This window comes from Bifidobacterium mellis (genome assembly GCF_000967265.1).
Classification (GTDB): Bacteria; Actinomycetota; Actinomycetes; order Actinomycetales; family Bifidobacteriaceae; genus Bombiscardovia; species Bombiscardovia mellis.
Map to the genome: position 1 here is coordinate 30,157 of NZ_KQ033884.1, position 115,343 is coordinate 145,499.

At 60.5% G+C, this 115,343-nt stretch carries 79 protein-coding genes and 4 tRNA genes (1 of these 83 running past the window's edge); 42 read left to right on the plus strand and 41 right to left on the minus strand.

Annotated features, from left to right (window positions below; all coding sequences use genetic code 11):
- From JF70_RS09130 to JF70_RS09265, 3 genes are all read left to right on the plus strand, one after another.
- A partial coding sequence (locus JF70_RS09130; RefSeq protein ID WP_231578745.1) for a hypothetical protein occupies positions 1-194 on the plus strand: 194 nt, incomplete at its 5' end.
- A gap of 114 nt (positions 195-308) precedes the next feature.
- Positions 309-524 (plus strand): type II toxin-antitoxin system RelB family antitoxin, encoded by a 216-nt coding sequence (relB, locus tag JF70_RS00090; RefSeq protein ID WP_045934876.1) that lies wholly within the window; start codon positions 309-311, stop codon positions 522-524.
- A complete protein-coding gene (locus JF70_RS09265) occupies positions 521-793 on the plus strand; it encodes a type II toxin-antitoxin system RelE family toxin (protein WP_045934817.1) in 273 nt (90 codons plus the stop codon). Before relB ends, JF70_RS09265 begins: the two co-directional genes overlap by 4 nt.
- Before the next feature lie 451 nt (positions 794-1,244).
- Here the strand turns inward: JF70_RS09265 and JF70_RS00100 are convergent, their stop codons facing one another.
- From JF70_RS00100 to JF70_RS00135, 8 genes are all read right to left on the minus strand, one after another.
- A complete protein-coding gene (locus JF70_RS00100; protein ID WP_045934877.1) occupies positions 1,245-1,628 on the minus strand; it encodes a nuclear transport factor 2 family protein in 384 nt (127 codons plus the stop codon).
- A 127-nt stretch (positions 1,629-1,755) separates the two neighbouring features.
- A complete protein-coding gene (locus tag JF70_RS00105; RefSeq protein ID WP_045934878.1) occupies positions 1,756-2,598 on the minus strand; it encodes a formate/nitrite transporter family protein in 843 nt (280 codons plus the stop codon).
- A gap of 121 nt (positions 2,599-2,719) precedes the next feature.
- Positions 2,720-5,545, minus strand: a complete 2,826-nt coding sequence (locus tag JF70_RS00110) for an ABC transporter ATP-binding protein/permease (RefSeq protein ID WP_045934818.1) — start codon at positions 5,543-5,545, stop codon at positions 2,720-2,722.
- 104 nt (positions 5,546-5,649) lie between these two features.
- Positions 5,650-9,108, minus strand: coding sequence for an FtsX-like permease family protein (locus JF70_RS00115; protein WP_045934819.1), 3,459 nt, complete (start codon positions 9,106-9,108; stop codon positions 5,650-5,652).
- 2 nt (positions 9,109-9,110) lie between these two features.
- The gene (locus JF70_RS00120; RefSeq protein ID WP_029679079.1) at positions 9,111-9,812 is read right to left on the minus strand and encodes an ABC transporter ATP-binding protein; all 702 of its coding nucleotides are present in this window, start codon (positions 9,810-9,812) and stop codon (positions 9,111-9,113) included.
- Between the two features lie 163 nt (positions 9,813-9,975).
- Positions 9,976-11,427 (minus strand): ABC transporter ATP-binding protein, encoded by a 1,452-nt coding sequence (locus JF70_RS00125; protein ID WP_045934820.1) that lies wholly within the window; start codon positions 11,425-11,427, stop codon positions 9,976-9,978.
- Positions 11,405-12,103: an energy-coupling factor transporter transmembrane component T gene (locus JF70_RS00130; protein WP_045923762.1), complete on the minus strand. Its 699-nt coding sequence runs from the start codon at positions 12,101-12,103 to the stop codon at positions 11,405-11,407. Before JF70_RS00130 ends, JF70_RS00125 begins: the two co-directional genes overlap by 23 nt.
- Positions 12,100-12,708 carry an MptD family putative ECF transporter S component gene (locus JF70_RS00135; protein ID WP_045934821.1) on the minus strand — a complete coding sequence of 203 codons (609 nt, stop codon included), beginning with the start codon at positions 12,706-12,708 and terminating at the stop codon, positions 12,100-12,102. Before JF70_RS00135 ends, JF70_RS00130 begins: the two co-directional genes overlap by 4 nt.
- Before the next feature lie 194 nt (positions 12,709-12,902).
- Here JF70_RS00135 and JF70_RS08350 point away from each other — a divergent pair, with 194 nt between their 5' ends.
- The 5 genes from JF70_RS08350 to JF70_RS09270 all read left to right on the plus strand — a co-directional run bounded on the left by JF70_RS08350 (position 12,903) and on the right by JF70_RS09270 (position 17,779).
- Positions 12,903-14,783 (plus strand): ATP-binding cassette domain-containing protein, encoded by a 1,881-nt coding sequence (locus JF70_RS08350; protein ID WP_082069288.1) that lies wholly within the window; start codon positions 12,903-12,905, stop codon positions 14,781-14,783.
- Positions 14,767-16,530, plus strand: coding sequence for an amino acid ABC transporter ATP-binding/permease protein (locus JF70_RS08355; RefSeq protein WP_052690627.1), 1,764 nt, complete (start codon positions 14,767-14,769; stop codon positions 16,528-16,530). Before JF70_RS08350 ends, JF70_RS08355 begins: the two co-directional genes overlap by 17 nt.
- Before the next feature lie 373 nt (positions 16,531-16,903).
- Positions 16,904-17,194 carry a hypothetical protein gene (locus tag JF70_RS08360; protein WP_156149534.1) on the plus strand — a complete coding sequence of 97 codons (291 nt, stop codon included), beginning with the start codon at positions 16,904-16,906 and terminating at the stop codon, positions 17,192-17,194.
- On the plus strand, positions 17,158-17,589 hold the full coding sequence (locus JF70_RS08900; protein ID WP_156149535.1) for a Na+/H+ antiporter NhaC family protein: 432 nt from the start codon (positions 17,158-17,160) through the stop codon (positions 17,587-17,589). The genes JF70_RS08360 and JF70_RS08900 overlap by 37 nt, the downstream gene beginning before the upstream one ends.
- On the plus strand, positions 17,540-17,779 hold the full coding sequence (locus JF70_RS09270) for a Na+/H+ antiporter NhaC family protein (RefSeq protein WP_156149536.1): 240 nt from the start codon (positions 17,540-17,542) through the stop codon (positions 17,777-17,779). The genes JF70_RS08900 and JF70_RS09270 overlap by 50 nt, the downstream gene beginning before the upstream one ends.
- A gap of 1,001 nt (positions 17,780-18,780) precedes the next feature.
- On the opposite strand, the gene JF70_RS08910 is transcribed toward JF70_RS09270, so the two are convergent.
- Both JF70_RS08910 and JF70_RS08915 read right to left on the minus strand, forming a co-directional pair.
- Entirely contained in the window at positions 18,781-20,493 is a 1,713-nt protein-coding gene (locus JF70_RS08910; protein ID WP_156149537.1) for a hypothetical protein, read from the minus strand.
- A 917-nt stretch (positions 20,494-21,410) separates the two neighbouring features.
- Positions 21,411-22,040 carry a hypothetical protein gene (locus JF70_RS08915; RefSeq protein ID WP_156149538.1) on the minus strand — a complete coding sequence of 210 codons (630 nt, stop codon included), beginning with the start codon at positions 22,038-22,040 and terminating at the stop codon, positions 21,411-21,413.
- A 104-nt stretch (positions 22,041-22,144) separates the two neighbouring features.
- Here JF70_RS08915 and JF70_RS00155 point away from each other — a divergent pair, with 104 nt between their 5' ends.
- Entirely contained in the window at positions 22,145-27,550 is a 5,406-nt protein-coding gene (locus JF70_RS00155; protein WP_197069067.1) for a type ISP restriction/modification enzyme, read from the plus strand.
- Positions 27,551-27,823: 273 nt separating this feature from the next.
- On the opposite strand, the gene JF70_RS00160 is transcribed toward JF70_RS00155, so the two are convergent.
- The 3 genes from JF70_RS00160 to JF70_RS00170 all read right to left on the minus strand — a co-directional run bounded on the left by JF70_RS00160 (position 27,824) and on the right by JF70_RS00170 (position 30,936).
- Positions 27,824-28,816: a bacteriophage abortive infection AbiH family protein gene (locus tag JF70_RS00160; protein ID WP_082069291.1), complete on the minus strand. Its 993-nt coding sequence runs from the start codon at positions 28,814-28,816 to the stop codon at positions 27,824-27,826.
- A 1,936-nt stretch (positions 28,817-30,752) separates the two neighbouring features.
- Positions 30,753-30,825 (minus strand) — tRNA-Ala (locus tag JF70_RS00165).
- A 37-nt stretch (positions 30,826-30,862) separates the two neighbouring features.
- Positions 30,863-30,936 (minus strand) — tRNA-Ile (locus tag JF70_RS00170).
- 104 nt (positions 30,937-31,040) lie between these two features.
- Between JF70_RS00170 and JF70_RS00175 the strand changes: the two genes are divergently transcribed.
- On the plus strand, positions 31,041-31,649 hold the full coding sequence (locus tag JF70_RS00175; RefSeq protein ID WP_045934824.1) for a M48 family metallopeptidase: 609 nt from the start codon (positions 31,041-31,043) through the stop codon (positions 31,647-31,649).
- A 497-nt stretch (positions 31,650-32,146) separates the two neighbouring features.
- Complete coding sequence (locus JF70_RS00180) at positions 32,147-32,914, plus strand: SDR family oxidoreductase (RefSeq protein ID WP_045934825.1); 768 nt, start codon at positions 32,147-32,149, stop codon at positions 32,912-32,914.
- Positions 32,915-33,024: 110 nt separating this feature from the next.
- On the opposite strand, the gene JF70_RS00185 is transcribed toward JF70_RS00180, so the two are convergent.
- From JF70_RS00185 to JF70_RS00195, 3 genes are all read right to left on the minus strand, one after another.
- Positions 33,025-34,254 (minus strand): Na+/H+ antiporter NhaA, encoded by a 1,230-nt coding sequence (locus tag JF70_RS00185; RefSeq protein WP_197069068.1) that lies wholly within the window; start codon positions 34,252-34,254, stop codon positions 33,025-33,027.
- A gap of 490 nt (positions 34,255-34,744) precedes the next feature.
- Complete coding sequence (locus JF70_RS00190; RefSeq protein WP_015021094.1) at positions 34,745-35,224, minus strand: Dps family protein; 480 nt, start codon at positions 35,222-35,224, stop codon at positions 34,745-34,747.
- A gap of 174 nt (positions 35,225-35,398) precedes the next feature.
- On the minus strand, positions 35,399-36,790 hold the full coding sequence (locus JF70_RS00195; RefSeq protein WP_045934826.1) for a hemolysin family protein: 1,392 nt from the start codon (positions 36,788-36,790) through the stop codon (positions 35,399-35,401).
- A 156-nt stretch (positions 36,791-36,946) separates the two neighbouring features.
- On the opposite strand from JF70_RS00195, the gene JF70_RS00200 reads away from it, so the two are divergent.
- The 4 genes from JF70_RS00200 to JF70_RS08370 all read left to right on the plus strand — a co-directional run bounded on the left by JF70_RS00200 (position 36,947) and on the right by JF70_RS08370 (position 42,869).
- Positions 36,947-37,510, plus strand: coding sequence for a peroxiredoxin (locus JF70_RS00200; protein WP_015021096.1), 564 nt, complete (start codon positions 36,947-36,949; stop codon positions 37,508-37,510).
- A 120-nt stretch (positions 37,511-37,630) separates the two neighbouring features.
- Positions 37,631-39,382 (plus strand): FAD-dependent oxidoreductase, encoded by a 1,752-nt coding sequence (locus JF70_RS00205; protein ID WP_045934827.1) that lies wholly within the window; start codon positions 37,631-37,633, stop codon positions 39,380-39,382.
- A gap of 425 nt (positions 39,383-39,807) precedes the next feature.
- The gene (locus tag JF70_RS00210) at positions 39,808-41,928 is read left to right on the plus strand and encodes an alpha-galactosidase (RefSeq protein WP_045934828.1); all 2,121 of its coding nucleotides are present in this window, start codon (positions 39,808-39,810) and stop codon (positions 41,926-41,928) included.
- 110 nt (positions 41,929-42,038) lie between these two features.
- On the plus strand, positions 42,039-42,869 hold the full coding sequence (locus JF70_RS08370; protein WP_052690633.1) for a hypothetical protein: 831 nt from the start codon (positions 42,039-42,041) through the stop codon (positions 42,867-42,869).
- Positions 42,870-43,048: 179 nt separating this feature from the next.
- Here the strand turns inward: JF70_RS08370 and JF70_RS08375 are convergent, their stop codons facing one another.
- Positions 43,049-46,531: an RCC1 domain-containing protein gene (locus JF70_RS08375; protein ID WP_052690634.1), complete on the minus strand. Its 3,483-nt coding sequence runs from the start codon at positions 46,529-46,531 to the stop codon at positions 43,049-43,051.
- 305 nt (positions 46,532-46,836) lie between these two features.
- Entirely contained in the window at positions 46,837-49,596 is a 2,760-nt protein-coding gene (locus JF70_RS00225; protein WP_045934829.1) for a phosphoenolpyruvate carboxylase, read from the minus strand.
- A gap of 306 nt (positions 49,597-49,902) precedes the next feature.
- On the opposite strand from JF70_RS00225, the gene JF70_RS00230 reads away from it, so the two are divergent.
- On the plus strand, positions 49,903-51,669 hold the full coding sequence (locus JF70_RS00230; protein ID WP_231578761.1) for a threonine/serine exporter family protein: 1,767 nt from the start codon (positions 49,903-49,905) through the stop codon (positions 51,667-51,669).
- On the opposite strand, the gene trpS is transcribed toward JF70_RS00230, so the two are convergent.
- Entirely contained in the window at positions 51,666-52,751 is a 1,086-nt protein-coding gene (gene trpS, locus JF70_RS00235) for a tryptophan--tRNA ligase (protein WP_045934831.1), read from the minus strand. The genes JF70_RS00230 and trpS overlap by 4 nt on opposite strands.
- A 153-nt stretch (positions 52,752-52,904) precedes the next feature.
- On the opposite strand from trpS, the gene JF70_RS00240 reads away from it, so the two are divergent.
- Positions 52,905-53,288 (plus strand): DUF3073 domain-containing protein, encoded by a 384-nt coding sequence (locus tag JF70_RS00240; protein WP_045934832.1) that lies wholly within the window; start codon positions 52,905-52,907, stop codon positions 53,286-53,288.
- Positions 53,289-53,294: 6 nt separating this feature from the next.
- On the opposite strand, the gene JF70_RS00245 is transcribed toward JF70_RS00240, so the two are convergent.
- Both JF70_RS00245 and JF70_RS00250 read right to left on the minus strand, forming a co-directional pair.
- Positions 53,295-53,714, minus strand: a complete 420-nt coding sequence (locus JF70_RS00245) for a sterol carrier family protein (RefSeq protein WP_045934833.1) — start codon at positions 53,712-53,714, stop codon at positions 53,295-53,297.
- Positions 53,715-53,847: 133 nt separating this feature from the next.
- Positions 53,848-54,078, minus strand: a complete 231-nt coding sequence (locus JF70_RS00250) for a hypothetical protein (protein WP_045934834.1) — start codon at positions 54,076-54,078, stop codon at positions 53,848-53,850.
- Between the two features lie 153 nt (positions 54,079-54,231).
- Between JF70_RS00250 and JF70_RS00255 the strand changes: the two genes are divergently transcribed.
- On the plus strand, positions 54,232-54,993 hold the full coding sequence (locus JF70_RS00255; protein WP_082069294.1) for a rhomboid family intramembrane serine protease: 762 nt from the start codon (positions 54,232-54,234) through the stop codon (positions 54,991-54,993).
- A gap of 374 nt (positions 54,994-55,367) precedes the next feature.
- Here JF70_RS00255 and crgA read toward each other — a convergent pair whose 3' ends face one another.
- The gene (gene crgA / locus JF70_RS00260; protein WP_045934835.1) at positions 55,368-55,787 is read right to left on the minus strand and encodes a cell division protein CrgA; all 420 of its coding nucleotides are present in this window, start codon (positions 55,785-55,787) and stop codon (positions 55,368-55,370) included.
- A 90-nt stretch (positions 55,788-55,877) separates the two neighbouring features.
- Here crgA and JF70_RS00265 point away from each other — a divergent pair, with 90 nt between their 5' ends.
- Both JF70_RS00265 and JF70_RS00270 read left to right on the plus strand, forming a co-directional pair.
- Positions 55,878-56,633: a DUF881 domain-containing protein gene (locus JF70_RS00265; protein WP_045934836.1), complete on the plus strand. Its 756-nt coding sequence runs from the start codon at positions 55,878-55,880 to the stop codon at positions 56,631-56,633.
- Positions 56,634-57,749, plus strand: a complete 1,116-nt coding sequence (locus tag JF70_RS00270; protein WP_045934837.1) for a class E sortase — start codon at positions 56,634-56,636, stop codon at positions 57,747-57,749.
- 469 nt (positions 57,750-58,218) lie between these two features.
- Here JF70_RS00270 and pknB read toward each other — a convergent pair whose 3' ends face one another.
- From pknB to JF70_RS00310, 8 genes are all read right to left on the minus strand, one after another.
- On the minus strand, positions 58,219-60,381 hold the full coding sequence (pknB, locus tag JF70_RS00275) for a Stk1 family PASTA domain-containing Ser/Thr kinase (RefSeq protein WP_082069295.1): 2,163 nt from the start codon (positions 60,379-60,381) through the stop codon (positions 58,219-58,221).
- Entirely contained in the window at positions 60,378-61,370 is a 993-nt protein-coding gene (locus JF70_RS00280; protein ID WP_045934838.1) for a serine/threonine-protein kinase, read from the minus strand. The genes pknB and JF70_RS00280 overlap by 4 nt, the downstream gene beginning before the upstream one ends.
- Positions 61,367-62,830 carry a peptidoglycan D,D-transpeptidase FtsI family protein gene (locus JF70_RS00285; RefSeq protein ID WP_045934839.1) on the minus strand — a complete coding sequence of 488 codons (1,464 nt, stop codon included), beginning with the start codon at positions 62,828-62,830 and terminating at the stop codon, positions 61,367-61,369. Before JF70_RS00285 ends, JF70_RS00280 begins: the two co-directional genes overlap by 4 nt.
- On the minus strand, positions 62,827-64,368 hold the full coding sequence (locus tag JF70_RS00290) for an FtsW/RodA/SpoVE family cell cycle protein (RefSeq protein ID WP_045934840.1): 1,542 nt from the start codon (positions 64,366-64,368) through the stop codon (positions 62,827-62,829). Before JF70_RS00290 ends, JF70_RS00285 begins: the two co-directional genes overlap by 4 nt.
- A gap of 2 nt (positions 64,369-64,370) precedes the next feature.
- Positions 64,371-65,939, minus strand: coding sequence for a PP2C family protein-serine/threonine phosphatase (locus JF70_RS00295; protein ID WP_045934841.1), 1,569 nt, complete (start codon positions 65,937-65,939; stop codon positions 64,371-64,373).
- Positions 65,940-65,945: 6 nt separating this feature from the next.
- Positions 65,946-66,461, minus strand: a complete 516-nt coding sequence (locus JF70_RS00300) for an FHA domain-containing protein FhaB/FipA (protein WP_373564724.1) — start codon at positions 66,459-66,461, stop codon at positions 65,946-65,948.
- Positions 66,462-66,497: 36 nt separating this feature from the next.
- Entirely contained in the window at positions 66,498-67,202 is a 705-nt protein-coding gene (locus tag JF70_RS00305; protein WP_015021121.1) for an FHA domain-containing protein, read from the minus strand.
- A gap of 198 nt (positions 67,203-67,400) precedes the next feature.
- Complete coding sequence (locus tag JF70_RS00310; protein ID WP_045934842.1) at positions 67,401-68,303, minus strand: LPXTG cell wall anchor domain-containing protein; 903 nt, start codon at positions 68,301-68,303, stop codon at positions 67,401-67,403.
- Positions 68,304-68,651: 348 nt separating this feature from the next.
- On the opposite strand from JF70_RS00310, the gene JF70_RS00315 reads away from it, so the two are divergent.
- The 5 genes from JF70_RS00315 to JF70_RS00335 all read left to right on the plus strand — a co-directional run bounded on the left by JF70_RS00315 (position 68,652) and on the right by JF70_RS00335 (position 78,793).
- On the plus strand, positions 68,652-71,060 hold the full coding sequence (locus tag JF70_RS00315; RefSeq protein WP_045934843.1) for a S9 family peptidase: 2,409 nt from the start codon (positions 68,652-68,654) through the stop codon (positions 71,058-71,060).
- A 57-nt stretch (positions 71,061-71,117) separates the two neighbouring features.
- Entirely contained in the window at positions 71,118-72,425 is a 1,308-nt protein-coding gene (locus tag JF70_RS00320) for a chloride channel protein (RefSeq protein ID WP_052690635.1), read from the plus strand.
- A 276-nt stretch (positions 72,426-72,701) separates the two neighbouring features.
- Entirely contained in the window at positions 72,702-75,335 is a 2,634-nt protein-coding gene (locus tag JF70_RS00325; protein WP_045934844.1) for a YhgE/Pip domain-containing protein, read from the plus strand.
- Positions 75,335-77,665: a YhgE/Pip domain-containing protein gene (locus JF70_RS00330; RefSeq protein ID WP_045934845.1), complete on the plus strand. Its 2,331-nt coding sequence runs from the start codon at positions 75,335-75,337 to the stop codon at positions 77,663-77,665. Before JF70_RS00325 ends, JF70_RS00330 begins: the two co-directional genes overlap by 1 nt.
- A 36-nt stretch (positions 77,666-77,701) precedes the next feature.
- Positions 77,702-78,793 carry an alpha/beta fold hydrolase gene (locus tag JF70_RS00335; protein WP_045934846.1) on the plus strand — a complete coding sequence of 364 codons (1,092 nt, stop codon included), beginning with the start codon at positions 77,702-77,704 and terminating at the stop codon, positions 78,791-78,793.
- A gap of 21 nt (positions 78,794-78,814) precedes the next feature.
- Here the strand turns inward: JF70_RS00335 and JF70_RS00340 are convergent, their stop codons facing one another.
- Positions 78,815-81,673: a heavy metal translocating P-type ATPase gene (locus tag JF70_RS00340; protein WP_045934847.1), complete on the minus strand. Its 2,859-nt coding sequence runs from the start codon at positions 81,671-81,673 to the stop codon at positions 78,815-78,817.
- Positions 81,674-81,792: 119 nt separating this feature from the next.
- Between JF70_RS00340 and JF70_RS00345 the strand changes: the two genes are divergently transcribed.
- Positions 81,793-82,074 carry a metal-sensitive transcriptional regulator gene (locus JF70_RS00345; protein ID WP_045934848.1) on the plus strand — a complete coding sequence of 94 codons (282 nt, stop codon included), beginning with the start codon at positions 81,793-81,795 and terminating at the stop codon, positions 82,072-82,074.
- Positions 82,075-82,237: 163 nt separating this feature from the next.
- A complete protein-coding gene (locus JF70_RS00350; RefSeq protein ID WP_045934849.1) occupies positions 82,238-83,572 on the plus strand; it encodes a dicarboxylate/amino acid:cation symporter in 1,335 nt (444 codons plus the stop codon).
- 172 nt (positions 83,573-83,744) lie between these two features.
- Here the strand turns inward: JF70_RS00350 and JF70_RS00355 are convergent.
- Positions 83,745-83,827, minus strand: a tRNA-Leu gene (locus JF70_RS00355).
- Between the two features lie 56 nt (positions 83,828-83,883).
- On the minus strand, positions 83,884-85,182 hold the full coding sequence (tgt, locus tag JF70_RS00360) for a tRNA guanosine(34) transglycosylase Tgt (RefSeq protein ID WP_045934850.1): 1,299 nt from the start codon (positions 85,180-85,182) through the stop codon (positions 83,884-83,886).
- A 232-nt stretch (positions 85,183-85,414) separates the two neighbouring features.
- Between tgt and JF70_RS00365 the strand changes: the two genes are divergently transcribed.
- The 6 genes from JF70_RS00365 (at position 85,415) to htpX (ending at position 93,976) form a co-directional block, all read left to right on the plus strand.
- Positions 85,415-87,298, plus strand: coding sequence for a S1C family serine protease (locus JF70_RS00365; RefSeq protein WP_045934851.1), 1,884 nt, complete (start codon positions 85,415-85,417; stop codon positions 87,296-87,298).
- A gap of 154 nt (positions 87,299-87,452) precedes the next feature.
- Positions 87,453-89,420 (plus strand): heavy metal translocating P-type ATPase, encoded by a 1,968-nt coding sequence (locus tag JF70_RS00370; RefSeq protein WP_045934852.1) that lies wholly within the window; start codon positions 87,453-87,455, stop codon positions 89,418-89,420.
- Positions 89,421-89,538: 118 nt separating this feature from the next.
- Positions 89,539-91,005 (plus strand): FAD-dependent oxidoreductase, encoded by a 1,467-nt coding sequence (locus JF70_RS00375; RefSeq protein WP_045934886.1) that lies wholly within the window; start codon positions 89,539-89,541, stop codon positions 91,003-91,005.
- Positions 91,006-91,169: 164 nt separating this feature from the next.
- A complete protein-coding gene (locus JF70_RS00380) occupies positions 91,170-92,351 on the plus strand; it encodes an ImmA/IrrE family metallo-endopeptidase (RefSeq protein WP_045934853.1) in 1,182 nt (393 codons plus the stop codon).
- Positions 92,348-92,947, plus strand: coding sequence for a DUF4411 family protein (locus JF70_RS08380; RefSeq protein WP_052690636.1), 600 nt, complete (start codon positions 92,348-92,350; stop codon positions 92,945-92,947). Before JF70_RS00380 ends, JF70_RS08380 begins: the two co-directional genes overlap by 4 nt.
- 90 nt (positions 92,948-93,037) lie before the next feature.
- Positions 93,038-93,976 (plus strand): zinc metalloprotease HtpX, encoded by a 939-nt coding sequence (htpX, locus tag JF70_RS00390; protein ID WP_045934854.1) that lies wholly within the window; start codon positions 93,038-93,040, stop codon positions 93,974-93,976.
- Positions 93,977-94,181: 205 nt separating this feature from the next.
- Here the strand turns inward: htpX and nagA are convergent, their stop codons facing one another.
- From nagA to JF70_RS00410, 4 genes are read right to left on the minus strand one after another with little or no spacing between them, the layout of a single operon-like run.
- A complete protein-coding gene (gene nagA / locus JF70_RS00395) occupies positions 94,182-95,489 on the minus strand; it encodes an N-acetylglucosamine-6-phosphate deacetylase (RefSeq protein WP_045934855.1) in 1,308 nt (435 codons plus the stop codon).
- A 14-nt stretch (positions 95,490-95,503) separates the two neighbouring features.
- A complete protein-coding gene (gene nagB, locus JF70_RS00400; RefSeq protein ID WP_029679028.1) occupies positions 95,504-96,292 on the minus strand; it encodes a glucosamine-6-phosphate deaminase in 789 nt (262 codons plus the stop codon).
- Positions 96,289-97,395, minus strand: coding sequence for an ROK family protein (locus JF70_RS00405; protein ID WP_052690637.1), 1,107 nt, complete (start codon positions 97,393-97,395; stop codon positions 96,289-96,291). Before JF70_RS00405 ends, nagB begins: the two co-directional genes overlap by 4 nt.
- Before the next feature lie 5 nt (positions 97,396-97,400).
- Complete coding sequence (locus tag JF70_RS00410; protein ID WP_045934856.1) at positions 97,401-98,705, minus strand: AGE family epimerase/isomerase; 1,305 nt, start codon at positions 98,703-98,705, stop codon at positions 97,401-97,403.
- A 298-nt stretch (positions 98,706-99,003) separates the two neighbouring features.
- Between JF70_RS00410 and JF70_RS00415 the strand changes: the two genes are divergently transcribed.
- Positions 99,004-100,122, plus strand: coding sequence for an ROK family transcriptional regulator (locus JF70_RS00415; RefSeq protein WP_052690638.1), 1,119 nt, complete (start codon positions 99,004-99,006; stop codon positions 100,120-100,122).
- A 123-nt stretch (positions 100,123-100,245) separates the two neighbouring features.
- A tRNA-Gly gene (locus JF70_RS00420) sits at positions 100,246-100,316 on the plus strand.
- 229 nt (positions 100,317-100,545) lie between these two features.
- Here the strand turns inward: JF70_RS00420 and JF70_RS00425 are convergent.
- Positions 100,546-100,983 (minus strand): hypothetical protein, encoded by a 438-nt coding sequence (locus JF70_RS00425; protein WP_156149539.1) that lies wholly within the window; start codon positions 100,981-100,983, stop codon positions 100,546-100,548.
- Between the two features lie 801 nt (positions 100,984-101,784).
- On the opposite strand from JF70_RS00425, the gene JF70_RS00430 reads away from it, so the two are divergent.
- The 3 genes from JF70_RS00430 (at position 101,785) to JF70_RS00440 (ending at position 103,818) form a co-directional block, all read left to right on the plus strand.
- Positions 101,785-102,018, plus strand: a complete 234-nt coding sequence (locus tag JF70_RS00430) for a DUF2188 domain-containing protein (protein ID WP_045934889.1) — start codon at positions 101,785-101,787, stop codon at positions 102,016-102,018.
- Between the two features lie 203 nt (positions 102,019-102,221).
- Positions 102,222-103,031, plus strand: coding sequence for a hypothetical protein (locus JF70_RS00435; protein WP_045934859.1), 810 nt, complete (start codon positions 102,222-102,224; stop codon positions 103,029-103,031).
- A 31-nt stretch (positions 103,032-103,062) separates the two neighbouring features.
- On the plus strand, positions 103,063-103,818 hold the full coding sequence (locus JF70_RS00440) for an alpha/beta hydrolase (protein ID WP_045934860.1): 756 nt from the start codon (positions 103,063-103,065) through the stop codon (positions 103,816-103,818).
- A 6-nt stretch (positions 103,819-103,824) separates the two neighbouring features.
- Here the strand turns inward: JF70_RS00440 and JF70_RS00445 are convergent, their stop codons facing one another.
- Entirely contained in the window at positions 103,825-106,056 is a 2,232-nt protein-coding gene (locus JF70_RS00445; protein ID WP_045934861.1) for a cation:proton antiporter, read from the minus strand.
- Positions 106,057-106,578: 522 nt separating this feature from the next.
- Between JF70_RS00445 and JF70_RS00450 the strand changes: the two genes are divergently transcribed.
- Positions 106,579-109,365 carry a cation-translocating P-type ATPase gene (locus tag JF70_RS00450; protein ID WP_231578748.1) on the plus strand — a complete coding sequence of 929 codons (2,787 nt, stop codon included), beginning with the start codon at positions 106,579-106,581 and terminating at the stop codon, positions 109,363-109,365.
- Between the two features lie 59 nt (positions 109,366-109,424).
- A complete protein-coding gene (locus JF70_RS00455) occupies positions 109,425-109,853 on the plus strand; it encodes a nucleoside deaminase (RefSeq protein ID WP_045934863.1) in 429 nt (142 codons plus the stop codon).
- A gap of 10 nt (positions 109,854-109,863) precedes the next feature.
- Here JF70_RS00455 and JF70_RS00460 read toward each other — a convergent pair whose 3' ends face one another.
- Positions 109,864-110,802 carry a sulfite exporter TauE/SafE family protein gene (locus JF70_RS00460; protein ID WP_269420523.1) on the minus strand — a complete coding sequence of 313 codons (939 nt, stop codon included), beginning with the start codon at positions 110,800-110,802 and terminating at the stop codon, positions 109,864-109,866.
- A 111-nt stretch (positions 110,803-110,913) separates the two neighbouring features.
- On the opposite strand from JF70_RS00460, the gene JF70_RS00465 reads away from it, so the two are divergent.
- Positions 110,914-111,888: a ketopantoate reductase family protein gene (locus JF70_RS00465; RefSeq protein WP_045934865.1), complete on the plus strand. Its 975-nt coding sequence runs from the start codon at positions 110,914-110,916 to the stop codon at positions 111,886-111,888.
- A 176-nt stretch (positions 111,889-112,064) separates the two neighbouring features.
- Positions 112,065-114,290, plus strand: a complete 2,226-nt coding sequence (locus tag JF70_RS00470; RefSeq protein WP_045934866.1) for an alpha-galactosidase — start codon at positions 112,065-112,067, stop codon at positions 114,288-114,290.
- 22 nt (positions 114,291-114,312) lie between these two features.
- On the opposite strand, the gene JF70_RS00475 is transcribed toward JF70_RS00470, so the two are convergent.
- On the minus strand, positions 114,313-115,343 hold the 3' portion of the coding sequence (locus JF70_RS00475; RefSeq protein WP_052690639.1) for an ROK family transcriptional regulator. Its footprint extends 250 nt past the window's final position; only the last 1,031 of its 1,281 coding nucleotides appear in the window; the start codon falls outside the window, past its right edge; the stop codon is at positions 114,313-114,315.

Consider the following 115,343-nt stretch of genomic DNA (forward strand, 5'->3'; position numbering starts at 1 on the left):
GGTTGCGTGCAGAGCTTTCCGCACGCAAACACCAGACAGCAAATACTTTTTTACATTTCAAAACTATTCTGCGCCGTTATGCGCTTTCCATTATTTTTTGTGATGCGAGTTTGGCACTTGGTAGAAACACAATATTAGACATTACATTCTTTTTATACCTGCCGGGTTTATCGTTTCGCATGCATCAGTGGTGAGCTAGAATACACATTAAACAAACACAAACGGCGTGCAAGATAATCTCACAGCAAATGAATGCGATGTATTCGCTTATGCTAAAGTTGTCATACTGCAAATGCTGGAGGTGGAAAATGACTACAACTACTATTGGCATCCCGGATAAGGACTACAAGGTCGTCAAGGAGATGGCTGATTTCGAAGGAGTGAGCGTTCCAGCGTATATGAGTCAAGTGATTTTGGATCAGATTGAAGACGTTAGAGACTACAAAGAAGCGATGAGCGTGCTCAACGAGCATAACGGTACAGTTTCGCGAGCCGAGGTGATGAACGAGGTCTTTGACAAGTGACGTATACATGGGAATTCGACTGTAAGGCGTTCAAACAGTTCAAGAAACTTGATCAGACTGTACAGAAACGTATTGTGAAATGGCTTAACGAGCGCATAGAAGGTTCCCAGAATCCCAGGCAATGGGGAAAAGCGTTAGAAGGCGACATGAAAACGCTCTGGCGCTACCGTATAGGAGGTTATCGTGTCATTGCAGATATAGATGACGGTAACTTCAAGGTTTTGGTGCTTAAAGCTGCTAAAAGAAACGATGTCTACAAAAATCACTAACGTAGCTTTTGATTCACGTCCACATATGGTTCAGTGCGTCAGCTAGCAGGCTTTGTTCGGGGTCAGCTAATCGTTGAAAAGTAATCGGGGACTAAATAAGATTTATGAAACCATACAGAAACTCGTTGAAAACATGTTCAATTTGGCATAATGCTTTTTATTATTAATTATTTGCGGTGAAACTGCTTTTAAGCGGGAATTGGTGGATGGCAGCACCTTGGATTTCGTATCTATCTTGTTTGGCCATGCTAATTACCGCCGCTGATCTTGGTCTTGCTGCTGTAATGTGATACGGTACTTTTCCTGGCTGGCCTTGCTATAGTCCTAATGTCTTCGACGGTGATGCGAAGGCCATTGGAGAGATGAGTTGCAATCTCCTCTAGACACATAGGAAGGGGCCAGCTCCGACATCAGTGATGCTGCAGCGTAGGGCACTTATCGAATTGGAAGGTTAGAAGAGGCCGTTGCTGTTGCGAGACTGTACGCCTTCTATGTTGTGCTCGATGATGTCCCAGTGCTCAGCCAGCTGGCCTTCCTGCAGCCGATAGATGTCGCAAACCTTATTGACATGGCCGTTCTTCAACGTGCACTTGAAGAAGACGTAGACCATATCATCCTCCCCGTTCAGCCTGATGATGTCGATCTGCGGCCCCAGGGCCAGGAATCCCTTGATGAGCTCTAGGAAGCCAGCCTTCCCGTCGGCGCAGGTTGGGTTGTGTTGAATGTAGTCGTCCCGCATGAACCTGTCGATGTTGCTGGTATCTCCCCGGCTAAAGACTTGGTCGTAGAACTCCTGTACCAAGGACTTGTTGGCTGTGGTTTCAGCCTCGCTCATCATGAACCTCCGTTTTCTGCCTGCTCATAGGCTCTTGGGTTTCTTCATGATAGGTAGTTCCGATCAGTCTCGTAAGCGCGTACGAAATCGCAGTGAGCAGATGGACAGTGGCTGAAGGGAAATGGTCTCAGGCCTTGAAGTGGCGCTCGTCGTTCATGGTGGCGAAGTTCAGACCGATCAGGATGCCGCCGCCTATGTAGTTGCCAAGCATGGCCACCAGGACCACCAGTATTGCCTTCCAGGCGTTGACCCGCCCGAAGATACCCAGGATGAGGAAGAGGGCCGAATCCGCTATCGAGTGCTCGAACCCGCAGAAGGCGAAGACGAAGACGGCCACGACCATGATGATGCACTTGGTGAAGTCGTTGGAAAGCTTGCCGTTGTAGACCATGAGCATGGCGATGTTGATGCAGAAGTTGCACAGGATGCCGCGCACGAACAGGTCGGCGAAGCCCATGGGGCCGCCGGAGACGTAGCCGGTCTTGGTGGCCGAGGCCGCCAGCATCTGGTCCAGGGTCGGACCGCTGACGATGGATGAGAAGCGCAGGATGACGGCCACGATCAGGGCTCCGGCCAGGTTGCCCAGAAGGCAGAGGACCAGGATCCGCAGGGAGGCCAGCCAGCCCAGGCGCTTGTGATAGGCGCCTATGGTGACCACCATCATGTTGGAGGTCAGCAGTTCGGAGTTGGTGTAGTAGATCAGGACCAGGGCCCAGCCGAAGGTGGTCGCCGCCAGGACCCGGCCTGCCAGGATCAGACCGTGGTCGGCGGGGTTCTGGCCGGCCTGGCCCATGATGACGAAGAAGGCCGTGAAGAAGATACCCACAAAGAGGCCGGCCATGGTGGCCCGTTGCATGTACTTGCCGGTCAGGGCGCCACTCATGGTCTTCTTGCTTTCGACCACGTCCAGGACGGTGCTGATGAAGGCCCGTCCGGGGAAGAGGGGTTGTCTGTTCTGTCGATCTGTCATCTGATTGGGTTGCTCATTCACGGGGTTCATTATGGCATTCCCGAGTAAAGAGGGACCGCCCTTAGGGCCCGACTGTGCGGGAATTCACTTCTTTGCCAGTGCCACCCGGTGTCGCTCAGCCTCACTCCGTGCGCAGGGCGGTGGCGGGATCCTGCTTGGCCGCCTTCCGCGAAGGGATCAGACCGCCGATCAGGGTCAGGATCACGCTCAGGATGACCAGAGCCACGCCGCCCGAGGCAGGCAGGGCCGCGTTCACCTCGGTGGTGCCCATGAAGTGATGCATGATGCTGTTGGCCGGGATGATCAGCAGCAGGGTGATGCCCACCCCCAGCAGGCCCGCCAGAAGTCCGATCAGGCCGGTCTCGGCGTTGAAGACGTTGGAGACGTTCCGCTTGGAGGCGCCCATGGCGCGCAGGATGCCGATCTCCTTGGTCCGCTCCAGAACCGATATGTAGGTGATGATGCCGATCATGATGGAGGAGACCACCAGCGAGACCCCGACGAAGGCTATCAGCACGTAGGTGATGACGTTGATGATGGTGGTGACCGAATTCATCATCAGGCCCACGTAGTCGGTATAGACGATCCTGTTCTTCTCCGCAGCCTTGTCGTTGTAGTGCTTGATGGAGTCACCCACGGAATTCTTGTTCTCGAAGCTGTCCGTGTAGATGCTGATGCGGGAGGGGGCATCCCGGGAGATCAGGCCGAAGTCGCTCAGGTTGTCGGCGTAGGTGCCGGTGGAGACGTACTGGTTGTAGATGGCGACCAGGGCGTTCTGCGGGGCGGTGGCGATGTACTGGTCGAAGGCCTGGGCCGTCTGCTGCTCGGCGGAAGCCCCCGTGGGGATGCCCGCAGAACCTTGGGCTCTTGCAGCGGCCCCTGCCCGGCCCTGGGCCTCCTGGCCGGCCATGGCTGCCGAGCCTTTCATGATCTCCTGGGCCATGCTGGCCTTCTGGCTGACGCCCAAGGATGCGATGTAGGCCTTGGCATCGTTGGCCTTGGCGGCATCGTCGGCAGGGGCGAAGGCCATCCCGTTGAGGACGCTGTGGCCCTGGTCGGCCTCCTGGTCGGTGACGATGGGGCTGGTCTTGGCCTGGTCGATCAGGTAGTCGGTCAGCTGGCGGGTATACCCGACGCCTACCTTGAGGGGTGTGGCCTTGGCTCCCTGGTGGGGGCGCACTATGCCTACGATGTGCAGCTGCAGGCCCTGATCGGCGGCCTTGGTCATCTGGTCGGTGCTGTCGCCGATGTAGTGGTAGTGGCCGTCGGTCCCCTTGGCATACTGGTCCGCAGCGGGCACCAGGGAGAGTTTCTGGTCCATGGCCTTGGCGTATTCGATGGGCTTGGTGTCGACCTTGACCTCCTGCCCGCTGTTGAGTTTGTTCATCATGTCGGTGTATTGGCTGGAGGGGAGGATGCCCAGCTTGTAGAGGCTGGTGACGGGCATCTGGTTGTTCTTGTCCAGCACCAGGACCACCTGATCCTTGGCCTTGGGCCAGGTGCCGTTCACCACCTGGTAGTTGTCGGTCACCACCTTGCTGATGGTGGTCTTGGCATCGGCCCCCGGCATGATTTCGCCGAAGATCTCCGGAGCCTTGTTCTTCTCGGTCTTGCCGGTCAGGTAGGACATCTGCATGGACTGGATGTCGCCCATGTCGCTGTCGGTGTTGGCCGTGGCCATCTGGCTGGCGGTGGAGCTGGCGTCGTCCTGCCCGCTCATGGTCACCTTGTCCGCAGAGACCAGCTTACCGTCCGGGTCGTGCCCGAAGACCGCGAACTTGGTGGCATAGGAGTACTGGATGCCTACGGACCCCACGTATTGATGGATCTCGCTCTTGGGATTATCCAAGTATTTTTTGAAGTCTGTCAGATTGTTCTGGGTGATGCTGCTGGTCAGGCTGGAGGCCCCCTTGATGCTGGAGTCGTCCGGCTGGATGGCCTTGAGATCCTTGTGGGCCTTGGCCTCCTTCTGCGATTCCTGGGCGGAGTCCACTATCTTGTTCAGGTCGAAGGACTGCTCCTGAATGGTGATGGGGTAGGAGGTCATGGTCTCCCGCTGCACCCTGTCGATGTAGCGGTTGACCCCGGTGGATACCGACAGGATCAGGGCGATTCCGATGATGCCGATGGACCCGGCGAAGGAGGTCAGGGCTGTCCGGGCCTTCTTGGTCCGAAGATTGTTGAAGCTCAGCGACAGTGAAGTCAGCAGTCCCATGGAGGCCTTGCCGAAGGTGCGGTGGCGGGCCCGGCGGATGGGCACCTGGTCGTCGGGCAGGGGGTCGGAGTCGCTGATGACCGATCCGTCGTGCAGCTCCACGATCCTGGTGGCGTACTGGTGGGCCAGCTCGGGGTTGTGGGTGACCATGACCACCAGCCGGTCCTGGGCCACCTCCTTGAGCAGGTCCATGATCTGGATGGAGGTCTCGGAATCCAGTGCTCCGGTGGGCTCGTCGGCCAGGAGGATGCGGGGGTTGTTGACCAGTGCCCTGGCGATGGCCACCCGCTGCATCTGCCCGCCCGAGAGCTGGTTGGGCCGCTTGTTCACGTGCTGACCCAGTCCCACCTGCTCCAGGGCCTGCCTGGCCCGCTCCCGCCGCTCCTGCCGGTGCACGCCCGAGATGGTCAGAGCCAGCTCCACGTTGGACAGGATGCTCTGGTGGGGAATCAGGTTGTAGCTCTGGAAGACGAAGCCCACGGTGTGGTTGCGGTAGGAGTCCCAGTCCCTGTCCTTGTACTTTTTGGTGGAGGTGCCGTTGATGATCAGGTCGCCCTGGTCATAGCGGTCCAACCCGCCGATGATGTTGAGCAGGGTGGTCTTGCCGGAGCCGGAGGGGCCCAGGATGGCCACGAACTCGTTGTCGCGCAGGTTGACGCTGACATCATTCAAGGCCTGCTGGACGAAGTCCCCTGTTTTGTATTGTTTGGAGATGTGTTCGATCTGCAGCACCGTCGTCCTCAGCTTTCTGGATTCTCAATGGCTTTAATGGCATGGACTTATGGACTCTTGGAGTGCCAGCTTACGCCATCGGCATGGGTAAATGCCGATATGGCCTAGTCCACCGACTTGAGGGCCTCCAGCATATCCACATGCTTGAGCTTGTTGTTGACCATCCAGCCCAGGCCGGCCGTGATGACCGTGATCATGACCAGGGGCACGACGAAGGCCACCCAGCTGATGGAGGGGTCAAAGAGGACGTTGTCCGGTGGAACGGTGGTGATGATGTAGTGGTGCAGCCAGGCCCCGAACCCATACCCGGCCAGGACGCCGATGGCCGATAGGAGGATGGTCTCCCGGTAGATGTACATGGTCACCTCGCGGTCGTAGAAGCCCAGCACCTTGATGGTGCTCAGTTCACGGATGCGCTCCTCAACGTTCAGGTTGGTCAGGTTGTAGAGGATGACCAGGGCCAGCAGGGTGGCCACGATGATCAGCACCTGCATGATCATGTTCAAGGATTTGACCACGGTGTCGATCTGGCTCATCAGGGTTGTGTTCTGCACCACTCCCTGGATCCCGTCGATACGTATGAAGGAGGCGGCCTGCTTTCTGGTGTTCTCCGCGCTGGAGTCCTTGAAGGTGACCAGGTGGGCGTTGGGCGAGAAGTCCTGATGGAAGACGGTCCTGTAGGCCGATGGGCTCATGAAGACGAAGTGCCCCAGATACATCTCGCAGATGCCGTCCACCCGCATGGTTCTGTCCCTGCCGCCTGAATCCTGCAGGGTGATTCTGTCGCCCGTCTTGGTCCCCGTCAGCTGGGCGATCCGTTCGGAGAGGATCACGCCATCGCCCTTGAGACTCAGGGGTTTGTGCCCGGCCCGGGTGTCCATGCGGATGAAGTCGTCCAGGTGCTCGGCGCTGGCCGGCGCGATCATGGTGATGGACTGCTTGTCGGCGTTGTGGCCGGCCGTCTTGCTCATCTCCTCGTAACGCACGTTCAGGGAACGGCTCACATCGGGCTTTTCCAGCCGTTTTTTGATGGATTGGCGTTGGTCGGATGTGGCCTGGCTGTTCTCGGCGGCGATCAGGTCGTAGCGGATCACCTGGCCGAACTGGTGCTCGTTGATGGCGGAGATGGACCCCTGCACGCCGAATCCGGCCATCAGGAGGGCCACCGATCCGCAGACTCCGAAGATGGTCATCAGCATCCGCTGCTTGTAGCGGAAGATGTTCCGGGCGGTGACCTTGTGCGTGAAGCTGAGCCGGTTCCAGATCAGGGGTATGCGCTCCAGGAAGATCTTCGATCCGGCGCTGGGCGGCTTGGGCAGGAGGAGGGCCGACGGCTTTTCGCGCAGCTCCCGCCAGGCGCTCAGGAAGGCCGGGACAACGGCGCTCAGGAAGGCCAGCAGGCAGGCCAGGAGGGTGATGGGCAGGTGGAAGCCGTAGTGGATGGGCGGCATGTCGAAGGCGTGGACATAGGCCTGGTAGACGATCCAGGGCAGGAGGGTGTGGCCGGCGATGATGCCCAGGAGCGCGCCCAGGGCGGAAGCTGCTCCGCCGTAGACCAGGAACTTGGCCATGACATCCTGATCCCTGTAGCCCAGGGCCTTGAGTGTTCCTGCGTTGATCCGCTCCTCGTCCACAAAGCGCGTCATGGTGGTGAAGGTGACCAGGGCGGCCACCAGATACATGAAGTAGGGGAAGACCTTGGCCAGCGAGTCCACGATGAAGGAGACGGAGGCATAGACCTTGTAGCCCTCCGAGCCGGGTGCTTCACGGCGCGAGTCCAGGGCGTAGACAGGCTTTTCCAGTCGGCTCAGCTGGTCAGCCGCCTTGTTCAGCTTCTTCTGGGAGTCGTCGATCCTCTTCTGGGCGTCCGGGCTCTCCCTCTTGAACTTGTCCTGTTTGGTCCGGTATTCCGCGGTTTTCTGATCCAGGGTGGCCTGGGCCTGGTCGATCTGCCCCTGGGCCGAGGCACGGCTGCCGGCCAGCTGCCGCCGGGCCTGGGCCAGTTTGGTCCTGCCCTGGGCCAGCTGTGCGGAGGCCTGGTCAAGCTGGGCCTTGCCCTGGGCCAGTTGGCGCTCGCCTTCGTTCACCTTGGCCCTGGCCTGGGTCAGCTCCCGGCGCTTTGCGTCCAGGGTCTGCTGGTTGGCTGCGACTTGGGCCATGCCGGGGGTGTACTGGTTGGTCATGAAGGCATCGCGGCCCGCCTTGGCCTTGGCCGCCAGGGCATCAATCTGCGGTGATTGCCGGTTGAGCTCGGCCAGTTGGGCCTGGAGCCCGGTCTTTCGGCGGTTGAGCTCCTCCTGCTGCTGGGGGGTCAGCCCGTGGGCGGCCAGCTGGGCGTCGATGGTCTGAATGAGGCCGGTGACCTGTGCGATGCCCTGTCTGCATTGCTTCTGCGCTGCCTGGGCCTGGGCTACAGCCTGGTCGGCCTGGGCCTTGCCGCCCTCCAGCTGCTGGCGGGAACCATCGAGCTTGGCCTGTCCCTGGTCGATGGCCTGCTGCCCCTGATCGGCCTGCTGCCTGCCCTGGGCCACCTGGTTGGCGGAAGACTGGTACTGCTTCTGCTTTCGGGCCAGTTCGGCCGAGCTCAGATCCACCTCCTGCTGTCCCTGGTCGATGGCCGCCTGGGCCTGCACCGTCTTGGCGGCCAGTTGGTTCTTGGCGGACTGGATGCTCTGGGCGCCCTGGTCCAGATCCTTCCTGGCCTGGTCCAGCTGCTGCCGGTTCCCTTCGAGTTCATCTCTGGACTGGTCCACCTGGTCCTGTCCCTGGTCCAGCTGCTTCTGCAGTGGAGCCTTGATGGCGCTCAGCCTCGCTGTGGGGCGGCCTGACAGGATCCTGTTCAGATCGTCCTTGTGGGTCTGCAGGGCCTGGATGTACTGGTCGGAATAGTGGTCCCTGATCCGGTCCAGGTCCTTGAAGGTCAGGCGGGCGATCATGTACTCGTCCGAGTCGAAGGCCTTGGGCGTGGTTACGGCGTAGGAGTCCAGGGACCCGGATCCGGCTGTGGAGGGGCCCATGTTGACCTTGCTCAGGATCTCGGTCGACCTGACCGTGCCCACTACGCGCAGCTTGTGGTGCCTTAAGACCTTCCTGCCCAGCTGGTCGGCCTTCTCGTCCACCTGGATGTTGCTGCCGATGGGGTGGCTCCCGGCCAGGGCCGTGTCGACCGCTATCTGGTCGGGCCTGGTCGGCATGGATCCCTCGACCAGCTCATAGGTGGAAATCCGGTCGGGGGTGGAGTAGATGCGCAGGCTCTTGTCGGTGCCCTTGAGCACCACGTCCTTCAGATATCCGTATTCGATTCCGGAGTTGCCGGGGGCGGTGTCGATGGCATCCCGATCCTCCTGGTCGAGTCCGTAGCTGCTGATGACCATCAGGTCGGCCAGATGGTGGTCGGACAGGTAGGCGTTGCCGGCCTGCCGCATGTCCGGCCCGGTCACGCTCAACCCGACCAGGGCGAAGGAACCCAGCGCCACCAGGCAGACGATGGAGATGAACCGTCCCAGGGATTTGCGCAGGGAGACCCGGATGTCGTGCCAGAGCACCTTCCTGACGGGCTGCATCCTCACCACTCCACGTTTTCGATGTCTTCGGGGTTGTCATTGGTCTGCACGGCCTGGACCCGGGCGTCGTGCATGCGGATGACCCTGTCGGCGATGGGGGCGATGGCCGCGTTGTGGGTGACGATGACCACGGTGGCGCCCTTCTTGCGGCACTGGTCCTGGAGGATGCGCAGCACCTGTTTGCCGGTCCGGTAGTCCAAGGCCCCGGTGGGTTCGTCACAGAGCAGGATCTTGGGGTTCTTGGCCACGGCCCGGGCGATGGCCACACGCTGCTGCTCGCCGCCGGAAAGCTGGGCGGGGAAGTTGTCGATCCGGTCGCCCAGACCTACGTCGACCAGGGTCTGGACCGGGTCAGCAGCGTCGTCCACAATCTCCGAGGCCAGCTCCACGTTCTCCCTGGCGGTCAGGTTGGCCACCAGATTGTAGAACTGGAAGACGAAGCCCACGTCGTAGCGGCGGTAGGTGGTCAGCTGTCGGGCGTCGTAGCCGGCGATGTCCTTTCCGTCCACGATCACCTGGCCCTCGTTGCAGGTGTCCATGCCGCCCAAAATGTTCAGCACGGTCGATTTGCCAGCCCCCGAGGCGCCGAGGATGACCACCAGCTCGCCCTTCTCGATGGAGAAGGTGACCTCATTGTTGGCCACGATGGTCGTCTCGCCGGTCACATACCGTTTCGTCTCTCCGATGACGTCGATATAGCCCATCATGCCCTCTCGTAACCCTGGCTGTGCGGCGGGGCCGTCCGACGCGAGGGACGCCCCCTGATGCTCTTTTCCCCACTACTGTATACGTTCGCGGGGTCCGGAGCACAGGGGAACCGCCTGCCGGGAGGCGTCATGTTCACTGACCCTGCCAGGGCTCGGAGGTTCAGAGGGCTTGCAGGAGGTTGCCGAGTTTGCGGCTGTCCCTGACCGGTCTGCCCTGGCGGAAGGTGATGAACCGCTGGCAGGTCTGGGCCAGGAACTCCTGGTCGTGTGAGATGACGATCACCATGACCCCCAGGGAGCGCATGTAGCGGATCATCCCGGTCACCTGGTTCATATGGAGCAGATCCAGGCCGCTGGTGGGTTCGTCCAGAACCACCAGGCGCTTGCCAGACAGTATGGCGGCCGCGATGGCCACCCGCTGCTTCTCTCCGCCGGAGAGGGTGTTGGGGTGCCGGCCCAGGAGCCGCTCCAGGTCCAGCTTTCGTGCCACCTCCTCAAAGAGGTCGGTCCGCCTGGCCCCAAGGAGCATCTCGCCCTCCACGGTCTCGCTGAAGAGCTGGTAGTTGACATCCTGAAAGACCATGTAGGAGTCCTCGACACGCTCCCTGCTGGTCTGCCTGGTCCCATTCAGGCTGATTTCCGACCTGTCGCCAGGCTTGAGCAGTCCGGTCAGGACCGAGGCGAAGGTGCTCTTGCCGGCACCGTTGCGGCCGATGATGCCGGTGATGTCGTCGCTGGACAGGGTCAGGTCGTCCACATCCAGGGCAGGATCCTGGTCGTGGTGGTAGGCATAGGTTAGGTTCCTGACCCGCAAGAGGTCGGGGGTCTTCTCGGTAGTGACCCTGGCTGGGGCGCTCGCATTCTCGGTCGCGTCCAGATTCAGGGCCCGCAGCCCCATGGCCTGGCGGCTTGGGCCATCCAGCCCCCTCATGGCGGCCGGGGTCAGGTGCTCCGCCAGCCTGCCGTCCTCCATGACCAGGAAGTCGTCGGCCAGGCCGTCCAGGTAGTAGAGGCGGTGCTCGATCAGGACCATGGTCAGGCCCCGGTCCTTCAAGCGGCCCAGAATCTGCGCCAGGCTGGCCACCGCTTCCACGTCCAGATTGCCGGAGGGCTCGTCCAGGACCAGGATCTGCGGGTCCATCATGCAGGAGGAGGCGATGGCGATCATCTGCTTCTCGCCCCCGGACAGGGAGAAGATGTCCCGGTCCATGAGCGGGCCGATGCCGAAGAGGTCGGCCACCTGGTCTATACGCTCCCGGATGGCCTCCGGCTGGACCCCGGTGTTCTCCAGGGGGAAGGCCAGCTCGCTGCGGACGTCGGTGGTGAAGAACTGGGTCTTGGGATTCTGGAAGACCGACCCCACCTGCTCCGAAAGCCGGTAGATGGGCCGGGCCGTGGTGGGTTCGCCCCCGATCAGGCACTCCCCCTCCAACTTGCCCTCGTAGAGTTCGGGAATCAGGCCGTTGATGACCCTGGACAGGGTGGTCTTGCCGCAACCGCTCGGCCCGGTGATCACGGTCAGCTGTCCCTGGCCCATCCGGCAGGAGACCTCCTGGAGGGAAGGCTGGCTGGCGCCCTCGTAGGTGAAGCTAAGCCTGGAACATTGCAACATAGGCTCCACATCCCATAAGGACCAGACCCAGGGCGCACATGAGCGCATCCAGTCCGGTGAAGGCAATCCGTTGGATGGAGGTCTTGGGTCCGGGGTCGCCGATCCCCCTGGTCAGGGCGGCTGAGGTCAGGTCGGAGGCCACATTGGTGGCGTTATTGAGCAGGGGGACGTAGATGTACTCCATGGTTCGCATCGGATGCCGGACCATGTCCCCGGTGGTGACCGCGATCCCCCTGAACTTCATGGCCCGTCTGATCTGGGCATAGTCGTGCCTGACGGTCGGGAAGAAGCGGAAGAGGACGCTGACGGGGATGACCAGCCACTGGGGGGCGTGGATCTTGCGCAGCAGGTAGACCAGCTCCGAAACCTTGGTGGTGCCCATCATGAAGGCCGCGACCAGCACTAGGGGGAGGATCCTGCCCACGCCGACGAAGAGGAAGAGCAGGTAATGCCCCGGCAGGTTCTCGGGGAAGACCATGGCCAGGGAGGCGCCCAGGGCGAAGACCAGACAGACCAGAAGCCAGGCCTGGCCCTTCCTCACTCTGCCCACGATGACCTGGAAGCTGCAGAAGTAGATGTTGATGGCCAGGACCAGCGGAGTGGGGAGGGTGACGAAGATCAGGGCGTTGGCGAAGATGACCAGCAGGAATCTGGTGTAGATGGAGATGGGCCTCATTGCTTGGCGGGTATCCGGTTGAAATGCCGGTCGACGATCCGGGCGCCTATCCATGCCCCGAGCAGGGCGCCGACCAGGGTGGCCAGGATGCAGACCAGGAAGGTGGCTCCGGTGATGGGTGCGAAGACTCCGTCGATGTACTCCTGGCTCTTGCCGCGGCGGACCAGGCTGGCCACATAGGCGTCCTTCATGAACCAGAGGGGCAGAACTGGGCCGGTGCAGCCGAAGGTGAGGATGACATAGCTCAGGTAGCGGGCCAGGTTGGGACGGCTCTCCCCGAGCGAGGACTGAACCAGATCAGCCAGCAGGCCACAGAAGGCGTAGGGGATGAAGGAGAGGGCGAAGTGACCGAAGACCAGCAGGAAGAGGCCCATGATGACGCCGACGATGGTGATGGCCCCGAACCTGGGCACCCGGCGGATCATCAGCATGTAGACCGGGCCGGAGACCAGCCCCACCACAGCGGGGATAAAGAGGGAGGACAGACCGGGCATGACCAGGCCAGCCAGGAAGACGGTGATGAAGTTGCCCACCGCCATGCTGACGAAGTAGAGGGCCGTAAAAATGCCGACGTTGACCAGGTCTTTTGTCTTCAGTGCTTTCATAAAGGATCGCTCCCATCTGGGTGGCGGTCGCTCGGCCCTAGGCCATATCCGCCGATTTCATGTTGTGCCGTCAAGTTTAGGAGGGCCGGGAGGGAAAGTAAATAATATTTTTTTATGTCTCTTGCTTGGCGCGCGAGGATTTTGTTAGTGTCCACTGAGAGGGGCGTATCAGAAAGGCGGCACGGAGAACAGGCATGATCAGCAAGCGACTACTTCATCTACCGGGAGCCAGGATGGGCGCCAGCCTCCTGCTGGCCCTCCTGCAGACGATCGGCGCGTTGGCGGAGGTCCTCCTCCTGCCGGTGGCCATCGCGGCCGTGGGCCGTTCCCTTGGCCTGCCTGTCCCTCATGCCCTTGCCTGGGTGCCTGGTCGGCCCGGACCCTTGGCGGCGCTGATAGGCGGGCTGATCCTGGTTCGGCTCCTGGCCCAGGCGGTCGCCAGGTCCGTCAGCGCCCGGCTGGCTGATGGGATGGGCAAGGCGCTCTCCCAGGCCCTCTACCTGTCCGTGTTCGACCCCAATGCGCAGAAGGAGGACCTGGGCGTTCCGGCGCAGACCCTGGCCAGGCTTTCGACCGAGGGGGTCAAGTCGGTCGTCTCCTACTTCACGGCCTACATTCCGGCCCTGGTCCAGACCGCCCTGATGCTGGTCGTGACCCTGGTCGTCCTTCTGCCTGTCAGTCCCCTGGCTGCGGTGATCGTCGTGATCGGCATGGTGGCCCTACCCCTGGCCTCCAAGCCCACCATGGGCGAGAACATCAAGGTGCAGTTAGGCCAGCTGCGCAAATACGACAAGGTCGGCGTCCACTTTGAGCATGCCCTGAGAGGGCTCAACACCTTGAAGATCTTCGGGGCAGACCAGCGGCAGGCCGACGATCTGGCCGAGGAGTCCGAGGGGTTCCGCCGGATAACCATGGGGGTCCTGGCCGGGCAGCTGCGCTCGCTGATCAAGGCCGACGTGGTCATCTACACCAGCCTCATTCTGGCGGTCGCGGCCACAGTCCTGATTGGGCAGGACGGGCCCTCTCGAATGCTGTCCTGTTTGGTTGTTGCTTTGGCCGGGGTCCGGCTCTTTGCACCTGAGCGCCAGCTGGTCTACATGATGCATTCCGGCATGGTCGCCATCAAACAGGGCAAGGCCATCGACGATATTCTTCAGGCGCGGCAGGGGGGCGACGAGAAGTCGGCGGCTCCAGGGACGGCTCCTGAGTCATGCAAGAGTACGGGTTCGGATGTGGCTCCGGAAGCGAGTCTCGAAACTTCTGAGGTAGCAGTTCGGGAGTCTGACTCGGAATCCGCTTCGAAGCAAGCAGATCAGGCGGATATGTCTGGCGATGATTCGCTAGGCATCAGCGCTCGCGATTTGACCTATACCTATCCTGACGGCTTCCAGGCTCTGACCGATCTGAACTTCGATCTGCCTGCCAGGGGACATGTGGGCTTGGTCGGCGCTTCGGGCTCCGGCAAGAGCACCTTGGCGGGCCTGCTGTCCGGGCGCCTTCAGGGGTATGCCGGAGAGCTGACCATTGGCGGGCGCCAAATCAGCGACCTGTCGCGCGAGGATCTGGTCGGCCTGCAGACTGTGGTTCGGGGAACCGATCACCTCTTCACCGGGACCATCAGGTCGAATCTGGACCCGGCCGGACTGGGCTACTCGGATTGGGAGCTGCAGGATGCGCTGGACCAGGTCGGTCTGACCGGTCTTGTCCAAAGCAAGGGCGGGCTGGACGCTCCTATCGACCCCGAGGGAGGCAACCTATCCGGAGGGCAGCGGCAGCGCCTGTCCATTGCCCGCGGGCTCCTGCGGCGTTCCCCCGTCTATATCTTCGATGAGGCCACCAGCGCCGTGGACCGCGAGCATGACGCTACACTGGCAGCCCTGATGGACGCTCTGGGCAAGGAGTCCCTGGTCCTGACCATCACCCACCGCCTGGCTGGGGTCCGCAATGCCGATTCCATCCTCTTTCTGCAGAAGGGCCGTCTGGCGGAGAGCGGCGGCTTCCGTGAACTGATGGATGCCGGGGGCGGATTTGCCGCTCAGTGGAAGGAGCAGGCCCAGTATGAGGACGGGGAGTGATGACATGCAGCAGACAACGAGCAATCTGATGATGATGCGCCGTATGGCCCAGCTGATGAAGCCTCTGGCTGGTACGGAGGGCAAGGCCATCCTCTGTGGCAGCCTGGGCCACCTCTTTGCGGTCTGGAGCATGATGGCAGCCGCAGCGGCCCTGATCGGTCTGGTCACGGACTGGCCGCCGCTGAGTGGCCAGTGGGTCGTCTGGGCTCTCGTGGCGGTTCTGACTGCTCTCAGCCGGGGGGTCATGGCCTATGGGGAGCAGTACTACAACCATGAGATGGCCTTCAGCATGCTTCGTGACATTCGCACGACGGTCTTCGACAAGATGCGCTCCCTGGCCCCGGCCGGTCTGCGAGACCAGGCGCGCGGGGACATGGTGACCGTGATCACCAACGACATCGAGCTGCTAGAAATCTTCTATGCTCATACCCTATCGCCCATCGCCATCGCCCTGGTGACCTCCTTGGCCAACCTGGCTCTGCTCACTTGGCTCTCGCCCTGGATGGGTCTGGCTGCCCTGGTCTCCTATCTGATCGTCGGTCTGCTCATCCCCATCCTGAGCGCAAGGCCTACCTTCAAGGGAGCTATGAGGGAGCGGACGGCCCAAGCCAACCTCCACTCCCTGCTTCTGGAGACCCTTCAGGGCCGTGCCGAACTGGCGGGGCTGGGCGCTCTGGGGAATACCCGTCGCCGGGTGGGAGTCGCTACGGACCAGATGCTGGATGCCAGGGGACGCACCTCTGGGCGGACCATCACCAACGATATGGTCACCAATGTGGTCACTCTGATCTGCGCCGGAGCCTTCACGCTGATGGCCTGCTGGCTTGGCTCTGAGGGGTTGATGGATCCTGCCCGGGGGATGATTGGACTGGTCGGTTTCCTCTCCTCCTTCGCCCCCCTGATACCTGTGGCCCGGCTAGGCGCCGGCCTGCAGCCTACCCTGGCTGCTGCTCGGCGGGTCTTCTCTCTTTTGGACAAGGAGCCGCCTGTACGTGAGGTGGAATCCAATCACGGGAATCCTTTGTCGGAGTTCACTGGAGAGAATGCCAGGGCAGTTTCCTTTTCCTACGCCGGCAAGACTGACACGGGTAAGGACGATCCAGGCAAGACTGACTCGGGTGAACATAGCGACCGGACTTCGGTTTTGGAGGGTCTGGATCTTTCCATCAAGCCTGGCGAACTGATTGGCATCCAGGGGGCCAACGGGGTTGGCAAGTCCACTTTGATTGATCTGCTGATGCGGTTCCAGGAGCGTAGCGGCGGGGACCTGACCGTCTCTGGCCTGCCTATCGAGACCATCCGCACCGCCGATCTGCGTGCTCAGCAGACTCTGGTGAGCCAGGACACCTACATATTCAGTCTCACCTTGGCTGACAACATCGCCTTGGCCCGGCCCGATGCCAGCAGAGAGGATATTGAGAAGGCAGCTCATGATGCCTGCCTAGATGATCTGATCGACCAGCTGCCTGACGGCTTGGATCATCTGCTTGCTGACAACGGCTCGGATCTGTCCGAGGGGCAGCGGCAACGAGTGGCCCTGGCTCGCGCCTTTTTGAGCTCGGCGCCATTCATGCTTTTGGATGAGCCCACCAGCAATATGGATGCCCTCTTGGAGGGCCGGGTTCTGACTAGGTTGATTGAGCGGAAGGGCGACCGCACCTGTCTGATTGTCTCTCACCGTCCCTCGGTCCTTGCCCGAGCTGACCGTCTGCTGACGCTGCAAAACGGCAAGCTTATCCCCGCCTGAACATTTCATAGAGAAGAGGCGCAATTCGAGGCGCAATTCATAGTGTCACTTCGAATTGCTGCTGGCAGTGTTACCGACGTAATTTGATCCGGCGCTGGTCCATTTCAACGGGTGATTCCGGCAGCGATTCCGTCTACTGACTATGCAAATGGGAAGCCCGATTGGAGTCAGTTCTGAGAAAAGTGGTTCAGCCGAATAGGAGTCTGCTCTCATTCAGGGTGGTGGTATTCCGACAAGGTTCCGCATAAGTGAGGTTCACGGAGCTTAGCTATCTTAGAACAGCTGAAAGGCGGACGATTCCGTTTGATAAAGTCGAGGTCTTTTAGTGCATAAGTAAAGTTATCGCTTTACTGATTCACTTCACTATAAATAGGTGAATGTCAGCTTTGAACAACGGCGCCTATTTCGAGGACAAGTTGTTCCTTTGTCCGGAGACGCCAACTTGGCCGCGGTCATTACCCATGTGAATGTGTTTACGCATATGAAGCACCTGTTGTGGACCACCTTCCTCTCCTTGTTGGTGGCAGCGATAGCAATGTTCGTGGCGGGCCGTGGTGTCCAGTCCACAGTTGGCAGCGGCTTTGATAAGGTCGCTGAGACGAATAACACGCTTTCACAGGCCTTCACTTGGAACGTGCCCATGCTGCTTTTATACCTCTCCTGATCATCCTGATCAGGTCAGCGTGGAAGAAGCCGACTATTCCGGTCATGCTGCTTTCGTCGGTGGTGGCCATGTTCAATACCGTCGTCATCCAGCATTTCTCCTTCGCCAACGCATTCAATGCCATCGTCAACAAATTCGACACCCCTGTGCTCCCCAAGGGTTTCAACTTGGGTCCCGCAGCCAAGGGTGTCACCAGTCTGCTGAACAGGGGAGGCATGGAGAGCATGATGACCCTCCTGATTGCGTTCTGTACCCTGTCCTTCGCAGGGGTGCTTTCGGCCCCCGGGGCTTTGAACAAGATCGTGGAGTCTCTGCTAAAGATCAGAAAGAGCACTGGCTCATTGATTGTCGTCACCCTGCTGGCCAGCATCCTCACTAATATTCACCACCTGTAACGTCCAGGTCTCCCTTCTGCTGCCTGGTGAACCGCTGAGTGCATACATTCGCCGAGGTCTGCATCCTTGCAATCTCGGGCGAAGCATAGAGGTTTCCGGCACTATATTCGAGTTGATCCTACCCTGGACTGCCGCTGGTATCTATATGGCGGCCACCTTGGGCGTACAAACGCTCATTTATATGCCTTAGGCAACCCTGTGTTGGACTGGCGTCATCTTCACCACCAGCTGAGGATACACAGGAATTGGCATCCGCAAGCTAACGCCGGAAAAGCAGAAGACCATGCGCGCCGAGTTGGATAAGGGGAGGAAGCGTAGAGCCGTTTCTCTGTTGTAGCTAATCGACACCACAACCAGGCAATGCCTGTTGTGACGCTTTTCTTGTCAGTGGATAAAAGAGACTGCTACAAAAATTGACACTTTTTATAAGGAATTAGCAATGTAAGTGTGAAGTCAAAATAGGGTTAATTGTGTTGGCCAGCTCTTCACAAATGGGTCGGCACTTTTCGAAGCAGATGCCCCTTTAGTTTTTAGCTGCGGGGGCTAATGTGGACAGTTCAAAGCGTATGTGTATGTCTAGCTAAAAGCCTCGATTCTCAAATTGCTAATTTGCAAAACGATGGCATTGTATTCGACATCTGTAATGAGGAATCCGCTAAAGCATATCTATTTGCCAACACTTATCTATTCCGGATTAAACGATATGCTTCTGATTTCAACAAGCACAAAGGCGGGAAGTATAAGAATTCCGATTTTCGTGTACTCAGAGATCGCTGAAATTTATTATCGTCGGAATAATCAGGCCTGTCACCGATAACTAGCGATCTACACGCCGTTTCCTGGACATGTCAAGATTCGATGACTCCCGTACAAGAAGCAAGCTGAACACCGTGCCGTAAGAAAGCAACACCTTAAATATGTAAGGAACTAGGCACTATTTTCTTGTTCACTTGCATTTGAATGAATTTGATGTAGTAGCAGGTTGTCAAATTGCAGTCTCAGCGCTGCATGACCACCCTCAACTCCGCGCTTTATATCTTCCTGACTTTAATCATATGCCATGTAGATCAAATCATGGAGCAACACCAGAAGCAAACAGCGTACAGTTTCAGAATTAGCCTTCACGAAAATTGCATGGCAATTATTCCTACAGACAAGCTAGGAAAGTCGCTAACCCGCTGGCTCGAATTTTTAAGCTTGAGTTTGATTGAGTGGAACAGCTTGAATTACCGCTTCCGCTGTTGAACCGGGAATGAGTCTGACTCGATTGCCTTGCTTTAGCGAATGAGGTTTGATAGGTTGTTCAAACTTCGCTGCCTTATAGAATATTCGCCGATTACAATTCGTCTGTATAACTATGTTCCCCAAGGAAACAGTTAGGGGGAATTCTGTGCATACGGCGAATTCTTCTTGTGACGAGTCCGAAAGAGATTTGAAATTGCTAACTGTAAAGTCTAAGTGTGTCCATGTGGTGTTGATTCTTTCACCATGGAGCAGTTTTGCAGCTGTCATGATTGCGCTTTGCTGTCCGGGTTTGAGTTGCTTAGGGTCAGGCACCGAGATGCGTGTTAACGTATGTCCCTGCACAGTTTTTAGGGCCTCGAAGAAAGGAAGTATCAAAGCCGAATGAGTGGCCAGCTCAGCGAGTTCTGCGCTTTCAAGAGTGAACAACGTTATGCCATCTTGAATGCCAAACTCAAATTTTGTGCCTTGACTGAGCGAAGAGAAAACTGTTAAGGTTCGAATCAGTTTATCTGGATCTTTCCCCACCACATTATGAAGACTGAAGTCCATGCGGGTTTTCTTATTGTTCACTAATAATTTGAATCGAAAATCGAAGCAGCCACTACTGTCTATAAAATGAACGTATGCTCCTTTGCTGTCTGGTGCTGTAGTACGTTCAACTTCTTTGACCGGAGTTGCATGAAGAGTGCGTCGAGTCTTCTGCTCTACCGCTCTGATTTCGAATGGCGGGAGACTTTCTTGTTGTAAGGGGACAACTAAAGCCGTCAGTTGACCTTCTGACTCGCCTAATGCACCTTCGGGCCCTTCGGTATTATCGAAAGTTGCCGGTAGCTCCTTGAAAGGGGCTCCATAGTTTACAAAATCGCTAAGAGCTGCTTTTTCTCGTTCTGTTGTCGCCTTTAGGTGCACCGAGAATCGTATCGGACGCAGACTTGTTGATTCAGCACAACGAGCGAAAATGCGCGTGATCAAATATTGTGTCTTAGAAAATTCTCGCATTGTTGACATGACCAGGCCCGGTCTATTGTCATCAGTGACTTTGTTTGGATTATCGGTAACTTTGCCGTTTCGAACTTCGATTTCGTATCTGTAGAACGGATCTACTTCATCCAGTGAATCTTGGAGTAAGATAGCCCGTTGCCGTATATTATCCAAGAGGTTTCCATTATTTTCTGGCGGACTTCCAGCAAGAAAGACTTTATTCATTAAATCTGTGATCCTATTGGCACCATTACCTAGGTAGTATTCGATGACTTTTGGATTGTTTGCAGCGAGGTTATTCAATTGGGTGCGGCCAATCCAACTCACGTTGATTTTGGTGTTGCCTGTGATAGTTTGTAGTTTATCAAAAGCCTCGTTGGTCGGATCCCAAGGCATGACAAGCTTCCAGTCACTCACAGGAAGATAAGGTATGGTTTTCTCAACGAACACATCCCATGAATTTTTGATATTAGACCATTCTCTACTGCTCAGAGGACGCGTGTAACGCTTTACCTGATAAACGATAAATGAGTTACCTGCGGGAACGCGGATATCGACGCCGCGATCGCCTCGTGATGGAGTAATGAAGTTTCCATTGGGGTGTTCCAGCAGGATTAGAGCAGCAACAACCTTTTGGATTGTCTCTCCCGGATAAATTTCCCAGTTTACCTCTGTCATATAGCAAGTATCGCACATATCGTGGCAAATTGTTTGGGTAAGGGGGATGCATAACTTATGGAAAACATCGAAATAGCAGGATATCGATGCCTGGACGGTTTCACAAGTAATAGTCATAAAGAGTCCAGACAACTCGGACTTTTCATCCAGTAAGTGACCGGACGGATTAGAATTTCAGGGATTCTCAGTGCTCTTGGCTCGGCAATGATCTTGGTCGGAATCTCAATAATATTGGATACGCTATCAATCGCTTTTTAAGAAAATGAAAAAATAGACCCCCCCCCCACTCCTGCGTAAACAGTTTTGTGAATTCTCCTTCAAAGTTTGGTATGAATCTCGAATTTCTGGCTTGTGTCGCACAAACTGCGAATCTGGAACATTGACACTCGAGGCGGAGAGCTGCTCTCATTATTGTATAGTATGTGGCTGATGATGTATTGATAGCAGCTGATGATTCCGTCGATGCACGATTGCGATTGATCGTTTTCGTTGCTTTTCCGTTGTTTAATCATTCCACCGTAATCAAGAGCGCTGAGCTCTTCAAAAGAAGACTCATATTGTCAACTAGGGCCAAAGAAAATAGCGCTTTACCTATATACAATACAATAAATGTGAAATTAAAAACTTTCCGAGGTTGTCGTGATAAGGTCGAAGTCTATATTCACGGTGTTGGCCGATTCTGACCTCATAAATATGTAAGTCATAAGAATTGCAATCCAGTTTTACACCTCATTAACTATGTTGATGTTACTTTTTTATCCAAAGCGGCGATTGGCAACTAGGTAAAAATGTAGAAAAAATGAAACCATCCGACAAAGGAGATTCAATGATTCCGATAGCAAAGCTTCGACAATCCATACTTGATAAAGTGACATGAACATTTTGAGTAAGAAGTGTTGCAAACCATATATTAGGGCCTAGCCTAATGCAGCAGCGAAAGCGCTGAGAATAGTCACGCCACCCAAACCCCATAATACGGTGTTTACGTATGACTGTTTCAATAAGTATGCTTCCCTCCGCTCGATATTATTTTCTGAGTTCAACTTAGCTTTTATAGGGTGGGATTTTTCCCAAATGTCTAGAGCATCCAGTTTCAATTGAATCTTTGCCAAGTCTCGCTTACGCTCCCACCCAATGAACGCCGCAACCACAGTTGCCACTGCGCTTACTAAAATTCCCCCATATTTCAGCCAGTAAGTCCAGCAAGACCAACCTAACGGAATCCCAGCTACGGTCCGCATTCCATAACCCACAACGACAAGAGCGGTTATCACTTCAACAACGCTTCTGAGAGACCATGATTTTGTTATCTCAGGATCCTCATTCGCTACACCCTTATGAAGGTCAAGTATTTTATCTTGAACTGTAATTTGATTTTCTGACAACCCAAAGTTTTTCAGGAACTCATCAAGTTTAGAATTCTTGCTATTATGAGCGGTACATTGGCTTGGTGAGTGTTCACCAGGTCCATTTGCTTTGACCCTTTTGGGTGCTGGAGAGTTTTTGTGTCCGTAGGTCACTATGTAGCTCGTTCTTTTCTTTTCCACTATGCAACGTAATCTATGATATCTATAGAATGTTGCGGTGCAACCTTTTATCTCGCTTAATTACGAATAGTCATATTGGGGAGCAATCTATATCAGAGCAAAGTGTGACCAAGGGTTTAATTGTCGAAGTAATGGTAGATAATAACTATATGGCAGTCTTTCAAGATGTTCTCAATGTTATCGAGAAGTCAATGGCGGCTCAGGTGGAAGGCGGGGAGAGAGCCCGTGGGACGGCCTTTGAGCAGGCGACAAAATATTTCCTGACGCATGACTCCGCATGGGCTCCTCAGTTCAGCAATGTTTGGATGTGGTCGGAGAAGGGCAATCCGCTTCTTACGAATGACGCGCATGGGCAACCGCATAATCTGCCCAGGAATGACACTGGCATCGATCTGGTGGCCCGTGGTGTCGATGGATCGCTGTGGGCGATTCAATGTAAATATGTTGAAACCGAGCACGTTATAGACAAGGCTGATATATCCACATTCTTTACTGCTGCCTTTGCCAGGAAAGTCGAACCCGATCATTTGATTATTGTGCATACAGGGGCAGGTCTCACAAAAACTCTTTATCGGGAGGCCGAACAATTCGGCGCCACCATCATCGATTCAACCGCCTTGGATGGCGATTTTGTCGATTGGACCCCATTCCTTCCCTCAGCGACAGTCAGGAAATTTTCCCCGCGTCCTTATCAGCGCAAGGCGATTGATGATTGCCTTCGGGGATTCGAAACACATGACCGGGGTAAACTAATTATGGCCTGTGGTACAGGCAAGACTTTGACAGCTTTGCGTCTCGCTGAAGAGATGAAGAGCAGACGCGACGAGCGGTACCCAGATCTGAAGAATGCACCTTTCAGAGTTTTGTTCCTGGCTCCCTCCATCGCTTTAGTTTCTCAGACTTTCCAATACTGGACCCATCAAGCGATGGATCGCATGGCAGGTTTTGTCGTGTGCTCAGATGAGACGGCAAACAAACCAAGGGGTGAAGATAACGATGCGTGGTCTTCCTCGGTGCTTGATGTGCCATTCCCGACAACGACCAATGCTGCGACTTTAAAGCGTAATGTGGAAATTGGGAGTATAAAGGCTGGTCTTTCCGTAGTGTTCTCCACCTATCAATCAATACAGACCACGATTGATGCACAGCGCATGGGTATGCCTGAATTTGATCTGGTGGTTTGTGACGAGGCCCATCGCACCGCTGGCACCAGTGATAACAGAGGTAAGACATCTCCGTTTGTTTTGGTTCATAGTGCTGAATTACTCAAATCGAGAAGACGCTTGTATATGACTGCCACCCCGAGAGTTTATGCCGATGCCGCAAAAGACCAGGCCAAGCGTGCTGACTATACAGCCTATTCGATGGATAACGAAGCAGTATTCGGACCAGAATTCCACAGGCTTAAGTTCGGCTCCGCTGTGGAGCAGGGAATACTAAGCGATTATCGCGTATTGGTGCTCGGCGTCGCCCAGGGTCAGGCCTCTGACCTCCAGGAACAAATGACCAGCACGCAAACCATGCGTGATGAGTATGACAAGATCGAGGCTCAGCGTCGTAGATCACGTAAAGCTGATCGCGATACTCTTGCAGAAACGCGCAAGGCCAAGATCGCAGAGCAGGCACAGTCGTTCGCAGGTAAAATTGTTGGTGCATGGAACGGGTTGCTGACCCGAGGAGTGCACACCAACAGTGCACTGGAATCCGTTGATATCGATACGGGATTGGGTGAACAGGTCCAATTTGCTGTGATGGGTAACCAATCTCAGCGGCAATCTGGGGGGGAAACCCGTACTGAAACGGTGCAACCATTACGTAGGGCAGTGGCATTTACGAGGCGTATTGCCGATTCAAAGGCGCTTGCCGATGGATTCAATGATGTAATTTTTCGATATCTTGAGCAGCAGATAAAGAGCGGACATAAAGTTGAAGGGCTTCTGAAAACCAGCGTTAAGCATGTTGACGGCAGTATGCCAGCCCGTAAGCGTAACGACTTGCTTTCATGGTTGGGTGAACCTCCTGATGAAGGCGAATGCCGCATGCTGAGTAATGCGAAATGCCTTACCGAGGGTGTTGATTTGCCGCAGTTGGATGCAGTGATTTTCTTCCAGCCAAGAGCTTCGCAGGTTGATATTGTTCAGGCTGTTGGACGGGTGATGCGCAAGGCTGAGAATAAAAAGTATGGATATATTATCCTTCCGGTCGTTGTTCCTGAAGGTTCTGACGCTAATGACGTGCTTGCGAGCTCCGATTTTGAGACAGTCTGGAAGATTTTGCAATCCTTGCGTTCCCATGATGAGCGTTTGGATGCGCGTATCAATGCATTGAGTTTGCATCGTCAGTCTGAGCAACATAAGCGTCAGCGTAAGCCGGGCAAATCGAACCGTGTAGGCCGGGGTGATTACGTAGACCAGGATGGTATCGATGAGGGGGCACTTAATGAAAAGCATGGCTCTCTGACCACTATGGTGCAGGGTGAGCTAAGCTTTGACAAGCAGATTTCAGAGAATTTCCAAGCAAGACTGGTTCAGAAATGTGGAGATACAGCTTACTGGGATGATTGGGCAGACTCCGTCGCTAAAATCGCGAAGACGACGGTGGAGATTATTAACAATGCCGTCGTTGATGATGCGCAGGTTAGAAGGGCATTCAATATATTCCTAAAAGGACTGCGTGACACTCTAAATCCAGGCATCGACCGAGATGACGCAATAGGCATGCTGGCTCAGCATATCCTTACTGCGCCTATTTTTGATGCGCTGTTCGCACAGCAGAAGGATCAGCAGGGCCGGAGCTTCGTACAAGCCAATCCCGTATCGCAGGCTCTCGAGCCCATTACTAAGCTGCTTGAACCGTTAATTAGCAAGGCCGATCCACAACACGATTTGTCGGAACTCTACGCCCAGGTAAGGCTCTCCGCTTCGGCTGTGCACAGCGACGAGTCCGCCCGTCAGACGCTGGTGAAGAACCTCTACGAGTCGTTCTTCCGCAATGCGTTCAAGGACGACTCCAAGAAGCTCGGTATCGTTTATACGCCCACTGAAATCGTAGACTACATTATTCATGCCGTGGACCGCCAGCTTAGTGAGCATTTCGGAAAGCATATAGGCGATCGGGGCGTTACGATCCTTGACCCGTTTACAGGAACCGGCACTTTCATCGTTGAGCTTCTGCGTTCCGGACTCATTCCTGCTGAGAACTTGCGCTACAAGTATGAGCATGAGATCTATGCGAACGAGATTATGCTGCTCGCCTACTACATAGCGATGGTCAACATCGAATCCGCGTTCTACTCCGTACAGATGGAGCTAGCCAAGTCTGGAAAAGTTGGTGACAAAGGCAACTCGTTCTACGTCCCGTTCCCGGGCGGGGTACTTACTGACACTTTCCAGACTTCGGAAGATAACGACACCATAGACCAGTCAGTGTTCATGGCGAACAGTGAACGTGTGCAGCGTGAGAATGAACAGCTCATCACTGTCATATTCGGTAATCCTCCATATTCTGCAGGCCAAAAGTCAGCGAATGAGAACAACGCCAACGATCACTATGAGACGCTTGATTCGCGCATAGAGGAGAGCTATGTAGCTACTTCATCATCTTCAAACAAGCGTCAGATATATGATTCTTATATTCGTGCGTTCCGCTGGGCTTCTGACAGAATTGCAGGTCCTAATTGCGACGGTAAGGGCATTATAGGGTTTGTGAGCAATGGCGGATGGCTTGACAGCATTGCTTTTAACGGATTCCGCAAGGCTCTATGCAACGAGTTCAGTGATATATACGTATTCAATCTGAGGGGAAATCAGAGAACAAGGGGTGAAGAGTCCCGCAAAGAGGGAGGAAAAGTATTTGGATCAGGATCTAGGTCTACTGTTGCAATAACAGTATTGGTGCGAGATGCCGAAGCCAGGCATCATGGCATTGTTCACTATTATGACATTGGTGATTATCTTTCGCGTGACGAAAAGCTATCGACTGTAAATGAATCGGTAGATGGAGAAAAATTTGAATGGCAGATTCTCGTTCCCGACGAGCATGGCGACTGGTTGTCTCAAAGAGATGATTCCTTTGATAATTACGCTCCTCTTACGCTAGGTAAGCGCCAACGATTGCCGGGTATGTTCACTACGTATTCTTTGGGAGTGGCTACAGGGCGTGATGCATTCTCGTATGGATTTTCAGCAGATACTGTGAACAGCAGTATTCAGAAGCTACTTGACACCTACCGATCAGAACTCAAGCGATGGTCAGCGTCCGGACAAAGCGGGAGGGTTGAAGATTTTGTAGTCCATGATGGCAAACGTATCAAGTGGAATCAATCATTGTTCCAACAGTTTAAACGGGGAAATGCTATTGATTTCTCTCGTCGTTTTTTGGTGCGGAGCGTTTATCGTCCCTTCACGAAACAGTGGCTGTACTATGATTCAAGACTTATTGAGAGGATGTATAAAAATGCGGATTTGTTCCCAATAAATCTGGTAAGTAAAGGGGGTTTCCCTAGTCCGGACGATGTATACAACAGTGCCCCGGTAAAGACGTCTCCTTTGCCTTTTGTCAATCGAGTAATCGATGTTTCTGGTGTTGGCAACACAGGTTTTTCCTGTTTAATCTCGGAAGAGATCACTTGTCTCGATGCAGTGCAAAAGGGTCAGTGCTTCCCCTTGTATTGGTATGAGGCGATAGATGATTCCAGGAAGGTTCCAGAGGGTGAACTTGATCTTGGATATGAATCCCTTCTTAAACCTGGCGACTTGATCGTAAGCGATAGTCAAGGCAAACGGTATATCAGGCATGATGCCATCACGGAGGATACGTTGTGCGTATTCCGTGCTGCGTATCCCGATAATCGTTCTCTGCATGCAGAAGATGTCTCAGTGGCAAAAGAATACATATTCTACTATGTGTATGGATTGCTGCATAGTCCTGAATATCGTGAGCATTTCTCTGCGAATTTGCGCAAGGAATTACCACGAATCCCATTCGCTGCTGATTTCGATACATATCAGCTCGCGGGCCGCCGCCTTGCGGCACTGCATGTAGGGTACGAGAGTATTGAACGCTATGTGAGCACCGACGATGGTCAGGACGGCCGCATAGTTGAGGATTGGTCTGAAGATGCCGACCATTCTGATCCAGGAAGAGTGCAGAAGCTCCAATTCGGACGCACTGCGAAATCTGAAGACAACCCTCAAGGCAAGGACAGGTCGACGATCATCATTAACGATAAGGTCTCCTTGCGAAACATTCCCGAGAAAGCGTATCGATACAAGGTATCAGGCCGGTCGGCTATTGAATGGGTCATGGATCAGTATCGAGTGAAAACCGATAGAGCCAGTGGGATTACTAATGATCCTAACGATTGGGTGCGAGAGAGCGGCAACCCCAGATATATCATCGATTTGCTCGAATCGGTTGTCACCGTGTCAATCGAAACGATGAAGATCGTTGACTCCTTGCCTCCGATTAATGCGCAGGACAGACCCTCATTCTGGCCCCTAGGGTGGTAATAATACTGTGACGTCACAGCAACTCAATCGAACTGGTGCGGGTGAAAGCGCATAAAAGGTGGCGGAGGTTCAAGGTGAATGCCGATTCGTGATTGGACGGGCATGGATATCATAAATTCTAATGCCCGTGTATTCACCCCCCCCCCCCCACCGTAAACTAAAATAGGCGTATCGAGTTTAGATAGCCGTTGTTAACCGATTGTGTTGAAGGTAAGCTGCGTGTCTATGATTTTTTTTGGGGGGGGGGGCGAATAATCTTTTCGGGCTTAACGATTATAAGCTGTCGAAGTACTGCTTAGACCTTATTATTTTTAATCCCTTCAAAGGTATGCCATTTGCTTTTGCGCTTGAGTACATTTCGCTTTTCCGGGTTTTGTCTTCTTTTCGGCATTTGTCGCCGTGATAAGTAACAGTCCACTGCGCTTGTGGATACGCCAATGCCAGCTTGTTGATATAGGGTTTGTCGACGTCTCCTAGTGAGTGGCCTATAACTATAATTTCCTTCACTTGCTTTCCGCTTATCTGCTTTAGAAAGTAGTCGAGATTATCGAGACCTGAATCAATATTTTTCTTAGTAATTTCAATAAGTCTCTGACCCACACTTTCAGCAATGTCGCGTAATTCAGCCTCCACTTCCCGCTGAGAGATATCGGGCTGATTAGGATACGGATCATATTCGGTGCTTTCTATCTGTGAAAGGCCTCTCACTTCGACATCAGACCCATGGCCCACAATAATTTTAGCCGATTTGACAGAACCATGGATATGGCAAATCTGACTTTTTTTAACCCCATACACTTCTTCAAGCAGCATTGTGTAGTTAAAGGTAACAAATAGATCACTTGGCAAGGGCCACTTCGGAATAGGATGAACCCCTTTAAGACTAACGCTGCTGATCCACTCTTTCACATTTTCTGCAATTTCGTCATACACATCAGGACTTATACCTAGGCTACTTGTTAAATTAAGATTTGCGGGTGGAACTGCGCCTCCTGAGTCCGTATCCATTGTGGATATCGTTTGTTCGTAGTTTTCCTTAAGCTGTTCGCATATTTCTTCTACGTTAGGTTTGCCGAGATTGCTTTCTAAATCCGCCCACGGGTGTTCAGGATCGTCAGGATTTTCAAAAATACTTGAGTTCCATAACGCCCCAGCAGAAGAATAGATGAAATCATCCCACGAGGTTGGCAATTTGTGGAGAAGATCAAAACCATTGCCGATAACATAAAGACGTACCATTACCTTCTCCTTATCATCAGTGTACATAGTGTACTGTTAAATTATAGAGAAAAATGGTAGTAAGGTTGAAGCTAATTAACATCGCAGTTGTTCATTCATACCCAACTTACTTTCTAATTAGCCCCCAAAACTACTAGAACCTGAAGAAACCATTAAGAGTCGTTAACGATAGACAGCTAATACTAACTAATCAAAATAGCCAAGTTCAAAACAGAAGTCTTACAACATACTGGTTTACTGATCTGGGATTCTTGAAAGGATAATGGCTGATCATTTCATTGTATAATCCGATACTAAGTTCGATAAAATAGATCTCAATAATAATTTCTTAATATTACTAAATGTTATGGATGATAGCGTTTGGAGATCTTGAGACCGATGAAGCTATAGTGCAAGACTTTTTGAATCAGATAACACAAGTACGGTAGATTGCTGGTAAAATATATAAGCTAGGTGCCTTCTCAAGAGTTACGGACGCTTGCGCTGAGCGATCTAAAATTACGGAGAGATTGACTGCTCGGTGGCGATAGTTGTTTTGTCTTATGCTAATTCTGAAATAGAGTGATTTTATCCTTGCTCGAACGGGTATCTAGAGAAAGGCATGATCCCGAATACTATCAAGATTTATGTTAGCTTATTAGGAATTTGACAATTATATGATAAAGGATATCGACGCCTTAAAAGGGCACGCTTAAGAAGTACTCAATAATTAGCAACCCATATACTTTTTGTGGATAAATTCAATTATTAAGGAGGAAGTAATATGAGTACTCGTCTCGGCGTTGTGGGTATGTTGTTGAATATGCGGTCGTGCTAACAGAACAATAGTTGATGCAAAATAATCTGAGATAAGGAAAATTGGCAATGGAAGAAGCAAGCGTCTCTCGAAAGAGGGAGGCTGTCACAGCCGGAGAGAATTATAGAAGCATTAGAATCTTGGAAATGATAATCTGCTAAGCTTATTCTCTGATCGTCTAAGTCTGTTACGTGTGTAAATGAAGTGGTTAATAATTTTGGCTCCACTTTCCTTATGCATAATTTAGCCTGTTAAGCCTAGTGTCTGGTGTCTTGCACAACAATTCTCTAATATCTGTGTGACACTGCTGCGTGTGTCCTAGCTGGTATTTGGGTTCCGGAAGATGAAAGCAATGAATCTGGTGACGTCCTCAGTTAAGTTTCATTAGTTGATAGATGTCGTACTTGGAAATGCAGTGCAAGTTTATCTATACGTGAAGTTTTGTAGTTGGGCGCAGGGATAAGCTACCTACTTTGGCATGCAACAATATAGGCACACGCGATGTTGTTCGTGATGGAGACGATGAATGCCTACTGTGAATACAGTTGTTAATTATTATGAGAACAGTGTGAATATTGAAGGAGTAGTGTGCTTTCCAACGTTTCAGTCGCGGTCCTGATCTAGTACGTTGTAGCTTTGGCAGTAGAGCCTTATATAGTATAGGTTGTAAAGTGACATGCTTTGATCCACGCCAGTGGCATCAGCAAAGAAAAAATCAGAGTTGTTGCTATTCTCAGCGTATACATATTTTCCTCTTAGACTAATCGGTGTGAGAAGTGCTCTCCCATTTTCGCTCGAGTGCGATAGGACCTCACAAAATCAAGTAGTAGTTCCAGAAAAGTCCTGATGCTTACAGGCTGTCCTCTTCCACGGTGCAAGCTGCCCTCACTTTTCTAGTCCGGCGCACGCACGTTAATGGGCAAGAATGTATTTGCTCCTAGTCAAGTCCTCGTACTCTGTCTAGATCTGACTTGAAGTTGTCGGACCTACCTTCATGACATTAAATGTTCATGGATATTCGGGGGATATAACTTCTCACAGCACTTGATTATTAGGTTTCGTGAAGAATGAGGTATAGGTAGAGATAAAGCATGACTCCGAAACGCTACAGGCAAAGAGTTTGTGGCAAAAAAGAAACTGCCTAGGACTTTGCAGAGGACCTACCTGTGGAGCTAGCCGGATTCGAACCGGCGACCCTCTGCTTGCAAAGCAGATGCGCTACCAGCTGCGCCATAGCCCCGTGAATGTGAAATGAACTTCAACCGCGCAAGAATGCGTGGGCCTGGGAGGACTTGAACCTCCGACCTCATCCTTATCAGGGATGCGCTCTAACCAGCTGAGCTACAGGCCCATGCCGTGTGATCGAAGAATCACACAAATGGATAGCTTACCATAGTGTCCTCTCAAGTCAATCTCGGCGACGTTGCGTCGCGTCTTGGCGGAAGAATGGGGGTTATGAGGCGGAAACGGCGTGCGGAACCAGTCCGATCGGAGCAGCTGGAGGTCGGCGGCGAGACGGTTCTGGTCATCAGGAAGCGGATCGCCAACGTCTATCTGCGGGTCAAGCCGCCTGACGGCCATCTGGAAGTGACGGCGCCGCTGGCCCTGAGCGATGACCGGATTCGTGCCTTTATCGACGGCAAGCGCCGCTGGATCGCAACCACTAGAGAACGTCTGGCCCGCTCGCGCGATGTCTACGCCCAACCCGGAGCCGATGGTCAGCTGTCGCCGGACCGGTCCGAGGCCGAAGCCAAGAGAGTTCTCCAGGATCGGCTGCCGACTCTGCTGGATCGGTGGGTCCCTGTGGTAGGTCGCCGGCCTGAGCGCATCAGTCTGCGGAAGATGAAAACCCGCTGGGGTTCCTGCACCCCCGCCACTGCCAGCATCCGGCTCAACACCGACTTGGCCTGGCTGGATCCTGACCTGCTGGAGTATGTGTTGGTTCATGAGCTGACCCACCTCTACGAGCACGGTCATGGCTCGGGCTTCCGTGCGCGGATGGATCACTATATGCCTGACTGGACCGAGCGCCGTCGTCGTCTTAACCGCTATCTGGCTTTGTGACCCGCAAAGCTTAGACGTCTGAAGTTATGACTTCGAGATCCATGACTTCTAGATTCATGACTCTTGGAGTCATACACTCCTCATGAGTCCTGAACTTGTGGACGGGGAGCTTGTAAATTACGAACCTGTGGCATAATCCGTGCTGATGATTTCGCGCCCGAACCCCTCCTGGGCCATCTGGTGCGAAGTTGGATTGATTTTTGATTGTCCTGTCTATCATGATCTAACCTGACTATGCGGTCTGATTCAGCCCGATTTGGCTTTGATCTATTCAGATTCAACTAATCTGCCATTGATTCGTTCTGATCCTACTTACTCAAGCCTGGTGTAATGCACCACATTTGTCATCGAAGACCGACGGGAGACTGCCGCAGCCCAGGCTGGTGCGCTAGCGTTAAAGAAGAGGGGCGATCCTGCAGCAGTTAGGCAGGCTCCCTGCGACTCGGAGGCGCGTGTGGAGCCGATCCGGGGCAATAGATCATGAAGGAGCAGTTGAAATGACGGAATCCAAGAAGACAATCAAGCGTGCCGTGGTGACCGGTGCTTCCAGCGGCATCGGCCAGGCCAGTGTGCGGGCCTTGGTGGACAAGGGCTGGAAGGTGGTTGGCCTGGCCCGGCGCGAGGACAATCTCAAGGCCCTGGCCGACCAGCTGGGCCAGAACTTCACCTATGAGGTCTGCGATGTGACCGACGAGGACTCCACTCAGGCGGCCGTCGATGCTGTGCTCAAGGGTGGGCCGGTCAAGGCTCTGGTCAACTGCGCCGGCGCAGCCTTCGGCAAGGACCCGGTGGCTACCTCCAGCCTGGACGACTGGCGCGGCATGTACGAGCTGAACGTCATCGGCACCCTGCGGGTCATACAGAAGCTGCTCCCGGCCCTGAAAGAGTCGGAGGGCACGGTCCTGGTCATCTCCTCGACGGCAGGCATTGAGCCCTACGAGGGCGGCGGCGGATACTGCGCCTCCAAGGCGGCGGAACGGGTCATGGCCCGTATTCTGCGGCTGGAGCTGATCGGTCAGCCGGTGCGCGTGGTCGACATCGCCCCGGGCCTGGTCCACACCGACGAGTTCTCCCTGAAGCGGTTCGGCGGGGACAGTGACCGGGCCGATGCGGTCTACGCCGGGGTGCCCGACCCGCTGACCGCCGACGACATCGCCGGATGCGTCACCTGGGCCCTGGAGCAGCCCGACACTGTGGACATTGACCAAATCGTGGTCCGTCCCCGGGCCGAAGGCTCCTACACCAAGCTTTACCGTCGCAACTGAGCCTGGTAAGGGACCGATGCTGTCAAAACTGATTCTGTCAGAAACCGAGCTTGGCAGGTTGATTCCGGCGGGAACTGGGTCTGGCAGAGGTTGGGTCTTGGTAGCTAAGCCTATGTGTGCCTGGCGGAACGCAGCCGACCGGGAATGGTGCCCACGGCCACGATGAGCACGGACAGGACCGACCCTGCCAGCACGCCCAGCAGGGCTGATTCCAGGTGCGGTGATCCGGCGAAAGCCAGGTTGGCGATCAGGAAGGACATGGTGAAGCCGATTCCGCAGAGCTGGCAGAGGCCGATCATGTTCCCGGTCGTGGCGCCGGCAGGTCGCCGCAGCCCCAGATGACTTGCCAGGATCACCATGGTCATGATTCCCAGGGGTTTGCCCAAGGCCAGTCCCAGCGTGGTGCCCCAAAAGACCCCGTCAGTCAGCAGTCCGGGTCCCAGCTGATCCAGGGGGATGGACAGCGAGAAGAAGGCGAACACGGGCAGGACCACCAGGGCGCTCAAGGGCGTCAGCAGGCGATCCAACTGTTCGGCAGGCGATGATGTCTGGACGTGGCTCGGCTCAATCCCTGCTGTCTCGGTCCCGGAAGGTCCTGCTTCGTTCGACCTGGCAACAGGGGTCAAGAGGCCCATTGCCACTCCCGCCAGCACGGGGTGGATTCCAGCCTTGAAGAGGCCGTACCAGGCCAGCAGACCGCCCGCAAGGGCGCCCAGCAGGAACAGTGGTATCAAGGGTCGCCAGAGCCGGAAGGAACGGCTCGTCGCTCGGACTAGCAACGTCCAGACCACAAGACCGACCAAGCAGACAAGCAGCCAGCCCGGTTGTCCCAAGCTGGAGTAGCCCAGGGCGATCAGCAGGACACCGATTAGGTCGTCGAAGATGGCCAGGGTCATCAAAAACGCCTGCAAGGCGGGTCCGGCCTTGGGCAGGAGCAGTTGCAGAGCCGCCAGGGAGAAGGCTACATCGGTGGCCGTTGGGACAGCCCAGCCGCGCAACCCGGCAGGGGAGCCCAGGTTGAACAGGCAGTAGATCAGGATCGGAACGGCCACACCGCCCAGAGCGGCCAGCATGGGCAGCAGGACCTGCCTGTGGTCGCGCAGAGTGCCCGTGGCAGCCTCCTGGCGCAGGTCAAGACCCATGGTCAGGAAGAATATGGTCAGCAGCCCGTCCTGTACCCAGTCCTTCAGGGACAGCTTCAGTCCACCGGGCAGGTCCAGAGGAATCCAAGCGGCAAGAGCGTTCAGCCCCGGCCCGGTCTCTGGCAGGTTGGCCAGGATCAGCCCGGCCAGGGCGCAGACCATCATGAATAGTCCGGTGATCCGATCATTTTCAGCCAAGGATGACAGAGCGGCGAAGAAGTTTGAAGGATGGAGTCGGTTGTGTCGGTCCCTGTCAGATCCACCCTGCCCACGCTGTGGATTTGATGGTTGGGCATTCGATGACTTGGAATCCGACGGTCCGGAATTCGGTTGGGGGTCTGATGACCGGGAATCCGACTGCCCGGGATTGAAGGGTTTGAGATTCTGTTGCGAATTCGAATCGTCGTAATCCTGACGACGTGGATTGACAGAGAATGCTGGGAATGTAGGCGTGGGCGGCATGATGCTCCTGGTCGGGCGGGTAGGGTTCGGTCTTCCATGGCCGACCAGTCTTCCCGGCGTGAGGCGGCGCCCGGCCGTCTCCCAAGTGTCAATTCTATCCTGAAGCCCAGCAGTCTATCTCGGTTAGAGAAAATGCCGGCGGCCCTGCACCTTTCACGATGCAGGGCCGCCGGCATACCGCTTATCGGAGCGGTGATGAGCTCTCAGAACTCAGAAACTCAGCAACTCAGAACAGGTGGCTGCGCATGAACCACTGGAAGTGCTCCAGCTCCTGCACGTGGTCCTGCAGAATGTTGGAGCTGACGATGTCCAGGTCGTCCAGCTCCTTGATGGCCTCACGGTCGCGCTTGATGAAGGTGGTGTAGTAGGTGTCCAGGGCCTTCAGGTAGTCCAGGGCATCCTGGCGGCCGGTCATGGTGATGCCATCCCAATCGCGGTTCTTCATGATGTCGTCAGGCCGTCCGGCGGGGGAGCCGCCCAGGGTGGCGATGCGCTCTGCGGTCTCGTCGGCCATGTTCAGCACCGAATCAACCTCGGGGTCCATCATCTCATGAATGCCGATGAATTCCTTGCCCTTCATGTTCCAATGGGCGTGCTTGAGGATCAGGGCAGTCTCCTGTTCCTGGCTCAGACGGCTCTGCAGGATGGCGATGACCTTCTCGCTGGTCGCTTCGTCGAGTCCCGGTACGGTAAAGTTCAATGCCATAATCGCTCCTTAAATATGAAATTATGCCTGCGGTCGGGTCAGCCCGACCATGTACTTCCAGACTAGAGGAAAAGGCAAGGAAACGCTTGCATTTTGCGGGAATCAACCAGTGAAATCATTCACGGACCATCGGCTACGCTGATAGTCATTTTTCCTTGACTGGCGTGAGGGCGGTCACCGGCTGACTGTCAGCTGGGATTCGGTCACAGCATCGCCTCGACCGGCATTGGATTGGCCGGCTTCGTCGTCATCATCGCCAGCCTGGTCCTCGGCCTCCTGGCGCCGCCTGACCTCGATGGTCTCGATGCGCCGCCCGTCCACCTTGGTTACCGCCATGTCATACCCGTCGTCGGAGTGGATCACGTCGCCCACCTGCCCCATCCGCCCGGTCTGGGCCAGGAAGTAACCGGCCAGGGTCTCGTAGGGGCCGTCCTCCAGCTCGATCCCGGTCAGGTCCGCGAAGTCCTCGATGGTCATGCCGCCGTCGACCGTGGCAACCCCGTTGACGAAGGCGGTCGCCTGGGGATGGGCCGGGTTCTGCTCCTCGGGCAGGTCGTACTCGTCGCGGATGTCGCCCACCAGCTCCTCGGTCATGTCCTCCAGGGTGACGATGCCGTCGGTGCCCCCGTACTCGTCGATGACCACGGCCAGGTGGATGCCCTTCTTACGCAGCTTCTCCAGGCTGGGCAGAAGCCTGGAGGTGCCGGGCAGGGCGATGCCGGGCCTGGTCACGTCGGCCACGGTCTTGGCCTGGGGGTTGCGCACGTCCATCAGGTCGCGCACGTGGACGAAGCCCAGCACGTCGTCGAAGTCGCGTCCGGTCACCGGGTAGCGGGAGTAGGGTTCGTCGTGCACGAATTCGACCGCCTCCTGCAGCGGCATGTCCCCGGCGATGAAGACCACGTCGGCCCTGGGACGCATGACCTCGGCCACGCTGGTCTCAGAGGCGTCGAAGACATCGCCCAGGATCATCCGCTCGTCCTTGCTCAGGTTGGTGTTGGATGAGACCAGCATCCGCAGCTCGTCGTCGCTGACCTCGGTGTCGGTCTGCTGGGGGTCGAAGCCCAGGATGCGCACGATGAGGTCGGTGTTCTTGCCGATCAGCCAGATCAGCGGCCTGCACAGGGTGGTGAAGACGTCGATGGCCGGAACGACGGCCCTGGCGATGGCCTCGGTGCGCTGCATGGCGATCCGCTTGGGCACCAGCTCGGAGATGACGATGGAGCAGTAGGAGATGATCAGGGTCAGAATCACCGTGGTCAGAGTGCCGGCCAGACCCTCGTGCACGCCCCACCCGGTCAGGACGGGCACCACGTAGGGGGCGATGGATGATGCGCCGAAGGAGGCCGAGAGGAAGCCCGTCAGCGTCACGCCGATCTGCACGGCGGAAAGAAAGGTGTTGGGGTCGCGGGCGATGCGGGCCACCCGGGCGCCGCGCGCGTCCTGCTGCTCCATCTGCTCCAGCTGCGAGCCTCGCAGGGAGACCAGCGCCAGTTCAGTCCCCGAGAAGACGGAACCGAGCAGGAGGAAGAAGAGAATGAGCAGGATGTTCAGCCATAATGCCATGCCTTCAATGCTAGGGTATGGACGCCCCATGTGCCCTATGTCACACCCCAGCTGTGAACCTCCGTCTTCCCCATATAGCGCTACCTGACTAGCATGAAACACGGAAGCAGGTTCGGCTTCAAACCGACATTCCCAACGCTCCCGAAAGGATTTTTCATGTCACAGCTTCAGCACGAATTGACTGAGTTCACCACGCAGGCCTACCAGGATAACAAGACCTTCCCGGTCTCCAAGAAGGATCTGCTGGGCCACTGGTCCCTGCTCTTCTTCTACCCTGCGGACTTCAGCTTCGTCTGCCCCACCGAGCTGGAGGATCTGGCCAGCAAGTACGAGGACTTCAAGAAGATCGGCTGCGAGATCTACTCCGTCTCCTGCGACACCGAGTTCGTCCACAAGGCCTGGCACGAGGCCAACGAGAAGATCGCCAAGGTCCAGTACCCCATGCTGGCCGATCCGACCGCAACCCTGGCCAAGGACCTGCAGACCTACAACGAGGCCGAGGGCAAGGCCGAGCGCGGCGACTTCATTCTGACCCCTGAGGGCAAGGTCGTGGCCTACGAGGTCATCTCCTCCAACGTGGGCCGCAACGCCGACGAGCTGCTGCGCCGCGTCCAGGCCTCCCAGTTCGTCTACGAGCACGGCGATCAGGTCTGCCCTGCCAAGTGGGAGCCCGGCGAGGACACCATCGAGCCCAGCCTGGATCTGGTCGGCCAGCTCTGATCCGCAGCTGCCAACATCGGGAACTCGCCGATCGGAAGCGACCAGGGCGGGTTCCCTTTTCTGTATTCACGACCAGCATCCAAAACAGCACATCCGTGCATTCCTTCGGAAGAGGCATTCATGACGGAAGACAAGAATCTCTATGACGTGGTCGTCATCGGCGGCGGCCCTGCAGGCCTGAGCGCAGGACTCTATCTGGCCCGGGCGAGGTATCGCACATTGATCCTGGAGAAGGACGACTTCGGCGGCCAGATCACCATCACGGCCGACGTGGTCAACTACCCGGGCGTGGCCAGCACCGACGGCCGCAAGCTGACCGAGACCATGCGCCAGCAGGCCCAGAACTTCGGAGCCGAGTTCATGAGCGCCGAGGCCACTGGCATCGAGGCCCAGGGCGACATCAAGGTGGTCCACACCTCCCGGGGCGACCTGCGCACCTTCGGCATCCTGATCGCCACCGGCGCCAGCCCCCGCAAGATAGGCTTCCAGGGCGAGCAGGAGTACGCGGGCCGCGGTGTGGCCTACTGCGCCACCTGCGACGGCGAATTCTTCACCGGGCGTGAGGTCCTGGTGGTCGGCGGCGGGTTCGCGGCAGCCGAGGAGTCGGTCTTCCTGACCAAGTACGCCACCAAGGTGACCCTGCTGGTGCGCGAGGAGGACTTCACCTGCGATGCCGCCGTGGCTGACGAGGCCCGTGACAACGACAAGATCGAGATTCACTACTCCACCGAGCTCAAGGGGGTCTCCGCTGGCCCCGGCGGGCTGGTCGAGGCCACCATTTTGGACCGCAAGAGCGGGCAGACCACCACCTGGAAGCCCCAGGACGGCGGCACCTTCGGCGTCTTCGTCTTCGCCGGCTACGTGCCCCAGACCGGCATGCTCAAGGGCGTGGTGGATCTGGACGACCACGGCTACGTGCTGACCCACGGCTACCTGGAGACCTCGGTGCCCGGCATCTACGCCGCCGGGGATCTGCGGGTCAAGAACCTGCGCCAGGTCATCACCGCCACCGCCGATGGTGCTGTGGCCGCCGTGGAGCTGGAGCGCTACGCCTCCAATATGTCGGACAAGACCGGCCTGGTGCCGCCGCGGCCCGACGATTCCCCCTACGCCCGCTCCGAGCGGCAGGCCGAGAACTCCGCACTGGCCTCGGGCACCTCGCCCGCGCCTGTGGCCCAGGAGCACGACCAGGCCCCGGCCAAGACCTCCGGCTTCTTCGGGCCGGACATCCGCAAGCAGCTGGACATGGTCTTCGGCAAGATGACCGGAAAGCTGGAGCTGGCCCTGGATCTGGACGGCAGCCAGGTCTCCAAGGAGCTGGAGGCCTTCGTGGACGAGCTGGTCGGGCTCTCCGATGGCAAGCTGACCTCCAGGGTGGACTCCCGCACGGATGAGGACGGCAAGGATTACGATCCCGCCGGCGACCTGCCCGATGCCCGCCCCAGCGTGCGCATCTGCCGCGTGGACGAGCAGGGCGTCTCCCAGCCGACCGGGCTGGCCTTCCATGGTGTGCCCAGCGGCCACGAGTTCAACTCCTTCGTCCTGGCCCTCTACAATGCGGCGGGCCCCGGGCAGCAGGTGGATCAGCCCACCTCGGACCGTATCGACGCCATCAAGGACCAGGTGGACGTGATGATGCTGGTCTCCCTGACCTGCACCATGTGCCCGACCACGGTCCTGTCTGCCCAGCGGGTGGCGGCCCAGAACGGCAAGGTGCGCGCCGAGGCTTACGACCTGGCCCACTTCCCCGAGCTCAAGGACCAGTACCAGGTCATGAGCGTCCCCTGCATCGTCATCCGCAAGGACGGCCAGGAGACCGTGGAGTTCGGCAAGAAGTCCGTTCCCGAAATGCTGGATCTGATCGGGGCCTGACCCTGGGTCCGAGCCTGAACAGAGTCTGAAAGGGCGCTGGTGTCAATGCCTTTGTGGCGATGATGCCAGCGCTTTTTTGGTGTAAGCCTCTGAATTACGTTGATGGAAAATTGCTGATGCTATCCACGGTCTGCACGGTCCACCGCCTTTATGGCGCAAGCGGTGACCGTCGTCATCATGATCGGCTTGACAGTATGGAATGATTACGCTCTGTCCTGCTGCAACCTTAATTGAGGAGGCCCCATGGGCGGGGGAGGGGCACTTGCATGTTCCTGCAGAGCCACTTCAATGCGGTGATGGTGGCCGGAGCAGTCAAGTAGTCTATAAATCAGGAACCGCCTAACTGCAGTGGAGCGGGCGGCTCACTGGTTCGTCAAGCATCGTTGTTTTTGCACATTTGTGCCGTAGTTACCAAAGGATTTTTCATGCTCTTTCCACAGCCGGTCCATTCTGATCAGCCATTCACTTATATTGCCCTGGGGCCCATTACGCCGGGTGCCGATATTCCTGACATCAGGGGGCTCTATGCGGGTCCCGACCTGGATGGCTTGGAACAGACCCCCGCCTGGACCTCGACCCATTCGCCCCTGCTGCTGGAGCATGCACAGAACACCTACCTGCATCCGGGCCTGACCGGGCATCGGATCGCCCAAGGCCCCGAAGGCATCCAGGCCGGGCGTTCCTGGTCGCCCCGTTTCCTGGTGGAAGGCCAGACCGAGCAGACCGCCGACTCGCTGACCATCAAGGCCCGTGACGAGGATGCCCAGCTTGGGTTGGAGACCAGGGTGGAGGCCATGGCCGGCGGCTCCCTGCGTATTCGCCACACCCTGCGCAACCTGGGCGCCGATCCCTTCCTGCTGGAGGGTCTGGAGGTCCGCCTGCCCCTGGACGACCAGCAGACCCAGATTCTGGACTTCGCCGGCAGGCACGAGCGTGAGCGCAGCCCCCAGCGCCATGACCTGGCCGACGGGGCCTGGGTGCGCGAGTTCCGCTGGGGCCGCACCGGCTTCGAGGGGCCCGTGGTCATGGTGGGCACCCCCGGCTTCGACTTCCATCACGGCAGGGTGCTCTGCGTCCAGCCGGCCTGGAGCGGAAACACCGTGCTCCGGGTGGACCGGAACAGCGCCACCCCGGCCGGCGTCAGCGCTGGCGAGCTCCTCCTGCCCGGCGAGGTGGTCCTGGACCAGGGACAGGAGTACAGCACGCCCTGGATCGTGGTCACGGCCTCCGACCATGGCATGGATCCGATCATGAACAGCCTGCACGCCTGGGAGCGCACCCTGCCCGAGCATCCGCGCGAGCAGCCGGTCATCCTGAACGTCTGGGAGGCCATCACCTTCAACCACGACTTCAATACCCTGCGCGACCTGGCCGACCGGGCCGCACGCATCGGGGTGGAGCGGCTCGTTCTGGATGACGGCTGGTTCCACCTGCGCCGGGACGACAAGGCCGGTCTGGGCGACTGGTGGGTGGACCCGGCGGTCTGGCCCCAGGGTCTGGAGCCTTTAGTTGATTATGTCCATAAATTGGGGATGCAGTTCGGCCTCTGGTTCGAGCCGGAGATGATCAACCCGGATTCGGACGCCTTCCGCGACCATCCTGAGTGGGTCATGAGGGCATCCTCCAGAAACCCGGAGCTGCAGCGCAACCAGCTGGTCCTGGACCTGACCAACCCCCAGGCCTTCAACCACGTGCTGGAGGCCATGACCAAGGTTCTGGGGTCCTGCCAAATCGACTACGTCAAGTGGGATCACAACCGCGACCTGCTTGAGGCCGGTTCCCAGGCCCACGGTGGCGCGCCGGCCATCCACGAGCAGACCCTGGCCTACTACCGCCTGCTGGACGCCCTCCGCGCTCGCTTCCCCAAGGTGGAGTGGGAGTCCTGCGCCTCGGGCGGCGGCCGCATCGACCTGGGTGTGATCGAGAAGGTCCGCCGCTTCTGGAACTCCGACATGACCGATGCCCTGAGCAGGCAGATGATCCAACGCTGGACCGAGCAGACCGTGGCTCCCGAGTATATTGGCGCCCATGTCTCCCAGCCCTCCTCCCAGCAGACCGGCAGAACCTACAGCCTGGATTTCCGGGCGGCCACGGCCGTCTTCGGGTCCATGGGCATCGAGTGGGACATCCGCCAGGCCAGCGAGGAGGACTTGGAGCGGCTCAAGGAATGGATCACCTGGTACAAGGCCAATCGCGGCTTCCTCCACTCCGGCCGCGTGGTTCGCCTGGACCTGGCCGACCCCTCGGTCCTGGCCCATGGCGTGGTGGCCCCCGACCGCAGCCGTGCCATCCTGGCCCACGTCCAGTTGGACGAATCCCTGCATAATCGTGGTGTTTATCTACGTATTCCCGGCCTGGATCCCAAGGCCCGGTACCGGCTGGCTTGGACCGGCCCCGCCAAGCCCAGGGCTTCGCTGGAGCACCTGGATCCGACCGGTCCGCTGGGCACCGCCGAGGTCACCGGCACCTATCTGGAGCGCGTGGGCATCCGCATACCCCGCTGCCAGCCTGAAACCATCCGCCTGATCGACCTGGCCCGGGTCTGACCCGCCGCCATCAGTCACACCACAGGGATGAAGGAGCACTGAATCATGAACCCAACCAGCCTTAGCCTGGGAGAGCCGGACTGGATCACGCTGACCACCGATGCAGACATATGTCCGCTAGGACATCGTCCAGCCCGGACGGCTGGCACTTCTACGACAGGAGCCTGACCAGCGCCCAGGTGGTCAAGCAGCTCTACCGGGCCATCTTCGAGCAGGCTACCAAGGCCGGGATGCTGGTCCAAGGGTGCAATGTGGTCGGCCACCTGGGCGTCGGCTTCATGCAGATCAACCGGACCGGCGACGACACCAGCGGCCTGCAGTGGGAGCGGACCAGGCAGATCGGAGTCAACACCCTGGCCTTCCGCCTGCCTCAGAACGGGAGCTTCTACGCCACCGACGCCGACTGCGTAGGCATATCCGACTCAATCGACTGGGAGCTCAACCGCCAGTGGATGGATCTCTTGGCGCGGACCGGCACCCCGCTCTTCTTTTCGGCCCGCTCCGGCAGCCTGACCGCCGGCCAGGAGGACCAGCTCAGGCAGGCGCTGGCCCTGGCCTCGACTGGCGGCGCGCATGCCATTCCCTCGGACTGGCTGGTCAACGACTGCCCTGAGATCTGGACTGACGACGGCGGCACCCGCCGATACTCCTGGTATCAGTCGGCTGGCCTGGAGTTCGCGGACAAGCCCGAGCGCTACGACGTGTATCGAGCGCTACGACGTGTATCTTTCCGCCGTTTAGAAGTAGATGACGGCCGTGCTCGGTTGGGATGGGCACAGCCGCCAGTTCGCCGGATTGCAGTGATGGGAACCCGGCCTTACTCGTGCGAAGTACAGTGGGGAATATTCGATAATGCCATTTACAGAGCCTCCCAAGAACTCTGCCGACTGTCTCCCCAACAGACGGTGCATGTCATTCGCTTCTGCATCTTTGTACAGTGATACAACCCTATCATCGCGCAATGACTATGACAGCCAGATCCAGTGTCGGCGGAACTCATGGCTGACGGAATGAGTAAACAGCGGCCGGGCTGGCTGTGGTTGTATGCCCGTGGCCGTTCCGGCCGTGTTTCCGCCTCCTCCAGGCGCGGGCGGGGGGATTGATCCGTCCCAGGCCTGTCTTACTCGTGCGAAGCGTGCAACAGTTGGTGTGCTTCCCTCCTGTGGCGGCGTGAAGCCAGAACCCCGCCCATGCCGGTCATGCCCGTAGCGAAGGCGAGGAGGATGCCTTCCCCTCCAGCCCGGGGAAGCACGCCTGCAGGCAGGTACGTGTAGGTGAGGGACTTGTTAATCAGGGTGCTTCCCTCGCAGCCCAGCGTGTAGCCCACGCTGACCGTGACCGGGCCCGGCAGGTGTTCAGGTGTCAAGACCGTGACACTGCTGTCGTTTATATAGTTCAGATTCGTGGCAGGGCTGGTGTCGAACGTAACGCTGCTGATCACCGGGGACAGGTTGAACGCCACCGGAGTGGGAATCGATGAGTTGCTGATAGTGCCGTTGCCGAGCTGACCAAACTGGTTGTATCCCCATGCCCAGGTTTTTCCCTCTTTATCGATTCCCAGCGAGTGATAGCCGCCAGCGCTCACTTGTACGGTTGTCACCGCGCCTGCATTCTTGGGGTACTGTACCAGCGCGGGAATCTCCGATTTGCTAGTAGTGCCGATACCAAGCTCACCGCTATCGTTGCCTCCCCACGCCCAGGCGTTACCGTTCTTGTCGATCGCCAGCGAGTGATAGCCGCCGGCACTCACCTGTATGGCTGTCACTGTGCCCGCGTTCTCGGGATATTTCACCATTCCTGGAACAGGATTCGCGTCAGCGCTGCTGGAACCGTTGCCGAGCTCACCCAGTTGGTTCCATCCCCATGCCCAGGTGTTTCCTTTTGTGTCTATTATCAACGAATGATCGGCTCCGGCACTCACCTGTATGGCTGTCACTGTGCCTGCATCCCTGGGGTATTGCACTGGCACAGGGATTGCTGAGTCGATGTTGTTGCCGTTGCCGAGCTGGCCGAACCAGTTCCATCCCCATGACCAGGTGTTCCCCTTCGTGTCTATTGCCGCCGTATGGTGAAATCCTCCGCTGACTTGTATGGCTGTCACTGTGCCTGCATCCCTGGGGTATTGCGCTAGCGTGGGGATTGCTGAGTTGATGTTGTTGCCGTTGCCGAGCTCGCCAAACTGGTTGAATCCCCATGCCCAGATGTTCCCTCTCGCATCAAGCGCCAAGGAATGATAGTATCCGGCGCTCACCTGTACAGCTGTCAGCCCACTGCGGGGATCGTTAGGGTCAATCACGCGCAAGGGAACGGTCGAATAGCCGCCGCTACTGCCGTTGCCGAGCTGACCCGATTCGTTATTCCCCCATGCGTACACGTATCCGTCGCTGCCCACTGCCAACGACTGCTCATCCCCAGCGCTGACCTGCACGTAGGTGAAATCCGCCGACGCGCCTGCAGGCTTTTTCACTATGACGGGTTTGTTTCGCTGTGTGAGTGTCCCGTCGCCGAGCTGGCCGTAGTTGTTTCTTCCCCATGCGTAAGCGTTTCCGTCACTGCCGACCGCCAAAGTAAACCCTCTGTCTCCGAAATCTCTTGAGCCGCTGATCTGGTTGAATTTGATGCCTTGGCCAGGGGGTGGGGTGATGGTGGTGGTTTCGTTGCCGAACTGGCTGCCCTTGTCGGGGTTGATGGTCCATGTGCTTGGTGTCCATTTGGCGGTGAGGGTGAGATTGTCGGTGACGGGCTTGCTGAAGTCGTAGGCGATGTCGCTAATGAACCATCCGTCGAACTGGTGGCCTTCGCGCACTGGGTCGGGGATGGGCCGTTGCACTCGCCCGTACGGGTAGGGGACCTGTTGGGGTTGGGGCGCCTGGCTTCCTCCGTTTGTGTCGAAGCTGACCGTGTGGGTGGAGCCTTGTCGGATGTCTCTGGTCAGCGGCTGGTCGACGGTGTAGTTGAGGCTTCTGGTGAAGGGCTGGCCGTCCTGACTGCCGGTGATGGTGATGGTGGCTGGTCCTGGCGTGTGGGCTGGTATGTCCGTCTGCCAGGCGTCGTTGCTCTTGTCGGGTGTCAGTGGCTGGCCGTCCATGCTGGCTGTTTCCAGGGTGGGCGTTGTGGTGGTGTCGGGTCTTGCCGGCTGGCCGGGCCGGCCCTGCCCGTCCAGGCTCCACTGGTGGAGGCCGTCCTGCCTGCTGATGGCGGTGATCCTGCCGTCTGCAAGGACGGCCTGCGTGTATGGCTGGTTCCCGTTGTCGGCGCGCATGGGTGTTTCGCCGGGCTTCCATGCCCAGACGTGGCCCTCCCAGTCGGTGATGATGGCCTGGTTCTTGTCTGCCGTGATCCTGCTTGCTTTCATGCCCTCCGGCGGGCTGACGACTGTCGGGTTGGTTGTGCAGTCGGCCAGGTACCAGGCCTGCCCGTCCGCGTCCAGGAGGAGGAACCCCTGGTTGAGGGCCTGCGCCTGGACGGTGCGCGTGCCCGGGTCCTGCCTGACGGGTTCGGGCTTGACATCGCCGGGGCTGCTCGTCTCCCAGGTCCAGGCCTGCCCGTCAGAGTCCACGATGAGGGTCCGGCTGGCGGAGGCGGCGGCGGTGACGGCCTGCGCCTTCCCGGGCAGGATGGTCGTGGCCTGCTCCAGGAGTTTCGGATTCGGGTCCCGGCTGTCTTTCTGGCTGTCTTGGAAGGCGTGGACCTGTCCTTTACGGTCCACGGCCAGGAGCCGGTCTCCGTTCAGGCTGATGCTGGTGAACCGGGTGTCCTGTCCGGTGTCGAGGATGGTGGGCGTTGATTGTTGGCTGTCCCAGGTGTAGATGTGCTGGTCGGATCCGAGTGCCGCCTGCCATTGGTCGCCTGCCGCGGCCTGCAGGTAGTGGAACCCGTCGGATGCCTGCGTGGGGGAAGGCACCTGCACGGGTGTGTGGTCCTGTGTCCAGGTGTGGATGCGGCCGTCCCCGGTCAGGCCCACAATCTGGTCTCCTGCGGCTTGGATGCTCGTGTAGTAGGGTTCCTGCTTGTCGGGCGGGCTGATGGTCAGCCGGGTGCCGGTGGCGGGCCCGTGCTCCGGGCTCAGCGTCCAGTCCGTGATCCTCGACCATTGGGCTTTCAGGGTGGTGTCCTTCAGGACGGGGGTCCGGAAGTCATAGGGCCGGCCGTCGAGCGTCCACCCGTCGAACCGGAATCCGGGACGTTGCGGGTTTTCTTGCGGGGGAGTGGCGAGGGTGCCGGTCTTCACGCTCGCCTGTGTTGGCTTGCTGCCGTCGGCCGGGTCGAAGCGCACCGTGTGCGCGGCCTGCTCGTCCGTCTTGTCGGATGGCTTGGCCGGAGAGGGGTCTGCGCCGTTGGTGGTGTCCTTCGGCGTTAACGGGGTGCCGGGGTTTGATGCCTGGGGGTTCAGGGGCGGGGCGGTTTCCAGCGGCGAGGGCGAGGGCAGCGGTGTGCCGGCTGCGCTGCCGGGGGTGTGCTCAGCTGTATGGGGGGTCCGGCGGCCCCCCTCGATGGATGGGGGAGCGTCCGCCTGGGCGGACGCGGCGCCCAGGCCTGCCAGCAGGCCCAGCAGGAGGATCGTCGCCGGTAAGACACGACGCAGACGGGTACCCAGATGCATAAGCCGACAACCTTTCACCCATACCGGACACAGCCGCTTCCACCATCCCTCCAAGCGTGCTGATGAATCCCTGCTTACAACGTTCCATCCGTCAGGAAGCCGTCCAGTTCCCCAGTCCTCAAGCCGCCCCAGCGCCAGCCGTACAAGCCATATCGAAACCCAGCCAACTCCCCAACACCACTACACTCAACATTTTACTCGAAAAAACGCAAAACTCGTGTCAAGAGACGACTGGATGTAATGAGGCCCCGCCTCCTGCTATCTGCAAGAGAACGGGGCCTCATCCTTGAACCATCAAGCGGGAATCAGCCGGTGTTCTGCAGGCCGGCGGCGACTCCCGAAACGGTGCAGAGGATCAGGTAGATGAAGTCGGCCTGCTGGCTCTTGCTGAGCTCCTCCTTGTCGTTGCGACGACGCAGGGCCCGCAGGGCGCGCACCTGGGTCACGGACAGGGCGTCCACATATGGAGAGCGGATCCGGATGGCCTGGCCCAGCACGTGGCGGTGCTGCAGGGGCCACTCGTCGCCCACGATCTGCAGAACCCACTTGCGGGTCAGCTCCATCTCCGAGAGGACCTTCTGGCTCAGGTCATCCCGGTCGCCCAGGGAGAGGTACATTTTGGCGATGCGCTCGTCGGTCTTGGCCAGGCTCATCTCGATGTTGTCGATGAAGGTGCTGAAGAGCGGCCATTCCTCGTAGGCCTGACGCAGGGTCTCCAGGTCGCCGAACTTCTCGCAGGCGGTGCCCAGGCCGTACCAGGCGGCCAGGTTGATGCGGGCCTGCGCCCAGGAGAAGACCCAGGGTATGGTCCGCAGATCGTCCAGGGACTTGGCGCCCAGGCCGCGCTTGGCCGGCCGGGAGCCGATGGGCAGCAGGCCGATCTCGTTCAGGGGCGTCACGATGGAGAACCAGGGGGCGAAGTCCGGCGTGTGCAGCAGGTCCAGGAAGCGCTCGTGGGCGGCCTGGTCCAGCTTATCGGCCATGTCCGCGTACTTCTCGGTCATGGTGGTGTTGCGCTCCTCCACGCTGGGCGCGGACTGGAGCAGGGTGGCCGCAGCCACCGACTCGATGTGGCGGATGGCCAGGACAGGGTTGCCGTAGCGGGCGAAGATGACCTCGCCCTGTTCGGTCAGCTTGAACCGGCAGTTGACCGAGCCCACAGGCTGGGCCAGCACGGCGCGGTTGGCGGGGCCGCCTCCACGGCCTACGGCACCGCCGCGTCCGTGGAAGAGGGTCAGGTCGATGTCATGGCTCTCGGCCCACTTGGCGATGCGCTCCTGGGCGGTGTGCAGGGCCAGGGTCGCCGAGACGGGGCCGGCGTCCTTGGAGGAGTCGGAGTAGCCCAGCATGACCTCCATCTTGTTGCCGGTCTCCTTGAGCCGGGCCTGGACCTCGGGGATCTTGATGATCTCCTCCAGCACGTCCACCGAGTTCTGCAGGTCCTCCAGCTGCTCGAACAGGGGGATCACGTCGATGACCGGCACATCCTCGGCATGCTCGAAGGCCAGCCGGTTGAGCTCGTAGACGTCCTTGACGTTCTGCGCCGACTTGGTGAAGGAGATGATGTAGCGGCGGGCGGCCTTCTGGCCGTTGCGCTTCTGGATGGCTCCCAGGGCCCGGAAGGTGTCGAGCACCTCGTGGGTCATGGGCTGCAGCTCGCCGCGCTCGCCGTGCAGGCCGTGCTCGCGGATGTCCTCCAGGGCGCGGGCGTGGACCAGGGAGTGTTGGCGGAACTCCATCTCCACCATGTGGAAGCCGAAGGTCTGGGCCTGCCAGATCAGATCCTGCAGGGGGCCGTAGGCCTGACGGACCGCGCCCGCCTTGGCCAGGGAGTCCTGGACCACGCGCAGGTCGGCGATGAAGTCGTCGCAGTCGGCATACATGAGGTCGGCATCACGCTGGATGGTGGCCTGCAGACGGTCGGCGATGACCAGGACCACGGCCCGGTGCAGCTCGTTGTGCGAGATGGTGGTGGCCCGATCGGTCAGGCGCTCGCTCATCTCCTTCTGGTGGCTCCACAGGCTCCTCAGCTCGGGGCTGGGGGGCGTGGTGGTCACCTCCATGGTCATGTTGCGGCCCACGGTGGTGGTGGCCTTGACCAGGGCCTTGAGCATGTGGTCCGAGAACTTGCGCGCCACCTTGCGCGAAACCTTGGCGGTCACATTGGGGTTGCCGTCGCGGTCGGAGCCGATCCAGCTGCCCGGGTGGAAGAAGGCGGGGCAGACGGGCTTGACCATGCCGGCCTTCTTGCCCAGCATCCAGTCGTCGAAGCGGCGGTAGACCTTGGGAATGGTCTCGAAGAGCGTGGCGTCGAAGATGTCCAGAATGGTGTTGGCCTCTTCGACGGGCGTCGGCTTCTTGGCTGCGATGGGCGAGGTGCGGAAGAGGGCGTCGATCTCGTTGTGCAGCAGACGCTCGTTCTCCTCCAGCTCGGAGCCGCCCAGACCGCGGCGAACAGCCAGCAGGTTGGCGATGCGCCGGATCTTGCCCTCCACGGCCTTGCGCCGCGCCTCGGTGGGGTGGGCGGTGAAGACGGGGTGGAACTCCAGCTTCTCCAGCAGCTCCGAGGCCTTGGCCGGGCCCATCTCCTGAAGGAGCTGGCTGTAGGCGCTGGTCATCTCGTTGATGGGGTCGGTGCCCTTGACTTTGAGGTCCACCTTGCCCTCGCGCTCATGCAGGACCTTCACCCGGTAGTTCTCCTCGCAGAGGTTGGCCAGGTGGAAGTAGGTGGTCAGGGCGCGGGCCAGCAGCTGGGAATCCTTGACTGAGGTGTCGTCGATCAGGGCCACGGCCTTGGACAGGCCGTCCTCGTCGGGCACGGGGTCCGAGGGGTGGCGGTTGAAGTGCTCGGCGCTGGCCGTCATCACGTCCTCGCGCAGGGAGTCGAAGCGCTTGAGCAGCTGTTGATCGAATTCCCCCAACACATCCCTGAGCAGCCGCAGGCACAAGGCCATGTCCTCATCCAACGATTGAGGCAGCTTGCGTTCCTCCGGGCCCTTGGTTCCGGTGCCGGATGTGACCAGGGTCGCATCGGCAGCCGTGATTTGCTGATTACTATCTGTCATCAGTCCTCCTTGTCGAATCGCAGGTTGCCCGGTCTTCGACCATTCCACGGCTCCTCCGCGGTTATTGGTGGTCGGCGTTGCAGGCCCACAGCCTTCGGTTCGATGGCTCGCGGCCCATTCTAGGACGCTTTCGGGTCGAATACGTTTCATGGTCCCGTGCGCCGGTGCAAGGTCACGTGACCCGGGTGGAGTATGAATGTGGGTGTGAAATTCAAGAGCAGGAGTTCCAATGACGGCTATCGCGGCAGGACCGCAGCCGAGGTAAGACGGGTCAGCAAGTACCACACCCACTCCATTCCGCTGGACATGGAGGATATTGAACGCGATTACGACAAGCCCATCGTCGAGGCCTGCATAGCGGCCAAGACCAGCCTGATTGTGCGGGTGGGCATGCTGGAGCTGGGGGCCGGCACGGGAAGCTTCCGCGTGCGCGAGATGATGCACAGGATTGCCTACCCCATGGGCGTGCATGTGCGGGCCGACGTGAACCTGACGGACATCGAGGCTACCTGCACGGATGGCGTGTCCCGCATCACCGAGGTGGTTGACCTGCCCACCACCGGGGTCAACACCGAGCGGATCTGGCTGCTGGAGCACTTCGCGGACTGGCTCAGCGTCAAGTGCGGGCAGGCGGGGACCTACCACGCCGTGACGGTGGTCTCCCGGGAGCTGGTGGACAACCTGGACGAGCCGAATGTCTACGCGGCGGCCCGCAAGGCGGTCAAGGAGGTGCTGGCCCAGGACCAGGATGCTGCCGAGGCGCTCAAGGATGCGGTGGCCACCGCCGTACACAACGAGGACGAGATCAGCCAGAACCGGATCGATGCGGCGGCCATGGACACCAGGACGGCCGCCGGTCTGGGCACTGTAGGCTCCACGCCTCGCTCGGACGATTCCAAAGATTCCAAGGCTGCTTCTGTCTCTGCTTCCGCGTCTGCCGACGGCGTGGCCAAGGATTCGGATTCGAGCGCCGCCGGTTCTGCCGCCGCTGGACCGTCTGCAACCAGCCAAGGGCGCGGCTCTGAGGCTAGGCGGCCTGCCTCCTCTGACAAGTCCTCGTCCCCGGAGCCGCAGGCAACGGGTGGCATCACAGTCCGGCAGGCGCACGAACGCCTGGACCTGATCGAGCGACGCAAACCCCTCTATTCGCCCCTCTTCTCAGGCTTCGCCTCGGCCGTGGCCTGCGCAGCCTTCGTCTTCCTGCTGGGCGGCGGCCCCTATGACATGGCCGGGGCCTTCGTCGGCGCTGGCATAGGCCAGTGGGTGCGCCGTCAGATGCTGGGCAGGCGGATCAACCAGTTCTTCGCCACCGGGGTGGCGGTCATCATCGCCGCCCTGGCTTGTGTCGGCACGCTGAGGCTGGTGGGCATCTTCGATCCGGTGGCCCTCAAGCACGACACGGCTTACATCGGGGCCATCCTCTTCGTCATTCCCGGCTTCCCCCTGGTCACCGGCGGCCTGGACATCGCCAAGCTGGACTTCCCATCCGGGGTGCAGCGCATCACCTACGCCTTCTCGATCATCCTGGTGGCCACACTGGGCGGATGGGCCGTGGCGCGGATGGTCATGCTCAACCCGCAGGGTTTTGAACCAATGAACCTGAGCCCCTGGCTGATGGCCGGACTGCGCATGATTGCAGCATTCTGCGGGGTCTGGGGCTTCTCGGTCCTTTTCAACTCGCCCCAGCGCATGGCCCTGGTGGCCGCCGTCATCGGCGCTCTGACCGACACCATGCGGCTGGAGATGCAGGACCTGCTCCATGTCCCTCCGGAGATGGCCGCCTTCCTGGGTGCCTTCCTGGCCGGCATGCTGGCCACGGTCTGGCGCTCCTCGGTCCGTCACGGCCTGCTGCCGCCCCACCTGGGCTACCCAAGAATCAGCCTGACCGTGCCCTCGATCGTCATCATGGTGCCCGGCCTGTATATGTACCGGGCCATGTTCTACCTGGGGCAGTTCAATACGCTCAACGCCCTGGACTGGGCCTTCCGGGCCTTCATGGTCATCATCTGCCTGCCCATCGGCCTGGTCACGGCCCGGGTGTTGACCGACCGCTCCTGGCGGTACGACGTCTAGTAGCGCATGCCCATGGCCGAGCGGACCTGATCAAGGGTCTCCTCGGCTATCTGGTTGGCGCGCTTGTTGCCCTCGACCAGGATGTCGCGCACGGTGTCCATGTCCTTGGCCAGCTCGGCACGACGCTCGCGGTGGGGTTCCAGGAATTCGTTGACCGACTTGGTCACGTAGGCCTTGAGGGCGCCCGAACCGGCATCGCCGATCTCCTCGGCGATATCCTCGGGCTTCCGGTCGGTCACCAGGCCGGCTGTGGTCAGCAGGGCGGAGACCTGGGGGCGGTTGACAGGGTCGAAGGTGATCCTGCGCTCGGAGTCGGTGGGCGACTTGCGGATCAGCTTGGCCGTCTCCTCGGCGGTGGCTCCCAGCATGATGGAGTTGCCGTAGGACTTGCTCATCTTGCGTCCGTCCAGACCCGGAATCTCAGGGGTGTCGGACAGGATGGCATCAGGCTCGGGGAAGACCGGGGCCTGGCCTGGGTAACGCTCGTCGAAGCGGCGGGCGATGGTCCGGGTCAGCTCCACGTGCGGCAGGTTGTCCTTGCCGATGGGCACGACGTTGGCCTTGCAGAAGAGTATGTCGCAGGCCTGGTGGACCGGGTAGGTCAGCAGCAGGCCGGTCAGGGCGTGGCCGCTGGCCTCCATCTCGGCCTTGACGGTGGGGTTGCGGTGAAGCTCGGCCTCGGTCACCAGGGAGAGGAAGGGCAGCAGCAGCTGGTTCTCTGCCGGGGTGGACGAGTGGGTGAAGATCATGGTCTTCCTGGGGTCGATGCCCGCAGCCAGATAGTCCAGCACCAGGTTGAGCACGTTGTCGCGGATGTGCTCGGTGGTGTCCCGGTCGGTGATGACCTGGTAGTCGGCGATGACGATGTTGGTGTGCACGCCGCGATTCTGCATCTGGACGCGCTCGCGGATGGACCCGAAGTAATGGCCCAGGTGGAGCCTGCCGGTCGGGCGGTCGCCGGTCAGCATGGTGTAGCGGCTCGGATTCTTGTCCAGCTCGGCCAGCACCTGGTCGGACCGATGCTTGGCGGCTCTGAAACTGTCGCTGATCTCGTTGCCTGCCGCTGTGACTTCTTCCTGCATGGTCCCACCCTTGCCGTTGTGCCGAATGTCGTTCTGGGAATTGCTTTTATGGTAAAAGTCCGAGCCGACAAGTTGCTCAGGTGGTACTCTCATAAATGATGCAAATTCACATTCAAGTTGCCTAAGTGCACGTTACCTGGCGAAGGGGGTCGGATGGGCCGCGGACGTCAGAAGGCTAAGCAGACGAAAATAGCCCGGAAGCTCAAATATCTGACAACGGACACGGATTACGACGAGCTGGCCAAAGAGCTCAGCAGCAAGGAACCCGGAACCAGGGGCAAAGATCCCTTCAAAATGGTTGAAGAGGAATACTCCAAACCGGATTCTCGCAAATCGGGGGGCCAGGACCCCGAGGATTCCCCGGACGATGATCTGGACGATTACGCCCGGTGGGCCGCCGAGGCTGCTGCAAAGGCCACCTCCGGGGAGATGCCGGCCACGCCCAAGCCGCACAAGCGCATACCCATCCCCGTGCCCAGCGCGCTCAAACACCACAAGGATAAGAAGACCGCAGCCAAGGGATCGTCGAGCAAGTAACCGGCCTCATACCAGGGGCAGCAGCTCGTGCAGATCGTCTCGCTCGCCTACGGCGCTGATATGCCCGGCGGCGGTTTCCTCATTCCAGCTGGTGATGCCGGCGGCCAGACGCAGCCAGACATCCGGGTCCAGCTCGATGACGTCGGGCGGGGTCAGGTTATGTGGATCTGATGCCGGCCCATCCAGAATCTTGACTGCTCCCCAAGGGGCCACCCTGACCTCTACGCCGGGGCCGGGGGCCTTGATCTCCAGCATGTGCAGGGAATAGCGGACAGCCATGGCCTTGCTGCGTCTATCTGTCTGCGGGGCTACTGACAGGCGGTCGCCCCCTGGGCCCAGATTATTCGCGGCCTCCTTGGCCGCATCGCGCCAGGCCAGAAAATCCCGGCGGCCTTCTTCAATGTCTGCTTCCCGTATGGCACTCATGGCTCCATTGTGACGCGCCGCCCCAACAGGCGTGTCCAGCAGACCGTTGTCAAGCCTAAATCAGGCATGAAAAAAGGAATCCGTTGCCCTCACGTCCTTGACGCTGGGTCGGATTCCTTCCCGACCGGAACGGTCAGGCCTGTGCGCCCGCTTGCAGAGGGGTCTCGGGCTCCTCGGATCCCTTGTCCTCCTCGTCCTTGGCCAGGCCCAGGTCGACTGGCGATGAGCTGTTCTCCCAAGGCTCCTCCCAGGGATCGTAATCCGGGTTCTGCTGCTTGTATACGAACAGAGCGACAACGCCGGCCAGCAGCGTGCCGAAGAGCAGTGCAAAGAACTTCCAGCCGTTTGAAGATGAATTCTCCATGTTTGGCTCCTTTCGACGACTTTCGTCGGTCCTGCCCACTTCGACCGACCTAGTCATCATCCTAGTAGAAAGCGGCGAACTGTGGGACGCATCGGTGCAATTGCGGCACGGAAACCGCACACCCCGGCCGGATGGTCAGGTAAGGTATGGTTCATGGTCAATGGCATGGGCACCAGTTTCACAGGCGGAGGAAACGGTCGGGGGCCGCGGGGATGGATCCGGCGGTACTGGGGTGACCATGCTCCGGTGGTGACCATAGCCATCACCCTGATCTGCATAGTGGCCTGGGTCATCCAGATGGCCCTGTACCTGCTGGCCCCGCTTCGCTACCAGCGGCTTTTGTTGGGTTATTGGGCCTTCGTGCCGATTACGGCCATTCATGAGCCCTGGATGTTTGTGACCAACATATTCCTACACGCCACCAATGTCTCGCACATCCTCTTCAACATGATCACCCTCTGGGTTGTGGGGCCGGTGCTGGAAAATCTGATAGGTCATGGGCGTTTCCTGGCCCTCTATATGATCAGCGGGCTGGGCGGAGACCTGGGGCTGATGGTCTATGCGGTCCTGGCACCCAATGGCTGGGGCACGTCGGCCATCGGGGCCTCGGGCGCGCTCTTCGGGCTCTTTGCTGCCATCCTGGTGGTCTACCGCCGTCTGGGGATTGACATCGTTTCCATGGTGGTCTGGATGGGCATCAACTTCTGCATGCCCCTGTTTGTGCCCGGCATTGCCTGGCAGGACCATGTGGGCGGATTCATGGTCGGCGGCCTCTTTATGCTGGCACTGCTGCACATGGGCCGCCCTGGCTCGCGGGTGCATGGCCTGCTCTCTTGGCTGCTGCCCACGCTGATCTTCCTGGTGGCCCTGGTTCTGCTGGCTCTGGGCTGTAACATGGTCAACCCCATGCGCTGAAAATCAGTATCGGTTTGCTCTTGGCTGTCAATTATTTCCTTTCCTGCAGCCTGGCCTTCAGATTTCGTCCCCGTGTTGGGTCCGGTTATTGATAAATGACATGGATGTCATCTATCCACATTTGTTGACAATCTTGTGGATAACCTGGGAATAAGTATTCAGAACTGGTGCATATATATCTGTAAAAAGTGGATAAGTGAATGCAGAACCCAATCAGCAGTAGGGTTGTGGACGAGTGTCATAGACTATCCACGAGGAATCCGGGCGATTGTGGATAACTTTGGCTTGAGGATGGAAACGGTGGATGGGTATGCAAAGAACCCCACAGCCGTGCCTGGACGGTTGCGGGGTCCCCGAAGAACAATACAGCTGGATCAGTGCCACCACATGGTCATGAGGAAGCCGATCAGCAGAATGCCGAAGCCGACGGCAAGGTTCCAGTTGCCGATGCCGGGGATGGGGAAGACCTTACCCATGGTGGAGGAGATGTAGTAAACCACGATCCAGATCAGGCCCACCAGCATCAGCGTGACGAAGAGGGGTACAAACCAGCGCGGATTGGCCTTGGTGTTCTTGATGGTATCCTCCACGCGGCGGGAGTTCTCTTCCTGACGCTGCACGATGCGGCGCATCTGCGGTGTCATGTTCCTTTTGTCAACGCTCTGGTTGAGCACGGCCTCTACTTTATCCATGGACAGGCCGTACTCCTCGTCCTCGGCATCCTCGCCAGTGTCGGCGGTCTTGGCCTTGTCCACCGCCTGGTCCTCGTCATCATGGAGTTGATGCTCTGCCATGAGGTTATTCTCCTTCAGTAGATCTACTAAGCCATAGTAGCGGTTAGACTCGAACGTAATACTATCGCAGACGAGGATGAGGGTATGCCTATGACCAGACGGACGGGACGGCACGGTGCGCGCAGGTCCCTGGTCGGCACAGTGTCCGTGGCTGTGGTGCTGGCACTGGTCGGGTTCATGCTGACCACCAACATCCGCGTCAACAGGACGGTCACGGTCACCTCGGACACGGCCGGGCTGGTGGAGGAGCGCGAGAACAAGGCTGCCGAGCTGCGCAAGGACATCAATGACATGAGCTCGCAGATCAATGCGCTGAAGACCCTGACCGACGACGACAAGGGCAGCTCGGATCAGGCTCGCGAGGACCCCGGTTCGGGCACGGTGCTCAAGGCCGTCCAAGGGCCGGGGCTGACGGTGACCCTCAATGATTCCCCGCTCTGGCAGCAGAAGGTGGGCTCCGACGGGTCGACGGCCAACATCAACGATTATGTCATCCACCAGCAGGATGTGGAGAGCGTGGTCAACGCGCTCTGGGCCGGAGGAGCCGAGTCCATGCGGATCCAGGATCAGCGGGTTCTGCCCACCACGGCTGTGCGATGCGTGGGTAATGTGTTGCTGCTGCACGGCCGAAAGTACTCGCCGCCATATAAGATTTCAGCCATAGGACCAGTCGACCGGATGACCAAGTCCCTGAATGCTTCGCCATCCATCCGGATTTACAAGGAGTACGTGAATACGGTAGGTCTGGGTTGGAATGTCGAATCTTCGGACAATCTGAGATTCCCTGAGACGACGGCTGTCCTGCAGCCACTCCAGTATGCATCGCTAGATGAGAAGGCACGGTAAATGACGACAGAGGACTCGGAGAACGACAGGACGCCGGTCGATAAACCGGCGGATAAGCGGCGAACCTGGCTGGTGGGCATTGCAGAAATCGTGGGGGAGCTGCTGATCACGCTGGCCGTTGTCTGCGCACTCTATGTGGTCTGGCAGCTCTGGTGGACCGGCGTGCAGTCCGAGCATCAGCAGTTGGAGGCCCGAGCCTCGACCTCCTGGAGCAACCCGGGATCGGGCGACACCCGCAAGGTGGCCAAGCCTCAGAAGGGGGATCCACCGGTGCAGCCCAAGCAGGCCTCCGAGGGTGAACTGATGGCCCAGGCCTACATTCCTCGTTTTGGACAGCATTGGGAGCGCAACGTGGTTCAGGGCACGTCGCCCCGCGAGCTGGCCTACGCAGGGCTGGGACATTACCCCAATACGCAGATGCCGGGCCAGATGGGCAACGTGGCCATTGCCGGACACCGCGCCGGTTATGGTGAGCCGCTGGGCCATGTGGACGAGCTGCGGGTGGGCGATGCCATCGTCCTGCGCACCAAGGATTACTGGTACGTCTACCACTACACCCGCTATAAGATCGTCGCAGCCAATGAGGTCAGCGTCATCGCCCCCAACCCTTATTCGCCCAACCAGGCTCCCGATCGGCGCATGATCACGCTGACCACCTGCGAGCCCAAGTACACCACGGCCACCCACCGCTGGATCAGCTGGGGCGAATTCGACTACTGGGCCAAGGTGTCCGACGGAGTGCCCAAGGAACTCCTGGGCGACCGCGGCAGCGATGTGGCCTTTGCCGACGACAAGGGCTCGGTCATGGCAAGGCTGGGTTCTCTGCAGCCGGTCTTCCTGGTTTTGGTAGCAGCCTATCTGATCATCTACCTGGCGGCCTTGGCTGCCTGGCGTTATCCCTTGTTGCGGCAGATTCGCAAGGGTGAGAAGCCTCAGCCCATGATCAGCCTCTATGGCTGGCTGCTGCGGCACCAGTCCGGCATAGCCCCGATTCGATGGCTTCTGCTGATTCTGCTCCTGCTGGCTCTGGCCTGCGCCCTGATGGAATGGGGCTTCCCGTGGCTGGCCAGCAACGTGCCCATGCTCAGACAGATGTCCAACTACTCCACCTTCTGACCGAGGCGGCATAGAAGAGCGGCGGGGCCGTGGGGTCACATTGGATTCTGCGGCCCCGCCGCTTATTGATGCCATACATTGCCTACTGCCAGAAGTAACTGCCCAAGGTTTATCTAAGACACTCCGGTGGCCATGGTCCGGTGGCCATGTCCTGTAGCCACAGTCCATGTGACGCCGGCCTGGCGGTCGAGGCGGGTTCGTCGCGACGTGGCGACGCGACTTGGCAGGATCCAGCCTGGCTGTTGTGCGATAGCCGTTATGGACCGGTCGTGGACCCCGGCGGTTAGGGGTTACGATTTGGAGCTTTGGCTTCTTGGCCGAGGGCATGACCGGGATTTGCGGACGCAAAGTCGCGGTTCGTAGCCTAACGGTATGGCCTGATAGCCATCACCCTGTCTCAGACCGTATTGCTTTGCCCGGCATGACTAACGATATGGCCCGGCGGCAAGACTGCGGCCGGGCCATAGGGTCAGTTGGTGGAACTGACGGTGGTCACCGTGATGGGGGTGCTGTCGTCCACCCTGCTGCCGGCTCCGGGGCTGACTGCGGTCACCTTGTCCGTGTCCTTGCCGACGGAAGTGATCCTGTCGGCGCTGACGCCGCTGTTGGTCAGCTTCTGCCGGTAGCTGCCCAGGGTCTCGCCCTGGGAGAAGGGCGGGATGCTGATGGCCGTGGTCAGGGTGATGGTGTCCTTGGACTTGTCGAAGGAGGAACCTGAGGTCGGGTCCTGGCCGGTGACCACGGCGTTGTCGTTGTTGGGGCCGTTGACCGTGATGTTGACCCCCTGGCCCAGGTTGCGTTTGGCCTCTCCCAGGGTCATGCCGACGTAGTTGCCCAGTTGCATGCCATTGCTGACGGTGACCGTGATCATGGCTCCCTGCTGGATGGAGGACCCGGCAGCAGGATCTGTGCTGATCACCATGTCCTTGGCCACAGTGTTGGAGGCCTGCTCGCGGATGGTGATGTTGAAGTGCAGGCTCTGTAGGGTCTTGGTTGCGTCGTCCTTGGTCTTGCCAGACAAATCGGGCACCTTGGTCATGCCCGAGGAGATGTAGATCAGGATGCTGGTTCCCTTGGCCACGCTCTGGCCTGCAGCGGGGTCCGTGCGGGTCACATGGTCCTTGGGCACGTCCTGGCTGTCTTCCACGGAAGCAGCGGGGGAGACCTTGAATCCGGCCTTCTCCAGGGCGCTGCGGGCCTCCTGCTGGGTCATGCCCTTGACGTCGGGGATGGCCGTGTCCTTGGGCCCGGAGGAGAACCAGACGGTCACTGTGGAGCCCTTGGGAGCCATGCTTCCGCCCTTGGGGCTCTGCTTGGTGAAGGTCCCCTTGGGCTCGGCCGAGTCGTTGTCTTCCTTCTCCTGGTAGTGGAAGCCTGCGGCGGTGATCTTCTCACGGGCCAGAATCCGCGACATCTGCGCGTTGATGGTAGGCACCTCGGCCATCGGATGACGGTTTCGGCCTAGGACATTCCACGCGCCCAGTCCGACGAGCAGTAGGACCAAAGCCGCCACGATGGCGCCGATGATGATTTTCTTGCGCCGTTTGGACTTCTTCTGGGCCGCCTTGGTGGCCGTGCGCTCAGCTGTGGCGACATCGGTGGCTGCGGCCGGATTGAGCGGATCCTGAACAGGGTTGAAGGCCTGGGTGGCGGCCGTCTCCTCTTCGGTCAGCGGCATGGTGGCCGTTTCGGTCCCCTGCTCGGCATCCTTGCGGGCCTTGACGTTGGCCAGGTCGGTCAGGGGATTGAAGGCGGCGGCCACCGGGGTTCCGCCGTTCATGAAGGCCAGGATGTCGCTCTTGAAGGCAGCCGCCGTGGCGTACCTGTTCTGGCGGTCCTTGGCCATGGCCTTGGCGCAGATGGAATCCCACATCTTCGGCAGGCCGGGCACGATGGTGCTGGGCGGGGTTGCCACCTCGGTGACGTGCTGGTAGGCGATGGCCACGGCCGAATCCCCGTTGAAGGGCGGCCGTCCGGTCAGCATTTCGTAGAGGACGCAGCCGGCCGAGTAGAGGTCGGAGCGCATGTCCACGCTCTCGCCGCGGGCCTGCTCAGGGCTCAGGTACTGGGCGGTGCCCACCACGCCCTGGGACTGGGTCATCGTGGCGGCCGAATCGTCCATGGCCCGGGCAATGCCGAAGTCCATGACCTTGACGATGCCCTGTTCCGAGATCATGATGTTGCCGGGCTTGATGTCCCGGTGGATGACGCCCATGTGGTGGGAGTAGTCCAAGGCGCTCAGCATGCCCAGCATGACCTGCTCGCTGTCGCGTTGGCTCAGGGCCCCGTTCTCCTTGAGGATGGACCGCAGGGTCTGGCCCTTGACGTACTCCATGACCAGGTAGGGCACCCGTTCATGGTTGCCCTGGTCGTCGGTCAGTATCTCCTCGCCCGAGTCGTAGATGGAGACGATGTTGGGATTGTTGAGCAGCGCGACCGAGTGGGCCTCCCGCCGGAACCGCGACAGGAAGACCTCGTCGTTGGCCAGATCGGACCGCATGATCTTGACCGCGACCGTCCTTCCCAGACGCGTGTCCACAGCCTTGTGGACCTCGGCCATGCCACCGCGTCCGATCAGCTGTCCCAGACGGTAGCGTCCGTCCGCTAGGGACGGCGGCAGTGTGATGCTCATAGGGTATCCCCTCCGTTCGTCGCTTCAAGGCCGCGCTGTGCGCTTCCTTCTCCATAGTGCCCCCAGAAGGGCCTGAAGATGTCTTTTGCCGCGTGTGGCCTGCTCACTATGCGTCGAGGCATGGGTGCGCGCGGGTCGATGACCTCCGTCTCGCCCAGCTGCTGGTCCAGCAGCCGCTGCTCGATCCTGGCCAGCGTGTGCGATACCACCAGGGCATTTGCCGGGCGGTCTCGCGGGTCCTTGGCCAGCATGGACATGACGAAGTTCATGAGTTGGTTGTCCACCGAGTCGGGCAGTGGCGGCACAGGGTCGTTGACGTGTGCTGCGGCGATGTCCACCGGGGTGGCGCCGGTGAAGGGTCGGTGCCCACAGAGCCCCTCGTAGGCCACCACGCCCAGGGAATAAATGTCTGACTGGGGCGTGGCCTGGAGACCCTGGGCCTGTTCGGGCGAGATGTACTGGGCCGTGCCCACCACCATGCCGTCCTGGGTGATCTGCCCCTGGTTGGTGGAGTATGAGACGCCGAAATCCGTGATCTTGACCTCACCGGTGTCGGAGACCATGATGTTGGCCGGCTTGACGTCCCGGTGGATGACCCCGTGCGAGTGTGCCACGTAGAGCCCCCGGGCCGTCTGTATCAGGATGGGCAGCAGCTCGATGGGGTCCAGGGCGCCCCGGTCCCGGTAGATGTCTGCCAGGGATTGGCTGGGGACGTACTCCATGATCAGGAAGCCGATGCCGTCGTGCTCGTAGTACTCGAAGAGGGCGGCGATGTTGGGGTGGGCCAGGTTGGCGGAATTGTGCGCCTCGGCCCGCAGCCGCAGCAGCTTGGACTCCTCGTTGGTCAGATCCTCGCGCAGGGCCTTGATGGCCACCACGCGGCCCAGTTCTATGTCGTAGCCCTTCCAGACTTCGCCCATGCCCCCCTGGGCCAGGCGGCGGTCCAGACGGTACCGTCGATGGATGAGCTGTCCTTGTATCAGTTTCACTTGGCAGCCTCCTGCATGACGCGTTTCATGATCGGCCCGGCGGCATCTATGCCGTAGGAGGAGATTCCATGCACCACAACGGCTACGGCTACCTTGGGTTTGTCGGCCGGAGCGAATCCTATCATCCACCCGTCATTTGCCGTATTGCCCGCACCGATCTGAGCCGTGCCGGACTTGGCGGCCACCTGCATGCCGGGGATGGCCAGATTCGGATAGCTCTTGGTGGTCACTGCCTCCATCATGGTGGTCAGGGCCTTGGCGGTGTCCGATGAGAAGGCCTGCGAGTAGACCGAGGGCGTTGTCTCGCTGATGACGCTCAGGTCGCTGGAGCGTACCCGGTCCACCAGGGTCGGCTGCATGAGCTTGCCGCCGTTGGCCACGGCAGCGGCCGTCATGGCAGCCTGTAGCGGTGTGGACAGGGTGTCCCCCTGGCCGATGGAGGCCAGGGCCAGCCGGTCCTGGGACTGGTCCTCGGGGAACTTGGAGGCCACGGCCTTCATGGGCCGTCCTGTGGAGTTGGTCCCGTCCAGGGTGATAGTGGAGCCGTAGCCGAACTTGCGGGCCTGTGCTGCCAGCGTCTTGTCGCCCAGGGCGACCCCCAGCTGGGAGAAGGCCGTGTTGGATGAGTAGGCCAGGGCGTTCTCCAGGCTGATCTTGCCGTTGGACCCGTTGGCAGCTGAAGTGGAGTTGGTCAGATTGTAGTTGGTGCCGGGCAGGGTGTATGAGGCCCCGGCCGGCAGTTGGCTGTCGGGGTGATACTGGCCGGACTCCAGGGCGGCGGCGGCCACAACCACCTTGAAGGTGGACCCGGGCGGATACAGCTGCGAGGTGGCCCGGTTGAGCATGGGGTTGTCGGAACGGGAGGCCAGCTTCTGGTAGGCCTGGGAGGCGTCGCCGCTGTCGTGGGCGGTCAGGTCTTCGGGGTTGTAGCTCGGCGTGCTGACCATGGTCAGGATGCGGCCTGTAGAGGGCTCGATGGCCACCACCGAACCGGACAAGTTGCCCAGCATGGCGTAGGCGGCCTCCTGCATCTTGGGATTGATGGAGGTCTCGATGGAGGCGCCCTTGTTCTGGGTGCCGGTGAAGAGGGACTTGAGCCGGTCCATCCACAGGCTGTCCGATTGGCCGCTCAGCAGGCGGTCGCGCGAGGCCTCGATTCCCCGGTCCGCCGGGCTGGTGATGGAGTAGTAGCCGGTGATGGGCGAGTAGATGGCACCCTTGTGGTAGTGCCGCTGGTACTGGAAGGAGTCGTTGATGGGGTCGGACTGGGCCATGACGGCGCCGTCCGAGGTCAGGATGGCCCCTCTGGGTGCCGCGTACTCGTGGTAGAGGGCACGCAGATTGCGGGGGTCCGAGTTAAGGCTGCCCGCCCGGATCACCATGATGATGGAGCTGGAAAGCCCCAGGATGACGAAGAGGACGATGACGGCATTGAAGAGTTGACGCAGGGCCTTGTTCACTGTCCACCTCCTCGTACCTGGCGGGCGGGGATGCGGCCGGTTGCTGGCAGGTCGGTCTCCTCATCCTGGTCGGTCGGCTCGGTCGGCCCGGCATGACGACCGTGGGATTCTTGGTCGTCAGAGCCTGAGCCGGAGTCCGAATCGTCCTGTCCGCTGCGCTTGCTGGTCTCCTGCTGACGCAGCACGGCCAGGGCCTCGTACTTGAAGGTGTCCGAGCTGACCTCCGGTGCTGGCTTGTTGGCCGCGTTGGAGATGATGATGAGCAGGACGGCCAGGATGCAGTTGGCCACCAGGCTGGAGCCGCCCGCCGCCATGTAGGGCATGGTCAGGCCGGTCAGGGGGATGACCAGGGTGATGCCGCCCACCACGGTGAAGACCTGGAAGGCCATGGTGAAGACCAGACCGGAGGCCAGGAGCTTGCCGAAACCGTCCTTGATCTTCATGGCCGTGATCATGCCCGAGGCCACGATGACCAGGTAGAGGGCCAGAACCACCAGCAGACCGCTCAGCCCCAGCTCCTCACCCACCGACGTGTAGATGAAGTCGGAGTTGGCCAGGGGGGTGATCCAGGGGCGTCCCTGGCCCAGGCCGGTGCCTGTCAGCCCGCCGGCGGCCAGGCCGAAGATGCCGCGCACCAGCTGGCCGGACCCGCCGAAGGCCTTGCCGAACTCAGCGTCGCTGAAGGGGTGTAGCCAGGCGTCCACACGGGCGCCCACATGGGCGAAGATCATGGATGCGGCCACGGCTCCGATGACGAAGAAGACCGAACCTATGGCTATCCAGCTGGTGCGGCCGGTGGCCACATAGAGCATGGAGACGAACATGGCGAAGTACATCAGCGAGGTGCCCAGATCGTGCTGGATGACCAGGACGGCCAGCGAAATAAGCCAGACGATGATAATGGGGCCAAAGTCCTTGATCCGGGGCATCCGCATGCCCAGGAACTTCTTGCCGCCCACGGCCAGCTGGTCCCGGTGGTCGAACAGATAGGCGGCGAAGAAGAAGGCCAGGAAGAGCTTGGCGAATTCGCCGGGCTGCAGGGTGTGCGACCCCACGCCTATCCAGATGCGGGCGCCGCCGATTTCGCGGCCGATGCCGGGCAGCATGGGCGACAGGAGCAGGACCAGACCCACCACCATGCTCACATAGGAGAAGCGACGCAGCAGCCTGTAGTCCCGGAGCAGCACCACCAGCAGCCCGCACAGGACCAGGGCCAGACACAGCCAGATCAGCTGGGTGAAGCCCACCCGCGTGGGCTGGCCGATCCGGGCGTTGCGCAGATCTATGCGGGTGATCAGGGTGATGCCCAGGGAACTCAGGATGACGATGCTGGGCAGGATGGCCTGGCTGCCATAGGGCTGGAAAATCTCCAACAGGACCCAGAGGGCGATGAAGAGGGCGGCGGTGACTACCAGCAGGGCGGCGTAATCCCCGGGGAAGCGGCCCGCCGCACGGGCGAACATCTGGAAGAAGCCGATGAATCCCACCAGCAGGGAGAAGAGCAGAAGGCCTATGCGGCGCAGACGGGTGATGATCATGACTATTGCCGCCCGCTCTGATCGGTTTCCGACGGTGAGGGCGAGGCTGAGGGAGAAGTCGATGCCTGGTCGGACTCGTCCTTGGCCTCCTTGGCTTGCTCGCGTTTGAGGTCGCCGGCCTCCTTGCGGATCAGACGGGCATGCTCCTTGGCGTCGTCCATGCTGGAGACGGTGATGCCCTCTTCCAACTGGTCACGCCAGGACTGGGGCAGTCCCTTGACGGCGATGTCCGTGATCTGCACCGGGTGGGACAGCGAGAGGGCGAAGGCCTTGGTGGGCACGCCCTGGTAGATGGCCACTCGGCCCTGGTCCGTGCCCAGGTAGTACTGTTCCTGGCTCCAGTGGTAGGCAGCCGCCGTGCCTCCGGCCAGGGCAAGGATCACCAGGGTGATGATGCCGGCCAGGATCAGCCGAATCCGCCGGTGCCGTGAGCGCTGGCGCTTGCGCTGCTCCAGGTGCTCCTTGTGGATGGCGTCGGCCACGTCCGGGTCGTAGGGGTCGGCTGAGTCCGAGCCGTCCTTCTTGTGAACGATGGGGATCTCGCTGGTGTCGGGCACATGCCGTTCGCCGCTCTCCTCGCGGGCAGCCGAGGGTTGGGCGGTGCGGCCTTCGTCGTCCTCGTCCCCCTGCTTGTCGGCATCCCGGTCCTGGGTCAGGTCGGCGGCCCGCTTGGCAGGGGACTCCCGGGACTCGTCGCGCAGGCGCGGTGCGGCCGCTACGGGCTCATCCAGGATGTCGGCCAGGGCCTCCAGGTTGGAGCTGGCTGCACCGCCGACCAGAGGGGTCTGATGGGGCAGGTCGAATGCATCGGCGTCCAGGGCCAGTGTGGCATCGGCGATGACCACGGTCACGTTGTCGGTGCTGCCGGCCTTCAGGGCGAAGGTGACCAGTTGCTGGGCGCACTCCGCCTGGTCCGAGACCGAGGACAGCACCTCGGCGATGGTCGAGTCCTCCAGAACGCCGCAGAGGCCGTCCGAGCAGATCATCCAACGGTCTGCGGGCAGGGCCTTGGAGATGGAGATGTCCGGGCGGGGGTCGATGTCGAAGTCCCCCAGGACCCGCATGACCACGTTGCGCTGAGGGTGGTTGCGGGCTTCGGCCGGGGAGATGCGGCCGGTGTCGATCAGATGCTGCACGTAGGAGTGGTCCTGGGTCATCCGGATCAGCTTGCCATCGCGCAGGAGGTAGGCCCGGGAGTCGCCGATATGGGCCAATACCCAGGAGTCGTCGGCCAGAGCCAGGGCCGTGACCGTGGTGCCCATGCCCGACAGGCGGTGTTCTCGCTTGGCTTTGCCCACGATGGCGTCATGGGCGGCGATGACCGAGGTCTCCATCATCCGGGCCAGGGACTGCACGTCCTGCTCCCGGTCGTCGCGTTCGATGTGGGCCAGGGATCGGATGGCTATGGTTGAGGCCGTATCCCCGCCTGCGTGGCCGCCCATGCCGTCGCACATGGCCACAAGGCGCTCACCGGCGAAGGCGGAATCCTGGTTGTTGCTGCGCACGTACCCCACGTCTGAAACCGCCGTGGAATAGAGGAACAGCTTTTGGCTCGCATCGTTCCTGGTCATGGGCGGCTACCTCAACTCGAAGGTGGTGGCTCCGATGCGCACGGGAACCTCCGCCGGTAGGATTGTCGGCGCCGTGATTTTCTGTCCCGAGACGACGGTGCCGTTGGTGGACCCCAGATCCTCGATGGCCCATCGGCCCGATGCGGGATCCTGATAGACCCGCGCATGATGGCCGGAGACGAACTCGTCGTCCAGCACCAGGGTGTTCGAGGAGGAGCGGCCCAGGGTGATGGGTCGTCCGGACAGCGGCGTGGAGGAGCCGGCCAGGGGTCCGTCGATAACCACCAGCAGGGAGGGTTCATCGCTTGCAGGCTCTGTCTTGCTGACCGGGGCGATAGGCACGGATCTGGCGGCCGCCGGCAGCTTGCGCTGGGCTGCGCGTTCACTGCGTCGGCGGGTATGAGAAGTCTTGGGGCTGAAGGTTTCGATGTCTTTGCGGAGTGAACGGATGGCCAGCCATACGAATACCCATAACAGAGCCAGGAATCCGTATTTGAGGATGGCGAATGTCAGTTCAGTCAGCATAATGATTCGACCTTACTTCAAGGTCTGGGCGACTTACGAATCCTGTTCCTGCGACGATGCCCAGTAAAGGATGCGGGTACGGCCGATGGTGATGGTATTGCCGTCCAGCAGGGTGGCTGCGGGTACCTGATGCCCCTCTACATAGGTGCCGTTGGTGGACCCCAGATCGCGGGCTACCACGCCCTTGTCGGTGATCTCGATCTGCAGGTGTCGGCGGGAGATGCCTGCGTCGTCGATGACGATGTCGCAGGAGGATCCACGGCCGATGGTGGTGATGGGGGCGGTCAGCAGGTACTGGCGGCCGTTGATTTCCAACACCGGGCAGTCCTTGGACTCTTCGGGTGTGGTCACGGGTGCCGCGTTGCCCTGGACCGACTCGGCAGACAGGTGGAAGTCGCCCTTGTTCAGGTTGAGGTCCTCCTCGAAGATGACCACGACCGGGCCGACGAAGGCATAGTGCTGGCTTTCGGCGTACTTGGTCAGGTTGTCTGCCAGCTCGTTGGCCAGAGCCTCCGAACCCCACTGCTCGATGCGGTCGAAGTCTGGGGTGGATAGTCTGAATCGATACTCGTTGGGCGCCACGGTGCGGTCGCGACCGACGGGCATGGCCTGTGAGTCTATCTCACGCTCGAGGGCGCTCGACAGGTCGACGGGCTGTAGGTCCTTGGAGCCGAACTTCGAGAAGACACCGTTAACGGCGCCTTCCACGCTCTTCTCGAAACGATCGAGAACGCTCATAGTCATCCCTTTCCATATAACCCTTTCATAGTACGTGACCCTGCCGGAAGGGGGTAATGGGCGGTCGGATGCTTGCAATTTCTTCAATGAACAGGTTCGAACGACCGCGACTGCCGGGTATGGATAAGGCCCCATGGCCGCAATGGACCAGGGGCCTTTGAACTTCAATCATCATAGGTCAGGCCGAAGCCTGCGGACTCACAGAGCCAGCTTGCGACGCAGACCCAGGGTGATGCCGGCAGCCAGGCAGAGGCCAGCGGCGATGGCCAGAGGAGCCGTGGCGTCGGCGCCGGTCTTGGCCAGATTGTTGTTCTTGGTGTCCTTCTTAGCCGGATCCTTGGCGGGAGCCTTGTTGTCCTTGGCAGGCTGCTTGGTGTTGTTGTCAACCGGAGCGGTCTGACCAGGCTTGTTAGGCTCATTGGGAGTGGTCACCTTGGTGTACTTGGCCATGAAAGTAGTGTCTGCGTTGTAGGTGCCACCGGGGACGTAACGGGACCCGCCATTTTCGTTAAACCAACCGTCGAAGGTGTAACCATCGAAGTTATGAACCTTGGGTTCCTCAGATAGCTTTCCCTCACCATTGGTTTGCATCACGTTCGCGGTGGATTCTTCGATATCTTCCGGATTTATAGTGACGAAAGTGATGTTGTAAGTGATGGGGTTTATCTGGACGAAGTGAGGATAGACATCCTCGTCTTGGGTGAAAACATGGGTGTTGAAGTCGATTTTTTGTGAATTTGGGTCATCAGCTGGGCCACCAAATCCATTGATAGACCAGCCATCAGCTTTCGTATTCTGATCGGGCACTGTAGGCTCTGGAATCTTGCTGGGATCCAGCTTGCCGCTGGTGTCGGTGATCAGAGTGAATTTGTTCCCCCCCTCATTGTTCTCCCCCTCATTGTTCTCCCCCTCATTGTTCTCCCCCTCATTGTTCTCCTCCTCAGGAGCATAGGAGTCGTGGAATGTGATTGTGTAAGGAGCGGCCTTGGTCTGGACATTCTTGCTTTCCACAGCCTGGGCCACGGTGGGCAGCAGTGCTAAGCCGCCAGCCAGGGTGGCGCCGGCAGCGAGTACTGCGCATGCGCGTTTGAAACGAACCATGATATTCATTGGTTACCTCTATTTTCTCTATTGTCGGTTGCTCCCCAGATACGTTCATGGGGTGTCCTGCCTTGACACCCCTACCCCTGGGAAACAGGCATCATCGACCAGTCTTTGGCGATAACACGCTAAAATTCTAGCGCAGGGAATGGTCATCGGCCGGTCGTAGTTCGAAAATATGTCTTATCTGACGATAAAAGTTTCTCATGTAGAACGATTAACGTCTGCTAAAGGGAGGGTGGCGCCTCGCAGTTGAGCTATTGGAATTCCCCTTTGGCATCTGGGCGCTTATCATCGTGGCAGACACATGGTCATGGGGATCATGTCAGAGATATTCGAGGAGCGAGCATGGCCGAAGAGGTGGATCGGGCGATGGAGGCATATCCGCGGGCCAAGGCCCGGACCCTGCGGTTTACGTTGGGTGCGCCACGGTCGGCCCTGGCGGTGGGGGACGGTTCGCGGGCCGTATTCCTGCGCTCCGACGGACCTGAAGACCTGGTGACCGGGCTCTGGCTGTCCGTCTTTGACCAGGAAGGCCGCCACCATGAGGTGCTCCTGGCTGACCCAAGGGCCCTGCTGGAGGATGCGGACCAGGAACAGGTGCCAGCTGCCGAGTTGGCCCGCAGGGAGCGCTCGCGAGAGGGCGGTGAGGGCATTGTCACTTACAGCGTGGATGATGCCGGGGATCGCGTGGTCTTTGCCTTAGGCGGTCGGCTCTGGCTCTCGCTGATAGCCCCTGATGGTCTCACCGCCTCTACACGGGCCCTGAGCTTGGAAGACAGCGATTCGGCTGTGCTCAATCCTGCCATCAGCCCGGACGGCACCATGGTGGCCTATACCACTGGCGACCGCCTGATGGTGGTCACCATTGGGCAGGATGCCGGGCAGGATCGAGAAAGGGCTGTCCTGGCCCTGCGCCCAGGCACCGATGATCGGATGCGGCTGGGGCTGGCCGAGTTCGTGGCCGGCGAGGAGATGGACCGCTACCAGGGGTTCTGGTGGTCGCCGGATTCCAAGGCGCTGCTGGTCGAGCACACGGATTCCTCTGATGAGCCGATCTGGTACATCAGCGATCCGGCCAATCCCCAGGTCGGGCCGCGCGCCCGGCGGTATCCCCAGGCTCTGACCGCCAACGCCCGCGTCGGACTGAGCCTGGTCCTCCTGGGCCAGGATGATGCCGACCCCTGGGTGGGTGAGGTGGACTGGGACCATCAGGCCTTCGAGTACCTGGCTGTGGTCCGCTGGCAGGACGGGCATCGGCCCCTGCTGCTGGTTCAGAACCGCCGCCAGACCGAGGACAGGATTCTGGATGTGCAGGTGCCGGATACCCGTCAGGGCTTGGAGCCGGGACAGAATATGACCCTGCTTGATCCCGAGGTGGCGCCCAAGGTGGCCACCAGGGTGCTGCAGGAGCATGGCAACGACCAGTGGATCGACCTGGTGCCCGGGTTGCCGGCCTACCGGCCCCAGGGTGGGTTGGTGGACGCCTTCATCGATACTGAAGCCGACACCACGCGTTTGCGCCTGGACGGAAGGATCTTCTCCCCGGCTGGCTGCCAGATTCGACAGGTGCTGTCCGTGGAGGACCGCGATGTGCTGGCGGTGGTCTCCACTGACCCCCGCAGCTTCGACCTGATGCGTCTGGGCTACGACGGTTCCATCCATGTGCTCAACCGTCTGCCTGGGGTGTGGTCCGCCTCGCGAGCCGGCCATGGCATCGTGGTCAGCGGCCGGACCATGGCCTCGGCGCAGGGACAGGTGCGCCACTGCTACCTGGGGGCTGACGGGGATCTGGACCGCCTGGGCGCTGAAGGGCTGGGCCTGGTGGGTGAAGCCCGCCCCGACAGCAGCGCTAGGCAGACAGGTGAACCTGTGCGGCCGGAGCATCAGGATCGCCCTGATCGCCGGGCCGTGGACGCCGGTCATATCAATAGCCAGGGGGCTATGAGTGCCGTCCTGGCCGACACCAGCAGCGATCCCGGGTTCACCCCCAACGTGGACTTCGTGCGCATGGGCCAGCACGAGCTGTTCGCAGCCATCGTCAGGCCGTCTGAATCCAGCCCCTACGCCAGCGCCGACAGCCTGCCCGTCCTGCTCAAACCCTATGGCGGGCCAGGTGCCCAGCAGGTGGTCTTCAACCAGTCCTACTACTGGGAGTCCCAGTGGTGGGCTGATCAGGGCTTCCTGGTCCTGACCGCCGACGGCCGGGGCACGCCTGGTCGTGGTCCTGCCTGGGATCGGGCCATCTTCGAGGACATGGCCCAGGTGACTCTGGATGACCAGCTTGAGGCTCTGGAGGCCCTGCCGGACTTCGCTCCCGAGGCCGACCTGGGGCATGTGGCCATGATTGGCTGGTCATATGGCGGCTTCCTGTCGGCCCTATCGGTTCTGCGGGCTCCCGACCGGATCCATGCGGCCTGTGCGGGCGCCCCGCCCACGGACTGGACTCTTTACGATACTCATTACACCGAGCGCTATCTGGGTCTGGACCCGGCCGTCTACCGCCGCAACGGGATCATTGATGACGCCCCCTCGCTGCGTCGCCCGCTGATGCTGATACACGGGTTTGCGGACGATAACGTTTCCGTGGCCAACACCCTGAGGCTCTCCGGCGCTTTGATGGCGGCCGGTCGTCCCCATACGGTCCTGCCGCTGACCGGCATCACCCACATGACCAATGATGAAACAGTGGCCGAGAACCTGCTTATTCTGCAGCGGGACTTCCTGCGGGAGGCCCTCAAGAACAAGACGGACTGACGGCAGGGCTGCTTGGGCTGACGCCCTGCTTGCGGTTGCTTCCGCTAGATTGGGGTTGTGCATATCCAACGAAAGCCTGACCAGACTCCAGGACCCAATCGCGGATTCCGGCTTCCCCGCAGCTGGGGCCTGGCGGTCTCGGTGCTCTGCCTGGGTCTGTTGGTCGGACTTTCCTCGGGCCTGCTGGCAAGGTTCTTCGAGCTGACTCAGGCCGGTCTACTGGGTTTCACCGAGACTCCGGAGGCTCCCACGGCTGAGGTGGTGCCGCCTATCAGAAGGCTGGTCTCAGTGACCATTGCCGGACTGGTGGCCGGACTGGTCTGGGCCTGGCTGCGGACGAGGAACAGGCTGGTTCCCTCGGTAGGCCAGGCTGTCAAAGGTGCGCCTATGCCCCCGGGACGGACTGTGGTTCATGTGCTTACCCAGATCTTTTTTGTGGCTGCTGGTGGCTCCATAGGCAGGGAGGTGGCCCCTCGAGAGGCTGGGGCCCTTCTGGGCGGTCTCTGGACCAGGATGGGCCGACGGCTGGGGCTGCATGATCAGGATGGTCCGCTGCTTGTGGCTTCGGCGGCAGGAGCGGGATTCGCTGGCATTTACATCGCGCCTCTGACCGGTGCTTTTTTCGGCATCGAGGTGCTGCTGCGGCGGGTGGATGCCGAAGTGGTGACGGTCAATCTGGCCATGTCAGCCCTGGCTACCCTGGTCGGCGGATCCATCAAGGGATTTGCCCCCTACTATAAGGTCGGCTCCGAGTCCTTCCGGCCCTGGCTCATGGCAGTGGTCCTCCTGATCGGACCGGTCATGGGACTGCTGGGGGTCGGATTCCGGCGGATGACCTCCTGGGCTGAGGCCCATAGGACCAATGGCCCTGCGGCTATCTGGCAGCTGACGGGGGTTGCTCTGCTGACCGGTCTGGTCGCCTTGGCTGTTCCCCAGGTCATGGGCAACGGTCGGGCTCTGGCCCAGATGGGCATGGATCAGCGCCTGCCTGCCGGGTTCTCCGGGCTCCAGTTGACTCAGTCCCTTGCCCTCCTGGCCCTCTTTGCGCTGGCCAAGGCCCTGCTGACCACAGCCACCATCCGTGCCGGGGCCTTCGGCGGCACCTTGACGCCTTCCATAGCCTTGGGATCCGCCATGGGTGCTGTTCTGGGGCTGTTGCTGGCTTGCCTTGTGCCCGGCCTGCCGGTCTGGCAGTGTGCCGTGATCGGCGCCGCCTCTCTGCTGGCCGCCTCCCAGCAGGCTCCGCTCATGGCCATGGCCATGCTCATGGAGGTATGCCACCTGCCGGTCATGGCCTTTATGCCCATGGGTCTGGCTGTGGCCCTGTCGATGGCGGTCTCACGTCTGTTCGTGGCCAAGTCATAAACCGTCGTCTGAGTCCGTGTTGCCCTGAGGGTCCGGCCTTGCGCGATGCCGATAGATTCCGTCCTTACTCATATACGATGAAACCAAGACTGGTCGCGTGTCTGCCCTGCCGCCTCCGGCCTTGCATGAGCATTCACAATCAGCTGACCGGTCTGGGCCAGTAAGGAAGGGTGGCTATACTCAGGCCGGACGTAAGTCCGGGGAGGATGCAGCCAATCCGCGTGGAACAGGCCAGTGCCGTGATCCCCCGGACAGACAAGAAGGAGGTGCCTGGCGGTGAAGACCGTGTTGGCCATCTTCAGGCGAGATCTCTGGCGGATACTGCGCAACCCCGTGGCCTTGGTTGTGACCATCGGCGTGGCCGTGCTGCCCTCCCTCTATGCCTGGTTCAACATCATGGCCCTCTGGGACCCCTATAGCAACGCCAAGAACCTGCCCGTAGCCGTCGTCAGCATGGACCGAGGGGCGCAATCGGCGGAAACCGGCAGGATCAACGCCGGCAGATCGGTCATCCAGGAGCTGCGCGCCAACAAAAGCCTGGGCTGGAAGTTCATGGATGATGACCAGAGAGCCATCGACGAGGTCCACTCGGGCCAGTGCTACGCGGCCATCATCATCCCTGAACGGTTCAGCGCCGACCTGGTCGGCATAGTCGAGGGGACCGGAAACAGGCCTGCCCTGAACTATTACGTCAATGAGAAGAAGAACGCCATCGCCCCCAAGGTGACCGACACCGGCGCCTCCACCATTGACCAGGAGATCAACACGGTCTTTGTCTCGGCTGTCAGCGATGCGCTGGCCGGGAAGGTCCTGCAGACCGCCGGCGATGCCCAGGGCGCGGCCGAGCAGAGCCGCAGCCAGGTGGTGGGCGACCTGGGGGACATCATCGGCCAGCTTGACCGGATGGACGGCCAGCTTGACCGGATTGGTTCCACCATGGGCCAGGCCCGGCAGACCGTGGCCGGCTCCAGAAACGACATCAAGAACCTGCAGAGTCAAATATCGGCCACCCAGGCCACCCTGAGCAAGGCCCAGGACCACATGACCAGGACCCGCGATGACAGTCTTCGCTTCTCCTCCGCCCTGAACCAGGCCCTGGCGGACGGGTCGGTGCGGCTGTCCAGCGCGGTCACTGATGTGAATACAGTGGCAGGCGGAATCACCGCCGATCTGAACGCCACCCAAGACAAGGTGGACCGGGTCAATTCCGGCCTGAGCCAGCTGGTCGACGCCAACGGGAAGGCCGTGGACCGGCTCCAGTCGGGTCTGGACCAGTCCGGACTGCATCCTGGGGATCCGGCCTATGAGAGCATCCAGCGGCAGATTGACAATCTGAAAAAGACCAACCAGCAGCAGAAGGCATCCCTGGATGCCTTCAAGAAGAACTCCTCGACGGCCCTGAATTCGGGCAAGCGGGCCGCATCGGACCTGAGCTCGGCCATGACCGACACCGGCGACTCCGGCATCAAGGCCCTGACTGCGGCCAGCCAGAGCCTGACGGGGACCACCATGCCCAACCTCCTTACCGGCCTGGACAACCTCAACGCTTCCAACGGCTCGCTTCAGGGTGCCCTGAGCAGCCTGTCCACTACGGCCGCCCAGACCGACGCCCTGCTGGACCAGCTGGACTCCACCATCGGTCAGGCCCAGTCGACCCTGTCCACCACCAGGACCTCCCTGGCCTCGGTCAGGTCCGACCTGGAGGGGGTTCGCACCGATGTGGCGGCGCTGGGGTCCTCGGCCGCCTGGAACCGGATGTCCCAGACCCTGGGGTTGAGCCCGGAATCCTTCGGGAAGGCCATGGCCTCGCCGGTTGAGCTGGCCTCGCACACGGTCTACCCGGTAAGCAACTACGGATCATCCGTGGCGCCCTTCTATACCAATCTGGCCCTCTGGGTGGGCGGGTTCATCCTGATAGCCATCTATAAGCTGGAGGTCGACAAGGAGGGCATCCGCAAGTGCACCGCCACCCAGGCCTACCTGGGCCGCTGGCTTCTGCTGGTCTTCGTCGGCTTCTTCCAGGCGCTGATCGCTACAGTGGGCGACCTGATGCTGGGCATCCAATGCCAACAGCCGGCCCTGTTCGTCCTGGCCGGGGTCTTCGCCTCCTTCGTCTACATCAACATCATCTATGCCCTGGCCGCCTCCTTCAGGCATATCGGCAAGGCCCTGGCCGTGGTTCTGGTCATCCTGCAGATACCTGGCTCATCGGGCATGTATCCCATCGAGATGATGCCTGACTTCTTCCGCAATCTGAACCCCTGGCTGCCCTTCACCTACGGGATCAATGCCATGCGCGAGACCATCGGCGGCATGTACGGCAACCACTACTGGCAGGATATGCTCCACGTCTTCTGGTACCTTCCGGTGGCCCTGCTGATCGGACTGGTGGTGCGGCGGTACCTGCTCAACCTGAATGCCCTCTTCGACCGGCGGCTGGGCGCCACCGATCTGATGCTGACCGAGCAGAACCATTCGGCCGACCGTCGTCTGAGCTTGGGCAGCCTGGCCCGCTCCATCCTGGGCGAGGGCGACTACCGTGCCGTCATAAGGCGGCGGGCGCATCGCTTCCTGGCCCTCTATCCAACGCTGATCCGGGCTGGTCTGGTCCTGGTCCTGCTGCCGGTGCTCTTCCTTATTCTGCTGTTCAGCACCGAGGCCAAAATCGTCATGCTGATCGCCTGCATCGCCTCCATCGTCCTGATCGACGCCTACCTGATCATCGTCGAGTACATCTGCGACGGCTATGTGCAGCAGCTGGGCCTGGCCGAGCGTCCCGGCATGGACTTCCACACCCTGATTCGCCCGCGCAGGCAGGGTCCCTCGGCTGTGACCAGGCTGACCACGGCCGTGCGCGAATCAGTCATGAACCACGATGAGGAAGACGCTCACGAGGACGGTGACCGCTGATGAGGAACATTTGGAGGATCCTGCGCAAGGACCTGGCCGATGCCACCAGCAACGTCATCGCCATCATCGTCCTGATGGGCCTGATCATCGTCCCGGCCCTCTATGCCTGGTTCAACATCGCCGCCAGCTGGGACCCTTATAAGAACACCAAGGCCATCAAGGTGGCCGTGGCCAACACCGACAAGGGGTACAAGTCCGACCTGATCCCGGTCAGGATCAACGTGGGGGAGACGGTCACCAGCACCCTGCGGGCCAACGACCAGCTGGACTGGAGGTTCGTCAACCGCGACCAGGCCCTGGATGGGGTGCGCTCAGGCGAGTACTACGCCGCCATCGTCATCCCCAAGGATTTCAGCGCGGACATGATGACCCTCTTCTCGCAGGATGTGAAGCACGCCAACCTTGAGTACTACCTGAACGAGAAGAAGAACGCCATCGCCCCCCATGTCACCGAGCAGGGGGCCGACACCGTGGCCACAACCATCGACAAGACCTTCGTCAAAACCGTGGGGCAGGTGGGGATCGACCTGGCCAGCCAGGTTTTCACATACTCCCAGAGCCCCCAGGTGCAGGATTATCTGACCAGGACGACCGGCCACATCGACCAGATGTCGGAGAGGCTGACCACTGCCTCCAGCCAGGTGAATGCCTATGCGGGCCTTCTGGACTCCTCCGGAAAGATGATCGACTCCACCGGCCGGATTCTGGGCCGGTCCGACTCCGCCATGGCCGATGCCAGGAAGGCCCTGAACCAGGGAACCAAGGGGTCCAAGGATCTGGGCAAGTCCCTCTCCGGATCGGCCCAGGCGGTCGACGCAGCCCTTGACCAGGCCTCGGGCGCCTATGACACCATCGGCTCCAAGATCGACGACGCCTTCGACAAGGTGGGCCGGCAGAGCGATGCCGTCAGCAGTCAGCTGGACGATCTGAGCCAACGGATCAGAGACTCGGCAGCCGACTACGACGGGATGATCGCCAGCCTGGAAAATCTGCGCAGCACTGTGGAATCCGATGCCAATCTGACAGCGGACCAACGCCAGGCCCTGCTGACCGCCATCGATCAGGCCCAGGCCGGAATGCGCACAGCCCAAGCGTCCCAGCGCGACCTGGCCGACCGGATCAGCCAGGCCTCCCAAACGGCCAAGGAGGGCAATGACAAGCTGGGCGGTCAGCGGCAGGATCTGAAGAACAGGATCGCCCAGGCCCGCGCCTCGGTGGACCAGGTCCGCACCCAGTACCGCAATGACCTGAAGCCCCGCTTGGACGGCCTGGCCTCTTCTATGGATACCGTGGTCACTTCGACCGACCGGCTGCTGACGGGTCTGGATGGAACCGTCAAGGGCGCCTCCGGGCTGACGGGCCCTATGACCAATGACATCAGCCAGGCCAAGGACCAACTAGGGGAGATCTCCCAGCGTCTGGACCAGGCCTCCAAGCGGCTGACCGACCTGGGGGGACACCTGACCCAGGCTTCTCAGGGCAAGGATACGCAGGAGGTCAAATCCCTGCTGAGCGGGGATTCCGAAACCCTGGCCGCACTTCTGTCCTCGCCGGTCGGCATCCATCGGCATGCGGTCTTCCCGGTCATGAACTACGGGTCGGCCATGACCCCCTTCTACACCATTCTCTCCATCTGGGTGGGTGCCACCATTCTGGCGGCCATGATGAAGGTGGCCCTGTCCGACAAGAAGAAGGCCTTCGTCCTGCACCTGGACTCCCTGCAGGATGCCTGGAAGAGGGCCGACGACCTGGATGAGGATCCCGAGGGCCGCCGCTCCTGGGGAGCCTTCCGCCCGGAGTCGCCAGGCAACGCCCGCCGCTTTGGCCTTCAGCTCTACCAGGAGTATTTCGGCAGGTTCGCGGTCTTCGCCCTGCTGGCCATCCTCCAGGGCTTCCTGATCGCGCTGGGAGACCTCTTCTACCTGAAGGTCCAGTGCGTCCATCCGCTGATGTTCGTGCTGGTGGCGGTCTTCGCCTCCTTCGTCTTCATGAATCTGATCTATACCCTGGTCGTCTCTTTCGGGGACATCGGCAAGGCCATCGCCGTCATCCTCCTGGTCATGCAGGTGGCTGGCTCGGGCGGCACCTTCCCCATGGAGACCCTGCCCGGCTTCTTCCAGGGGGTCTATCCCTTCCTGCCCTTCGTTCACGCCATCGGAGCCATGCAGTCGGCCGTTGCCGGAGCCTATGGCATGGAGTTCTGGCGGGAGATGGCCACGCTGGCTCTCTTCCTGGTGCCTTCTCTGCTGCTGGGGCTGGTCCTGCGCAAGCCCGTCATCCGCTTCAATGACTGGATCGTCAGAAACCTCGAGAGCACCCGGCTCATGTAGGGCCGAGTCCAACAGAAGGTGGTATAGGGTGAGAGCATGAGCGTCCAACTGGTTGAGGAGCGCCGCTACGACCAAATCATGAAGGATCGCGTCCTTCCTGACCTGGCCTCCTGTCGCAGTGATGGATGGATGATCTCCCATGATGGCGGCGAGGACGGGGGAACCTTGTTGGACAAGGCCCATCTCGGCGGCGTGGACCCCTCCCGGCTCCTGCATTACGTCTGTTATGACAGGACGCTGTTTCGCCAAGGTGCGGTGGAGTCCGGCTCGGCTCGTGTGCGCGGGGCCGTAATCATCTCCTTCGGTTTTTCGGAATTCGCCGACAAGTATCAGGAGATGGCCTGGTACTTCCTGATGCAGGGGTACTCCGTCTGCATTCCCGAGCATTGGGGGCACGGTTTCTCCGGCCGTGGTGTGAACGATCCCAGCCTGATCTGGGTGGATCATTGGCAGCGGTATGTGGCGGATCTGGCCGCCTTCTGCTCACAGGTGGGCCAGCAGTATGCCCAGGACAATCCCATGATGCTCTATGCCCACTCCATGGGCGGCGGCGTGGCTGCGCGGATGCTGGAAACCTTCCCCTCGCTTATCGATAAGGCGGTCCTGTCATCGCCCATGATTGCGCCGCGGACCGGGTTCATGCCCTCGGTGGCCTGGACGGCGACAAACGCCGCCTGCATGATGGGCCGTTCGCGCAGCATGGCTCCGGGGTTCGGCCCATTCCTCCCCGAGCTGGACATGGGCAAGTACCCCAATGGCAGCCAGGCACGGGTGGCCTGGACCCATAAGTTGCGGGCCAAGGAGCTGCACTACCAGACCAGTGCCGCCACCTTCGGCTGGGTAAGGGAGAGCCTGGAGATGAGCCGGGCCATACTGCGTCCCGACCGGTGCAGTCGAGTGGAGACGCCCATACTGCTTTTCCAGGCTCAGCCCGACCGGTTTGTGCTGCCGATGCCCCAGAACCGTTTTGTCGACCAGGTCCAGCAGGGCGGCTGCCAAGCCACGCTGGTACGCATCCCGGGCAGTATGCACGAGCTCTACCAGATGCCCGACAAGGTTCTGAGGCCTTACTTGGAGCGCATCTTCGACTTTTTCGACCAGCCCTGGCGGCTCGCTGACGACCGCTGATCAGTCGAAGAACGCGCAATCCTACTTGTTGAGCACCTTCTGAGGATCGGCGTCGAAGGTATCGACGCAGTTCTGCGAGCAGAAGTAGTAGGTCTTGCCCTGGTAGTCGCGCTTGGCTGCGGCTGTGTTGGGGTCGATGGTCATGCCGCAGACCGGGTCGGTGACCTTGCCCGTTGTTGCCTGATCCTGCTGCATGTCGTCATGATGATGGAAGAGTCCCATCTCGTTTCCTTTCTCTTGGTTGTGTTCTTGGTGGGTGGAAATACTGAGGTCCCTGGTCAGGGCATCCATGTCGATTGGCCTGGCCTCCTTGATTGGCCTGGCCTTCAGGGGCGTGTGCCGCAGCCGGTTGGCATTGAGCACCACAGACAGGGAGGAGAAGGCCATGGCTGCGCCGGCGATCATGGGGTTGAGCAGGAGGCCGATGAAGGGGTAGAGCACGCCGGCGGCGATGGGGATGCCCAGGCCGTTGTACCCGAAGGCGAACCAGAGGTTCTGGTGAATGTTGCGCATGGTCGCAGCAGAGAGGTCGATGGCCTTGACGGCCGCGTTCAGATCACCCGAGACCAGGGTCACGTCGGCGGACTCGATGGCCACGTCCGTTCCGGTGCCGATGGCCATGCCCAGGTCGGCCTGGGCCAGGGCTGGGGCGTCGTTGATGCCGTCGCCGATCATAGCCACCCTATGGCCCTGGGCCTGAAGGGCCTTGACGATGCTCGCCTTGTCCTCGGGATGGATCTGCGCCACCACCCGGGTGACTCCCACCTGGCCGCCAACCTGTTCGGCGGTGCCCTGGTTGTCGCCGGTCAGCATGATGGTCTGGATGCCGCGCTCGTTCATGTCGTGGATGGCCTGCTTGGAGCCGGACTTGACCTGGTCGGTCACGGCCAGGACCCCGGCAAGCCTGCCGTCGATGGCCACAAAGATGGTCGTGCGGCCCTGATCCTCCCAGCTGCGAGCGGTGTCGAAGAGGGATTGCGGGCCGGCTTGGTCCGCCATTTCGTTCCCTAGCTCGATTCCCTTGCCCTCAAGCAGCCTGCGGTTGCCGACAAGAACATGTGAGGTGCCCTTGCTTCCGTCGAAGGAGCCGGAGGGGAAGGTCGCATCGATGCCGGCGCCGGTGACCGAGTCGAAGTCCTCGGCCGGGACCAGATCCAGATTCCGATCCTTGGCAGCCTGGACGATGGCCTGGGCCAGGGGATGCTCGGAATTGCTCTCGGCGCTCGCAGCCGCTCTGATCAGCAGGTCCTCGTCCAGCCCCTGCACGCTCAGGGCATCAGCCAGTTCAGGCCGGCCCTGGGTGATGGTGCCGGTCTTGTCAAGGACGATGGTATCGACGTCATGTGCCCCCTGCAGGGCCTCCGCCGACCGGTAGAGCACGCCGGCACGGGCGCCGCGTCCGGTACCGATCGTCACGGATAGGGGAGTGGCCAGGCCCAGGGCGCAGGGGCAGGCGATGACCAGGACGGAGACGGCCGCCACGATTCCGTATACTCCGCGGGGCATGGGGCCGAACGCCCACCAGGCCACGAAGGTCCAGAGCGCCACCAGGATGACCCCGGGAATGAAGATGGACGATATGCGGTCGGCCAGTTTCTGGATGGGTGCCTTGGAGGTCTGGGCCGTCTTGACCAGCCGGATGATCTGCGCCAGAACCGTGTCCTGCCCAACCTGGATGGCCTTGTAGCGCAGGGAGCCTGTGCCGTTGACGGTGGCTCCGACCAGGGAATCGCCCTCCTGCTTGAGGACGGGCATGGGCTCGCCGGTCACCATGGATTCGTCCACTGAGGATGATCCGGAGATGACCCGGCCGTCCACCGGCAACTTCTCGCCTGGATGGACCTGAATCACGTCTCCGACGGCCACATCGTCGACGGCGATCTCCTGGGTGGTCTCCCTGCCGTCCTGGCCGGTCCTCACCACGGTGGCGGTCTTGGGCCTGAGTCCGACAAGGGCGCGGATGGCATCGCCGGTGCCGCGCCGGGCCCGTGCCTCCAGGATCTGGCCGAGGATCATCAGGGTGATGATGGTGCCTACGGCCTCGTAGTAGGGTTCGCGGCTTCCCTCAGGCAGGAGTTGCGGGGCCACGGTGACTACCAGTGAATAGAGGAAGGCCGTGGCAGTGCCCAGGGCGACCAAGGAGTTCATCTCCGGAGCCCGGTGTGCCAGGGCCAGCCATCCGGTGCGGTGGATGGGCCAGCCCGAGTAGAACATCACCGGCAATATCAGGACCAGCTGGACCCAGGGGTTCATCAGAATGTGGGGCATGGGCAGGAACATGCCGAACATGGCCGGGATGAAGACCGGGAGCGTGAAGACCAAGGCCACGATGAATCGCCTGGTCAGGTCACGGATTTCTGCCGTGCGCTCCTGATCCGCCTCGTCCTGGTCGCTGCCGCCGGTGGTCTGAGTGGGTTTGGCGGATTCGGTGGGTTCGGCTTGTGTGTGCTCGCTTTGTGGCTGGTTGCCCTGTGCCTGTTTGGATTGTGCCTGTGCGCTGCCGGTCGTAGGTCCGTCGGTGGCCCGGAGCATTCCGTGGAGCATGTTCATCCCGCAGGCGAAGGGGTAGTCGCCGGCCTTGGGCGGGGTCAGCTGGACGGTCGAGGTCTGGAAGGCGGGCAGGGTCTTGTCAATGTTGAAGTCGTTGAAGACCACGTGCGAGGAGCATTCCCCGCTCTCTTGGCGGTCGAAGACCAGCTTGACCGGTCGTCCGGCCTGGACCTGGATCAGCTGAGGGCTGTATCCGCCCTTGACTGTGATGTGGACGGTTTGGACGCCGCCCTCGTCCTTGGCCTGGGTGGCCTTTCTGGGCGCGAAGAAGTACCAGATGATGCCCGCCGTGATGGCCAGGGCTGCGATGAGGACCAGGATGCTGCTCATGTGCCTCACTATACCCCCCAGGGGTATACTGATAGTGAATTTCGAGATGGGTTTCATGGGAACGGGTCGGTCCCGGCTCCGCCATGAAGGCCATGGAGCGAACAGGAATGGAGTAAACCTTGCCCGGATATGCCAACGACAAAAAGCGGACCATCACCAGACTCCGGCGTGTCGAGGGCCAGGTCAGGGCCATTGAGCAGATGGTCGAGTCGGACACCTACTGCATCGACATCCTCACCCAGATCGCCGCCTCGACCAGCGCCCTGAAGTCGGTGGCTCTGACCCTGTTGGACGACCACATGAACCACTGCGTCCGTGAGGCTGCCGAAAAGGGAGGCGAGGAGGCCGACGAGAAGATGCAGGAGGCTTCCGATGCCATTGCCCGCCTGGTTCGTTCCTAGCCCCCCGTCAGCCAGGCCTAATCCGCCCGGGAATAGCAGTCCATAAGCAACGGGTATAGGCATTCTTTCGGGAATCGCTGGATTTCCGCTTTTCTCCTGTTAGATTGAACCCCAACCCTAGGCCGTTTGGCCCTGGGGAGGAGAGCTCGATGAGGGAGAGGCAATGTCGGAAACGAGTTGGGATTGGGCGGCCCTGATAGTGGTCGTCATTCTCTTTGCAGGGCTGGCCCTGCTGAGCAGGAGGACCAAGGTCAATTTCAGTTGGCGGGTCATCATAGCGACGGTGCTGGGAATCCTGGTGGGTGTGGGCTTCTCAGGTCACACGACCTATGTGGGGGCATTCGGTAACGTCTGGTCCGAGGTCATATCGGCCCTCGTGGTGCCCCTCCTGCTCTTCAGCATCATCGCCAGCATCAGCCGCATCGGCGGGTCAGGTCGGTTGAAGAACATCAGTGTGAAGACCATCGTTCTTCTCCTGGTCAACACCTTCACAGCCGCCGTGATCGCCCTGGTCCTGGGGTTGCTTTTCCAGGTCGGCAAGGGGTTCAACCAGGCCCTGCCCAAGGGGGCCAAGCCTCACGAGGTGCCGGGAGTGCTCGATACCCTGATCGGCCTCTTCCCTTCGAATCTGGCGGAAAACTGGGCCCAGAACCAGGTCATTCCCGTCGTGATCTTCGCCATCCTCCTGGCAGTCTCTCTGAACAAGGCCGCCTCGACACCGCGTGGCGAACAGAGCGTGGCCCCCTTCAAGACTTTCGTGGAAGCCGGCAATGTGGTCCTGTCCAAGGCCACCCAAATCGTGGTCGGCTTCACCCCCTATGCGGTCCTGTCCCTGATCGCCGCCGCCATCGGTCGTAGCAACCTGAAGAGCCTTCTGCCCCTGTTGGCGGTTCTCTTGGTGGCCTACCTGGGTCTGGCCATTCAGCTCTTCCTGGTTCAACCCCTGATTCTGGCCCTGGTCGGCCGGGTCAATCCTCTGCCCTTCTTCCGCTCCCTTTGGCCGGCGGGCGTGGTGGCCTTCACCTCCGAGAGCAGCATCGGCACCATTCCTGTCACGGTCCGTCAATTGCGTTCTGCCGGCGTTCCCGAAGAGACGGCTTCCTTCGTGGCCAGCCTGGGAGCCAATCTGGGCATGCCCGGATGCGCCGGGCTCTGGCCCGTCCTTCTGGCGGTCTTCGCCATCAATGCTCAGGGGATTCCTTACTCCCCCCTGCGTTTCGCTCTCCTGATCGTCTTTGCCCTGGTGGTTTCCGTGGGGACGGTGGGCGTGCCCGGCACAGCCACGATCACCGCCACCTCCCTCTTCACGGCGGCTGGCCTGCCCGTACCCTTCATCGCTATCATGCAGCCCATTTCCCAGATTGTGGATATGGGCCGCACGCTGGTGAACGTGGCCGGTGCCGCCAATACGGCAGTCATCGTGGCCAGGACCGAGAACGAGCTGGACCTCGACCTCTACAAGGGCCGCAAGGTCTTCGACGACCAGGACATCGAATGATCGGTCTACATCAACAAAACCGCATGGTCAGGCGGCAGGCGGCAAGAGGATGAATCAGCCTGGCCCGATCTGCAGCGGCCGGAAGGCCAAATAACCTGAACAGCCTCGGTCGACATCGGACCAATAAAAAAATGTCTTCGACTGACATCAATCAGTCGAAGACATTGCCTTGTGCGAACGGAGGGAGTTGAACCCTCACGAGCATCAGCTCACTGCCACCTGAAGACAGCGCGTCTACCATTCCGCCACGTTCGCAGACAACTGGAAAGGTTAGCACGGTTGTCTGCGCGGCGCAATAAGGGCGTGTTGGCTCAGCCCTTGGATCCGTGGGCGTAGAACCTGGCCAGGGTCTCCTTCTTGTACTCGTCGAAGTAGCCACCGTCGATGGACTGGCGGATTTCGTCCAGCAGCCTCACGAAGAAGCGTTCGTTGTGGATGGTGGCCAGGGTGTAGCCGTTGAGCTCATGGGCGCGAAGCAGATGGTCGATGTAGGCCCGGGAGTAGTGGGTACAGGTGTAGCAGTCGCAGTCCTCTTCTATGGGTCTGAAATCAGCCTTGAACTGGGCGCGCTTGATGTTCCAGCGGCCGTCACGGGTGAAGACCGCTCCGTTGCGGCCGCAGCGGGCCGGGGATACGCAGTCGAAGGTGTCCCCGCCGTTCTCCACACCTGCGAAGATGTCGTCCACAGCGGCGATGCCCAGCACATGCCTGGGCCGGGATTCGGGCATTTCGTCGCAGATCCAGGCACAGGTCTGCCCCAGCAGCCGTTTCTCTATGGCGCCTCCGATGCCCACGCCGTCGAAGTCCAGGGAGGCAATCTGGCGGGCGGCACGTCGGCGCAGATCCTCATAGTTGGCTCCCTGCACCACGCCGAACAGGGCCTGGTAGGGCTTGCCGGTCCTTGCCTGGGTCAGCCTGTGGTGCTCCTCCACGCAGCGTTTGGCCCAACGGAAGGTGCGCTCCACTGACCGCTCCTGGTAGGTGCGGGTGTTCATCAGGGTGGTCAGCTCGTCGAAGGAGAACATGATGTCGGCGCCGATGCGGTGCTGGATGCCCATGGAGATCTCAGCCGAGAAGCGGTGCCGGTCGCCGTTGAGCGGGGACTTGAAGGTGACTCCGTCCTCGTCCACGAAGGCCAGGCGCTCCTTGCCTTCGGCGATCACCTGATCCGACTTCATGCCGGTCACGTCCATGGCCAGGGTCTTCTTGAATCCCGCCCCCAGCGAGAGGACCTGGAAGCCGCCTGAGTCGGTGTAGGTGGGGCCGTCCCAGTTCATGAACCGGGCCAGTCCTCCGGCTTGGTCCAGAATGTCGGGACCGGGACGTTCGAACAGGTGGAAGGCGTTGGCCAGAAGGACCTGGGCACCCAGCTGCCGCATCTGCTCGGGCAGGACGGCCTTCATGGCCGCCTGGGTGGCCACGGGAATGAATGCGGGGGTGTGTATGTCTCCGTGCGGAGTGTGGATGATGCCGGTTCGGCCGTAGCGGCGGCCATCGCGTCCCAGGCCATCGGCGCTGTCAGGCAGGCGGCTCAGGGTCTCGAATGAGAAAGCGGTGCGATCGCCGGGTCGGCCTGGCGTGGCTCCTAGCGGGTTGGTGATCAGGCTCATGACTCCACTGTATCCAAGACATCCAACCGTCCCGCTGCCGCCCTGTGTACAGTCGATGTGACTTTCATGCAATGTCCAGATAACATTCAGTATTTCGGCTCTAGACTTGGAAGCAATGCATGCGAGGACCCGCTTCGCCTGTCAGCCGGAAACAGCAAAAAGCGCGGGCGACGGGGTAGATTGACAAGCGTGACCGAATAGCAGGCAGCGGCATCGATCCGAAGGAGCAGAAATGGCTGAAGAGCACAAGGCCGACCCTTGGAGGGGCGGCGATGACGGTCAGTCCTGGCAGCCAAGCCACATCGAGCGCTGGGCCGCCAATCAAGAGCAGGAGACGGGAGCTTCCGCGGACCAGACCGACTCTGCTCAAGTCCCCGTGCCAGAAGAAGGGGACCAGCAGACTCAGGCCTGGGATCAGAGGCCCACGACCCCTATTGCCATGCCTGGTGGCGATGCACGGCCCGCGACCACGGAAAACGGGTCGAATGGCGATAGCGGCACCGGGACTCCAGCCTCCGCTTCCAGTGGCTCGACCACAGGGCAGGATGCGCCGACGCAGCAGCAGCCTTACTATCGGCCTGCGCCCGAGTATGGAGCCTACGCGCCAGCAGGCTCGCGTCCGCCTGCCAACAATCAGGGTCAGCAGCAGCCCAACCAGCAGCCGAACCAAGGGTATGGCTCCGGTCCTCAGCAGGGTTTCTTCGGACAATACGGACAGCCAGGCCGGTTCGGGCAGAATGGTCAGCCTGGCCAGCCTCGTCAGAATGCCGGTCAGAACCCCCAGGGTGGCCGACCCTCCGGCCAAGGCCCCTATGCGCCCTTCGGATCCGGCGGTCCCAACGGCCGGCCCGGTCCTGCCAACCATGCCGACAGCAACATGAGCGGCACGGGCAAGTACGTCTTCACCGCCGTGGTGGCCGCCCTGGTGGCCGCCGCCCTCATGCTGGGCCTGGGCTGGGCGGCCCTGTCCAACGGATGGATCACCCTGCCTTCGTCCTCCTCGCTGAGCGGGGTCTCCTCCAACTCCTCAGGCCAGGGCACGGCCAAGGTCGAGGGCGGGCAGGCTCCTGACTGGCAGGGCATCAGCAAGCAGGTCTCCGAGTCCGTGGTCTCCATCCAGGTGCAGACCAAGAGCGGGGTGGGTGCCGGATCAGGCGCGGTCTTCGACACCCAGGGCCATGTGGTCACCAACAACCACGTGGTCGATGGTGCCCAGGAGATCCACGTCACCCTCTCCAACGGGCAGATGTACACGGCCAAGGTTGTCGGTACCGACACCACAGCCGATCTGGCCATCCTCAGCCTGGACCAGGCGCCCTCCGACCTGAAGCCAGTGAAGTTCGCCGACTCCGAAAAGCTGGCCGTGGGCGAGAACGTCATGGCCATCGGCAACCCCCTGGGCTACGAGAACACGGCCACCACCGGCATCGTCTCGGCTCTGAACCGCCCGGTCTCGGTCATGGACGAGAGCAACAACAACCCCATCGTGACCAACGCGGTCCAGCTGGATGCGGCCATCAACCCGGGCAACTCGGGCGGCCCGACCTTCAACGCGGCCGGCGAGGTCATCGGAATCAACTCCTCCATCGCCTCCATGGCTTCCTCCAAGTCCGAGGCAGGGTCCATCGGCATCGGATTCGCCATCCCATCCAACCTGGTCAAGCGGATTGCCGATGAGATCATCAAGGACGGCAAGGCCAAGCACGTCTCCCTGGGTGTCACCATCCAGAGCAGCACGGCCCAGGCCGACGGCGTCACCCGCGGCGGTGCCAAGGTCACCAATGTGGTCTCGGGCTCCCCGGCTGACAAGGCCGGCATCAAGGTCGGAGACACCATCGTGGCCTTCAATGGCCATGCGGTCAACAACAACTACTCCCTGCTGGGCTTCGTCCGGGCTGCCGCCTTCGGCGACTCGGTCAAGATCACCGTGGTGCGCGACGGCAAGACCGCCGAGGTGAACGCCACCTTGGATAGCGAGGAGCAGACCGTGCAGGGCAAGCCCAGGACCAACCGGAGGAACTCGGACGGCAGTGGTCAGGACGGCGACTCCGACCAGGGCGGTTCGGGCGACGACGATGACTCCATGGATCCCTTCCGCTTCTTCTTCGGGCAGTGATCCGGGACTGAACCCAGGGGCCGCATCCGTCACTTTGGCGGGTGCGGCCCCTTGTCATACTCGCCGCGGTATAGGCTTGATATATCAAGAGCAGAAGAGAGCCGTGATCCGGCTACGGCTGTCAGGTAGACAAGTCCGGAGCGGGGAAGTGGTCATGTCAAAAATCCTGGGTTTCGCCAAGAAGGTCCCCATGCTTTGGGTGGTTCTTGTTTGCGGGCTGGTCATGGGTCTGCTCTGGCACCCCTATCGCCAGGCTGCCCAATGGCTGGTCGCCGTCCTGGTGGCCGTCTCATTGGTGGACACCCTCAAGGGAATGATCGATGACGTGCGCCAGGGCCACGTGGGCGTGGACATCCTGGCCGTGGTCGCCATCCTCTCCACCCTCGCCGTCCAGCAGTACTGGGCCAGCTGGGCCGTGGTCCTCATGCTCTACTCGGGTGATGCCATCGAGCAGTACGCCGGGAACAAGGCGCAGAACAACCTGACCGTATTGGTCCAGGCCGCCCCCCAGGTGGCCCACGTGGTTCAGGCAGAGCTGCCGGAGGGGGAGCATGTCCTTCCCAAGGAGAGCGACTGGAACACGGTGGATGTCGATAAGGTCCGTCTGAACGACCTCCTGGTGGTCAAGCCCGGCGAGACCGTGCCTGTTGATGGCGAGCTGATCAGCCCCACCGCCACCTTGGACATGTCCACCATCAACGGGGAGCCCATGCCCCGCAGGCTCTACCAGGATGCCCAGGTCATGTCCGGAGCGGTCAATGGTTCGGGCACCTTCCTGATGCGGGCCCGGCAGCTGGCGCGGGACTCCCAGTACCAGCGAATCCTCAACCTGGTGCGCTCCGCCCAGAACTCCCGGGCAGCAGTCGTCAGAACAGCCGACCTGATGGCGGTCCCCTTCACCGTGGTGGCTTTCATCATCGCCTGCGTGGCCTGGATCATCTCTGGCGTGCCGACCAGGTTCGCTCAGGTTCTGGTCCTGGCCACCCCCTGTCCTCTGCTGATCGCCGCCCCCGTGGCCTACATGGCTGGGACGGGAAGGTTGGCCAAGGCGGGGTTGCTGATCAAGACCCAGGACGTGATCGAGAATCTGGGCCGGGTCTCGCACATCTTCTTTGATAAAACCGGCACGCTGACCGTAAAACGTCCCCAGGTAGCCAAGATCGACCTGCCAGACGGTGGGAAGCGGAAAGTCGATACGGACCGGATTCTGGCCATGGCGGGTGCTGTGGAGTCCTACTCGGTCCACATCCTGGCCAACGGAATAGCTGAGGCCGGTGCCGCCGCCCAGGAGCGACTGCGGGCACAGGGCAAGGGCGAGACCCATCTGCATGCGCGGGAGGTTCAGGAGGACTCCGGCAACGGGGTCCAGGGCCAGGTCGATGGTCACCGGGTCAAGGTGGGCAGGGCCCAGTTCGTGGCTGACGGGCATTCAAGTGGTTTATTCGGCCCCCTGGCGCCTGATGAGATGGCCTCCTATGTTTCCATTGATGGGGTCCTTGCCGCCAGGGTCGTCATGAAGGACGTGCCCAGGTCGGATGCCGCCCAGACCATCACCCAGCTGCGGGAGTTGGGCATCACCCGTCTATCCATGGTCACCGGCGACAAGGAGGACTCGGCCCGGATCATCGCCGACCAGGTGGGCATCACCGACGTGCATGCCGGCCTCTTCCCCGAGGACAAGGCCGATTTGATCGCCAAGGCTTCCAGGGAGGAGCCCAATCGGCAGCCCTTCTGGGACATCTGGCTGTCCAAATTCCTTGGTGAGTCAGTGACCAAATCCATCACCCTGATGGTGGGGGACGGGGTCAACGATGCTCCGGTCCTGGCCGCCGCCGACGTGGGCATGGCCATCACCGACGGAACCACCACGGCCGCCTCCGAGTCCGCCCAGGCGGTGATTATGAATGACGACATCGCCTGCCTGCCCAGGTCGATCACCATCGCCCGCAGGACCAAGCGGGTCATGCTCCAGGCGGTCATGCTGGGGTTGACCCTGGCCACAGTGGGTATGCTCTGCGCCGCCTTCGACCTGATCCCCGTGGTTGTCGGCGCCTTCACCCAGGAGGCCATCGACGTGGTTTCCATCCTCTGGGCCCTGACTGCGCTGATAGATCGGGACTGAGGCCATTTCGCGACGCTTGGTGAAAGTCCCGGGGATGGAGCCCGACTAACTCTGTTCCCTACCTTTGCTTTGCGTTAGGCTGACAAACATGAGCGATAATAATGTCAACGATTCCACCATGCCCGCACCGGCCCGCGGCGAGGAAGTCGGCTCACCCTTGCGCGTGGCCGTCATAGGCGCGGGGCCTGCAGGGGTCTATGCCTCTGACATCCTGCTGCGGCAGCTCCGGGAGAAGGGCGTAGACCTGGGTCTGGGCGACCATGCCCGGATCGATTTGTTCGAGAAGCTGCCCGTTCCCTTCGGTCTTGTCCGTTACGGCGTGGCCCCGGACCATCCCAGCATCAAGTACATAGCCGGCGCCTTGGAGAAGACCCTGGACAACCCCGAGATCCACCTCTATGCGGATGTGGAGTTCGGCAAGGATGTCAACCTGGATGATCTGCTTGAACGCTACGATGTGGTGCTTTTCGCCACCGGCGCTGTGGACGACCGCCCCCTACAGATCGCCGGCCATGAGCTTGATGGCGTTCACGGGGCCGCCCACTTCGTCGAATGGTATGACGGCTATCCCGACGCTGACCAGGACTGGCCCCTGGATGCCAAGCAGGTGGCCGTCATCGGAGGCGGGAACGTGGCCATGGATGTCTCCAGAATCCTGATGCGACGGGCCGACGACCTGCTGGGCACCGACATCCCCGACAATGTCTACCAGGGGATTCAGGGTAACCAGGCCCGCGAGCTGCACATGTTCATCCGCCGCGGTCCGGCCCAGGCCAAGTTCTCGGTCCAGGAACTGCGCGAGCTGGAGAAGCTGCCCGGAGTGCAAATCGTCATCGACGAGGAGGACTTCGACCTGGATCAGGAGACCATCGAACGGGCCGGTGCCGACAAGCTGACCCGGCAGATGCTGGAGGAGCTCTTCACCATCAGGGAGATGGCCGAGGACATGGCTGAGGACGGCGGCGTCGACTTCGAAGGCAACCCCGCCGACCGTCGTTTCTATATGCACTTCTACCGGATGCCTGCCGCAATCATCGGCCAGGATGGCAAGGTGACCGGCATTCGTGTGGAGAAGACCAAGGTCACACCCGAGGGCACCATGGAGGAGACCAGCCAGTATGAGGAGTACCCGGTTCAGGCCGTTTACCACGCCATCGGCTACAAGCCTGCCGAGGTTCCCGGCATTCCCTATGATTTCTCCGGCTACACCCTTTCCAACGTCCACGGTCGTGTGACCACTGCTCCCGAGGGGCAGGACGGCCGGCCCATCGACCGCCTCTACGCCACGGGCTGGGCCAAGCGAGGGCCTGTGGGTCTGATCGGATCCACCAAGTCCGATGCCCTGGAGACCATCGGCAACATGTTGGATGACCTGGCCGCCAGCCCGACTCGCGGCCGCTTCGCCCAGGACCGTGACGACGATTCGATCGACCGTTTCCTGGCTGACAAGGGCATCCAGCCCATCGACTTCGCCGGTTGGAAGCGGGTCGATGCCTACGAGCGGGCCGAGGGTGCCAGGGTCGGCCGCGAGCACATCAAGGTCATCGACCCCGACCAGCTCCGTAAGCTTGCACACGGCGAGTAGGTGATCGGCCTTAGGCCGGCAGTGGCAGGGTCTGGGTGAGGTTCATGAATCCTCATCCAGACCCTGTTTTCTGGTCTGCGCTACCGGGTGCTTACAGCGGACGGATGGGCCTGGCGCAGGTATCATTGTCATTGGAGCCCCTCACGGAATCGAAGGAGCGTGACATGGCTAATCTGACTCTCTATCCGGCCACCCTCCAGTGGGCCGTTGAGGAGGGTGATGCCGATCCAGTGGCCCTGTCTCGGCGCCGGGGGCTTGGCCAGTTGCCGGATTGGCTGGAATCCAAGGAACCCGTGTCCGTATCCTTCAACAAGGTTGAGCAGCTCAGCAGGGCCCTGCATGTTCCTTTCGGCGCCTTGGTCAGGTCGGTCGTGCCCCAGCGTCGCCTTGAGCCTCTGGTCCGGTACCGTACCGTAGGCAATATGTCTGTGCAGCCCAGCAAAAACCTGCAGGACACCATCGATCAGATGCGATTCAGGCAGGAATGGGCCAGGGATGAATTGCTTGAGTCCGGCTTGGACGCCAACCCGCTGGTCGGTTCGGTACAGGATGCCGAGCATGACGATGCCCTGGCTGATGCGCTTCGCTCCACCCTTGGACTGGATGGGCGCTCTGCCTGGGAGGGCGGCAATTCCAGCGACCGTTTCCGTCAGATCAAGGAACGGGCATCCAATGCGGGCATCATGATCATGCTCAATTCCCAGGTGGGTTCTACAAGGTCCCGAAAGCTGGATCTTCAAGAATTTCGAGGGTTCGTGCTGATTGACGACATGGCTCCGCTGGTGTTCATCAATAGGAACGATTCCTTTGACGGCATGATATTCACCTTGATTCACGAGATGGGGCATGTACTGCTGGGTACTCAGGAGCTCTTCGACGGCATTGGCGGCCAAGGAGACCGCAAGACCACGGAGCGTGCGATAAACCGGGCAGTGGTAAAGGCCGTGATTGATGATGAGCGCTTTCGACAGGTGTGGCGAGAGCAGTTGGACGGGGGCCAAGAGCCGGTCGATGCCGCAGAATCCATAGCTGACGACTTCCATCTGAGTGCCTTGGCCATGGGTATACAGGCCCATCAGTTCGGCTTGGCTGGCGAAGATACCCTTGAGGAGCTGCAGAAACGAATGAATCGGCATCTTCAGGACAAGACCGTTCATAGTCAGGAGCGGGAACCTCATGGCAATGGCAACAGAACCAATGCCTCCAGGGTGGACACCGGTTTCGTCCGCTTAGTCAATGCCGCCATGGACGGGGGCAGACTGGCTCCGACTGAGGGCTTCGACCTGGTGGGGGTGCGCTCCCCGCAGTCTTATCAGGGGTTGATTCGTGAAAAGAAGCTGATATGACCGCTACCCTCTACCTGCCCGATTCCAACATCTTCATCGCCGCCTACCGGATTAACCATCCTTTCGACTACAAGGAGTTTCACCCCTTCTGGCGATGGATGGAAAAGCTGGCTGAGGACAGGGCGATTGCCATGGTGGATGTCGTCTACGACGAGCTGGTCAATGAGCAGGCCGCCAATCCCGATATGTTGGACCTTTGGGTGCGTGCAGTGTTCAAAGGCCGCCAAATAAGCCATAAGGACGACAGGTATGCGCAGGTCTATGCGAAAATCCAGGATTATCTGGTCACCTGCGGGCAGTATACGGAAGGGTCGCGCCAATACTGGGAGTCAGAGAGCAAGGCGGATCCCTGGCTGATTGCCGTGGCCAAAGTCGAGGGGGCAGTCATAGTGACGGACGAGGCCCGGGTTCCGTTGCAACAGGGTCAGCACATGAAGAAAGAGCCCAAGATTCCTAACATCGCAGGCCAGTTTGGGGTGAAGACCATGAATCTTCGTCGGTTCTTCGATGTCAACGGGAGGTTGAAGAAGGTCCAATATGTTCCTCCTAAGTCTCAAGGTAAGAGAAAAGCTGTGAGCCAACCAGGCCTATTCTGAATGGGTGGTAGGGGGAGAGTGGGCTCAGCAGCCTCATCTTTTCAGCGCCCGTTCAGCAAAAATTCAGCGGCACTGTCTACCATGGAACCCATGAATGGCAAGCTGAAGGTTCACGGACATTTCAACGGCCTGAAAACGACGCTTTTGTTCGCCCTCATGTGGGCCGTTATCATGCTCATCTGGTGGCTGACCGGCGGTCGCCAGGGCACGCTGGGCATCTATATCCTCATAGGCCTGGCCACCACTTTCGGGTCCTACTGGTTCTCCGACAAGGTGGCGATCGCCTCCATGCATGCCCGGCCGGTCAGCGAGCAGGAGGCTCCCGACCTCTACCGGATCGTCCGAGAGCTGTCGGGGAGGGCCGGCAAGCCCATGCCCCGCATCTATATTGCCCCCACAGATTCGCCCAACGCTTTTGCCACAGGCCGCAACGAGCGCCATGCCGCCGTCTGCTGCACCCAGGGGATTCTGCGCATCCTCAACGAGCGGGAGATTCGCGGGGTGCTGGGCCACGAACTCATGCACGTCTACAACCACGACATCCTGACCTCAGCTGTGGCTTCGGCCATGGCCACGGTCATCACCTACCTGGGATACTCCCTCATGTACTTCGGCGGCGACAGCCGGGACAGGGATAATGATTCCGGCGTCTTCGGGCTCTTGGGCGTGCTGATCAGTTCGATTCTGGCACCCTTGGGCGCCTCCTTGATCCAGATGGCCATTTCCCGCACCCGTGAGTATGACGCCGACGAGGACGGCAGCCGGCTGACTGGGGACCCGGCGGCTCTGGCATCGGCGCTGAACAAAATATCCTACGGGTCTCAGGCCGTGCCCATGCCGCAGACCGCCGGCACTCAGAGCGCCGCTGCCATGATGATCGAGAACCCTTTCTCGGTCAAAGGGTTCAGTAGGTTATTCTCTACCCATCCTCCCACCGAGGAGCGCATAGCCCGTCTGATGCAGATGAGCCAGGAGATGGGGCAGCAGACCCAGGTGAATTCCGGGCGTGGAGCCCAGGTGGGGTACTGAGAGACCAACGGGCTCATGCGCCTGTACACCTGTCAATAGCAGTGACCCTCTCCTGCTGTCCTCAGCCGATAATTCCGGAAGTGGTCAGAAGGGCCAGAAGTTAGGCCGGGCCTTCTGACCACTTCCGCCTTAGTGCCCTCATTGGCGGAGAAGCCAGCTCGTTAGAGAGGAAGCAAGTAACTAGAAGCCCTTGGTTATCCGTCTTTTAGATCTGAATTCTGCGCCCGTTGCAGACCACGGTTTTGACGGACCAGTCAGCCGGGTTCAGGAGGAGGAGGTCGGCCGCATAGCCGGGTGCCAGCAGACCCAGCGGAGCACCGGTGATCGGGTTGGAGCGGTCCAGTCCCAGGGCCCGGGCAGGTGTCAGCGTGGCGGCTTCCACGGCCTGGGGGGCTGGCAGGCCGATGGCCTGGATAGCTCTGCCGACTGCCACATCCAGGGTCAGGGTTGAGCCGGCGATGGCCCCGTTGGAGGTCAGACGGGCGTGGCCGCCCTTCACTGTTACATCCAGGGAACCCAGCTTGTAGGCGCCGTCCTCGCAGCCGGTGGCCTCCATGGCGTCGGTGACCAGGGCTATCCGATGGGGGAAGAGCCTGAAGGCCAGGTCGACGCAGGGGTCCTGCACATGGAAACCGTCGTTGATCAGCTCGGCCGTAACCCGGCGATCCTCCACGGCGGCTGGAATGGGACCCGGCTGACGGTGGTGGATGCCGTTCATGGCGTTGAAAACATGAGTGAGTATACGGGCGCCGGCATCGAATGCGCGGCGGGTCTGGTCATAGTCGGCATCGCAATGGCCAACCGCAGGCACCACACCGGACCCGGCCAGGCGGGAAATGGCCTCGTAGCCATGGTCGCGCTCAGGGGCCAGGGTCACCTGGCGTATGCAACCGTCGGCAGCCTCCAGGAGACTGTCGAGAACCGCGGGTTCAGGGTCGCGCAGGCACTTGGGGTCGTGCGCCCCCTTACGGGAGAGGGCGATGAAGGGCCCTTCCAAGTGGGCGCCCAGCACGTCGGGCCTGGAGTCCATGACCCTCTTGACCGAGCGCAGATTGGTGCACATCGTGTCGACCGGATTGGTGATCAGGCTGAGCACCTGCCTGGTTGTTCCATGGACCATATGGCAGGCCCTGGCTGTGCGAATGGCCTCGTCGCCGTCATCGAAGGAGTGGACCCAGCCGCCGTGGGAGTGGATGTCGATGAACCCGGGGGTGAGGATGAAGCTGGCTGCATCGATGAACTCAGCACCGTCCACATTCACGTCATGGGCATCTGATCCAGGCTGGAAGGAGGGGGGCAGGTTGGGCAGGCCAGCGGCCCTCAGGGCGGATTCCAGGCTCTCTCTGCCTTGCCCGACCTGCTCAATCCTGCCCTCCAGGGCCAGAATCCAGCTGTTTTCCCTGATTCCTCGAGCGTCTATCAGCTTTGCGCCAGTCAGGACAAGGGGATGGGCCGGTCCGTGGAGGGATGATTCAACCGCGAGCCCCGCCGACTCGTATGCTTCCTTGGACATGTTTGGTTTGCCTTCTAGATGGACTGCCAGTCAGGCTTGTTGGCATATGCCCACTTGTAGTAGTCGCGGTTGCGCAGGCGGGAGGCGGCCGCCTCGTCCACGATCACGGTGGCGTGGGGATGCATCTGGAGGGCGGAAGCCGGGCAGAAGGACGATATGCCGCCCTCTACGCTCTCGGCCACGGCTTCTGCCTTCCCGGCGCCGAAAGCCAGGAGGACCAGCTGGCGTGCCTTGAGGATGGTTCCGATCCCCTGGGTGATGCAGTGGGTGGGCACCTGGTCCATGTCATTGTCGAAGAAGCGGGCGTTGTCGATGCGGGTCTGCTCGGTCAGGGTCTTGATGCGGGTGCCCGAGGCCAGGGAGGATCCGGGCTCGTTGAAGCCGATGTGTCCGTCGGTGCCGATGCCCAGGATCTGCAGGTCGACGCCGCCGGCATCCTCGATTGCCTGGTCATATACGCGACCAGCGTCCTTGATGGTGTCCAGGTTTCCATTGGGCACCCTCACCTTGGCGGGGTCCAGGCCCAGAGGCTCGACCACGGTCCGGTCGATGGTGGAACGGTAGGACTGAGGGTGGGCCGGGTCCAGGCCCGCGTACTCGTCCAGGGCGAAGCCACGTACCTGGGAGACGTCGATCCCCTCCTTGTGGACAAGATCGGCCAGCGCCTTGTATGCCGCCAGAGGGCTGGACCCCGTGGCCAGACCCAGCACGCAGTCAGGCTTGCGCCGGATCAGGTCGGCTGTGCAGCGGGCATAGATCTCGCCGGCTTCCTCCTGGGACTTGACGATGATGATTTCGGTCATGATGCGATTTCCTTTCCAATAAGGTCAGATGGTCGACTGTCGGCGGCCATGCGTCCTGCCAGGGCGGCGCCGATGGCTGCGATGGGCAGGTCGGCTGGGGCCAGGCGCAACCGGTCGGGCAGCTTCAGCGAGGCGATGAAGTGGCTGCAGGCCGCGCTTCTATTCAGATGCTCGGTGACCAGATCCAGCAGGGGCTGACCGGTTTTGCTCATGCCGCCACCCAGGATGATGACTCCGGGATCGATGGTCAGGGCCACGATCTGTACAGCCAGGGCAATGCCATGGCCGATGATGTCCTGGACTTCCTGGGCGCGCTGGTTCCCTTGGCTTACCTGGGCAATCAGGTCAGGCAGGGGGTGGGCGATTCCCGGCCAAAGGGCTTCCACTGCCGAACCCGAGGCCACCGTCTCCAGGCAGCCGTGCTGGCCGCACTTGCAGGGGAATTGGTGAGCATCCACTGGGATGTGGCCGATTTCGCCGATTGCTCCGCTGGCTCCGTGCTCGATCCGACCCCCTCGGATGATGCCTGCTGCCAAACCGGTGCCTAAGTTGATGAAGGCCACCACTTGGTCGTCCCGGTCGGGCAGGGCCCTGGGACCGTTGCGCCCAGGCCCTGATGCGGGGCGTCGGGCCTGGTTCCGGGCGGCCTCGGAGTGGGGTGTGGTTCCAGGCGTCAGCAGGGTGTCGCCATCCTGTGATGCTGCTCCGAGGGCAGCGATGTTGACATCGTTCTCAACGCGGACGGGCAGACCGGTCGTCTTGGCCACGGCAGGGCCCAGAGCCATGTGGCGGATGCCGAGGTTGACTGCGTCATCCACTATTCCACGGTTGGCATCCACGCGCCCCGGGATGCCCAGGCCTACGGTGACCGGACCCTGGTCCGGGTCCACCTGATTCAGCAGGTGGCGGATAAGTGTCACCGTGTCGTCATGAACCGCTTGGTTGCCTTCGCGCGTAGGGATTCGATGGCAGGCTACCAGGTGCTTGCCACCGTCCATGGCCACGCCCTCGATCTTGGTGCCGCCGATGTCAATTCCCAGGCTGATCGGGCCAGCCTGGACGTTATCTGTATCCGCCTCGGGATGCGGGGTCGATGCTGCCATGGAATTCAGCGGGCCTGGGCCTGGTCCGTCTGTCCCTGTCCGCAGGCCTTCTTGATGGCCGTAGCGATGGAGACCGCCGGGTCGTTGTAGGGAATCAGGGTGGACTGGAATGCGTGGTAGAGGTCGGACTTGCCGGGCCAGACCGTGCCAATCACGTGGTTGTTGGCATCCAGCTGATGCCACCAGGACCCGCCCTGGTGGTCAATCAAGTAGTGGTCTACATAGCTGCAGAAGGTGGCGTACCAATCGGCGTAGGTGGCCTTGCCGGTGGCTGCGTAGAGAGTGGACGAGGTGTTCAGAGCCTCGGCCAGGGTCCAGTGCATGCGGTCGTGGACAACCGGGCGGCCCTGCCAGTCCGTGGTGTAGACCAGGCCCTCGGCTCCGTCGGCGGCCCAGCCATCCTCAACAGCCCTGGCGAACAGGTGCTCGGCTGCCTCGATGTAGCGGCGACGGTCGGCATCCTGATCGAACCTGCTTAGTGCGTACTGGGTAATCAGCCTGGCCCATTCGATTCCGTGGCCCGGCGTTGCCCCGTAAGGCTTGAACTGGTCGGCCTTGTTGTCCTGGTTGTAGTCCAGGTCGGCCTGCCAGTCGCTGTTGAAATGCTCGGGGATGCGCCACTGGTTGTTCTCGGCCCAGCTGATGACCTGGTCGATGATGCGGCCGGCGCGCTCGCGGTAATCCTCCTTGCCTGTGGCATCGGCCACGGCCAGGAAGGCCTCGGTGCTGTGCATGTTGGCGTTGAGACCCCGGTAGGGGTCCAGCCGGGTGAACTCGCTGTTCCAGGTGTCGACGGCCAGGCCCTTCTCGTCATCCCAGAAGTAGCGGTTGAAGATCTCCAGCGCCTGATCCAGCAGAGCCTGCCCATCGGGGTCGCCGGCCAGCATGGCTGAGGATGCAGCCAGGACCACGAAGGCGTGGGTGTAACAGGACTTGCCACTCTCGGGCTGGCCCTGCCAGGAGACCGAGGGGTACCAGCCGCCGTGTTCGTCGTCGTGCAGGTTGCCTTGAAGGGCTTGAACACCACGATGGACCAGCTCTGATGCTCCCGGGTAGCCCAGGAGGCTGCCGATGGCGTAGACGTGGGTCATCCTGCAGGTGATCCAGGTCTGGATTCCCTGGTCTGGGTCGATGCTGCCGTCGTCATTGAGCCAGCCGGCGCCGCCTTGCTCGGTGGGAAACCCACGCCCGAAGTCCAGGAAGCCGTAGGTCTGCGAGGCCATGAAGATGCGGTTGGCCTCGTTACCCAGCAGGTATCGCGGATTTGTGGCGGACGGTGAGGCTTCCGAATGGTTCGGTGTCGTGGTCATGGCGATCGCTCCTTTGCTCAGCGAGGGGATGCAGCTGTTTTCGATGTCTGTTTACAGCCTAACACTTAATTGTTAGGAAACTGAACTTTTTATTGGCTGTCCCCGTGGTCTTGCTCACGATGCTAGTGCGCAGTCCTGAAAACCAACAGCTTTGGTGCCTCAATGGCGAGGTATGGACCTGTCCGGGCAAGGAAGTTTACAATATAAGGAGCAAGCATGGATGGGCGTGATCACGGGGTTCAAGGCCCAATCCCCATGGCGGGTCCCCGTCCCCGCATTATCTATCGTCAGGTGAATCATGACCAGCAATACCGGCAACCTGTCCAAGGCGCTGCCCAAGTCTGTGCGGCACCATAACCGAGCCATTCTGCTCAGGCTGCTCTACCCCGATGTCAGTATGACCAGGGCTGACCTGGCCCGCGCATCAGGGCTGACCAGGGTCGCCATATCAGACATCGTGGCCGAGCTGCTGGGCGAGCATCTGCTCATGGAGGTGGGTTATAGCAAATCCACCGGGCCGGGCAAGCGGGGAAGGCTGCTGCGCATCAATCCCGACGGGCGAAGCATCCTGGCCCTGGATCTTTCCACGCCCTACGTTTTCAGGGGGGCGGTGCTCAACCTGACCGGACAGGTGGTGGCGCGTGAGGAGATCCCTCTGACCGCTGACGGCAAGGTCCCCCTGGACTTGGTGGGGGAGTTGACTGATTCATTGATGCAGCGGGCAACCCACCCCATCATGGGCATCGGCGTATCCAGTCCCGGCATCGTCAGTGCCGAAGGCGTGGTGGATGATGCCACCAACCTGGGCTGGGTTCAGACCGACCTGCGCGGCTACCTGCATGAGAAGACAGGCCTGGAGGTGACGGTCAACAACGATGCCAACAATGAGGTTTTGGCTGAGCAGCAGTTCGGCTCAGGGCAGTCCGACCTGCTGCTGGTCCATCTGGGTGACGGGGTTGGGGCAGGGTTGCTGGTTTCCGGCGAGCTGGTGACCGGTTGCAACCGTGCGGCTGGAGAAATCGGCCATGTGGTCGTTGACCCCACCGGTCCTCAGTGCCGTTGCGGCAAGCGCGGCTGCCTGGAATCACTGATCAGCGTTCCCAAGCTGACTGCTGCAATGGACCGGGATCCCGACAATCTGGCCGGCATTTTGCGCCGTGCTGGCGAACTGCTGGGTCGTGTTCTGACCATGCCCGCCGGCCTTATGGACATTCCTCGCGTAGCTGTCCTGGGCGACTCCAGGGTGGTCAATCGCATTTTCCTGAGTGCCATGGAGAAGACCATGAACGATGCCCTGGCCACTGATTTTCGGCGCCCATTAGTGGTCGACCGCTCGGCCTTGGGTGAGGATGCAGCCTTGCTTGGGGCCTGTTCCACGGTGGTGGCTGACCTGATCGAGCCTGACGGCACCGTCTGAAAGTGGATTTAAGGGCAGTCTCGCAACCGTACCCGGAGTTGGTGATTCGCGCACATCGCCGAGACCTGCTACCATGGTGACTCGCATGCGGTTGGCCGAGGTTTGACCCCGGTGGCCGGATTTGCGGGCGTAGTTCATTGGTAGAATGGAAGCTTCCCAAGCTTCAGAGGCGGGTCCGATTCCCGTCGCCCGCTCTCTTTTCTGGAAAATCGTCATCAGCATTGACATGTGGGTTTGGGAAGTTTTCAACTTTGACAAAGATAAGCTTTTGAGCGCATCTGGAGCTGATCGGCCTCCTGCCAGGGATGAAGCAGAGGCTCTCGCTCGAGCGTATGCTGCGTTCCTTGCGAATCCAGAGCGTTAGACGTTTGATGAAGCTGATTGACCTATAGTCGGTGAGCGAGCGTCAGCATCAGCGTTTACTCACAGGGGAATATCGCTGACGTCTATCGAGAGGAACAGTACCCCAGCCAGACTATGCAGTAAGACGATCAATGTCACTAAAACAAGCAGGATTTTTGCGACGACGTTCCACCATTTCCGGGCTTTGCGCGACTTCCATTTATACAAGGCAACTATATGGACAATGCCGCTTATCAGCCAGCAGACAAGCCCCACAATGGTGGTCGCAATTATCCTGTTCACCCAAGTGTCCGAGGCAAAATCAACGGCATACGGGAATGCCATAAAGAACTGAATAGGAATTTTGCTATACCAGCCCCAGCTCATTGGCAGCAACAGAACCAGGCCTAGAAACCATAGGACAAGGTCGGCATGAGCGGGTACGTGGATCGTGCGGCGAAGGTCGGTCTTCTCCGTATCCTCGCCTGTTTTATCCGATTTCCGTCCCCTGCATGCCATAGCCGCAAGGCTACAGCATCTGTAGGTATGAAGAGACACTTGCAGACGCTTCCTCACATTCCCCGTTAATCCTGTTCCGCTTGACCACCAGTTTTCACTGAAGAGTTTCTCATCTGTGAAAGGTTTAACCGTGCGATCTGCAAGTTGGGCGACTATAGCAAAAGACGGCACGAATCATGGCGTGGCCTTGTTTGTGTTTCCACGTCTGATTGAGGCGTATGCGCGGGCTTTTGCTCGCCACATCCAATGTGAGGAAGTTATATCGCAGCTTGGCTTGTTGACATGAGATTAAGGACGTGGTGCCAGTCAACTCAATCCGCGACTATGCCGACGTGACGCCTGCTGACCAGCTGATGGAGCGCTTCCTCGAAGCTATTACCAACACTTGGTGGCTTCTGGGCATGCCGCTTTCCGCATCGGCGAACCAATCGCGCCTATGGTTGCAGACAGGACTCTGCTCAAACCTCTAGAATCTCAAGGTTAATGGAGATGTGTCCACCTTGCCTGAATATGCATCCAACCCAGATCCTGTATCCAAGTAGGTAACTCAACATCAGTAGTTTCGTTCCACTTAAATCACCTCATAGTAATTTGCTCTGGTCATTTTTATTCTCTTGCCCATAATCGAATCTTCGATACCTGATCTAAAAGTTGCAAGCCCGGCAACAGTGCGGAAAGCCTCTCTTAGCGCCATCATTGATGAACAATATTCCTGGAAGTTCTGGAGTGTCGAAGCACGGTGCCTCAGGTCGGGCAGTGGAAGATGAGGGGGTACAGGGAAGTATGGAAAGGACGGCCATCATGGCTGATTATCACGTGCAATATGACGGGGATCGCGATCTGTGGACAGTCAAGCGGGCCGGGGCCTCACGCGTCTCCCGGACCTTCGCCACCAAGGCGGAGGCCACCAAGCAGGCCAAGGTCTTTGCGGACCGGTCCGGCGGCGGCGAGGTCAACATCCATAACAAGGGCGGCAACAAAATCCGCGACAAGCGCACCATAGGCAAGAAGGATCCTCGAGACATCAAGGGCTGAGCTCCAACTGGGCTCTGTGACATTTCACCGTAATCGGGCCCGTGCACGTGCCGAATGTCGCGGTGATAAGTAACGATGTGCTTCCAATATGCCCATCCATCATCCCGGCAGGATGTTGGGATGGTGAAGCATTGGTCGCCGTCGCTGGTCTGTATGTGTCTGCCCCCATAGACTGAAACCAACCGTGAAAGGTGGCGAGGTCGATGGCCGATGGTTTCAACCAGCTGGATCAGCGGCTGGCGGACAGCGGGTATGACGAGGGTCTGCCAGCCTCCTACCCTCCTCGCCCGGATATTGATGAGCGTCCTATTCAGATAGCCCATGCCAACATCTGGAGTCGGTTTGCGGCGGTCACGGGGCTGGTCTCGGCCCTGGCGGGCGCGGCCTTGCTGGCCCATGCCATAGCCCCCTCCAGACTGGGGGTCATAGGTCAGGTGGGCATCTCCGCCTGGGTGGGTGTCTCCGTGGCCTTTGCCCTCTTGACCATAATTTTGGTCATCATAGCCCGTCACTCAGGACCGGGCCCGAACCGGCCATCGGTGGGTTCGGCGGGCATTATTCTTTTGATCTGCGGAATGCTCTTGACCCTGGCAGGCCTGCTCATTGCCAACTCTTCCCCCAAGGGCATCATCAAGGCTCCTGCGCGTGACGAAGCGCCCACCAGCTCGCCCCAGGCCATGACCGGCGGTATCGACAAGGCTGCCGGACAGTGCGCCTCCGGTTGGCATGACATCAGCCCGGGCGGGTATGTAGGCATCTCCCAAGCCCGGTATTGCACGGATACGACCATGGCCTACGTGGTCTTCGATAACGATTCTGCGGCATCCCTGGCCAAGGGGCCTATCCGCGCCAGCGTGCCCGACCTGCTCTCCCGCTACGGAGGCGGGTTGCAGCCTCAGGATCTATGGCTGCTGACCGGCAAGCGTTGGATGGTGGTGGGTAGCAAGGCCCAGGTGACCGGACTGCAGAGTCAGTGGGGTGGCCAGGCCGAGCCGCTCATGGGCCAGCATTGAATGACCGGGCCGGTCGACTATCGTGGCAGTTATGGATCAAGCACAAAAGGATGACGGCGGATTGGTGGGTCGGCCCTCCACGGTGGTGCCCGGACGCTTTGGGCAGGAGCTCAAGGTCGAGCAGGTCCGTTGGTCCCGCAAGCAGGGCACGGGCAATCCCTCGCGGCCCATTTTTGTACTCATGCACGGCTGGGGCTCCAACGAGGAGGACATGGCCGACCTGATGCGTTACGTGGCCCCCTACAACGACTACGCATCCCTGCGGGCGCCCATGGTGGTGCCAGGCAGCGAGCGCGGCATGTTCGGCCCCGGCTACACCTGGTTTCACGATATGCGTCCCGAGCAGGAGGACCTGGATCGGGATGGCTATGCAGCGGCCCGGGCTGTGGACGCATGGGTTTCAGCCAACATCCCCGAGGACCGACCTGTGGTGGCCATGGGCTTCTCCCAGGGAGCCATGCTGGCCGTTCATCTGCTTCGGATCAACCCAGAGCGCTACCGGGCCTCCATATGCCTGTCCGGGTTCCTGGCCCCGGGCCTGGTGCCCGGCACCGCTCCGGCGGATGAACGCCTGGCTGGCTTGAACAAGCCGGTCTTTCTGGGCTTCGGTTCGGATGACACCACGGTGCCCAAGTACGAATTCCGCGCCCTGGCCGCCTGGCTGGATGAGCACGTATGGCTGCACACCACCGAGTACGATCACCTGGACCATGCCGTGGACATGCGCGAGATGAACGACCTTCGTCAGTGGCTGGGCGAGATCGATGTGACCTCAGGCCTTATGTAGATCGGATCAGAGGGCCGAGTCGGCGTCGACCTGCATGACGTAGACGTTGCGGCGCATCTTCCTGGCCGTCGTGCGTGAGATCTCCCCGGATTCGACCATGTCCTGGATCTGGCTCAGCTCGATGGCGTAGCCCTCGCGCTTGGCCTCCTCCACCTGATCCCTGACGGCAGGTATCCCCGCGTATTCGGTCTTTCCCTCCGCCGAGGATTCAATCATCTGGTGGTTGATGATGGTGTTCAGCAGGTCCTCGGTCTTGAAGCGGCCCTTGCCCAGCTCGGAGTAGAGCCTTTCAATTAGGAAGTGGTTCATCTCCGCCTGCAGATGGCGTCCTGCCACGTAGACCCGGTCCTTGTCGATCGGCTGGGCCAGGTGCTTCAGTCGGTGGAACTGGCTGTGCAGCAGGCCCCTGAGTCGTCTGCGAGCCGTGTAGGCCCTCCAGCGGAGCTCACCGCCCCTGTCCAGGTGGAAGAGGGATCCGGATATGGTGGACAGGATCCTGCGGGCGGCCTGTTCCTGGCTGCGCAGATTCAGCAATTCGTCCTGGTCGTCTCCGCGCTCGCTGCGCCGGTCGATCAGCTGGGCGTCGGCATCCCTGTCGGCTACGGTCTCGGCCTCGGTGCTGGTCTCGGCCTCGGTCTCGTCCCCGGTGGCAGACTGCGTTGATGCAGGTGCCTGTTCTATGCCCGCGTCCTCGTTCCTGAGCCGCTCCTCCAGCTGATCCTGGGCCTCTTCGATCCGGCTGAGCCGCTCCTCCATGTAGTCCTGCTCCCACTCCATGGTCTGCACCTGCAGGTCCTGGAAGTCCTTGGGGGAGTACTGGCCGATCTCGGACTTGAGCTTGGCGATGCGGTGGTTGTACTGCTTGATCACCTGCTGGATGGCCAGCCGGTTCTCGTCAGTGATCCTGCTGGAGAGTTCCCGGACTGTGCCCCTGAGCACCTTGATGGATTTTTCGACCTGTTGGGCCGGCACCTCGCTGCTCTGTGAGGGAGCCAGCAGGGGCAGGGCGAAGTTGGCAAGCACCAGGGTGACGATGATGACCCCGGCGGCCACGAAGATCAGCTCGCTGCGCATGGGGAAGGCAGACCCGTCATCGGTCATATAGGGGATGGTCAGGGCCAGGGAAAGGGTGATGGTCCCCTTGGGGCCGCCGAAGGTCATGACGGCTGCCGATCTCAGGAGCTTGGATGTGATCCGTGGCCTGCTGCCGGTTTCGTGGTCCTTGGTGAAGATCAGGACGCTGGCTGTCCAGAGGAAGCGCAGCACGATCACGGTCAGGCAGACCACGGTGATGGTGGCTACCAGCATCCAGTTGCTGACCCGCCGGTCTCGCCAGCTGGTGCCCATGGCCGCCGGCAGCAGCATGCCCAGAAGGACGAAGACCGCACCGTTGAGGCTGAAGGAGAGCACCTTCCAGACGCTGGACGAGACGATGTTGGCCTTGGAGGTATTGGGTCCCACTCCGGTGTGGTCGAAGCGGATCAGCAGTCCGGTGGAGACCACGGCCAGGACTCCGGACACATGCAGGATGTCCTGTCCGACCATGTAAATCAGGAAAGGCAGGAAGAGCTCCAGCAGGATCCGGGTAGTGGTGGTTTCCCAACCCAGGCGACGGGCCGACTCAAAGAGCCAGTTGACCACAAAGCCCATGATCAGGCCGAAGCCGATGCCACCCACGAACTCGAGGAGGAACTCGCCCAGGGCCTGGGGCAGGGAGAAGGAGCCGGTCACGGTAGCCAGGATGGCGAACTGGAAGCCGATGACACCGGTGGCGTCGTTGAAGAGCGATTCGCCGGCCAGGATTGAATGTTCGTCCGGTGTCAGGTCGGCGCTCTCCCCTAGTGAGGAGACGGCCACGGCATCGGTGGGCCCCAGGGCGGCGCCCAGGGCCATGGCCGCGGCCAGTGGGAACATGGGCCAGGCGGCATGCAGGATAACCCCCACCATGATCATGGTCAGGGCGGCCAGTCCGATGGCCAGGGAAAGAGAGGATCGCAGTCCCTTGAGCAGCTCCACCTTGTTGATGGTGTGGGCCTCGTAGTAGAGCAGGGGCGCGATGAACAGGACCATGAACAGCTCAGGGTCCAGCCGCATCCGTGGGAAAACGGGCAACAGGGCCATGACTGCGCCCAGGACGATCTGAACCAGAGGGGTGGAGATCCGGGGAATGAATCTGGAAATGAAGGAAGAGACGAGGACGGCAGCAAGTATGCACAGAATGAGGATGAATGTTTCCACGGGCTTCCTTTCCGCCACGCAATCCCGGGCGGGCTGCCGCAGGCCCGACTAGCAGGGTTCGTTCGACCAATGAAGGAATCTCCGAGTGCAGGGTCGCATGAGGATCGACGTCGCACAGTCCATTATACGGAATGGGGATATCCAGGAACAGCATTAATGGACAATGTGCGCTAAGTTGACACCTCAAGCCAAAATGGTGGACAGACTGCGCTCGCGATAGGCGAACATTTGTGAAAATCCGGCCCGTGGACCCCTCGTAAGCGCATGAAAGGCCGGCTCAATCGGTATACTCGTGAAAACCGGGAAGGCTCCGAACCTCCCAGAGGTGCACCGCTTGCGGCGGTTGATCATGGAGCCCCATCTCTTGACCCCGGGGACTTGCGTGCACGCTATTGTTTCCCCGATGCTTTTGGACATCCCCCGGTCCGGAAGGAAGATTGCAAGAACGACTGCAGAGGGTCGCATGCGGGGACAAATGACCGATCCGGTTTGGAAAGGCCAGGTTGACCGATGACATCATCCATGACGTCTACAAACATTAAGAATCAGAACGCTGCGGCAGCAGGGTCCGACATGCGTTTCGACGACACCGACTGGCATAGCCTGGAGACCTCGGCTGTGCTGGACACCCTGCACACCGGGGACCAGGGTTTGGATACGCAGGAGAGCGCACGCCGACTGGAGCTCTTCGGGCCCAACAGCCTGGCCGAGGCCCAGACCAAACCCCGTTGGAAGCTCTTCCTGGAGCAGTTCGCCGGCCCCCTGATCGCCGTCCTGATGGTCTGCGGCATCATCACCATTTTTCTGCAGCACTATGTGGACGCTGCGGCCATATTCCTGGTCCTTTTCCTCAATGCCATCATCGGCTATGTGCAGGAGTCCAAGGCCGACAAGGCCGTGGAGGCCCTGACCACCCTGTCCACCCCCACCACACGGGTGGTGCGCCAGGGCCGGATGGAGCAGATTGACGCCGACCAGCTGGTTCCGGGCGATCTGGTCCTCCTGGAGAGCGGCGACCGCATCCCCGCCGACCTGAGGCTGATCGAGGCCCTCCACCTGCGCATCGACGAGGCCATGCTGACGGGCGAGAGCGAGGATGCCAAGAAGAATACGGACCCCGTGGACCGCGATGCAGCCCTGGGCGACAGGCACTGCATGGCCTTCTCGGGCACCATGGTCACCAGTGGCCGTGGACGGGGGCTGGTGGTGGCCACCGGTTCCGACACCGAGCTGGGCGAGATCAACGATCTGGTCCACGTGGCCAAGGGCCGCACGCCCCTGCAGCGGATCATCCACCGTACCGAGGTGGGCATCGCCGTCGCCGTCATCCTGGTGGCCATCTTCGTCTTCATCGGCGGAGCCATCCTCAATGGCGACGCCACCGGGGCCTTCCTGTCCGCAGTCTCCCTGGTGGTGGCCTCCATGCCCGAGGCCCTGCCCATCGTGCTGACCGTGGCCATGGCCTTGGGGGTTTCGAGGATGGCCGAATACCATGCCATCGTCCGTTCGCTGCCGGCCGTTGAAACCCTGGGCTCCATCACCGTCATCGGCTCGGACAAGACCGGCACGCTGACCCAGAACCGCATGACCGTGGAACAGTTCACCCTGGGTGGCGGCCAGCCGGTCCCCGTCGAGGGTATGGACCTGGGTGCAGCTGCTGTATCCGGTGACGACCGGATGCGCGGTCTGGCCGCCCTCGCCCGGGCCGGGGCTCTGACCAATGAGGCCCATCGGCAGCCGAATGAAGAAGGCGGCATCGAATACAGTGGCGACGCGGTCGATATGGCCATGGCCCGTCTGGCCGACCAGACCGGTGCCGTGACCACCGAAGACCTGGAGGCTCCTATCGTCATGGAGACCCCCTACGAGCCGGAGCTGCTCCACTCCATGACCATCCGCCGCAGCCCGGACGGCACCCTGACCCAATATGTCAAGGGCGCCCCGGACGCGGTCATGGCCATGAGCCGAACCATGCTGGACCCGGATGGCCAGGTTGTTCCCCTGGACACCCAGGCCGTCCACAAGTCCTACGAGGCCATGGGTTCCCAGGGGCTACGTGTCATAGGCGTGGCCAGCAGGGTCCTTTCCTCCGACCAGGATCCCGCCTCCCGCCGTCGGCCCGACGACCTGACCTTCCTGGGGCTCGAGGGCATGCTCGACCCGCCTCGTCCCGGCGTGCGCGAGGCCATCGCCGACTGCGCCGGGGCCGGCATCCGTGTGGTCATGATCACCGGCGACCACCCGGTGACCGCAGCCGCCATAGGCCGCCGACTGGGCCTTGAGAATACCGACCAGGCGCTGACCGGCAGCGAGATGCTGGAGATGAGCGACGAGGTCCTCCGGGCCCGTCTGCGCGAGACCTCCATCGCCGCCCGCGTCTCCCCCCAGGACAAGCTGCGCATTGTGGAAGCCCTGCAGGATGAGGGCCATGTGGTGGCCGTGACCGGCGACGGCGTCAATGATGCCCCGGCCCTGAAAGCTGCTTCGGTAGGCATCGCCATGGGCCGTTCCGGCACCGATGTGGCCCGGGAGGCCAGCGATGTGGTTCTGACCGACGACAACTTCGTCACCATCACCCAGGCCGTGCGCCAGGGGAGGGTCATCTTCAAGGCCATCCGCGGGTCCGCCTACTTCCTCCTGTCCACGGCTGCAGCCGCCATGATCGCCGTGGGGGTCAATGTAATCTCCGAGGAGCCCCTGCTCTTCCTGCCCCTGCAGATGCTCTGGATCAACTTCGTGACCAACGGTGTCCAGGATATTGCCCTGGGATTCGAACCAGGCAACGGAGATGAACTGGAGTCGCCCCCACGTTCGTCTGGAGAGGGCCTGCTCTCGCGGGTGCTCTGGGCGCGACTGGCCGTCTGCGGGCTCTGGATGGCCACCTGCATCCTGGTCCTCTTCCGCCTCAACATCAACGCGGGAATGGATCTGGCCCACGCCCGGACCATCGCCCTGACCCTGCTGGTCCTTTTCAACTTCTTCGTCGCCATGTCGGCCCGGTCCGAGAACAGGCTGATCTTCCAGCTCAACCCCTTGGACAACACCTTCCTCCTGGTGGCTTCGTTCGTGGCCCTGGGCATCCATGCGGGGGCCATGTATCTGGCTCCGGTTGCGGGCGTTCTGGGCATGGCCCCCTTGAGCGCAAGCCAGTGGCTCATCTGCCTGGTGATTGGGCTGACGGTCCTGATCTTCAGCGAGGGCGACAAGATGGTTCGTGCCTTCCTGGCCAAGCGTGGCATCGACACGTCGGGGCGGCCCAAGGGCCATCTGCACCATGTGCGCCGCCGCATCGCGGGCATGATCAACTGAACCGACCTGTCGGGCTGGACTGTCAGACTGAACCCGTGCAAGAACGGTGGAAGGCGCCCATGGAGGAGGCCCTGCGGCTGGCCGGCATAGCCGGAGACCGGGGGGATGTGCCCGTGGGCGCCCTGGTCTTGGATGCCTCGGACCGGGTCATCGGCCGGGGCTTCAACCAGCGGCAGGCCCTGGGCCGTCCCCTGGCCCACGCCGAGATGGAGGCCATCAGGAAATCCGACGCGGGCTGGGATTTGGCAGGGTGCACCATGGTCGTCACCCTGGAGCCCTGCCCCATGTGTGCAGGAGCGCTGATGGCCTGCCACTTCAGCAGGGTGGTCTTCGGCGCCTGGGATCCCAAGATGGGGGCCTGCGGGTCGGTTTGGGATCTGCCCCGTGACCCGCACACCGGAACGAAGGTCGAGGTGCTGGGCGGTGTGTGTGAACAGGCATGCGCCGGGATCCTTGCCGGCTTCTTCGCCCGGCACCGCCAGGACTGAGTCCCGTTTTTCAGCGGGGGTTGTGATTGGCCCTGTACCGCTGGAAGGCCGGGGTGACCTGGAGGGCCGCCCAGATGCAGCGCAAAACAATCAGACAGAGGTAGGCGGCGAACAGATTGGCGCCCACCCGTGCGCTGACCCCTGAGGCCGCCCAGGTGCCCACCGGTGTCATCAGTGCGGCCACGATTCCCAGAAGCAGCCCCTGACCGGCGTGGACCAGGTGGTGGCGCAGGTTGGTGAACGTCCCTGACAATGAACTGGGCAGGATGGCCAGCAGGGAGGTTCCCCTGGCGATCAGGTCGCTGGCGCCCAGCAGGGCCAGGGCCGGTACTGCGATGGCTCCGCCCCCAACGCCCAGCAACCCTGACAGGGTTCCGATCAGGACGCCGACCAGCAGAATGATCAAGGCCACCGCCGGGCTCAGCCGGATGCTGCTCTCCCTGGAGGGTGTGGACAGCAGCTGTTGGGCAATGACGGCCATCAGGAAGCCCACGTAGAGCCACCTGAGTATCACCTCAGGAAGCCGGTCCAGCAGCCAGGTGCCGATCTGCGCCCCAATGACCGTGCCCACGGCCAGCAGCAGGGCGGCCAGCCAGTCCACATGCCCGCCCAGGGCGTAGGAGGCCACCCCTGCCAGCGACATCGGGATCATGGAGGCCAGCGAGGTGGCCGAGGCCTGCCGTTGCTGCAGTCCGGTCCACACCAGGGCCGGTACGATGATCGATCCGCCGCCGATGCCGAACATCCCCGACAGGAATCCGCTGATCACGCCCACCAGGACCAGGATGGCCAGGGTCCGCCGGTCCATCCTTCCGGCTCCGCTCTGCTCTTTCTGCATGGGTTCCAGCCTAGGTCGACGTTTTCTCCGGGATGACAGGATGTCCGCGTATGCGGCAAAGTCCTCCAAGGTGCAGGAATCCGGGGGTATTCCAGTCCTTATGTCCACCATGCGACCGTTGTCTCGGTTCCCTTCTGCCGTCTCGGCATACTGCTTGGTATCCCCCGGGCCGGTCCCCGGAGGTGCGTCGTCTGATCAAGAGAACAAAGAGGGTGTGTTTCGATGCGTTATACGGTCATCGGTGCCGGAGCCATGGGCTATCGTCTGGGCGTGCTGCTACAGGAGCAGGCCGGCCTGCAGGTGGATTTCGTGGATACCTGGATGCCCAATATCGACAAGGTTCATGACCAGGGAGGCGTCTATGTTTCCCGCGATCATGAGAATCGGCATTTGGTGCCCGTCAACATTTACACCCCCGAGGACTACAAGGGCGACCCCGACGTCTGGATCGTCATGCTCAAGCAGATGCAGCTGGAGGCTGTCCTGGAGCGTTGCGCACCGCTCTTCCGCGACCATCAGGTGGTCTTCTCGGCCATGAACGGCTGGGGGCACTTCGACAAGCTGCTCAAGTACTTCCCCAAGGAACGCATCTACGGCGGCACGGCCATGATCGGCACTGTCCTCAACGGGCCCGGCGACGTGGACTTCATCGGTAAGTCCGGGGCCGGTTCCATGCACCTGTGCGCCATGACCGAGGAGACCACCGACCTAGAGCGCCGGATGGCCGAGGACTTCAAGGCCGCCAACCTCAACCCCATCCTGACCGAGAACTTCGAGGGCACCTGCCTGGCCAAGATCATCTTCAACTCGGTGGTCAACACCATCTGCACCATGTATCAGATCACCATGGGCCAGTTCATCTCCTACCCGGGCGCCAAGGATATGTCCCGCCAGCTGATCGACGAGGCCTATGACGCCTGCGAGCGGGCCGGCAAGCAGCTGATTCAGACCCGTCAGGAGACCCTGGACGAGGTGGATTACGTCAGCCGCGTGGGCAACCCGCTCCACTACCCCTCCATGTACCAGGACATGTCCAAGGGCCGTCCGACCGAGGTGGATTACATCAACGGCTACCTGGCGCGCCTGGGCCGCGAGCATGACTACGTCTGCCGGACCCAGGAGTTCCTCACCCACGGCGTACATCTGGCCGAGCTGGCCTTCCGCGTCCATCATGAGGAGCAGGCCGACCAGGGGTGATGTGAACGGCCGCTGAGTGGATTTCCATGAATTACTTTCCCAAGTAAGGAAAACACGCCCTTCCAGACAAGTTAGCCGCGGGTCCCTAGCATGGAGCCTGATTCATCAGTTTCGGCGACCGGCATCGCCGGGCTTATGGCGGAGGTGTCATGGAGGATCATCGCGGCGGCCCAAGGATGGGGTCCTATCAGAGTAAATCAAATCGGGGGGTTTCCCTCAGGTTGGTTTACATGGAGCAGTCCGGGCTGTCCCTTGCTGTCCTCTTCCCAGGGAAAGGTCTGCCGAGGATTGTTCACTGGGGCGATCCGGTGGCCGATCCGCAGGCCCTTCTGGGAACCTACGATGCCCTGGCCCCGCAGCGGATCTCGGGAGGCCTGGACCTGACGGCTTGGCCCAGCATCCTCCCGACCCAGTCCGAGGCTTGGACCGGACAGCGCCGACTGTGTGTCAGTCGTGGTGGTGTTGAGGTCTTTTGCTGCTTCCAGGTGGAATCAGTCGATCTGGGTACAGCTCCGGTCCTGTCCGAGGACTTGACTGCACCGACTTTGACGGTCCGGGCTTGCGACCGGGATCAGGGCGTGGCACTGACCTGGCGTTGCCAGGTGCTGTCGTCCGGTCTGGTCAGGCAGCGTGCGGACCTGTTCAACATGGATGCGGTCAAAGATTTGGATGTCAACGGCTTGGAGCTGGCTTTTCCTTTGCCGGCTGAGGCGACCGAGATTCTGACCACCACCGGTCACCACCTGCGCGAGCGCAGTCCGCAACGCCAGCCCTTGACCGTAGGCCGTCTGGAGCGTCCAAGCCTGGTGGGTCGGCCGGATTTTGATTCCTCCCTGCTCATGTGTGCTGGTCGACCCGGGTTCGGATTCGAGCATGATGAGGTATACACGGTCCACTTGGGCTGGAGCGGCAATGGTCTGCTCAGCGCCGAGCGGATTCCTTCGGCTCCCGCCTTGTTGGGCGGCGGTGAGATTCTGATGGCCGGGGAGATCACGCTTCCTCCTGCTGGCGGTCATTCCGACCAGCCGGCGTATTCCACGCCCTGGCTCTATGGTTCCCGGGGCAAGGGGCTGGACCAGGCGGCCAATAGGTATCATGCTTTCCTTCGGTCCCTACATCCTGGGTTGGCCTCACGTCCCAGGCCCGTCACCCTGAACACCTGGGAGGCGGTCTACTTCGACCAGTCCTATGACAAGCTGGCCGCCCTGGCCGAGCAGGCGGCCCGTATAGGCGTGGAGCGCTTTGTCGTTGATGACGGATGGTTCCAGGGCAGGCGTTCGGATGAGGCCGGGCTGGGGGACTGGTCCATCGATCGGCAGGTATGGCCCGAGGGGCCTAAGAGCCTGGAAGCCCTGGCCGCCAGGGTGCATCAGCTGGGAATGGAATTCGGCCTCTGGTTCGAGCCCGAGATGATCAGTCCGGACTCAAACGTCTTCCGCGATCATCCTGACTGGGCCCTGTCCCCGGGGCCTTCCCGGCTGCCTGTCGAAGGCCGCAACCAGCAGGTCATGGATCTGACCAATCCCGATGCCTATGCCCATGTGTTCGATGCCATGGACTCGCTCATTGCGCTTATGGGCATCGACTACATCAAATGGGACCATAATCGTTATGTGACCGAGGCCTGCTCTCCCCGGTCAGGACGTCCTGCCGTGCATGCGCAGACCGAGGCGGTCTATGGAATCATGCGTGACCTGAAAACCAGGCATCCCGGCTTGGAGATTGAGTCCTGCGCTTCAGGGGGCGCCCGCATCGATCTGGGCGTATTGCAATATGCCGACAGGGTCTGGGTCTCGGACTGCGTTGATCCGGTCGAGCGGGCCGACATCCAGAGGTACACATCCCTGCTGGTGCCGCCGGAGATGATGGGTGAGCATGTGGGTGATTCCCCGTCTCATACCACAGGCCGCGCCACCTCGCTCGGTCTGCGTGCGGCCACGGCTTTCTTCGGACATATGGGCGTGGAGTGGAACCTGCTCGCTGTACCCCAGGATCAGCTGGATGAGCTGGGGCGGTGGATCGATCTGTATAAGCGGTGGCGGCTGATGCTGCACACCGGGCATGTAGTCCACGGCGACGCACCGGACCCTGCAGTCCGCTTGGATGGGGTGGTCTCTGCTGACGGCTCTCAGGCGCTCTACCGCTTCACCCAGTTGACCTCTTCGGTCAATTACCCTCCGCAACCTCTGGCGCTACCCGGCCTTGATCCCGGTGCTGATTACCGGGTCAGGCCCTTGGATGTCTGCTGTGACCTGGATCGGATCGGCAACGGGCAAAGCCCTCTGACCTGGTGGCGTCCCCAAGGCGTGGTCCTCCCGGGTGCGGCCTTGGGCGCTCAGGGAATCCGGCCGCCGGTCATCCACCCGGCGGAGGCAGTGATCTTTGAAGCGAGCCGTAGCTGACTCCGTCCAGTCGTTTCCCGATTCATTCGGGCTTATCGGCCTCTTCGGGACCCTGCAGGTACCGGGCGATTGCTCTGGCAGCGGGGGCTTGGGCCCAGCGGAGCCAGTCGCCGTCAATGATTTTCACGGGGACCTCGACCATCTGGCTGTGGCGGAATGAGGCCGTGCCCTTGCGTACGGATTCGATGCATCTCTTCATCAAATATGAAGTCTCCCCGCCCACCAGAACCTTGTCGGGCAGGGCCACGTTGGCCACCAGGGCGATCAGCACCCCTAGCCGATAGCCGGTCAGATTGAGCAGGGTCTCCGCCTGCGGCATGTCCTCCTCCAGGTCTTTGACCAACCTGTCAAGGCTGGCGGCCCGCCCGATGGCATGCGAGTACTGTTCAGCCAGGGAACCTGTAGTCAGGCACTGGGCGCAGCCGCGATGGCCCAAATAGCAGACCGGCCCATCCGGATCCACCAGCTGATGGCCAATCAGCCCAAAACCCTCATCCGGCGAGGAGACGGGCACGCCGTGCTCGCTTAAGGCATAGCCAATGCCGGATCCCATGGTGATCAGAGCGAATCGGTCCAGCCCGATGCCCTCGCCAAACCATCCTTCGTACAGGGCCAGGGCATCGAGGTCATTGAAGACCAGACAAGGCAGATCACATGTGTTCTCCATCTCGCTTGCAAGATTAACGGGTTCGCTCCAATGCAGGAAGGGGGCATAGGTGACGACCCTGTCTCCCTCCGCTCGTCCGCCCAGGGAGATGGCCAGGCCGGAGGGGCTGGGCAGTCCGGCCTGGCTGATCTCGCGCACGCAATCCTGAGTAAGGTCTGACAGCATCCTTACGACCTGGCCCGGGCTCCGTTGCCGAATGTGATGACTGTGGGACCGGCCGACGGGTCGGCAGGCCAGGTCCGTCGCCGTGGCCAGCGCGGTGCCACCGTGAAGGTTTATGCCGATGAAGGTCTTGGCTTCCCGGCGGATGACCAGGGCCTGCTGCGGTCTGCCTACGCTACTGGGACTAAGCTTGCGGCCATCCTGTCTTCCTGGTTCGTCCGCCT

What these genes read in the sequence shown, in the direction of transcription:
- JF70_RS00415 (WP_052690638.1), top strand. Translation starts at nt 99,004, where the DNA reads ATGACCAGCAATACCGGCAACCTGTCCAAGGCGCTGCCCAAGTCTGTG.
- JF70_RS00465 (WP_045934865.1), top strand. Translation starts at nt 110,914, where the DNA reads ATGCGTTATACGGTCATCGGTGCCGGAGCCATGGGCTATCGTCTGGGC.
- JF70_RS00230 (WP_231578761.1), top strand. Translation starts at nt 49,903, where the DNA reads ATGGAGGATATTGAACGCGATTACGACAAGCCCATCGTCGAGGCCTGC.
- JF70_RS00180 (WP_045934825.1), top strand. Translation starts at nt 32,147, where the DNA reads ATGACGGAATCCAAGAAGACAATCAAGCGTGCCGTGGTGACCGGTGCT.
- trpS (WP_045934831.1), bottom strand. Translation starts at nt 52,751, where the DNA reads ATGCAGGAAGAAGTCACAGCGGCAGGCAACGAGATCAGCGACAGTTTC.
- JF70_RS00160 (WP_082069291.1), bottom strand. Translation starts at nt 28,816, where the DNA reads ATGTACACTGATGATAAGGAGAAGGTAATGGTACGTCTTTATGTTATC.
- JF70_RS00440 (WP_045934860.1), top strand. Translation starts at nt 103,063, where the DNA reads ATGGATCAAGCACAAAAGGATGACGGCGGATTGGTGGGTCGGCCCTCC.
- JF70_RS00270 (WP_045934837.1), top strand. Translation starts at nt 56,634, where the DNA reads ATGACGACAGAGGACTCGGAGAACGACAGGACGCCGGTCGATAAACCG.
- JF70_RS00130 (WP_045923762.1), bottom strand. Translation starts at nt 12,103, where the DNA reads ATGAGGCCCATCTCCATCTACACCAGATTCCTGCTGGTCATCTTCGCC.
- pknB (WP_082069295.1), bottom strand. Translation starts at nt 60,381, where the DNA reads ATGAGCATCACACTGCCGCCGTCCCTAGCGGACGGACGCTACCGTCTG.
- JF70_RS00410 (WP_045934856.1), bottom strand. Translation starts at nt 98,705, where the DNA reads ATGACCACGACACCGAACCATTCGGAAGCCTCACCGTCCGCCACAAAT.
- JF70_RS00380 (WP_045934853.1), top strand. Translation starts at nt 91,170, where the DNA reads ATGGCTAATCTGACTCTCTATCCGGCCACCCTCCAGTGGGCCGTTGAG.
- nagB (WP_029679028.1), bottom strand. Translation starts at nt 96,292, where the DNA reads ATGACCGAAATCATCATCGTCAAGTCCCAGGAGGAAGCCGGCGAGATC.
- JF70_RS00115 (WP_045934819.1), bottom strand. Translation starts at nt 9,108, where the DNA reads ATGCAGCCCGTCAGGAAGGTGCTCTGGCACGACATCCGGGTCTCCCTG.
- JF70_RS00265 (WP_045934836.1), top strand. Translation starts at nt 55,878, where the DNA reads ATGACCAGACGGACGGGACGGCACGGTGCGCGCAGGTCCCTGGTCGGC.
- JF70_RS00340 (WP_045934847.1), bottom strand. Translation starts at nt 81,673, where the DNA reads ATGAGCAGCATCCTGGTCCTCATCGCAGCCCTGGCCATCACGGCGGGC.
- crgA (WP_045934835.1), bottom strand. Translation starts at nt 55,787, where the DNA reads ATGGCAGAGCATCAACTCCATGATGACGAGGACCAGGCGGTGGACAAG.
- JF70_RS00365 (WP_045934851.1), top strand. Translation starts at nt 85,415, where the DNA reads ATGGCTGAAGAGCACAAGGCCGACCCTTGGAGGGGCGGCGATGACGGT.
- JF70_RS00255 (WP_082069294.1), top strand. Translation starts at nt 54,232, where the DNA reads ATGGTCAATGGCATGGGCACCAGTTTCACAGGCGGAGGAAACGGTCGG.
- JF70_RS00125 (WP_045934820.1), bottom strand. Translation starts at nt 11,427, where the DNA reads ATGTTGCAATGTTCCAGGCTTAGCTTCACCTACGAGGGCGCCAGCCAG.
- JF70_RS00460 (WP_269420523.1), bottom strand. Translation starts at nt 110,802, where the DNA reads ATGGTGGACATAAGGACTGGAATACCCCCGGATTCCTGCACCTTGGAG.
- JF70_RS08355 (WP_052690627.1), top strand. Translation starts at nt 14,767, where the DNA reads ATGAGGACGGGGAGTGATGACATGCAGCAGACAACGAGCAATCTGATG.
- JF70_RS00455 (WP_045934863.1), top strand. Translation starts at nt 109,425, where the DNA reads ATGGAGGAGGCCCTGCGGCTGGCCGGCATAGCCGGAGACCGGGGGGAT.
- tgt (WP_045934850.1), bottom strand. Translation starts at nt 85,182, where the DNA reads ATGAGCCTGATCACCAACCCGCTAGGAGCCACGCCAGGCCGACCCGGC.
- JF70_RS00305 (WP_015021121.1), bottom strand. Translation starts at nt 67,202, where the DNA reads ATGAGCGTTCTCGATCGTTTCGAGAAGAGCGTGGAAGGCGCCGTTAAC.
- JF70_RS00250 (WP_045934834.1), bottom strand. Translation starts at nt 54,078, where the DNA reads ATGGAGAATTCATCTTCAAACGGCTGGAAGTTCTTTGCACTGCTCTTC.
- JF70_RS08910 (WP_156149537.1), bottom strand. Translation starts at nt 20,493, where the DNA reads ATGACAGAGGTAAACTGGGAAATTTATCCGGGAGAGACAATCCAAAAG.
- JF70_RS00315 (WP_045934843.1), top strand. Translation starts at nt 68,652, where the DNA reads ATGGCCGAAGAGGTGGATCGGGCGATGGAGGCATATCCGCGGGCCAAG.
- JF70_RS08375 (WP_052690634.1), bottom strand. Translation starts at nt 46,531, where the DNA reads ATGCATCTGGGTACCCGTCTGCGTCGTGTCTTACCGGCGACGATCCTC.
- JF70_RS08380 (WP_052690636.1), top strand. Translation starts at nt 92,348, where the DNA reads ATGACCGCTACCCTCTACCTGCCCGATTCCAACATCTTCATCGCCGCC.
- JF70_RS00245 (WP_045934833.1), bottom strand. Translation starts at nt 53,714, where the DNA reads ATGAGTGCCATACGGGAAGCAGACATTGAAGAAGGCCGCCGGGATTTT.
- JF70_RS00205 (WP_045934827.1), top strand. Translation starts at nt 37,631, where the DNA reads ATGACGGAAGACAAGAATCTCTATGACGTGGTCGTCATCGGCGGCGGC.
- JF70_RS08350 (WP_082069288.1), top strand. Translation starts at nt 12,903, where the DNA reads ATGATCAGCAAGCGACTACTTCATCTACCGGGAGCCAGGATGGGCGCC.
- JF70_RS00375 (WP_045934886.1), top strand. Translation starts at nt 89,539, where the DNA reads ATGCCCGCACCGGCCCGCGGCGAGGAAGTCGGCTCACCCTTGCGCGTG.
- nagA (WP_045934855.1), bottom strand. Translation starts at nt 95,489, where the DNA reads ATGTCCAAGGAAGCATACGAGTCGGCGGGGCTCGCGGTTGAATCATCC.
- JF70_RS00310 (WP_045934842.1), bottom strand. Translation starts at nt 68,303, where the DNA reads ATGGTTCGTTTCAAACGCGCATGCGCAGTACTCGCTGCCGGCGCCACC.
- JF70_RS00100 (WP_045934877.1), bottom strand. Translation starts at nt 1,628, where the DNA reads ATGAGCGAGGCTGAAACCACAGCCAACAAGTCCTTGGTACAGGAGTTC.
- JF70_RS00175 (WP_045934824.1), top strand. Translation starts at nt 31,041, where the DNA reads ATGAGGCGGAAACGGCGTGCGGAACCAGTCCGATCGGAGCAGCTGGAG.
- JF70_RS00190 (WP_015021094.1), bottom strand. Translation starts at nt 35,224, where the DNA reads ATGGCATTGAACTTTACCGTACCGGGACTCGACGAAGCGACCAGCGAG.
- JF70_RS00105 (WP_045934878.1), bottom strand. Translation starts at nt 2,598, where the DNA reads ATGACAGATCGACAGAACAGACAACCCCTCTTCCCCGGACGGGCCTTC.
- JF70_RS00330 (WP_045934845.1), top strand. Translation starts at nt 75,335, where the DNA reads ATGAGGAACATTTGGAGGATCCTGCGCAAGGACCTGGCCGATGCCACC.
- JF70_RS00405 (WP_052690637.1), bottom strand. Translation starts at nt 97,395, where the DNA reads ATGGCAGCATCGACCCCGCATCCCGAGGCGGATACAGATAACGTCCAG.
- JF70_RS00335 (WP_045934846.1), top strand. Translation starts at nt 77,702, where the DNA reads ATGAGCGTCCAACTGGTTGAGGAGCGCCGCTACGACCAAATCATGAAG.
- JF70_RS00240 (WP_045934832.1), top strand. Translation starts at nt 52,905, where the DNA reads ATGGGCCGCGGACGTCAGAAGGCTAAGCAGACGAAAATAGCCCGGAAG.
- JF70_RS00195 (WP_045934826.1), bottom strand. Translation starts at nt 36,790, where the DNA reads ATGGCATTATGGCTGAACATCCTGCTCATTCTCTTCTTCCTCCTGCTC.
- JF70_RS08370 (WP_052690633.1), top strand. Translation starts at nt 42,039, where the DNA reads ATGTCCGCTAGGACATCGTCCAGCCCGGACGGCTGGCACTTCTACGAC.
- JF70_RS00470 (WP_045934866.1), top strand. Translation starts at nt 112,065, where the DNA reads ATGGGGTCCTATCAGAGTAAATCAAATCGGGGGGTTTCCCTCAGGTTG.
- JF70_RS00200 (WP_015021096.1), top strand. Translation starts at nt 36,947, where the DNA reads ATGTCACAGCTTCAGCACGAATTGACTGAGTTCACCACGCAGGCCTAC.
- JF70_RS00370 (WP_045934852.1), top strand. Translation starts at nt 87,453, where the DNA reads ATGTCAAAAATCCTGGGTTTCGCCAAGAAGGTCCCCATGCTTTGGGTG.
- JF70_RS00210 (WP_045934828.1), top strand. Translation starts at nt 39,808, where the DNA reads ATGCTCTTTCCACAGCCGGTCCATTCTGATCAGCCATTCACTTATATT.
- JF70_RS00295 (WP_045934841.1), bottom strand. Translation starts at nt 65,939, where the DNA reads ATGACCAGGAACGATGCGAGCCAAAAGCTGTTCCTCTATTCCACGGCG.
- htpX (WP_045934854.1), top strand. Translation starts at nt 93,038, where the DNA reads ATGAATGGCAAGCTGAAGGTTCACGGACATTTCAACGGCCTGAAAACG.
- JF70_RS00425 (WP_156149539.1), bottom strand. Translation starts at nt 100,983, where the DNA reads ATGGCATGCAGGGGACGGAAATCGGATAAAACAGGCGAGGATACGGAG.
- JF70_RS00290 (WP_045934840.1), bottom strand. Translation starts at nt 64,368, where the DNA reads ATGATCATCACCCGTCTGCGCCGCATAGGCCTTCTGCTCTTCTCCCTG.
- relB (WP_045934876.1), top strand. Translation starts at nt 309, where the DNA reads ATGACTACAACTACTATTGGCATCCCGGATAAGGACTACAAGGTCGTC.
- JF70_RS00435 (WP_045934859.1), top strand. Translation starts at nt 102,222, where the DNA reads ATGGCCGATGGTTTCAACCAGCTGGATCAGCGGCTGGCGGACAGCGGG.
- JF70_RS00225 (WP_045934829.1), bottom strand. Translation starts at nt 49,596, where the DNA reads ATGACAGATAGTAATCAGCAAATCACGGCTGCCGATGCGACCCTGGTC.
- JF70_RS00350 (WP_045934849.1), top strand. Translation starts at nt 82,238, where the DNA reads ATGTCGGAAACGAGTTGGGATTGGGCGGCCCTGATAGTGGTCGTCATT.
- JF70_RS00135 (WP_045934821.1), bottom strand. Translation starts at nt 12,708, where the DNA reads ATGAAAGCACTGAAGACAAAAGACCTGGTCAACGTCGGCATTTTTACG.
- JF70_RS00120 (WP_029679079.1), bottom strand. Translation starts at nt 9,812, where the DNA reads ATGGGCTATATCGACGTCATCGGAGAGACGAAACGGTATGTGACCGGC.
- JF70_RS00430 (WP_045934889.1), top strand. Translation starts at nt 101,785, where the DNA reads ATGGCTGATTATCACGTGCAATATGACGGGGATCGCGATCTGTGGACA.
- JF70_RS00450 (WP_231578748.1), top strand. Translation starts at nt 106,579, where the DNA reads ATGACGTCTACAAACATTAAGAATCAGAACGCTGCGGCAGCAGGGTCC.